The organism is Mesorhizobium sp. RIZ17 (assembly GCF_051127865.1).
GTDB lineage: Bacteria > Pseudomonadota > Alphaproteobacteria > Rhizobiales > Rhizobiaceae > Mesorhizobium > Mesorhizobium humile.
In genome coordinates, this window is sequence record NZ_CP147861.1 from 6,246,947 (window position 1) to 6,359,230 (window position 112,284).

The window sequence follows — 112,284 nt, forward strand, 5'->3', positions numbered from 1 at the left end:
CAGCAAGCTGCAAGAGCTTGGCGAGCGGCGACGGCTCCATCAGATAGCGTGCGCCGCTGCCGTTGGCGCCCTCGGAAATGCGGATGTCTTCGTCGATATAGGCCAAATCCTGCTGCCCGGCGCCGACGAAGGCCTCGCGCGGAACGGCCAGCATCGCTTCGATGAGGGGCGCGCTGGTCACATCGGTGGTGCGGACCTGGCCGTCGACCATCTTCACGCGGCGTTCGGAGAAATCAGCGCTCATGTCCCAACAATCCGCTCTCCGCGCCAGCGCGGCTAAAACTTCGACTGGAACCCCGCTCCGGCGCGGTTGCGCTGGAGCCCAAGCATCTGGAGGCCTCGCCCGGAATCGAACCGGGGTGCAAGGATTTGCAGTCCTCTGCGTAACCACTCCGCCACGAGGCCTCGCAATGCTCCCGGCGTTCCGAGCGAACTCATTATGTTGGCGCTCAAAGGTCGTCAAGCGCCCGCGCGTCATTCCCGGCGCTTTCGCATGGGCGGCGAAAGTGGTGATTACCAATCGGTTGTCGTTTGGTTCAGGCATCGCCGCGGCGGAGCCGCCGCGCTTTTCAGTCGGGCCGGCGCCGGCGTCCCCACCAGACGATGAAACGCCGCCGGTGGCGCCGGATCATGGCGAATTCATAGGATAGAACCAGCAGACCGAGCGGAATCATCCAGAAGCCGAGTATCGGCAGAAAGCCCAGAAGCCCGCCAAGGGTCAGCAGCATGCCGATCGCGATTCGCCAGCCGCGCGAGCGCGGCATGGTGAATTCGCGGCCGAAGATCGAAATCTTCCGCGCCGGGGCGCTGTCATCATCGTCCGCTGCGGTCATTCAAACCAATCCCATCTACTGCCTAAGTCATGTCAAGGCGATGACCGGCCGCTTTGTTCCGTGCCGTGTGAAGCCCTTCATATGTGGGCGCGCCGAACGATGGCACAAATAGCCGCATCAAAAACTGGAGAAAAATTGCGAATTGCTGCTTTGCAAAGCGGAAAGGTGTTTGCTATAGGCTGCGCCACTCACGTCAGAGCCTCCGTTCCCCGGTAGCTCAGTGGTAGAGCAACCGGCTGTTAACCGGTTGGTCGCTGGTTCGAATCCGGCCCGGGGAGCCAAACAATCTCAAGCACTTAGCTGGAATATTAGCAGTCCGCTATACAAGCGGATTTTCCGATAGGGCTACATCCCGGGCTACAACTGGCGCAAATAAAGGGCAAAAATCGTGGCTGATCGCATTCCCGTTCCGGCTGAGATCAAGCGAGCGGTGTTGGTTGAAGCTGGTCACAGATGTGCCATCCCTACCTGCCGCGCCACAACAACCGAGATCGCCCACATCACTCCCTGGTCCGAGACTCGCGACAATTCAGCCGAGAACCTGATTGCCTTGTGCCCTAACTGTCACACGCGCTTTGATCAGAAGGGTGAAATCGACCGGAAAGCCGTCCGAATGTATAAGCAGAACCTCGCTATCCTCAATAACAGGTATGGCGAATTCGAGCGGCGCATCTTCACCTTGCTCGCCAAGACACCCCTTGCCACCACTGCGGATCGCGTTTTCGTAGTTGGAGCTGGAGGCGACGTCCTGCTGGCAAATGCCATCGCGGATGGGCTCTTCGAAGACAAGAAGGTCGAAGGTATGGGGCTGCAAGTGTCGGATGGCCAGGGATTCTCCAAGAATTTCCCGATGTCGTTCACGTTCTGGGTGACGGACCTGGGTGTGGATTTCATCAAAAGGTATACGGCTGGCGGCTCGATCGCCTAACGCTGGCATTTTCTCATTGGTCGCCATGCAAGGTGGCTGATGGTCAGCCCTCTCAACCGGCCACCAATAAAAAGGCCCGGAAGCCGAAGCCGCCGGGCCCTTGCGCGGCTCAGGAATTCCAGACCTGCCATCTTCCGGCGAGATCTACACCGGCTGTTTTCATGACTGCGGCCGCGCGTGATCCAGGCTGGGGCATCGTCTCCCAAGTCAATCCGCTGTCCGGCGTTGGGAAATGGAATGTTCCTGCCAGAGTGTTTGCCGGCACGTAACACACCATCTCATGCGGGTTCTGATCCGGCCAAATTTCCCGCATCAGATTAAGCCGTTCGAAGTGCAGCCATTCGGAATAGGCTGCCAAGAGTTCATCGCGGGGAATCACCGATGCAGCAGTCCGGGGTTCTGGCGGGGCCTCGGCGCGCGCTAGGCGCCGGAGATCCGCGACAATCGAATTGTAGGCGTCGTTTTCCGCAAAATCGCCAAGCCCCAGCCGATCGCCTACCTTGACCTTTACCATGATGCCCTCCAGCGTATTGGCTACAACGGTAAGGATCTGCATGCCGATCTGCCATTCCTCATCGCAGGCTTCTTTGAACGCAGGTTCCCCGCCGTCATAGCCGGCTAGGCGCAACTGCTCCGCATGTCGTTCTCCGTATGCATTCCATTCAGCCTTCACTAGTTCGCGCTGCCGGGCCACCTCGCGCTGCCATGCAGCGACTGGCGCGGGTATCCAGTCTGTGCCGTCCCTGACTTCCGCAAAGGTGGACCGGTCCAATGCAGACCGGTTCATCTCCCATAGGTCACGTGGCATTGCCGGCTCCTTCCAATCATGCGGATGAAGGGGGCGCGGACCAGCTGCCTTTGCGGCCGACTTGCTCTTCCTATTCTGTGAGCGCTCAAGCTTTTTTACCCGCTCAGAAGCCTCATCCATTTCCTTTTCGAGCCTAAACAATTCGGCGTCGGGGTGTTTGTCCTCACCGGCCACCCCGCTTGCCCCTTCCGCAAGGGCGCGACGCGAACTTACCGCAACACCTGCCAGGACGGCTGTAGCGGCAGCCGAAGATGCGAGAACGGCGCGGCGATCGACATGCTGGTTCATAAAACTCTCCGGTGCTGAATTCGACACATCGGGCTCATGGCCCGCACACGCATGCCAAGGCAGGCGCAGTTTACGAAAGAAGCCCCCCTGAGCCGGTTCCTGTGGATAACGTTTTGCCTGAGAGTTCATGGTCCAAGTCCCCTGGTTTAACCGGCTGTTCAAGGCCGGCGATCAAATGCCCTTTGGACACTTGATCGGTGATCGGCGATCGGCGCCGAAGCCGGGAGTTGAACACCTGCCAGGACGACAGGCCTAAGCTTTTTAGGGGTTTCCCCCACTGGACAGCGGCTTAGCTCCCGGCCATATTCGGCCGGTCGGAGCCGCGCCGCCAAGCGCGTCCGTTGTGCGCAGGAAACCTGCACACTCTCGCCCGCTCTTCCTCGCCAAAGGAAGAACGACCTCGCCAAAGGTCACTGTACGGGCACAGTCCTAGTCCGGGTGTTCAAGCCCACGGACACGCTGCGCTGATTTGCTGAAATCGTCAAGAATGCTCCCCTCTGTCGGGGAAAGTATTTCTTGCGCACGACGCTTTTCAGCATCGCCTAAAAGATGATACGTTCTCGTTAGTTGATCCAGGGGGGATCGGGGGAATGTTACTCAAAGCAGCGGTGGTTTTGACCACGCTTTTAACGCCGACTCTTGCGTCTGCGAACGACGAAGCCCTGCAGTTCCAAATTGAGAGCGAACTGGCTTACTTGAAAGTTGGCTACGGGATCGAAACCCTGACAGTTGAGGCCGAAGGTGTTCGCACCCGGGTCATTGTCGGCGTTGACAGCGTCATTTCAAATTTCAGCGACGTGATGTGGGATACAGCCCAGCGCGCAAGTTTGATGAGCCCGGCACCTGTGCTGCTGCAGGCGATCGAGCAGCATTCAGCGTTTGGAAGCCCAGACGGCAAGAGGCTTTGCTATCTCAGAGCCCGCAAGGGCCAAGTTTTCGAAGGAACATGCTGATGAGGAAACTGCTTTGCGCCTTGGCCCTGATGCCTCTTGGTGGCTGCGCTGCCGATTACCTAAACAACTACGACACGATCACATTGGCAGCTGGCGACGCCAATAATCAGAACCAGCTTCTCCAAACAGTGAACCCGTATAACCCGGCGTCGAACAATACGAAGATCGAAGGGAATGGGGCCCGCTCCGTCGGCGTCGTGCAAAAGTACAAGCAGGGACCGGCTGGGCCAGTGCCGTCATCATCATCAGGCAGCACGACAGCTTCCTCAGCAGTCAACTCGCTTCCGCCTCCGCCGCCGCCCGGTGGCTAATCAGGGACAAGGCGTCCAGCCCTTGCGCTGCTCCGGCGTTATGGCGTGGTTCGTGAACTGCAGGTCCGATCGTCGTGCATTCGCAGGACAATCTATTAGAAATCTGTGATATAACGTCTGACGGAGCCGGCTGGCTCACAACGGTCGGCTCCAGGCCCGACAGTTACACCGCACACCCAAACGGGCGATTGTCGGGCCGCTTATGGCAAGGGGCTTTGCGCTGAAAGGCCCGCCACCTACCTAGGGCTGAAGGGCACGGGCCTTCCAAAGCGCTACTTACCGGCGTCGCGCGAGGGGGGATGACATACAGGACGCAGGGTAGCGCGGCGCCGCGCAATTAACCAAGATGGTCAAGGCTGAGTTCCGTCATCGTCGAAAATTTTTTGGTATGAGAAAAGCCCGTCGCCATTCGGGAGGAGATTGGCGACGGCTCCTGTGATTTATATTAGCAGCCTTGAATATTATGAACTGCAGGCGGATAATGCCTTCAGGGACTTTGAGGGAGGTTCCGATGCGCTTGCCCCTGGTCGTGATTGCGTTGATTGCCGGCTTCATCCTGTGGGATCACTTCGCCAACGATGGCGCCTATAGCGCCGATGTTCAGCGAAGCTTCAGAGAAGCGTCCTTGGATTTGCCCGGAGGTGGTGGCTGGTGGAAGCCTCCCACTATTACCGTAAACCGGGACGCATTTAAGCCTTAGGCTTTTGACTATTAGCGCACGCTAAAATAGAAAATTTACCATCGTGGGGCATGCTCGCTCCATGAGTGAAACACGCCGACAATTTCTGTTCATGCTTCTGGCTGGCGCCATCGTCGGCGCCCTGGCTACTGCTGTCGCCCATGATTACTGGGTCAAGCCCAACGCCATCACAAGCGCGCCAAGCGGCCGTTGGAAGGACCGCGCCTAGCTCAGCACGATCTTCGGATCGATGTAGAAGGTGCTTGACGCCTTCGCCGCCTTCACTCGGGCGAAGATGTACCCCTTTTGCTGAGGTGTGAACGTTACCGCCAACGCGAATTTGGTGGTTGAGCCGCCCCAGGTGCCGGCGCCTGCGGACAGAGCGGCATTGGAGGCAAGGATCGTAGCCTTGCCGTTGCTCACGAAGGAACCCAAAGGCGAGCCAGAAGCCCCGAGATATTCGACATCTACCCAGATATCGTCGTTGTTTGGCACGGCGCCGCCGCCCCAGATGCCCTGGATTGTGGCCGTCACGGGTGACCCTACAGTGTCGTTCCAGATGGCGATCGGCTGGCTTTCGAAAGGGAAAAGCTCTGTCGAGTTGGCCGTCGTGATGATCTTCCATGAGATGGCCGTCGTGCCGTCGGAAGCACCTCCGGTCAGGACAATGGTGGTCTCTTCCGTTTGTGCGCCGGCAAAGGCAACACGACCGTGCTTATAGTTCGTGCCGCCTGAATCCAGGCGAAGATAGTCGATGAAGCCGCGCCTGTTTGGGGTCGCCGCAACCGTTGCCGAGGCGTTGATCTTGCAGTCCATCAGCCTGGCGATTAACGCCTGTGAGCTGTTCGACCCGATGATGGTACCAGCGATGGCGCTGAGATCGACGCCTTCTACCTCAAGGTAGCCGGTGGAATTGTTGGCAGGGTTGAACAGCGTCGTCGGGAAAGTCGAGCCGGTGATCGAGCCGCCCCGCCAGATGACCTCGCCTTGGACATAGATATATTGGCCGGTGCTGTTGAACTGCAGAGTGGTGTTTTCGAGCTCGACTCGCCCGCCCGACGGCGTTGTCATGAGGCCGCCGCCTGCGCTCCCCATCCGCAATGCGCAGTTACGGAATTTCAGTGTTATGCCGCCATTGACGCTAAGGTCAAAAGTGCCGGTTCCCGTCGTTCCCGAACTAAAGATGATGCCTTCGTAGTCCGTGATGCTGTTCGCCGTGCGAAAGCTGATGGCGGCGCTGCCTGTCGTCGTTACGGTGGCCGTGGTGCGGATATCGGCCGAAACCGGAGGAACAGAGCCGGCGTGGTCGACGCATATTACCTTGACCGGCGCTGTCACCGTGCCTGGTGATGTGAGCGCGATCGCTGACGCCGATGTCTCGGCGTGATCATCCGAAACATAGATCGTATCGCCTGCGGCGGAAGCCGTCAGCGCTGCGGCCAGCGTCACATAGGCATTGGCCCAATCGGCACCGGTGCCGGCGCCAGCAGCACCGGAGCGGACATAGCGAAGCGTCATTGGTCATCCTCCGGCATGGAAATGAAGCCGCTACCTGGCAGCGGTGCTTGGCGAGGGAATGGGCCGACGATGATCATCCCGTTCAGCGCCAGCGTGATGCCGTCATCGGGCCGCTTTGCAGCCTGGCCTTCGTCCTGTTCTGGTCGCTTTTCGTCAGTCAGCGGCATCATGCTTGTCCCCTCGTTTCTGCAGCCACGAGCGCCGTCGCGATTCGCCGCGCGTTCATGTCATCTGTCGCGCCAGCGAGTTCAGTGATGAATTGAGGAAGCATTGGCGCCGACAGGGTGAAGCGGTGCACCGAGCCGTCGGGCCGTTGGAATTGAAAAGCCAGGTATTCCCCGTCTTCTGAGGTGCCAAGCGCATAGGCGGAGAGGGCCGCGTCAAAGCTACCGAACTGCGAGCGGAATCCCCTGCGGCTGGCCTCTACGAGCGCTTCGAGTTCGGGCGGCGGTCTTGGGAGGGTTCTATCGACCATTGATCGCCCTCACGGCCTCGCGCGCCGCAAGCGCCATCTGCCGCCTCATCTCTGCGATGCTATCGTTGCTCACCTGGGCGCCTGCATGGATGGTGACCGGCATGGAGATGGAAATCGGGCGCTGGTCGGCCGCTTGCGTGGTCTGCGTCGAGCCGGCACCCTTCAGCGCTGCCACCTGCGAAGGCGTAAAGATGGCGACGGTTTCTTCTGGCGACTTGAAGAACTTCACTTCTTGGCTGTCCCCCGGCGCGATCATCCCACCGGAGTCGAAGCCGACGGCCTTCGTGCCGCCTTGACCGGTCGCCAATCGGGCGGCGTTCAATGCGATCTGGAAGGGCGTGGCCACCAGGCCTTGCGCGAAAGGCACGATGCCATCGCCGCCGCCCGCGATGCGAGCCGCCTGATAGTTCGCCTGCGCCGTCTTGAACGCCGCGTTGAAGGCAGCGTCATAGGCTGACTTATCGACAGTCGAAGAAGACGACCCACCGTAGGACGAGCCGCCGAAGGCAGAGGAAGCGCTTGCGGTCGCTGTCTTGATCTCGTCGAGGATCTGGAACGTCTTTTTGGTGTTCGCCTCGATGTTCATCTGGACCGTCCACATGCGATCGCTGTCCTGCGTCGGCAGTCGGCCGGTGAAAGCTGACTGGGCGCTGGCAAGGGCCTGCGAGAACATCACTGACGACGCATTTGGAACGACCGAGCCGGCCGATGATGGCACGACAAGCTCTGGGCCTTGCTCGCCAACCCAATAGGGCATCCCTGCCGCCACAGGGCCACCGCCAGCGCGCGTTCCGCCGAACCGGGTGACTGTCACGCCACTCGTGCCGCCGCCGCTCTCGCTGGGCACGGTATAAAGCTGCTGTGAGAAGCCGGCTGTGCCGTCACCGCCATATCGATTGACATTGACGTTGCTGGAGCCGCTCAGGCCGTAGCTGGAGCCTGTTCCAGCGCCTTCAGCACCAGAGTAGGAGCTGGGCACGGAATAGCTTGTCTGCGTGCCGGTGCCGATCTGCGTCGTGCGGACGACGATGTTGACGGTCTTGTCGCGGATGGCCTGAATCGCCTGGTTCAATTGGCGGGCGCCGACCGTGTCGGAGTCCAACTGCATCCGCGTCTGCATGAGCCTCTGGATGAAGGCGTCGACCTTGGCGATGGCAAAACCGTCGTTGATAAGCGTTTGCCGCACCATCTGAAGGCCATCATTGACCGCGCTGACGCTGGCGTTGCCGTGGTTCATTGCATCGAACAGCTTGGTGACCGTCGATGTCGCGTTGGCGATCTCGGCATTGGCGTCCTTGATGTTGGACACGTCGCCGAAGAACTGCTGAATATTTTCTTTGCTGCCAGCCGTCGCGATGGCATTTTTCAGGACGTCGACCTCCGTGGTCGTTGCCCGGAATTGAGCTTCAAGATCAACCATGCCCTGCAACTGATGCTGGCGCGATTCCTGCACTGCCTGGTCAATCGTCTTGAACATACCAGCCGTGGCCTGCACCTGGCCTGCCAGTGAGCGCGTGACGCCAAAACCACTGCCGCCTCCAGAGTTCATCGTGCCGAAGAGCTTGGCGATTGTAGCGTCCGCATTGCCGGCCTTGGCCTGGACGTCCTTGAACCCAGCCGAGACGTCGAACAAGGACTGTTGCGCCTTTTGGCCATCAGGGCCGATGCTCTTGAGCCCTGCGCCCTCCTTCATCGCATTCTCAAGGTCGACGGCCTTGTTGACCAGATCCTGCATGGCTCCGGCGTACTCATGGGCCTTGATCGACAGCGTGGGGTCAAGCCGGATTTTGCCAAGCTCGTTCTGGAGTTGGATGGCGTCCAGGCTCCCGCTCGCCAGCTCTTTCGAGAGATCGGCAAACTCGACTGCAGCGGCCCGGCCGAACCCGCCGAAATCACTCCGCCCACCTGCGGCGAAAGGCGCGGCGAACTTGTCCTGGATCTGCTTGAGCGTGGCATCTAGTGCCGTCGCGTTCGTCACGATGTCTTTGGACAGATCGGCAGTTGCAACAGAATTCGGAAGTGCCTTCGCAATCTCTTCGTACTTTTTGGCTGCAGCAGCGGCTTCAGGATAGGCCGCTGTGATCGCATCGATGGTTTTCTTGTGCTCCTCAAGCGCGGCTGTAGCTGCGGAGACATCGCCCTTAAGGGCGCCGAAGGCGCGCGACGCCACCTCGATGCCGGTGGAGATGGCGAGGAAGCCCAAGACGTACGGATTGAAGATCACCGACCCGAGAGCGCCAAAGGCCTTGGTCATGTTCGTGAGCGTCAAAACCCCCGTTCCGGTGGCGGCGAGACGCTCATTCATGACGATCAGGCTGCCAGGGATACGGCTGAAATTGCCGCGTGCGATCTCGGCACCCAAAACCGAAAACTCACGCGTGACACCGGCACCAAGGCCAGCGGCCTCCGTCTCGGCCACTGCAAGCGCTTCCATGCCGGCTGCAGCCGATTTGCTTGTGGCCGCGACGACAGTTTCAGCCTCGGCAAGGCCTAACATTTGTGGCGTGATTCTGCTGAGGTTGCCGCCAGTCTGCTCCAGAGCCAGCGCAAATTCCTTTGCCGAAATCGTTCCGGCTGTGAGCGCCGCCGCGCCGCCGCCGGACGCGCCGATGGCGGCCATCTCGGCATTGACGGCCTTCGTAGCGGCCGAGACCATGGTCAGGGCTTCGGTGGTTGCCTTGGTCGACGTCGCGACCTTGGTGAGCGCGGCACTTGCCGCAGTGCCCGAGGTAGTCAGCTTCGCCAAGAGCGCATTGTTCTGTTCGACCAGGGCGGCAATCTTTTCCAGCCCGGCCGACATGCCGCTGCCGGACAACTTGGCTGTGATCTGCGCATCGAACTGCGCTGCCTGCTGCTGGGCGCGGGCAAGCGCGGCTTCGAACGGGCCGATATTGCCAGTGATCTGGATTTGGACGGTGCCGGCCGTTTCCATGGCTGTTCTCCGTTACGCCGCTACCTGATGGTCTGCCGACAATTCGAAGGGCTTCAGCCGCGCCGCGAAGATCGCACTGATCTTGGTGCTGATGTCTTCACCCGCTGTGAGCGCTTCAGCATTGGTCTTGGGGGCCTCTGCCTTGACCTTCTCCGCCGCGATCTCGCGTTCTACTTCCGCGCTCGCCGTCGCCATCCATGAGGCGAAGAAATTGTCGTTGCCGAAATCGCCTTCGTGCCTCACCGTGTTCACGGCCATCTCGATTGCGGCCTGAACGAGATCGACAGCCTCTTTCGCGCTGTTGATCGCTTCCACCGCAGGGCCGTGAGCCTGCTCAATCATTCGGCGCTCAAGATCCGAGCGAAACTCCTCCGTCATGCCGGAAAGCTGGGCAGGCCCTTCAAAAGCGGCCACCAGGAAATCAGGCTCTTGCATGATGATGCGAAGACGCTCGCCGACCTCCTCTGAGGAACCCTTGAGCATTTCCCGGAGCATGCCGCGCATTTCGGCGCGCATCATTGCCCCGGCCAAGTCCGACTTGTCGTGCTGACGAGGCACGGCGAGGCGCAGAAGATCATTTTTGAGACCGTTGGCGGTCTTTTCCGCATCCCACATCGCGCGGCGGAGATCGGGAACGATCTTCTCGGCCGCAACGGCTCGAATCGCATCGTTCAGGCCCTTCGGGGAAAGATTGCCCGGCCCGGCCAATTCAGAACGGGTTTTCGGCATGGTTTCGATGAAGTGGAGAGCCTTGTGAAAGGCGCCGCTCAGCTTCGAGAGATCGGAACGCTGCGACCATTCCGGGCGCCAGCGTGATTTCAGCATGTCGATTCGGTTCATGGACCTAAGTTCTCCTTCTGTCGCAGTTGGGAATGAAAGCGTGCTTTGCCTCGGCGAGCATGGCGTCGATCTGCCGATAGGGATCATAGCCACCCATCGGATGCGAGAATGCCGATGCTCCGCCAGCGCTGGACGTGGTCATACGGACAGAGCGAGCAACCGGCGCCTGCTTCAGCAGAAGCAGGTACACACAGCCGGCGACGCCGTTGGCGAGATCATCGTGACCGCCAGGCATATGGTCGACGCTATCGCGGCCGGTTCTTCCAACGCGCCGTTCAAGGGCGACGATCTGCTCAACCAGCTTGTCATTGTCGAGCAGCACAACCCTGCCCGAATTGAGCGATGGGACGAGTGCCAGGTACATTTCGGACTTTGGCGCGTCGGCCAGCCTGTAGGTGATGCCCCTGCGCTGGAAAGGCTCGCGGCACCATTCGCCGCCGTACCGATCGCCGGTCACATCGCTCAGCCCGTAAGCCTTCAGCGTGTTGGAAAACTCCTCCGCCACGAATTCCGGGGAATAGGGCGGCTTCTTTTCAAGCAACACGTCGATGACGGCTCTGTCATCTTCCTTGTGGCCGATGCACAGCGTCATCGAATCGGACGAGCCGCCCGAAGGATCAATGAAAGCCCGATACCGGATGCCCTGCCTGTAGGGACGCTGCGGCGTGTTAAGATCGACGGCAAGCTCTACCGTCTCCCGATCGATAAGCATCTCCACGTCGGAACGGAACTCGCCGCCGTACTCTGCCGAAGCCGATGACGGATCACGGGCATAGGCCTTGTCGATTTCCGACTGTGGCAGCGTAGAGTTGAACGCCTTCGACGGTCCCTTGGCCACCAGCAAGGACGGATCACCATCCTGGCCGTAATCCGACTTGAATGCACGGTAAAGCTCGCCGCGGCGTGCGTATGGGCTGGAGATCACCATCAACGGCCCACCAGTGGTGATCAATGCCGGCCGAAGCGCTGCCAGGATCTCGCGATCGGGGTTCTTGCTGCCTTCAATGTGCCAAAAGGCCAGCTCGTCGCAGATGGCGGCAACAGCGGTGATAGATCGGATAGTGCGGAAGTTGGCCGGCTTGATCGTCACGTCAATGAAGTTGGAAAGGCGGATCGTCTCCGATGTCGGATCGCCCATGATCTGGCCCTTGAGCACGGGCGAGTGCTGAAGCACACCGATCACATGCTGGAATGCCCGATCTGCCTGAGACGTGGAAGCGGCGAGGATGGGCAGCACGCCACGCTCACCGGGTGCCAGCTTGTCGGTCCAATCGCAAAGGGTAGCCACATAGGCGGCCAGCGTGCCGGCAGCACGCGTCTTGCCACCACGGCGGCCGACGATGCACCAAAGCTCATCGACACGCTCAAGCGGCTCCTCTGCCCTGCCTGTGATGGCGGCGAAGGCCTTGCGCTCGTCATCGGTGAGCGGCTCGCCCATGGCGGCAATGAGAAGCGTGCGCCACAGAGCCCAGGACGGACCTGGAATGGCACTCCCGAGCAACTGGGAATCGGCCAATGCCTCCCGCATTGTGACGCGTGGCTTCATGCGGGAGCGCCAGCATTGCGGAGATAGGCGTCGAGCGTTGGCGTGATGTCACGGGCTCGCCGCTCCAGGCCTATGTCGGCCAGGAGGCGCCGAAGGGCATTCGTTGCCGTGGTGAACTCGCCGATGTCGATATCGCCGCCGTTGGCCATCGTGGCTTCAACTTCCTCGCACCAGATGGCGAGCGTGGCGCTACGCTTAGCGATGATGCTCTTGGCCTCGGAAGGATCGCCGCCCATGTCGCGCACCAGTTGAGCGTATATCTCGCGGTAACGGCGCATCGTCGCGGAGCGGCCGTTGACGCCCGGCAGCAAGTCTTTGCCGTTGCCGATACGAGAGCGGCCTTGAGGCTTTGGAATGGAGGCGGCTTTTGCCAAGGGGTAAGCTCCAACTGTAGCCCCGGTGTAGCCCAGAGCAAATCAACTGCCAGAATAATGGCAGCATATCGTAATCTTTTCAATAGCTTGACGCAGACTGAACAACCGGTGAGATACCGGTTTAGCACCCAATTGGAGGAATTAGGACGCTATAGGCTTGCGTAAAAAAATGTGCGAGGGGGTGGGTGTCTATGGGCGTCCAGTCCACGTAATTGTCGATGCATGGGGCGCGTATACTGCCATCTTTCCTGTTCCAGTAAGGGTAGAGCAGTAACCCGGACGCTGGCTCGTTCTTCGGATGGACCAGCCTCTTTTTCCGAAGCGAACCTCTAAAGTCTCTCTTTCGGTTTTTCGTATTCGTATGGTCTCAATCTCGGTTTCGGTCTCCGTTTCCGTCTCCGTATATCGATACTCGTCCGATACCCTATCCATGGGCTATCTCACGTTCTTGTAGATGTGGGCGTCGGGATCACCTTTGCGGAGGTAACTCGTGCCAGTGAGCCTGCTATGATTGTTAGCTGCTGATGGCCTGTCAGCGGCTTTCTCGGCCTCGCCAGCCTCATAGGCAGCTTGTCCAAGATCGGTGTCGGCAAAGTCGGCATTCACCTTTTCGCGAAGCATCTCGCTTTCGATCTTGTCGATCTGGCTCTGGATGGCCTTGGCATATTTCCAGGAGCCCTTCGAGTTGTGCTTGAACCAGCGTTCGATATAGATCTCGTTGGTGTCGGGATCGGTGATGATCAGGCCGACGCCCTCCAGATCGGCAAGGCACGTGCTGTATTTCGGCAAGGGCCAGCTCGGCCCAAGGTCGGCGCAGGCATAGCCTGGCTTGATCTGCGAGCAGCCGCAGCTCGTCTGGTGTGGACCAGTTAGCAGATAGAGAAACAGCGCGCGCCGGCTGTCATCGAGATCCAGGAAACGCCTGGAGCTGTGAAGCCCAGGCGCAACCATGGTGAAGTTGCGGGTGTTGCTCATCCTACCGCCTCGCATTTCAGCCGGCGGTGCTCAGCCTTGTGATCCTTGCGGCAGAGCCAACGGACGCGCATCGGCCGCTGGTAATCGTCGTGGTGGCCATCAGTGTCCGGGTCACCGCACACCTCGCATGGCCCGCGCACGATCAGGCCGCGCTTGAGGGCCACCCTAAGGCAGTAGTGCGCCCACACCTCAACCTTATGGCCGGCGGCCCACTTCTCTTGCGCGTGCCAGCGAGAGCGGTTAGATTTGGGTTCTAGGGTATTTCTTTTGCCGCCGTTCCCGATGCCAGTCGGGGCGGCGGTCTCCATTTCAGGGTTTCGCATTGTCGATCCCCCTGATCCTGGAGCACTCGCGCATGGCGTGAACGGCTTCAAGAGGCGTGAGGCCGAACCTCTTGCGGAGATTGGGCACCAGTGGCCGCTCTGCCTTCCACCAATTGACGGCGAGCCAAATAGCGGCCTCGTCGGCCTTGTCGGAAAGTTCATGATCGACGCCGGAGTTGGTCATGCCGCCACTCCGTCACGCTTCGCCATGCGGGCTTTCACCCAGGCGTCAATTTCGGTTTCGACGAAGGCACGCTTGCGCGGAGAGAGGAAGACCGGCTTGGGAAAGCGGTCATCCTTGATCAACTTATCCAGATAGCTGGTGCTATAGGTGATGCCCTTCAAGGGCAGCGTTTCGATGGGAATGAGCGTCATCGGCTTTAGAGCCTCCTAGGGGTTTATTCGCGCCTAAGAGGTCTCACCAACGCCGGGGTATCAGAACCCGGGCTATTACCCTTTCTTGCCCTCGACGAAAATTTTGCTGGTCATTTGAAGCGCGAGATTGGCCCTGTGCTCCGCCGGCTGCTTGTTCAGCCGTGACACCATATCCCAATATTCCTCTACCGCCTCTTGGCGAGCCTTTCGCTTCCCGATGTTCTTTCTGAACTCGATGATCTGGTTCGCAGAGATCGCCCGACCGGTGGCTTTGGAAACCTTTGTCGCGGCCTCGGAAAGCGACATGCCGCTGCCCTTCAGAACGTGAACTGCGCCGGCAGCACGGCCCCACATCATGGCTTCCATGATTGGTTTAAGGTTGCTCTCGCCGTGGCTGTCGGCCAGATCACCCATGACCGCTAGCAGCGGGAACATGAGTGTTGGCGCCACCCCTTCCCGCACCATGAAATCCATCGCGGCCTGGATCGCCAAAGCGGAGCCGTGAGGAGCATATTCGGTCCTAAAGGCGTGATCGGCGTTTTGAAGATCGGCAATCACCTGTTCGAGGCTGGGGCTCACGACGACGATCTCCCCCCGAGGGCGACGACGTTGCTCGGCTTCCGTTCGCCCACGATCGCCGCAAGCGCGCCTTCCCACCGTGTCAGGGCCTCACGCTTCACCTTGAGCCTGTCAGACTGGTTGTACGTGCGGACGAGCGCCGTCGGGACGTGTCCTATCACCGCCTCGGCTACTTCATCCATCACGTCAAGTTCAGAAAGCCGCGTGCGCACCGTGCGTCTGAGGTCGTGGTTTATCCAGTGCGGCAGCGTTGCTTCCGGATTCTCCTCTTTCAGCAAAGCCAGCATTGCAGCATCGAGCCGCTGCTTGACCTTGTGGCCGATGGTGGCCGGCCCCTCTCCGTCAAGCGAGAACATCCAATCGCATTTCGCGAACCGCGGCAGTTTCTCAATGATCGCCAAGGCGTCATCGGTGATCGGAACAGTATGGTCTCGGTCCGACTTGAAGCGTTCGGCTGGGATCGTCAGAACGCGCTTTGCCTTGTCCAGTTCTGGCCAGGAAGCTTCAGCGACGTCATTGAGGCGCTGGCCATTCAGAAGCAGCAGGCGGTAGGCTGCGCTCACGACCTCACCCAGTCCCTCGACAGTGCCATCCGTGGCCTTCCAGAAGGCGCGTAGCTCGGCATCGTTCAAAGTCCTATCGCGGCCGGCCTTCTGCCCTATGGCGGTCCGGACCTTCTTCGGCCGGTATGGCGAAACCTCGATCACGTCGTCATCGACGCACCAGTTGAGGAAAGTACCAATTTTCTGCGCCATGTTGAGCGCCTGCCGTTGCTTGCCGCGATCGGCAATACCCTCGATCACTTCCATGATGTCGGCCATCGTCAGGCTGGCCACGTCCCTGCCCTTCCACTTTGGCAGGCACTCACGGTTGAAGTCCTTTTCGTCTTCATCGACCTTGCGGATGCCGTCGCGGCGTCGAGCCTTGATGAAGCGGTCCAGTACCGTCTCAAAGGCACGGTCGATCTTCTGCGCGGCGCTGGCGCGCTCGGCCTGGCGCGCTTCCTCTTCCTTCACCTTGGGATCAATTCCGTGCTTGATCAGGCCGCGCCATTCACCAGCCTTCTTGCGGGCGTCCGCCAGCGACATAGCCGGATGCTCACCGTTGTCGTTGGGCTCGACATATTCACCGATAACCCGACGCTCTGGCGCCGACTTGCCAGGAAAGCGGCTGTAGAAAATGAAGGTGCGCTCGCCCTTGTCGTTGACGCGAACCCCAAGCCCACGCGCATCAGCGTCCATCACGTCATAGCGCTTGCCGGGGGCGGCTTTCTTCAGGTTCTTCACCTTGAAGTCGGTAAGGGAAACTTTTGCCACAGGAGCCTCCGGGCTACATCAGGGCTACAAATCAACTGTCCTACTTATGTAGCCCTAGAATGGCCTAAAAGGCAATACGCAATCGAAATGCCTTGTAAATCAAGGTTTCACGTGAGAACCGATCAACCGGTAAAGTGCTCTATGAGGGGATACCAAATGCGGCTGTTAACCGGTTGGTCGCTGGTTCGAATCCGGCCCGGGGAGCCAACAATTCCAAGGTTTGTTCTGGACACATAGGTCACGGTTTATACCGGAGACATGGGTAACACTTTTGGCCCGAAGGGGTTTTGGAGTGGTTCGAGCCTGCATGTCTCGTCGTCGAAATAACCCAAATCATAGTCCATGAAGCTTGGTCAGCCAGATATGGTCCTCGACCTGTTTGACGCCAACGGTGTGACCGGCGAAGACGAGGCTGAGGTTGATCTTCCTGCGATTGTAGCAGATGCGGCCGCAGGTGGTGACGGTGACGGCCTTGTCGTGGAATGGATCGTTGAGGTCCGGCAGGCCGGCATAGGGAAACCACTGTGACAGTGCAGTGTGCCAACGTCCGAAGTCGCAATAAATCAGGGACGATGTGCCCTGATTGTTATTCTGCATCCTGGGGATCATTCTTGGAGCAAGGCTGCGCTGTGAGCGGAACTCTTCGCGAGCCCCTCGGCCCGGCTGCTATACCGTTCACCCGGTCGTGGCAGCCGGGCCTGCGCATTTAGCCGGCTGCCTGTGACGCTCGACGAGTTCGTGATCCTGCATGCCGCGGATAATGCATAAGTCGCGGCCGGCGCGTGCACCATTAATCGGGCAAGTATCCCCCAATGCACATCTTGGGAGGTGGGGACTGCTTGCGGGCTCTTATTGCGCAAGCCTTTGCAACGGAGGCTTTGGCGCCGTCGAGCTGCACCTGCATCATGGTGAGCTTCGTAAGGAGTTCGGGCAACCGGTCGACCGTATCCTGAACGAACTGCATCGCAGGGGCGCAAGCCAGATACTCGCCTCGCAGATGGTCCGCTGCATCCTTCTCAGCGCTCGCTAGTGTTCCCGGGCCAAATCTGTCCTCTGAGCGAGCCGCCTCCCTCAGGCCGAAGCCAACAACTTTGCAGGGAAGCAATATCGGTCGATCGCCTCGGCGTAGGCCCATGCCCTAATGAAGGGCATCTCCAGCCACTGATCCTTGATGCCTCCGGTAAGGCCCTCAAGTGTCCAGTCCTCGGTAGTGCGCTGAATTGTTTCGGTAGCCGTCGCCGTTCCTGCGAACCAGGTAACGATCAAAAGGCAGAAAGCGATGCCTCTTCTCATGCCCATAACGCCCCAAAAAACGAGCTTAGCTCTGCAACCTCAGCCTGTACACATTTTGCGCTCGCTCAAGGGCACGGCATCCACCCTTTCCGCTGCTCCGGCGTCATCGCATGGTTCGTGAACTGCAAGTTCCGGTCGTCACGGCCGGCGCCGCGGCACTCGTGGCAGTAGACGATCTTGAGCAGGCAGCCGGAACATTTTAGGGACATTGAATGTTCCACCATTATGGAGAGCCGAGACCAACTTTCAGGAGAACAGTTGAGAGCTGCACGAGCTCTCTTAAACTGGTCCAGAGTTCGGCTAGCGGCCAAGGCAAACCTCAGCGAAATGACCATCAGCGAGTTTGAAAACGGCATTCGGGTACCGAAGCCAGTCAATGTCGCCGCCGTGCGACGGGCTCTGGAGGGCGCGGGAGTTGTTTTTGCCGAAGAGAGCGTATTTCTCGCGTCCGAAAGGCCGAAAAATAGCAGTCACGCCAGCAACAGAAATTCGCGTCGCCGGCTATCAAATACGTAGCCCGGCTCGCTGATCGAGGTGACACAGGATTGCGAGCCGGGCTAGCCGCGCGGCCCACCCCCCGCATGGGCCAAATTCCCATAGTCATTGTGCCGGCGAATTTTGCTTTGCGGCTTGATCGCCCTGCCTTAGCCTCCGCTCGAAACAATTTGCCGACAAGCCGATAGCCGGACCTTTTCGCCGTGCCCCTGAAAGCCACCGCCCATATCGAGGCCATGTCCGCTTTCGCGTTGGCGAATTTCGGCGGCTTCGACCGGCCGACGCTGGCCCAGAACGAGAGCGCCTTCCCGCCCAGCCCCAAGGCGATCGAGGCCGGCCGGGACGCCGTGGCGCGCAGCCATCTTTATCCGGACCCGGACTGGACCTTGCTGCGCGATGCGATCGCCAAAACCTATGGGGTCGAGCGCGATCTTGTCCTGTGCGGCGCGGGCTCGATGGAGCTGATCGCCTGCACCATCGCGGCCTTTGCAGGCCCGGGCACGCAAGTGCTGGGCACGGACTATGCCTATAATTTCGCCGCCTCGGCGGCCGCGCGTGCCGGGGCGACCTATGTCAAGGCCGCGGAGCGCGGCTATGAGGTCTCGATCGACGCCATCCTGGCGGCGGTGACGCCGGCGACGCGCATCGTCTTCGTCTGCAATCCGGGCAACCCGACCGGCACCTGCATCAAGAACGCGGAGCTGCTGCGCTTGCGCGCGGCACTTCCCGGCGACGTCCTCCTGGTGATCGACCAGGCCTATGGCGAATTCGACGACCAGGATCCGCAGGCCGTCTTTGCGCTTGCCGGGCGCGGCGACACCGTCGTCCTGCGCACCTTGTCCAAGGCTTATGGGCTGGCGGGAGCGCGCATCGGCTGGGGGCTGTTCGCGCCCCAGATCACCGCTGAGGTGCGCAAGATGCAGAATTCCAACCAGGTCTCGACGGTCAGCCTCGCCATGGCGGTCGCGGCAGTCGAGGACCAGGCCTATATGCGCGCGACCGTGACGCGCACCGCCGACATTCGCGACCGCTTCGCACGAGGTCTGCGGGCCGCCGGATACGAGGTCCCCGAGAGCCGGACGAATTTCGTCCTGATACGCTTTGCCGATGCGGCGGCAGCCGCCGCCGCCGACAACGCTTTGCGCGGCGCCGACATCATCGCGCGCGGGCTTGCCGGTTACGGCCTCACCGACTGCCTGAGGATAACCGTCGGGCCGCAGGACGTCATGGACCGCACGCTGCGCGCGCTGACCGCCATGCGTGGCCGGCAATGCTGGTAAGGGCTTCATCCGAGGGGATTTCAAGAAGTGACGTCACACACGCCCTATTTGCCCGCTCGCGATTTCATCGGCTATGGCGAGCGGCCTCCGCAGGCTGAGTGGCCCGGCGGCGCGAAACTTGCGCTCAACATCGTCGTCAACTACGAGGAAGGCGCCGAATACTCGATCGGCGAAGGCGACGGCGTCTCCGAGGCGATCCTGTCCGATCTCGCCGTGTCGCCGGCCGTGCCCGGCCTGCGTAACCGCAACATGGAATCGCTCTACGAATACGGTTCGCGCGTCGGCGTCTGGCGGCTCATCTCGCTGTTCCAGGACAAGGGCGTGACTCCGACCTTCTACGTCGTCGGGCGCGCGCTCGAGCTCAATCCGGCCGCGGGCAAGGCGATCGCAGCACTCGGCAGCGACATCGTCTGCCATGGCTGGCGCTGGATCGACTACGCGCCGCTCAGCGAAGAGGAAGAGCGTCAGCATATCGCCATGACGGTGGATACGGTGCGCAAGATCACCGGCCTCGATCCGGCGGGCTGGTACACCGGCCGGCCAAGCCTCAACACGAGGAGGCTGGTGGTCGAACATGGCGGCTTCCTGTTCGACTGCGACGACTACAATGACGACCTGCCCTATTTCGTCGATGTCGGCGCCAAGCGGCATCTTGTCGTGCCGCACTCTTTCGACAACAACGACAGCCGTTTTTCGCGCGGTTCCGGTCTCGAGACCGGCAGCCAGTTCTTCGAATATGTCAGCGACGGCGTCGACTGGCTTTTGAAGGAAGGCCAGAAGACACCGCGCATGATGACGGTGTCGCTGCATTGCCGGCTGGCGGCGCGTCCCGGCCGCATGATCGGGCTGGAGCGCTTCCTCGACAAGGTCACGGCCAATCCCGACATCTGGGTCTGCCGCCGCTCCGACCTCGCCCGCCATTGGCTGGGCCGGTTCGGCGGCTAACCCGCCGAACCGGCCGCCAGCGAACCCTTACTTGTTCGGGACCTCGTAGACCTTGCCATGCCAAGGTGCTGCATCGATCTGGTCGAGCGCCATGACGTAGAGCACCTTCTCGTCCGGTCCGAAGGCGAAATTCGGCATGGACGGCGACGGCACCGAAAGCGTGCGCAAGAGCTTGGCGTCCTTGTCGACGACGATGATCTTGCCTGGCGCGTCGAGCGAGCGCGGGCTCTGGCCGATATACATCTCGCCGGCCTTGTCCATCTTGATCCCGTCCGGCCAGATATGCGGCTGGTTCGGGAAGAGATCGTCCAACCGCAGGAAGACACGGCGGTTGCTTAAGGTGTGGTCGGACGCGACGTCGAATTCGATGATCCGGTTGTCCTCGGTCTCGACCAGATAGAGCATCTTGCCGTCATTCGACATGACGAGGCCATTGGCATTGTGCAGGTCGCCGGCGACCTTCTTAACGCTGCCGTCCTTGCCGATGTAATAGGCGGAAGCGTCGATCAGCGGGCCGCCCTTGCCGGAGCCGGTGAAATAGACGCCGCCGTCCTTGTCGGGCGCGAAATCGTTCGGCCCGCTGAACGGCTTGCCGTCGGTGTCCTTGTCATAGGCCGGCAGCGTCTTGCCCTCGGCCGAGATGCGGCCGATCGTGTTGTTGTCGTAGCAGGTGACGAGGAACTCGCCCGCCGTCGTCGGCAGCACCGCCGACGGGCCGCAACCATCCATCTTCCAAAAAATGTCGTTCTTCTTGCCGTCCCAGACGGTCACCGTGCCGCGACCGTATTCGACGTAGAAAAGCTTGTCCTGATACCAGATCGGACCTTCGGCGAACCACGCGTCGTCGTTGACGACCTTGACGTCGGCCGCCTGTGCGGCAGTCGTCAGGGCCAGGGCAAGCATCGTGCCCAGCAAATGCCGTTTGATCATGCGATTCCCCTTTTGTTTATTTGCTTGAAGTCCTCTTCGAATATCCCGTGCTCCCAGTCGCCGGGCGTTCGCGGCTTACGACCGCAGCCGCTTGCCTTCCGGGTCGAAAGGCGGATGCGCGAGCAGGACGGCGTCGTGCGGCCTGCCCAGTATGGCGACGGTCACCTTGTCGCCGGCCTTGGCGGTTCCGGCCTTGACGTAGCCCATCGCCAGCGACTGATCGACGAAATAGCCATAGGCGCCCGACGACACCTGGCCGATCGGCGTGCCGTCCGGCAGGAAGATCGGCTCGCCGCCAGTGGCGTCGGCATCCTTGGCCGAGACTGACAGCATGATGAGTTCATCCCGCGCGGGCTTGCCGGCAACGGCGAGATAGGCTTCGCGGTTGAGGAAGTCCTTGTCCGTCCTGATCAGCCGGTCGAGCTTGACCTCTTGCGGCCAGTATTCCGGCGAATATTCGCGGCTCCAACTGCCGTAGCCCTTCTCGACCCGCAGCGACATCAGGGCCCGCGAGCCGACCGGTCCGGCGCCGACTTCCGCGCCTGCCTTGAGCAGCGCGCCATAGAGCTCGACCTGGTCGGCGGCCTTGCAGTGCAGCTCCCAGCCGAGATCGCCTGTGAAGGAGACCCTGAGCGCCACGACATCGACGCCGGCGACGGTGATCAGGCGCGAGCGCATGAACGGGAAGGCTTCGTTCGACAGGTCGTCATTGGTCAGCCGCTGCAAGAGCTCGCGCGATTTCGGCCCGGCGACGTTGAAGCCGCCGAGATCCTCGGTGCGCGAGCGGAAGGTCGTGCCTGCAGGCAGCGGCACGGATTTGAAGAAGCGCTGATGGAAGCGCTCGGCCATGCCCGAACCGATCACCATGAACTCGTCTTCCGCTAGCCTCGTCACGGTGAAGTCGCCTGCAATGCCGCCGCGCTTGCCGATCAGCGGCGTCAGGCAGGAATTGCCGACCTTGGTCGGCATGCGGTTGGCGAACACCGCGTTCAGCCAGGTCTCCGCGCCCGGACCCTTCACCTCGTATTTGGCGAAGTTGGAGATGTCGATGATGCCGGCATGCTCGCGCAGCATACGGGCTTCGCGGCCGACCGGCGTCCACCAGTTCTGGCGCGTAAAGCCGATCGTCTCCTCGCGCGGCTCGCCTTCCGCCGCGAACCACAGCGGATGCTCCCAGCCGAAATTGAGGCCGAACACGGCACCCATCTTCTTCTGCATTTCATAGACCGGCCGGGTGCGCACCGGGCGCCCGGCGGCGCGCTCTTCGTTCGGGAAATGGATCTTGAAACGGTGGCTGTACTGGTCCTGCACGCGGGCCTTGGTGAAGGCCTTGCCGGCCCAATGGCCGAAGCGTGCCATGTCCCAGCCGAACATGTCGAGCGTGGGCTCGCCCTCGATCATCCATTCGGCCGCGAGCTTGCCCATGCCGCCCGACTGCGAGAAGCCGGGGATGATGCCGTTGCAGCAGAAATAGTTGCTGAGCTCCGGCACAGGCCCGAACAGCACGGCGCTGTCCGGCGACCAGATCATCGGGCCGTTGATCACCTTCTTGACGCCGGCGGTAGCCGCCGCCGGAACACGCTGGACGGCGCGCATCATGTTTTCCTCGATGCGGTCGAGATCGTCGGGAAACAGCTCGTGGCCGAAATCCATCGGCGTGCCGTCCTCGGCCCAGAATTTCATGTTGCGTTCGTAAGCGCCGATGAGCAGCCCCAGGCCCTCCTGGCGCAGATAATATTCGCCGTCGCGATCGGCGACCGATGGCAGGCGGCGCCCCATGGCGGCGATTTCGGGGATCGTCTCGGTGACGAAATACTGGTGCTCGGTCGGGATCAGCGGCAATTGCAGCCCGGCCATGGCGGCGACCTCCCTGCCCCACAGGCCGGCGGCGTTGACCACCCACTGCGAGTGGATGTCGCCCTTCGGCGTGCGCACGATCCAGCTGCCGTCCGCTTGCGCCTCGGTCGCCGTGACCGGCGTGAAGCGATGGATCTCGGCGCCGCGCTGGCGGGCGCCCGCGGCATAGGCCGCCGTCACGCCCGACGGGTCGACATTGCCGCCCTCCGGTTCGTACATGATGCAGCGAATGCCGTCGAAATCGACCAGCGGATGCAGCCGCTCGGCTTCGTCGCGGCCGACTTCGTAAAAATTCATCTTGTAGCGCCGCGCCTTGGCTTCCTGCAGCCTGAGCTGATGCTCGCGCGCCTCCGTCTGGGCGAGATAGAGCGAGCCCGGCTGGAAGATGCCGCAGCCCTGGCCGGTCTCGGCCTCCAGCTCCTTGTAGAGCGCCATCGTGTAATGCTGCAGGCGGCTGATATTGGTGGAATCATGCAAGCCGTGGATGTTGGCGGCCGCGTGCCAAGTCGAACCGGAGGTCAGCTCGCTGCGCTCCAGGAGGACGACATCCGTCCAGCCGAACTTGGCGAGATGATAGAGGATCGAGCAGCCGATCAGACCGCCGCCGATGACAACGGCTTGTGCATGAGTACGCATATCGAGGTTTCTTCCCTTTGTTCGGCGACTTGTTTCGCGCTCTTTCGAAACGCTCCGCGAGTTGGTTTAGCCGACTGGGCAATCACAGTCGCCGGCGAACTCGGGGGCGCAACACGCGCCCCTGAGTTACTTGTTGCGATTGACCGCTTCAGGCCTTGTCCAGCCAGACCTTGTCCAGCTGCAGCTCGAATGTCTGGTGCATGCCGAGGTTCTTCACATAGGCGGCGTGATGACGGTAAAGCGATCGCCAGAACGCCTGGACGAGAATGCCGGAGTCCTGCAGGACGAACTCGACCTCCTTCATCAGCTCCTTGCGCTTCTCGGGATCGGCGATGGCCATCGCCTCGTTGAGCTTCTTGTCGAAGTCCGGATTGGCATAGCCCGACTCGTTCCACGCCTCGCCGCTGCGATAGGCGATCGCCAGCACCTGGACGCCCAGCGGCCGCATGCCCCAGTCGGTGGTCGACCACGGATATTTCGTCCAGTCGTTCCAGAACGAGGAGCCCGGGATGATGGTGCGCTTGACCTTGAATCCGGCGTCGCGCATCTGCGCGGCGACCACGTCGGCCGGGTCTTTCACATAGTCCGCGTCATAGGAGATAAGCTCGAACTCGTGATCCGTCTGGCCTGCCTCGGCCATCAGGGCCTTGGCCTTGGCGAGGTCGCGCGGGACTTTCGGCAGCGCGTAATATTCCGGATGGATCGGGCACACATGGTGGTTTTCGGCGACCTGACCGAGACCGCTATAGCCGAGCTTCAGCACCGTCTCGTTGTCGACCGCGAGCTGGATTGCGTTGCGCACCCGCTTGTCGTCGTAGGGTTTGTTGGTCACGTTGGTGCGCAGCACGATCGTGCCGGCGGTGACGACCTGCTCCTTGACCAGGCCCATGCTGTCATAGAGGTCCACGGTGCCGCCGACGGTCTGGTAGTTGCAGTCGATTTCGCCGGCCTCGAAGGCGCTGCCGATTGCGGGATTGGAGGCGTCCGATCCGTAGTCGACCCAGTCGACGCCGTCGAGATAAGGTTCGCCGCCGAACCAGGTGAAGTCCTTGCGCCGCCGCACGGAGGCCGACTCGCCGACCTTGTAGGAGATCAGCTCATACGGGCCGGTGCCGGGCGTCTTGAGCATGTTGGCGCCGTTCTTGTCGAAGTCGCGATGGACGATGACCGCCGGATAATCGGAAAAGCCCGGGATGATGGTGACGTCCGACTGGCGGCATTTCAGCTTCACCGTGTGGTCGTCCACCTTGGTGATGGAGCCGGCGGCGGCCTTCTTGGTGGCGGGATCGATCAGGGAGCTCATGCGACCGGCCATCGAATTGCCCTCGGCCGCCTTATCGCACCAGCGCCCGATGTTATAGACGATGTCGTCGGCGTTGAAGTCGTCGCCGTTTGACCATTTCACGCCCTTGCGCAGATGCAGCGTGTATTCGGTGGCGTCGTCGCTCACCTCCCAGCTCTCGACCAGATGGCCTTCGAAAGTGAAGTCGGTGGTGTAGCGGATCATGTAGTCGTTGCACTGGCGCATCACATTGGCGATTTCCGACCAGTCCCAGGAGCGCGGATCCTTCATGTCCTTGATGATCATCTGCATCTTCAGGATGCCGCCCTTCTTGCCGGGCACGATCGCCGCGGCCTTGGCCGGCTCGATCCCTGCCATCGAGTAGGCGAGCGCCGTGGAAGCGCCCATCACGCTTGCCATGGCCAGGAATTCGCGGCGGTCCATCTTGCCGCTTTTGACTTCGGCTGCGTAGCTTTCGATGACCGCCGGGACGCGATCACCGTTGCTCTTGAACATTGTCATCGTTGTTCTCCGGTTCAGGGCTTTCCGCCCGTTACATTCCCCTTGCGGTTACGCATGTTAGGGGCGGTGCAAAAATCCCGGAAGGGCTCAGCCTTCCGCAAACCGCAGAAAACCGGCCTTGAAGGCCTAAAAAAACAATGCCATTGGCTCGCTAAATTTTTGAATGCGATAGCGCCGCCGCGCTCAGGCGGCGTCTTCCCTGGCCCTGGAAATGATCCATTCCTTGACCGTGCGCGCGATGTTTCCCTTCGAAAGCTGGCTCTCGGTCAGATAGTAATTCCAGGGGCTTGCCGGGCGGACCGGAAACGGCTCGACGAGCAATCCGCGGCGCATATAGGCATGCGCGAGCGAACGCTGCGTGGCGACGAGGCCGGCCCCCATGGCGGCAAGTTCGAGCGCGATGTTGGAGGCGTTGGTCGAAAGACCCTTGTCGTGATCCTCCATGTCGACGCCAAGCGCATCGGTCACCACCTGCCAGTATTCCTGGCGGCCATGCACGAAGATCCAGTCCACCTTGAGCATGTCCTGCGGCGTCTTCAGCGCATGTCCGCCCTCGAGCAGAGCGGGAGCGCAAAGCAGGACCAGTTCGTCGTTCCAGAGTGGGGTCGCCGAAGGCGGCCTGTCGTCGAAGCGCCGCGTCGAGATAGTGATGTCGGCGATCTGCTCGCTCAAGTCTTCCCAGATCGTGCCGTGCAGCACGATCTCGATCTCGGGGTGCTTCTTGCGGAAGGCCGCCATGCAGCCGGCCAGCCAGTTTTCCGCAAGGCTCATCGGACATGAAACCACCACAGTGCGGTTGCGCGAGGAAGCAACGATCGCTTCGGTCGCCTGGTCGATCTGGTCGAGCGCCTGGCGCAAGGTCGGCAGGAACGCCTCCCCCATCTCGGTCAGCTTCAGGCTGCGCGGATAGCGGATGAAGAGCTGCCGGCCAATATAATGTTCGAGAGCGCGCACATGCGTGCTGACCGCCGCCTGCGTGTAGCCAAGCTCCTTGGCCGCCGTGGTGAAGCTCAAATGGCGGGCCGAGCTCTCGAACGAGCGGATATAGTTCAAGGGGGGTGGCGGCTTCATCCCGGTCTCCTAAAGAGCAATTCCAGGAAAAGTGTGAGCGGTTAGGCTCGGCGACTTCGCCGTAGCCTTCCGTCGGGAATTGCATCAAAACAAAGCGATAGTGCGGTTCGCCGTTTCCGTGAAACGGTGGACCGCACTAGCAATCGCCATAGCTATCGCACGGGCGACCGGCCATTCAATCGCAGACGAGCGACATGGCATCAATATTTTTGGCCAAAGCCGCCAAACTAATCGCGTGCCTGCGCGATGAACCCAATTTATTGATGTTGTGGAGAGACAGGGGAGATAAGCGCGTGGCTGTGCCGTCATACCGGCGTGAGGGGCCTGTCGTCAGTTCCGATACGTTCGCGCGCCTTGCCGATTTCGTGCTGCGGCGTCCCGCCTCCGTCTTCCCCCAGCCGGTGCTGGAACAGGCGCGTTACCTCCTTCTCGACACGCTCGGCATCGCCATTGCGGCCGGACCGATGGAAGCAGGCCGGATTGCCCGCGACACCGCCGTGCTTCTCTATGGCTCGAACGACCCGCAATACTCGGCCCGCATGCTGTTCGACGGACGCCGCGCCAGCATCGCCGGCGCAGCCTATGCCGTCGCCACGCAGACCGACAATCTCGACGGCCATGACGGCTACAGCCCGACCAAGGGCCATGTCGGCGTCGCGGTCGTGCCGGCGCTTGCCGCGCTCGCCGAGGCGAGGCCCGACCTTACCGGGCCGGAAGCGCTGGCGTCCCTGGTGATCGGCTACGAAGTCGCTGGCCGGGCCGGCATCGCCTTGCATGCGACAGTGAGCGACTACCATACCTCGGGCGCCTGGAATGCCTTGGGCGTAGCGGCGGTGGCGGCACGCCTGCGTCGGCTCGACGAAACGCAATTGCGCGAGGCGCTCGGCATTGCCGAGTATCACGGCCCGCGCAGCCAGATGATGCGCGAGATCGCCACGCCGACGATGCTGCATGACGGCTCCGGCCCCGGTGCTCTCATCGGCCTCTCCGCCGCGGTGCTCGCCGAACGCGGCTTCACCGGCGCGCCGGCGATCACGGTCGAGGCGCCGGACGTCGCGGCGTATTGGCAGGATCTCGGCGTCTTCTGGCAATCATTGCATCAGTATGTGAAGCCTTACCCGATCTGCCGCTGGGCGCATGCGGCGATCGACGCGGTGCGCGGACTTTGCCTGGCGCACAATCTGACCTCCTCCGACATCGCCCATGTCCAGATCAACAGCTTCCACTATGCTGCCACGCTGTTCGACGGCATGCCGGACACGACCTCGAAGGCGCAGTACAGCCTGCGCTTCGCCGTCGCGACCTTCATCCTTCATGGACGCATCGGGTTGGAGCATATTTCCGGCGCCGGCCTCGCCGACGCCGCGGTCGCCGACATGCTCACCCGCATCACCGTGACCGAGACTGAGCGCCACAGCGCCCGCTTCCCGGCCGGCCGCTGGGCCGACGTCGTCATCACGACCAATGATGGACGCGTGCTGATGTCGGGCGACGTGCATGCGCGCGGCGGCCCGGAAGCGCCGATGACGGTGCAGGACGTCGAGGCCAAATACATGGAATTCGCCGCGCCCGTGCTCGGCTCCGACCGCGCCACGGCGATCCGCGACGCGGTGCTCTCGCTGGACGACCGCGACAGCCGCTTCTCCGATCTCTCGGCGCTGCTCTACGATCCTCCCAAGACGTTGAGCTGAGCGCGCAATGCCCCTCAGGCTTCTGAAATACGGTCTCAGCAGGGACTATCCAGTCAGCGGCGACATCCCCGCCACGCCCGAGCTGAAGCCGGTTTACGACGTCGTCATCATCGGCGGCGGCGGGCATGGGCTGTCTTGCGCGCATCATCTTGCCAAATACCACGGCATAAGCAGCGTGGCTGTGCTGGAGAAAGGCTACCTCGCCGGCGGCAACACCGCGCGCAACACCACCACCATCCGCTCCAATTACATCACGCCGGAAGGCATCGCTTTCTACAAGGAAGGCGTCGAGCTGTTCGAGCGGCTGTCGCAGGAGCTCGACTTCAACGTCATGTTCTCGCAGCGCGGCCAGCTCACGCTTGCGCATAGCGAGGCGACAATGCGCAGTTTTCACATGCGCGCCGAGATGGGCAAGCATATGGGCACGCGCACCGAGGTCGTCGACCAGAAGGGCGTCGAGGAGCTCTGCCCGCTGCTGAATATGGACTATGGCGGTCCGCTCGAAATCCTCGGCGGGCTCTGGCATGCCGACGGCGGGACGGCGCGCCACGATGCCGTGGCCTGGGGCTATGCCGCCCAGGCCTCGCGGCGCGGCGTTGAGATCCACCAGCGCACCGAGGTGCAGGGCTTCGAGGTGGTCGGCGACCGGGTCCAGGCGGTCAAGACGAACAGGGGCCGCGTCGCCTGCGGCCAGGTGCTGATCGCCACCGGCGGCATGAACTATGACGTGGCGCTGATGGCCGGTGTCGAGCTTCCCATCCGCTGCTATCCGCTCCAGGCGATGGTGACCCAGCCCCTGAAACCCTGGCTCGACACGCTGGTCTCGTCGGTCTCGCTGCACACCTATCTGGTCCAGTCGTCGCGCGGCGAGGTCGTCATCGGCGGCGGCTCCGACCCCTACCAGCTCTATTCGACGCGCTCGACACTCGACATGAAAGAGCACCTCGCCGAAGGCGCCGTCCACCTCTTCCCCTTCCTGCAAGGCGTGCGCCTGCTGAGGCAATGGGCCGGCATCACCGACATGACGCCGGACTACAGCCCGATCATGGGCGCAAGCCCGCTCGCCAATCTGTGGCTCGACTGCGGCTGGGGCACCTGGGGCTTCAAGGCGACGCCCGTCGCGGGCAAGCGCATGGCGCAAACAATAGCCGAAGGCCGCGTGCCCGATATCCTGAAACCATTTGCATTGGAGCGCTTCGAGACCTTCCGGCTGCTCAATGAAATGGGCGCGACCGCGGCGAGCCATTAGACCATGAAACTGCTCACTTGCCCCATGAACGGCCCGCGCAACATCGACGAGTTCCAGTCCTTCGGTCCGATGCGCGCGAGGCCCGATCCGAACGCGACCGCCGACGCCGAATGGTCGCGCCATCTTTTCCGCGCCGAGAATCGAAAAGGCGTCGTGGTCGAGTGGTGGCGGCACGTGCCGAGCAATTATTTCTTCCTGGCCGAGCGCGATCTGGTCAGCAACGAGATCATCCGCACCTTCGATGCATCCGAACGGCGGGACCGCGCATGAACCGGCTGCCCGCCCGTTTCGGAAGCCGCATCGATCGGAGCCGCCCCATCCGCTTCACTTTCGAGGGCAAGCCCTTCGAAGGCTATGAAGGCGACAGCATCGCCAGCGCGCTTGCCGCCTCCGGCCAATGGGTGCTGTCGCGCTCGTTCAAGTACCACCGCCCGCGCGGCATCCTGTCGATGACCGGCGCCGACGCCAACGTGCTGGTGCAGCTGCCGTCCGAGCCGAACGCCGGCGCCGAGCGCACGCCGGTCAGCGAAGGGCTGCGGGTCAGCGCACAGAACGTCAACGGCTCGCTCGAGCGCGACCGCGACGCGATCATGGACAGGTTCGGCCGCTTCCTGCCGGTCGGCTTCTACTACCGCACCTTCATGGGTCCGCGCCGCGACAGCTGGCTGAAATTCTGGGAGCCGATCATCCGCCGCAAGGCGGGCCTGGGCGTGGTCGACACCAAGGCTCCGCACCGGCATTTCGACAAGACGCACCTGCATTGCGACGTGCTCGTCGTCGGCGCCGGTCCGGCAGGACTGAACGCGGCGATTGCCGCCGCCGAGGCCGGCGCCGACGTGGTGCTGTGCGACGAGAACCCCGAGATCGGCGGCTCGCTGAGTTATGGCCGCTACGATCCGGCCATCCTCTCCAACCTGTCGTCCCGGCTGAAGGCGCTGCCCAATCTCAGCGTGCTGACCGGCACCGTCTGCAATGGCTGGTATGAAGACAACTGGCTGCCGCTGATCCAGGGCAACCGCCTCCATCGCACACGCGCCCGCGAAGTGATTCTGGCGACCGGCGCCATCGAGCAGCCGGCCGTCTTCCGCAACAACGACCTGCCGGGGATCATGCTCGGCGGCGCCACCCAACGGCTGGTCCGGCACTATGGCGTGCGGCCTGGTCGGAGCGCCGTGGTGCTGGCCGCCAATGAGGACGGTTACCGGACAGCGCTCGATTTATTGGACGCAGGCGTAGCGGTCGTCGAACTTGTCGATCCGAGATCGGTCGGCGATGCCGGGCCGCTGGAAGCCGAACTTCGCGGCAAAGGTGTCGCCATCCGCAAAGGCGCAACCATCGAAGCGGCGGAAGGCACGTCTGGAAATCGTCACCTTGCCCGCGTCCGTGTCGGCGGGAGCTGGATCGCCTGCGACCTGCTGGCCGTTTCGATCGGTCAGGCGCCGGCGTGGCAATTGCCGTGTCAGGCTGGCGGCAAGGTCGGCTACGATGCCGCCGCGGAGATGATGACGATCACACTCCCGGAAGGCTCCGTCCATCTTGGCGGCGCCGTTGCCGGAACGGACGAATTGCCGGATGCAATCGGCAGCGGCCAACGAGCAGCGGCAGCCGCCCTTTCGCGGCTCGGCCATGCCATGGCGGTCGAACCTCCAATCACGCCGAAGAGCGTCGGGCCACGCTATGTTCAGCCGATCCTCGCCGATCCCAAGGGACGCGACTTCGTCGACTTCGACGAGGATCTGCAAGTCAAGGACCTGCAGAACGCGACCAGGGACGGCTATCGCGAGATCGAGCTCGTCAAGCGCTTCACCACCGTCGGCATGGGCCCGAGCCAGGGACGTCATTCGGCCTTGGCGACCGCCCGGATCGTCGCCGAGGCGACAGGCCGCACGGTCGCTGAGATCGGCATCACCACGGCGCGGCCTCCGGTCGGGCCGGAAACGCTCGGCGTGCTCGCCGGCCACCACGAAGCGCTGGAGCGCCGCACGGCGCTGCATGCGAAGCACGTCGCGCTGAATGCCGCGATGAAGCCGATCGGCGCATGGTGGCGGCCTTACTACTACGGCGACGCAAGCGGCGCTGAAGAAGCCGTCCGCGAGGAAATCCTCGCCGTGCGCGAAGGCGTCGGCCTGCTCGACGTTTCGACGCTCGGCAAGCTGGAGATCCGCGGGCCGGACGCCGGCGAATTCCTCGACCGCCTCTACACGATGGCGCATGCCAACCAGCCCATCGGCCGCGTGCGCTATTGCCTGATGCTCAACGAGATGGGATCCGTGGTCGACGATGGCGTCGCCTACCGGATGGCGCAGGACCAGTTCTATGTGACGGCGACCACCGGCGCCGTGGCGCGCGTCTATGCCGACATGCTGTTCTGGAATGCCGAATGGCGCCTGAAGGTGGACGTGCTCAACCTTACAGGGGCGTTTTCAGGCCTGAACGTCACCGGACCCAAGGCGCGCCTGGTTCTCGAGGCGCTGGAGAGCGACATCGATTTCAGCCGCGACGCCTTCCCCTATCTCAGCGGCCGCGAAGGCATCGTCGCCGGCGTCCCGGTGCGGGTGATGCGCATCGGCTTCACCGGCGAGCTCAGCTACGAATTGCATTGCCCGTCGAGCCTGGCGCCTAGCCTTTGGGAAGCGGTGATGGCGGCAGGCAGACCGCACGGCTTGCGTCCGTACGGGCTGGAGGCGTCCCGCATACTGCGCCTGGAGAAAGGCCATATCCTGATCGGCCAGGACACGGATGCGATCACCACGCCGGATGAACTGGGCTTCGGCTGGGCCGTCTCGAAGAAGAAGCCTTTCTTCGTCGGCAAGCGCTCCATCGAGATGCGTGCGAGGCTCGGGCAGACCCGCAGGCTGGTCGGCCTGCAATTCCCCGCCGGCGCCCGCAACATTCCCGGCGAAAGCTGCCTGGTGCTGCGCGGCGGCGCGCCTGTCGGCCAGATCACGTCGGTCGGGTACTCGCCGTCGCTCGGGCGCCATATCGCGCTCGCCTATGTCCATGTCGACGACCAGGCGGAAGGCAGCCGCGTGACGGTGAAATGCCGCGACGGCGAACTGGTCGAGGTGCCGGTCGTCGCCCACGCCTTCTTCGACCCGACCAACGCGCGGCAGGAGATCTAGATGGCCGCCGACATCGCGACGCGCATCTATCCCTTCATGCCCGGCGGCGCGGCCGACGGCACGAAGCTGGTTTCCGGCGCGGTCGTGCTGAGCGATCTCACGGACAAGCCGCGCTTCGGCCTGAAAGGCGGCGGCAGCGCCGCCTGGCTCGCCGCGCAGGGTGTCAAACCGCCTGCCGTCAACCGCATCGGCGACCACCGTGGCATGCGGATCCTGCGCCTCGGCAACGAGGACATTCTGCTTCTCGCCGAGGGCGCCGGCGAGACGCTCGCCGAAATCAGGACCGCCTGGCAGACCGCGCCGTCGCCGAAAGGCTATTCGTCATGGCGCGAAGAAGGCTGGGCATGGATGCGGCTTTCCGGCCCTCGCCTTGCCGAAGCGATGAGCGGGCTTTGCGCGCTGGACCTTAGACCCCAAAAATTCGGTGCCGAAGACATCGCCCAGACCCGCGTCGGCCATATCGAGGCCGTGGCGTTCCGTTCGCCGGCGGGTTTCGACATACTCTTCGATGTCACCGCTTCGGCCTACTTCGCCCGCGCCGTCGCGGCGGTGGCCGGCCACACAGACCAGCATAGAGGACATCCATGACCCGCCCGCAAGGAACCATCGCCCCGATCCTGACGCCGTTCGAAGATGACGGCCGCATCGCGCGCGATCTCTGGATTTCCCACGCCAAATGGGTGCTCGGCCAGGGTGCGCATTTCCTCTCGCCCTTCGGCACGACGGGCGAAGCGCTCTCGGTATCCTTGCGCGAGCGCATGCAGGCGCTGGAATGGCTGGTCGAGGCAGGCATCGCGCCCGACCGGCTGATGCCCGGCACCGGCGTCACCGCCCTGCCCGAGACGGTCGAGCTGTCGGCGCATGCCGTCGGCCTCGGCTGCGCCGCGGTCATGGTGCTGCCGTCTTTCTTCTACACCGGCGCCGGCGACAACGGGCAGGCGCGCTATTACAGCGAGTTGATCGAGAAGGTGGCAAAGCCCTCGATGCGCGTGATCCTCTATCACATCCCGCAGAACTCGGGCGTGCCGGTCAGCCCGGCGCTTACGGCCAGGCTGAGCAAGGCCTTTCCGGACACCGTTGTCGCCTACAAGGACAGCGCCGGCGACTGGAACAACACCGCCGCCGTCATCGCCGCCGCGCCCGATATCTCCGTGTTCCCGAGCTCCGAGGCGCAGCTCACCAAGGGTCTCGCCAGCGGCGCGGCTGGCTGTATTTCCGCCACCGTCAATCTGAACGCCGCCGCCATCCGCCGCCTCTACGACGCGGCCAGGAAGGGCGAGGATGTCGCCGAAGCGGATGCCGCCATCAAGGCGTTCCGAAAGGTGATCCAGGATGCCGGGCTGATCCCGGCGATGAAGGCGGTGCTTGCGGTCAAGTCCGGCGACCGGCGCTGGCTGAACCTGCGCGCGCCGCATGAGAATGCGACGCTGGAGAACGGCCAGGTCCTGCTTGCCGCCCTCGGCAGCGCCGCCGATCATATCGGCCGTAGCTGAGGTCGCGATGTCGGCGCGCCCAACCGTCATCCTGCACACCGACAAGCCGGCGGGCGCGCTTGCCGTGCTCGCCGAGACGCATCCGGACCTCGATGTCCATGCCTGCGACACCTATGCCGGCCTCCCCGCGCTGATCGAGCGGACCGCCGCGGAGGTGGTCTATTCGATCCGCTTCGACGGCACGCCGCGCTATCCGCGCCAGGCCCTCGTCGAGAGCCCGACCGTGAAATGGGTGTCGATCGGCGGCTCCGGCACCGATCATCTCGGCCGCTGGGATCCCGCCCATGTGACGGTGACGAATTCCGCCGGCGTTGCCGCCGGCATGCTGGCCGAATATGCGCTCGGCGCCATGCTCTCCTTTTCGCTCGACCTGCGCGGTTTCGAGCGCCGGCAGCAGGCCCGCCAATGGGGCGGCGGCCGCGTCGAGCCGATCGAGGGCAAGACCGTCCTCATCCTCGGCCTCGGCAAGACCGGCGAGGCCGTCGCGCACCGCGCGCAGGCGATGGGCATGCACACCCTCGGCATCCGTGCGCGGCCGAAACCGATGCCGTCGCTCGATGAGGTGCATGGCCCCGACGCGCTGCTGGCATTGATCGGCCGGGCCGATTTCATCGTCTGCTGCGTGCCGCTGCTGCCCACCACGCGCGGTCTGCTTGGCGAGGCCGCCTTTGCCGCCATGAAGCCGTCCGCCGTGCTGATCGACATTTCGCGCGGCGGCGTCGTCGAGGAAGCCGCACTGCTCGCCGCACTCGACAACGGGCGGATCAAAGGCGCGGCGCTCGATGTCTTCGCCACCGAGCCGCTGCCGACCGGGCATCCGCTCTGGAGCTACGACAACGTCGCCGTCACGCCGCATTGCGCGGCGGTCTATGAAGGCTGGGACATCAAGTCGGTGCGCATGTTCGCCGACAATCTGGCCCGCTACCGCAAAGGCGAGCCGCTCGAGAATGTGGTCAATCCGGAACGCGGCTATTGAAAGCAATTCCAGGAAAAGTGTCAGCGGTCGGGCTCGGCGGCTTCGCCGTAGCCTTCCGTCCGGAATTGCGAAAAAGAGAATCGGGAGGAATCCTATGTCACAGGACAGGCGCGGCGGCGGCCGCAGATCGAAGCTCGGACGCAGCGGCGGCGGCATCGCGCAACTGCCATGGCAGAGCGTCAAGAACCCCTACCCGCCCATGCAGATGCTCGACGAGGAGCGCATGGAGCAATTGCACAAGACCTCGATGCGCATCCTGTCGGAGCTCGGCATCCGCGTCATGAGCGAAAAGGTGATGGACCTGTTCGCCAAGGCCGGCGCCATCGTCGACCGCGAGAGCAACACCATCCGCATCGACGAGAGCATCGTCATCGAGGCGCTGCGCAAGGCTCCCTCGTCCTTCACGCTGACCAGCCGCAATCCGGAAAAGCAGGTGCATCTCGGCGACAATTCGCTGGTCTTCGGGCTGGTCGCCGGTCCGCCCAATGTGCATGACCGCATCAATGGCCGCCGCCAGGGCAATCTCCCCGACTACCAGAACTTCATCCGGCTGGCGCACCACTTCAACGCCATCCATATCATCGGCAACCAGGTGGTGGCGCCGATCGAGCTGCCGGCCAATTCGCGCCATCTCGATACCTACTACGCCAATCTGACGCTGAGCGACCTCTCCTTCCACTGCACCGCCATCGGCCGCACCAGGGCGATGGACGGTATCAACATGATGGCGATCGCGCGCGGCATCAGCGTCGAGGAGATGCGGACTTCGCCCGGCGTGACGACGATCATCTCGATCAACTCGCCGCGCCTGTTCGATGACGCCATGGCCGAAGGCCTGATCGCCATGGCCGAGCACGGTCAACCCGTGACCGTGACGCCTTTCACGCTGATGGGCGCGATGACGCCGGTGACGTTGGCCGCCGCCCTTTGCCAGCAGAATGCGGAGGCGCTGTTCGGCGTGACGTTGACGCAGCTCGTCAATCCCGGCACGCCGGTGATGTATGGCGCCTTCACCTCCAATGTCGACATGAAGTCCGGCGCGCCGGCCTTCGGCACACCGGAAAACGCCAAGGCCAACATCATCGCCGGGCAACTGGCGCGCCGTTACAACCTGCCCTACCGGACCTCCAACGCGAACGCCTCCAATGTGGTCGATTTGCAGGCGGCCTACGAGACGGAAATGGCGACATGGGGCGCGGTGCTCGGCGGCGCCAATTTGATCTATCATGCCGCCGGCTGGCTGGAGGGCGGGCTGACGGCGTCTTACGAAAAGCTCGTGCTCGACGTCGAGATCCTGCAGAACATGATGGAGTTCCTGCGGCCGCTGCCGTTCCAGGAGGACGACCTCGGCTTCGAGGCGATCAAGTCGGTGCCGGCCGGCGGCCATTTCTTCGGCGCCGAGCACACCATGTCGCGCTACACCACTGCCTTCTACCAGCCGATGTTGTCCAACTGGCAGAACCATGGTGCCTGGGAGGAAGCCGGCGGCAAGGATGCCCTCGAACGCGCGACCGAGCTCTGGCAGCAGGCGCTGCACGATTACGAGGAACCGGTGATGGATCCTGCGATCCGCGAGGAGCTCGACGCCTATGTCGGGCGCCGCCGCGAGGAGATCGCCGCCAATCCGGAAACGTAGGAAAGCCGCCCGATGCCCTATGATCTCGTCATTCGCCACGCGACGCTGATCGCCGGCGACGGCTCGAAACCCTTCGAGGCCGACATCGCCGTCACCGGCGACAGGATCGCCGCCATCGGTCGGCTAAACGCTGAAAAAGGCACCGAGGAGATAGACGCCTCCGGCAGGGTGGTCGCGCCCGGCTTCATCGACGTGCACACCCATGACGACGGCGCGCTGCTGGCGCCGCGCGGCATGGACCCGAAGATCAGCCAGGGCGTGACGACGGTGATTGCCGGCAATTGCGGCGTCAGCCTCGCACCTCTGCTGCTCGACCAGACCCCTCCACCGCCCTTCACGCTGGTCGGCGGCCGCGAGAATTTCCGCTTCGACCGTTTTGCCGACTATGTCGCCGAGTTGAAGCGCCGCGGCATCGCCACCAACGCGGCCCTGCTCGTCGGTCACACCACCTTGCGCCAGCGCTGCATGCCGGTGACCGACCGGCCGGCCAACGCAGCGGAAACGGCGGCGATGCAGGAAGCGGTCGCCGAGGCGATGGCCGAGGGTGCGTTCGGCCTCAGCACCGGGCTCGACTATCCGCCAGCCGTCAACTCCTCGACCGATGAGGTCAAGGCTCTCGCCGCCACGGCGGCAGGCCTCGGCGGTCCCTATGTCACCCACACGCGCAACTATTTCGAGACGATGGACGAGGCGATCGAGGAAGCGATCGACATCGTCGATCATGCCGGCGGCAAGCTGTTCATCTCGCACCACCAGTGCACCGGCCGCGCCAATTTCGGCAAGAGCCGGCCCTCGCTGGAAAGGATCGACCGGGCGCGCGAAACGATGGACATCGGCATGGATGTCTATCCCTATGCCGCGAGCTCGACCGTGCTTCGGCTGGAGCGCTGCGACACCGGGCTCAAGATCCTCGTCACCTGGTCCGATCCGCATCCGGAGATGGCAAGGCGCGAGATCGCCGACATTGCTCGCGAATGGAACTGCACCGAGCGGGAGGCCGGCGAGCGGCTTTTGCCGGCGGGCGCAGTCTACTTCCAGCTCGACGAGGACGACGTCCGCAACATCATCGCGCATCCGCGCACGATGATCGGCTCGGACGGCCTGCCGCACGACATCCACCCGCACCCGCGCCTCTGGGGCACATTCCCGCGCGTGCTCGGGCACTACGCACGTGACATCGGGTTGTTCACTCTCGAAGAGGCCGTGTTCCGCATGACCGGCCTGCCCGCGCGTGAATTCGGGATCCAGGAGCGCGGTGTTCTGGCGGAAGGCAATTTCGCCGACCTCGTCATCTTCGACCCCGAGACGATCATCGACACCGCCACCTTCGAGGAACCGCGCCGACCCGCTGCCGGCATCGATCATGTGTTCGTCAACGGCGTCTCGGTCTGGCGCGGCGGCAGGGCGACCGGAGCGCTGCCGGGCGCGGTTCTCAAGCCCTCGGCTTCAAAGATGCTATTCAGAGGCGCATGTGGCTGCGGCGCCGGTCACAGCGCCTCATAAAAGCGATCGACGCTCTCCAGCGTGTAGGCGAACTCCACCGGCCGCGTGCAGCGCCAGCCGTCAAAGGGTTGGCCGGCAAGCGCCTTCAATGCTTCGGACAAACGCAATATGCCGCCGCCATAAAGCCGGTTCGCCATGTCGAGCATGCCGGTGCGATGCATGGCATCCGTCATGCTGCCGCAGGCCTCTTTCACCAGCCAGACGCGAAACCCCTGATAGACGGCGTCGAAGACGCTTTCCGTCACGCAACTGTCGGTAAGCACCCCGGTGACAACGAGGTTCTCGATGCCGAGCGCGGCGAGCCGCTGCGCAAGCTCGGTCCGGCGAAAGGCGCTCGGCCAGTGCTTGTGGATCACGATGTCGCCGGGCAGCGCCGCCACCTCGGCACAGATATCCGCGCCTTCGCTGCCGGCGACGGCGGAGCGGAATTCCTCGGTCAGGATTTCCTCCTGCCGCGCATAGCCGTCGCGCTCTTCCGGCTTCACCCAGGCCTGCGCATGGATGACCGGCATGCCAGCCTTGCGGGCGGCTTCGATCAGCGCGGCCGCATTGGCCAGCACGTCGTCATAGCCGACGACCGGCCATGCCGCGCCGAGGCGGTATTCATTCTGCAGGTCGATGACGAGCAAGGCGGTCTTGGCGAGGTTCATCTCTGGTCCGGTGAGTTGTCGAAATCGGTGACGAAACGCAGGAGCAGCCGGATCGCCTGATCGAGGTCGGCGATCTCCATCGCTTCATGCGGGTTGTGGCTGCCGTGTTCATTGCGCACGAAGAGCATGGCGGTTGGGATGCCGGCGCCGGCGAAGGTGGCTGCATCGTGCCCCGCCCCGCTCGGCACATGCGGTGCCCGCATCCGCATCTTACTGGCGGCGCTATCGAACCTCGCGATCAATGCCGGCGACATCGTCGCCGGCTCCCAGGTGAAGCTTGGCCCGGGCTCGAAGGTGACGCCGCGTTTGGCACTCACTTCAGCGAAAATCTCATGCAGCCTTGCCTCGATCCGATCCAGGACGGCGGCTTCGGCACTGCGCACATCGAGCGTGAAACCGAGCTCGCCCAGCACCCGGCTGCCGCCGTGCTGCGTCGGATCGGACTGCACGCGGCCGAAGGTGATAGTGGCCTCGCGCCCTTCGCGTTCGAGCGCGTCCCATTCGGCCTCGAGGTCAGCGATCAGGTCGGCAAAGCCAAGCACGCTGTCATGCCGCGCAAAGCGCGGCTCGGCGCCGGAATGGGCGTAGGCGCCAAGGCATTTCGCATCGACATAGCGGAAGCCGCCGGCAATCCCGGTGACGATGCCGACCGGCGCATCGGCGGCAACCAGGCGCGGTCCCTGCTCGATATGCACCTCGACGAAGGCGGCGATCCGATCGACATCGATGCCGGGCACGCCACGCCGCACGGCGTCGGGGTCGAACCCTTCCTCGCGCATGTGCTCGGCCAGTGTGCGACCGCTGTCGGACCGCTTCGCATCGAGCGCCCGCGGATCGAGCAGGCCAAGCGCCGCCTGGCTGCCGGGATAGGAGAGCGGAAACCAGACGGCTTCCTCGGCACGAGTCGCCAACACGACGAGGTCACGCGGCAACCGGATGCCTTTCTCGACCAATTCGGCCATCACCGCCAGGCCGGCCACGACGCCGGCAGCGCCATCGAAATTGCCGCCATGCGCGACGCTGTCGAGGTGCGAGCCGACGACGATTGCCGGCAGCTCGGGGTTACGGCCGCTGAGTGTCAGATAGAGGTTGCCCGCGGCGTCGACGCGCGCGACCGCGCCGAGTTTTTCCCCCTCATTGCGCACGAGATCATGGGCGAAGCGCTCGCCGGGTCCGTAAGCGACGCGCGTGATCCCCGGCGCGTCCGTCGTAGCTTCGGCGAGCGCGTCCAGGATGCGTCCCGCTAGTTTGCCACCGGCCGTCAGTGGGCTCATGAAGCGGCCTGTCGAGCTTCGCCCTCTGAGCGCAACCGATGCGGCGTCAGGTCGTCCAGGGAAACGCCTTGCCTTGCGACATCGTCCGGCAGGCCGCCGCCGGCGATCAGGCTGGCACAGACGCGCGACAGTGCCGGCGACGTCTTGATGCCGTAGCCGCCCTGCCCGACCAGCCAGACGAAATCCGGGAACTCGTCATCCGGCCCGACCACCGGCGACCCGTCGGCGACGAAGGTCCTCAGGCCCGCCCAGGAACGCGACACGCGCTGAACTTCGATCGTGGTTGCCCGTTCGAGACGCTCGGCGCCGATCGCGACATCGATGTCTTCGGCAAAGGCGTCCACCGGCGCCGAAGGCGTCGCATCGGCTGGCGACACGAACAACTGCCCGGCATCCGGCTTGAAATAGAACTCCGCGCCGACATCGTTGACCAGCGGCCAGTCGCTAATGTCGAGGCCGGCCGGCGCCGGGATGTTGAAGGCGGTGCGGCGCTTCGGCTGTAGGCCGACCGGGCACACGCCCGCCATCGCCGCGATCTCGTCGCCCCAGGCGCCGGCAGCGTTGACGATAAGCGGCGCAAGAAATGTCCCCGCTTCCGTCTCGATCCGCCATTGACCGCCCTTTCGGCCGATACCTCTCACCCCGGCCTTGGTGACGATGCGAGCGCCGCGCGCCCGCGCGCCGCGCAAAAAACCCTGATGCAGACCATTTACATCGATGTCCATCGAATGCGGTTCGATGTAAGCGCCGGCGAGATAATCCCGCCGCAGCACCGGCACGCGCGCGATCGCCTCGGCCGGCGTCATCGCGACGATCGAGGGAACGAGCGCCTGCGCGGCCGCCAGATCCTCGCGCAAAAGGTCAAGCTGGTCGGCGCGCGCCACCGTGATCATGCCGCGTTTGCTGAGCAGCGGATAATCGGAAAAACCCGTTGGCGGCTCGGTGAGAAATGCCCGGCTGGCGAGCACGATGCGGCGGATGACGCCGTTGCCGTAATTTTCGGTGAAGCTCGCGGCCGAGCGTCCCGTGGTGTGATAGCCGCAATGGCTCTCGCGCTCGAGCAGAACCACCTTCCTGTCGCGCGAAATCTCGAAAGCCGCGCCGGCGCCAGCCATGCCGCCGCCGATGATGATAACGTCGGTCTGCTCGCTCATGCATCCCCCAAAACTGTCCCGCGCGGCACGGCGGGCGGTTCGCCCAGACGGCCGCGGCGCGCACGATCGCGGGCGCCGCGCCCTTCGGCCAGATTCTCGGCCAGCGAATTCTGCGCGGCGCAATCCCGTAATGCCAGGTCGCTGATAAAAGGCACCGGCTTGCCGGCGATAGCCATGCCTGTCAGCCGCGCCCAGACCGCGCGCCGCTTGCGCACCTGATGCGACTGCAATTCGCTGATCTCGGCGATACTGCTCTCGCGCTTGATCTGCAGCGCGCCGGCCTCGACGGCCGCGTCGAACAGCTCCAGCCCGCGCTTCGTGCGCACGATGATGCCGTTGAGAGATTCATCCTCGACGGCCGGTCCGCCATTCAGCCATGCGTCAGATACCGCGATATCCGCCACTTGGCCGATGGCATCAGGGCAGATCTTGCAGCGCGGCTGGATCATCCATTTGTCCTCGTCTTCCCACAGCTGCCGGTAGCTGATCTCGAAGGCGCGGCCGTCTTTGGTTTCGATCCGGTTGAGCCCGGGGTTGCCGTGACCGCGGTAGCGGAAGAGAGACAGCTCGTCCTCATCGAGGCCAAAACGCTGCAGCACCTGCTCCGACTTGGTCAGGTCCGAGGCGCCGCCGCAGACGAAAGCGAGTGCATAGCGCATTTGCTGGTCGACGCGCGGATCGAGCCGGGCCAGGTTGCGCACGGCAGTGATGTCGCAAGGCTTGGCGATCAGCGCGAACGGCTCGCCGCGGTCGAGAATGTCGTTGAAATCGATCAGCGTTGCTGCCGGACCATAGCGCGAGCCGGCGCCTTCGAGCACAGAGACGGCATCGAAGCTCAGCTTGCGCTCGGTGCGCATCGGCATGGATCGCGAGGCCGCGACATGCAGAACGAACTTGACCCGTCCCGAGTTGAGCAGGAACTGGCCGAGCGCCGTCAGCGTGCCGCCGCCGGAACCGACAAACCGCACCGTAGGATCTCCGGCGGAGCCGAGCACGAGCCGTTCGACCGGTCCCCACACCGCATCCGTCAGCGCGGCGTCATTCATCCGCGCTGGCAGCGGCCCGGCGATGCGCGTTCCCGGACAGACGGCGTTGATCTTCGCCAGTACCGGCTTGTCCAATGCGAGCCTCGCCACCGGCCGCTCGCGCCCTTCAGGCGTCATCACCATGTCGACGTCGCCGGCACCGGCGATCGAACGGCAGAGGCCGCAGCCGATGCAAAGCCCGTTCTCGACGATCTCGCTCAGCGTCAGCGGATCGGGCGAGAGTGGCATCGTGGCCTGGCTGTGACTGGTTTCGATCGGGCCCATCGCGGTCTCAGACCGACTCCGAAATGCGCCGGTACTGGTCGGGGCGGCGATAGAGCGAAAAATTGAAATTTACCTTCCGACAGACCTCGATCAGCTCGAGATCGGCGCGATGGACGATGACCTCGTCGTCGAGCGACATCGCCTGCGCGGCAATCTCTCCGGTCGGCGCGATGATGCACGACCCGCCGATCAGCATCTGCCCGTCTTCCAGGCCGGCCTTGGCGGCGGCAGCGACCCAGAGCGTGTTCTGGTAAGCACCGGCCTGCATCGGCAGATGGTTGTGGAACATTCTCAGATGCGCCAGCGCCGGCGCCTCGTCGAGCAGCAGCGGCGTGTTGTAGCCGAGCAGCGCCACCTCGGCGCCGTTGAGGCAGAGCATGCGGTAGGTTTCCGGCCAGCGGCGGTCGTTGCAGATGGCCAGCCCGACCCGGACGCCGCGATAGTCGAAAACCGGAAAGCCGAGATTGCCCGGCTCGAAATAGCGCCGTTCGAGATGCGTGGTCGTGCCTTCTTCCGGCTCGCTCGAACCCGGCACATGCATCTTGCGATAGCGGCCGATGAAGGCGCCATCCGGTCCGACCAGATCCATGGTGTTGAAATGGCGCGTGCGGCCTTCTTCCTGCGTAAGCTCGCAATAGCCCAGCGCGAAGCCCACCTTCAGCCGCGCGGCGGCATCGTAGAGCCGCTGTGTCTCGGGTCCCGGCATCGAAGCTTCGAAGAAGGCGTCGATCTCGGCCTGGTCGTCGATGCGCCAGCGCGGGAAGAAAGTGGTGAGCGCCATTTCCGGAAACATCGCGATCTCGGCGCCGGCGGAAGCGGCCCTCTCAAGGAGATGGACGAGCCGCCCCATCGTCTCGGCGCGCGTGGCGCTGCGCTGGATCGGTCCGGTCTGGCAAACGGCGATGGTCAGGCATCGAGCCATGGTGTCCAATCCTCGACTGGTTTCCGGGAAAGCGCCGGATCGGCGGCAGCGCGCGCCACAAAACGCCCGAACCCCGGTTCGGCCCGCAGCTTGCCGTCGGCGACCACCGGCACGCCGCGCACCAGCACGGTGGTCGGTCGGCCGGTGACGACCTTGCCCTCATAGGGCGTAAAATCGACTCGCGAATGCAGCGCCTCGTGCCCGAGCGTCCAGCGCGCCGTCGGATCCCACAGCGCCAGATCCGCGTCGAGCCCGACGGCGATGCTGCCTTTGCGATCGGCGAAGCCATAGATCGAGGCGGCATTGCGCGAGGTGAGGTCGAGATAGCGCTCGAGCGTCAGCCGGCCGGTCAGCAGCCCTTCCGAAAACAGTAGCGGCAGGCGCGTCTCGATGCCGGGAATGCCGCTCAGCGTCGTGGTGAAACCGGGCGTCTCGGAGCGGCCAATCTTGTCGGCGAAATAATATGGCGAATGGTCCGACGACCAGAGGTCGATGCCGCCATTGATCAGCTCTTGCCACAGATGCTCATGGCTGCGCAGCGAACGCGGCGGCGGTGAAAAGACGAAGCGCGCCGCGTCGATTGCCGAGCGGTCGAGATCGGCCGCGCCGAGAAAGAGATATTGCGGGCAGGTTTCCGCGATAGCGTCGACGCCGCGTGTCTTCGCCCGTGCCACCTCCTCGGCCGATTGCCAGGACGAGACATGCACGATGGTCATGCGCGCGCCGGTCATCTCGGCAAAGGCCAGTGCGCGATGCGTCGCCTCGCGCTCCATTGTCTCGCTGTGGGCGACGACATGGTAGCGGATATCGGTGCGGCCGAGATCGATGAGCCGCTGCCGCGTGCGCCGGATCGCGGCGTCGTTCTCGGCATGGACCATGACGACCCAGCCAAGCTCCCTCGCCGTATCGAGGACCTTGAAGAAGAGGTCGTCGTCGACGGCAAAACCCTGATAGGTCATGAACAGCTTGACCGAGGCGATGCCGCGCCCGGCAAGCTGGTTGAGCTGCGTCTCGACATCCACGCCGGTGCCCATGGTGACCACGGCATGCAGCCCGTAGTCGATCACGGCGCGTCCCGCCGCGCGATCGAGCGCGCGGTCGATGGCGCCGACAGTCGTCATGTCCTGTCCGGGCATGCCGAACGGGACGATGCAGGTCGTGCCGCCAAAGGCTGCGGAGATCGTGCCGGATTCAAAGTCGTCGGCATTGCCCGCCCCGCCCCAGACCGGCTGGTCGAGGTGGCAATGCGCGTCGATGCCGCCGGGCAGCACCCAATGGCCGCCGGCGTCGATCGACGTCTCGCCGGACAGGCTTTTGCCGATGGCGGCGATGCGGCCGTCGTCGATGCCGACGTCGCACTCGGCCCAGCCGTCGTCGAGCGCCACGCGCCCGCCTTTGATCACCAGCTCATGCATTGACCAGCTCTTCTATTCAAATTGGCCCTCGCCGGCCGGCTTAGCCAACGGCCGCCGTCACCATGATCTCGACGCGATACTGGTCGCCGGCAAGCCGCGCTTCCACCGTGGCGCGCACCGGCATGGCGCTCCTGTCGATCCAGGCGTCCCAGGCCGTGTTCATCATCTCGAAATCGGCAATGTCCCTGAGCCATATCTGCGCGCTCAAGAGCTTCGACTTGTCGCTGCCGGCCTTGGCCAGAAGCGCGTCGATCTTGGCCAGGATCTGCTTGGTCTGGCTGGTGGTGTCGCCGGAAAGATCATCCGCGGTCAGGCCGGCCACATAGACGGTGCCGTTGTAGCGGAGCACCCGGCAGAAGCGCTGGCCGTTTTCGAGGCGTTCGATCGTCATATCGTTCCCTTCCGCTGGTTCCCGGAGTTTTGGCTTTTGCCTATGGTACGGAGGGTGCAAAACGACTGTAAAGCCCGCCGCGACCTGAGATGCCGCTTTCCTTCGCCGGCATGGCCAAAAAAATTCGAGCCATAGCCGCGTCAATCTTCGTTTGCGGCACTCACCACAAAGTGTAGCTTCTGCTCGGGCTGCCGTCGGTCAACGGTGCCGCCAGGGAGCCGCCGCAGCCGCATTCATGAGGTCGATCGCTCAATCCGCGATGAGGCTTTGGCAAAACGCAGAGCGCTCTCGCGCCATGCTGCCGATCATGGTCGGCATCTGCCTCGCTTGTATCGGCAGCGCCATGCTGACCACCGCCGTGTCGCTGCATCTCGGCAAGCCCGGCATTTCTCCCCAAGTCGTGCAGATCGTGCTGACAGCCTATCCGGTGGGCTTCCTAGTCGGATGTCTGGTGACGCGCCCGGCTGTCGCCCAATACGGCCACGAGCGAACTTTCGTGGCGATCCTAATGCTGGCGCTGCTGGCGGCGTCCGGCTTCGCCTTCACCGACTTCCTGCCGAGCTGGATCTGCTTTCGCCTGCTTGGCGGCATGGCGATGGCGTCACTGTTCGTCGTCTGCGAAAGCTGGATCAATCTCTATGCCGAGCAACACAATCGCGGCGCGCTGTTCTCGCTCTACATGCTGACGACTGCGATCGCCGTGCTGCTCGGGCAGCTCCTTGTCGGCCTGGTCGGCCCGCAATCGCCGCATCTGTTCCCGGTCGCGGCGGCGACCGTGCTTCTGGCGCTGATCTCCAAATTCGTCGGCGGACGCTGGCCGGCGCTGCCGACCGCAGATCCGGATCATGCGAGTTCAGCAAGACCGGTCAAGCGCCTCGGCCCGCTGGCGCTTTTCCGGCTGGCGCCGGTTACGGTCGTGGCGATCTTCCAGGGCGGTATCACCAACATGAACATCTTCGTACTGACGCCGATCTATGGCACGCAGATCGGGCTGTCGGCGGCAACGACAGTCGGGCTGGTCACGACCATCAGCATTGCCGGCATGCTGGCGCAGACGCCCGTCGGCTGGCTGTCCGACAGGTTTGAACGTCGCATCATACTGCTCGTCCAGGGCATCCTGTCGGTCACGCTCTGCGCCGCGATCGCCTGGCTCGGCAATTTTTCGGTGCCGCTGCTCTTCGTGCTGTTCTTCCTCTATGGCTGCACGGCGCTGACCGTCTATCCCGTGGCGATGGCCTTCGGCGCCTCGCAACTGCACAGCCGGCACATGGTCGGCGCGTCCGGCACGTTGCTCCTGCTCTATTCGATCGGCAATGTCGCGACGCCCGGCATTTCGGCCGGCCTGATGGATCACATGGGCGCGCCGGCCATGTTCCTGCTGCTCGGCGGCGGCGCCGTGCTGGTCACCCTAGCCGCCTGCTACAATCTGTTGCGCCGCCCAGTCACGCTGGCGGCCATGCAGGCGATCGAGGAGCGCGCCTGATGACGGATGCAGCAACGAACCGCCTCGAAGGCAACGTCATCCTTATCGCCGGCGCCGCCAGCGGCATCGGCGCGGCAATCGCACGCCGCTGCATTGCAGAAGGCGCAAGCGTCGTCTGCGCGGATTACGAGCTCGAGCCCGCGACGAAGCTTGCCGAAGCGCTCGGGCCCACCGCCGCTGCTTGCCAGTGCGATGTGATGAAGATCGAGTCCGCGAAGGCGGCCGTCGAATTCGCGAAGCAAAAATTCGGCCGGCTCGACGGGCTGGTGCACAATGCCGCCGCGCCTTCGACCAGCGCCACCGTCGTCGATCTCGACGAAAGCGCCTGGCGGCATGAGATCGACGTCGGCCTGACCGGCGCCTTCCTGATGAGCAAGTTCGCCGTACCGCTGATCGCGGCAAGTGGCGGCGGTTCGGTCGTCTTCATCGGCTCGCAATTCGGACGCGTCGCCACGACCCGCGCCGTCGCCTATTGCGCCGCCAAGGCTGGGCTGATCCACCTCGCCAAGGCGATGGCCGTGGATCACGCCGCCGAGAAGGTCCGCGTCAATAGCCTCTCCCCAGGCGCCGTGGCGACGACGCGCCTGTTGCGCAGATTTGCCGATTTCGAAGCCGCCAATGCCGGTCTCGGTCCTGCCCATCTGCTCGGCCGCATTGCCGAGCCCGACGAGATCGCCGCCGCGGCAGCCTTCCTGCTTTCTTCCGATGCGTCCTTCGTCACCGGATCCGACATGCTCGTGGACGGCGGCTTTGCGACGCGCTGAACCCGAAACCTCATTTCCGAAGGAGCTCCCATGACTCTCCTCGTCACCGGCGGCACCGGCTTTGTCATGAGCGTGGTCGCGCGCGCATGGCTGGACCGCGATCCGCACGCCCGCGCCGTGATTCTCGATCGCTCCGGCCTCGACGCGGCGGCCGAAAAGCATTTCGCTCCGGTGCGCGACCGGCTCACGGTGATCGCCGCTGACATCCTCGACCCGAAAGCCTGGTCCGCGACGCTCGACCAGCAGGGCATCACGGCAATCGTCCATGGCGCGACGATCACGCCGATCTCGCGCGGCAGCGCCTCGGAGGCCAAGCGCCAGCCGGAGGCCGAAGACCCTGCCCGCATCGTCGACGTCAATCTCATGGGCACCGTGCGGATGCTGGACTGGGCGCGCACGAGACCGGGCCTCAAGCGTTTCATCTATGTCAGTTCCGGCTCCGTCTACCGCCACAACGGGCCCGACTGGGGTGGCGAGCCATTGCCGGAAGACGGCTATGTCGCGCCGCTGACGCTCTACGGCATCTCGAAATTCGCCTCCGAGATGGTCACCAACCGCTATGCCGACCTGTTCAGCCTGTCGGCGGTCTCGGTGCGGCTTGCTTCCGTCTACGGCCCGATGGACCGCGCCACCGAGAGCCGCAATTTTCGCCATGTCCCCAACCGCGTCGCACATATGGCGTTGGCCGGCGAGACGATCAGGCCGAACAGCCTGGAACCTGTCGGCGACTATGTCACTTCCACCGACGTTGCCGCCGCGATCCTCGCGCTGATCGATGCGCCGCGTCTCAACTATCGCCACTACAATATCGGCTCCGGATCCAGCCAGGCCATCGGCGAGATCATCGGCTGGGCAGCCGAACGCGTGCCGGGACTGAAGGCCGAGGTGACGCCGGGAGACGACGCCAACATCGTCCAGGATGTGACCCTGAAAGGCGGCATGTGGGGCGCCTATGACATCGCCCGCATCCTGCGCGACACCGCTTGGCGGCCGCGTCCCGGCAAGGAAGCCTTCCATGCCTACATGGACTGGATCACCGCCAACGAGAACTGAGCCAACCAGATCAGGAGACAAGCCGATGCCGACCGATCCGCAGCAAGCAGCGCAGCCGCGCGATTTCGTCGGCTACGGTCCGCATCCGCCCTTCGTCACCTGGCCGGGCGGCGTCAAGCTCGCCGTCAACCTCGTGCTCAACTACGAGGAAGGCTCGGAATACAACTGGCTGGAGGATGGCCGCAACGACAATTGGGGCGAGTATAATCTCGCCTCCAGCCCGCCGGTGCGCGACCTCGGCACCGAGACGCATTTCGAATATGGCAGCCGCGCCGGCGTCTGGCGCCTGGCCAGGCTGTTTGACCGCTACGCCATTCCCGTCACCTTTTCCGCCTGCGCCGTGGCGCTCGAGCGCAACCCGCCTCTGGTAGAGTGGATGAAGGCGCGCAGGCATGACCTGATGGGCCACGGCCTGCGCTGGATCGACTACACGACCATGGAGCGGGCTGAGGAAGAGCGTCATCTTCATCAGGCGATCGCGCTTTACGAAAAACTGCTCGGCAAGCGTCCCATCGGCTGGAACTGCCGCTCGCTGCCCAGCGTCAACACGCGCGACCTTCTGGTCGAGGAAGGCGGCTTCCTCTACCATTCCGATCCCTGCAATGACGACCTGCCATATTTCCTCGATCATCGCGGCACCGAGATCCTCGTCGTCCCCTATTCGAAGACGCTCAACGACAGCCGCTATCTGGTGGCGCCGGGCTACAGCAATCCGCGCGACTTCGCCGAGGACTGCCGCGCGGCCATCGACTATATGCTCTCGGAAGCCGGCGAGACCGGCGGCCGCATGCTGACCATCGGCATTCACGCCCGCTGGATGGGTCAGCCCAACCGCGCCTCGGGCCTGCGCGAGGTGATCGAGCATGTCCAGCAAAGCGACGGCGCCGCCTTCATGCGCCGCGAGGACATCGCCCGCTTCTGGCATGCCAACCATGCCCGCTTCGAGCAGCGTGGTTGAGGGCGTGTTCGAAACATTGATCCGTGGTGGAACGGTGGTGAACGCCGACGGCCTCAGCCGCGGCGATATCGGCATCGCCGCGGGCAAGGTCGCCGCAATCATCGCGCCCGGCGAAGCCGCCGAAGCCAGGACGGTCGTCGACGCCTCCGGCAGCTTCGTGCTACCCGGCCTCGTCGATGCGCATGCGCATCTGCGCGACCCCGGCCTGACCCATAAGGAGGACTTTTCCTCCGGCACCCATGCGGCCGCACTCGGCGGCGTGACGACGGTGCTCGACATGCCGACCGACGAACCTTGGACCGCGACGGCTGAGCAGCTAGACGACAAGATGGCGACGGCCGAAGGCCGCATCCATGTCGATGTCGGCCTGCAGGCCGTGGTCAGCCGAGATCTGTCGCCTGTCCCTCGCCTGCTCGGCCTCGCGCCGGTGTCGTTCGAGCTGTTCACCGCCGACGTGCCGGATGCCTTCCTGTTCGACACGCTCGACACGGTCGCTGGGGCGCTGAGGGCTTTCAGAGACGCCGACACCTTGATAGGCATCTCGCCCGGCGACCAGTCGATCCTCACAGGCAGCACTGCGCGCGACCGCTCCGGCACCATCGCCGCCTTCCTGGACAGCCGCCCGCCGCTGGCCGAAGCCAACGGCATCGCTCGCGCGCTTGTCGCCGCGGCCTCAACCGAGGCGAGGGTCCACGTCCGGCAGATCAATTCCGAATTGGGTGTCGAGACCTGGAGCCGGCTGCGCGGCATGGCCGACGCCACCGTCGAGACCACGCCGCAAAACCTGTTCTTCACGGCGCAGGATTACGAGGCGCAAGGCGCCAATCTGAAGGCCTCGCCGCCGTTGCGCTCACCGCATGATATCGACGCGCTGCGCGCCGCGCTCAGCGCGGGACTGATCGACATCGTCGCCACCGATCACGCCCCGCACGCGCCGGCCGAAAAGGCGGCATCCTATTCGGCTTTCGCCGACATCCCCGGCGGCATGCCGGGACTGCAGACCCTGCTTCCCACCATGCTGAGGCTGGTGGACGAAGGGCTCATCGCGCTGCACGATCTTGTACGCATGTGCTCCAGAAACCCAGCCGAGCGCTTCGGCCTCGGCCGGCGCAAGGGGCGTGTCGCCGTCGGCTACGATGCCGATCTGCTCATCCTCGACCCGCGCCGATCCAGCACGGTCGCCAATGCCGACCAGGTGTCGCGGGCGGGCTACACGCCCTTTGACGGCTGGACGGTGAAAGCGCGCCTGACCAACGTCTTCCTGCGCGGCCATGAGATCGTGCGCGAAGGCAGGCTGGTCGGCCAGGCGCAAGGAAAGATCGTCACCCGGGAGAGCTGAACACCATGGCCTTGCTCACAGGTAAAACCGCCATCGTCACCGGAGCAAGCTCCGGCATCGGCCGCGCGATCGCGCTGAAGTTCGCCGCCGAAGGCGCCAACGTCGTCGTCGCCGACACGGTCGAGCAGCCGATCGAAGGCGGCGAGAGCACCGTCGATAGGATTCGTGCTGCCGGCGGCACCGCCATCTACGTCGGAACCGACATCTCGGACTGGAGCGCCGTCGACGCGCTGGTCCGCGCAACCATCGCGCAGTTCGGGCGCCTCGACGTGATGGTCAACAATGCCGCGATCTACACCAGCACCAACCTGATCGAGACCACGCCGGAACAGTGGAACCGCGTCATCGGCGTCAATCTGACGGGCTTTTTCTACTGCAACAAACGCGCCGTCATGCAAATGCTGGCCCAGGCGCCGGTCAACGAGGTGCGCGGCCGCATCATCAACATCTCCTCGCAGCACGGCATGGTCGCCTGCCCCGGCGACCTGCCCTATTCGGTGAGCAAGGGCGGCATCGTGCAGATGACGCGCCAGATCGCGGTTGACCACGCCGACGACCTGATCGTCTGCAACGCCATCGCGCCGGGCAAGATCATCACCGGCAAGCCGGGCGTCGCTAACGATCCTGACGCGCTCGACTATTCTCGTCGCCGTACACCCTGGCCGCGGCTCGGCCAGCCGAGCGACGTGGCCGGCGCGGCGTTGTTCCTCGCCAGCGACATGGCCAGCTACGTCACCGGCATAAACCTGATGGTGGACGGCGGCTGGATGGCGGGCTGACGGTCGCCAATCGGCCATTGCCCGGCATTCAGCGACAGGAACCTTTGCGGAAACCACCCGTTGACCCTGCTGCGAGGGGGGCCAACGATATCTGGAATCCGTTGCCTTGGACGCAAAAACTGAAAGAAAAGAGCGCGAAACCGCTCCCGCCGAGGAAACGCGGGCTCAGCCCCGGTCCGATCAGCAGAAACGCCCGGCGGGCGACGACAAGCCCGTTAAAGACAAGCGCGGCAACGAAGGGCTGGCGCAAGACACGCAGGCGGATAACGGTCCGTCGGACACAAACAGGTCCGACCTCATCAGGCGCCATCCCTACATAGCGGCGATCGTCGCGATCCTCATCCTGTTGGTCATCGCCGCCGTGGTCATCTGGTGGATCAACGCACGTCAGTATGAATGGACCGACGACGCCTTCATCGACGCCCGCACGGTGACGGTCGGCGCGGAAATTTCCGGGCGCATCACCGATGTCGCCGTCACCGACAACCAACCGATCGAGGCCGGCGCGGTGCTTCTGCGCATCGACGACAGCGACTACCAGGCTTCGCTCAAACAGGCGGAAGCCGGCGTTGTGGCGGCGCAGGCCGAGATCGCCAACGTCCAGGCCCAGACCCAGGCGCAGAACGCCAAGATCGATGCCGCCGGCAAGCAGGTGGCGCAGGCGCAGGCTGCGCTCGAATTCGCCAGGTCCGAGGACCAGCGCAACCGCGAGCTCCTGGCCAAGGGCACGGCGACGCAACAGCAGGCGCAGCAGGCCGCTTCGACCTTGCGCCAGGATCAGGCGGCGCTCGATGCCGCCAACGCCAATGCCGAGGCGGCGAAAAGCCAGGTTGCGGTTCTCCAGGCACAAGGCAAGAGCGCCGAGGCCAAGCTTCGGCAGGCCGAGGCCAGCGAGGACCAGGCCAAGACCACCCTCACCCGCACGACCATCACCGCACCCGTCGCCGGCCATGCCACCAACATCACGGCCGCGAAAGGCACCTATGCGCAGCCCGGCCAGGTGCTGATGATGTTCGTGCCCAAGGACGTCTGGGTGAAGGCGAACTTCAAGGAGACGCAGCTCGACCTGATGCGGCCGGGCCAGCCTGTCGATATCGCCATCGACGCCTATCCCGAAAAGACATTCCACGGCCATATCGACAGCATCCAGGCCGGCAGCGGCACGGCGTTCAGCCTGCTTCCGGCCGAAAACGCCACAGGCAATTTCGTCAAGGTGGTGCAGCGTGTGCCGGTCAAGATCATGTTCGACCAGCCGCCCGGTGTCTATCTTGGTCCGGGCATGTCGGTCGTGCCGACGGTCAAGGTGCGATGAGTGACGCCGTAACAGCCCATGGCGACCAAAGCCGTTCGGCGGCTGGCGGCCGCAACCCCTGGCTGATCGCGATCGTCGTATCGATCGCGACCTTCATGCTGGTGCTCGACACCTCGATCGCCAATGTCGCGCTGCGCAACATCGCAGGCAGCCTGGCCGCAGGCATGGACGAGAGCACATGGGTGATCACCACCTATCTCGTCGCCAACTCCGTCATCATCCCGGTCAGCGGCTGGCTGACCAGCGTCATCGGCCGCAAGCGCTACTACATGATCTGCGTGGCCACTTTCACGCTCGCATCCCTGCTCTGCGGACTGGCGCCCAATCTGCCCACGCTGATCGCCTTCCGCATCCTGCAGGGGCTCGGCGGCGGCGGCATGGCGCCGAGCGAGCAGTCGATCCTCGCCGACACCTTTCCGCCTGAGAAACGCTCTCAGGCCTTCGCCCTTTACGGCATTGCGGTCATCGTCGCGCCGACCGTCGGGCCGACCATCGGCGGCTGGCTGACCGACAATTTCTCCTGGCACTGGATCTTCTTCATCAATGTGCCGTTCGGCATCATGTCGCTGGCGCTCGTGCAATGGCTGGTGATCGAGCCCGACATTCTCGAGCGCGAGCGTCGCGAGCGGTTGAGCAAGGGGCTGAAAGTCGACTGGATCGGCTTCATCCTGGTGGCGCTGGCGCTGGGCTGCCTCGAAGTCTTCCTCGACGAGGGCCAGCGCAACGACTGGTTCGCCTCGACCTTCATCACTGCTTTCGCCGTGATTTCGGCCGTGTCGTTCCTGCTGCTTGTCCCGTGGGAGTGGACGAGGCGCGACCCGATCGTCGACATCCGCCTGCTTTTCAGCCGGCAGTTCGGCATGTCGTTCCTGGTCATGATGGCGGTGGGCGCGGTGCTGTTCAGCAGCACGCAGTTGGTCCCGCAACTGCAGCAGACGACCTTCGACTACACCGCCACCCTTTCCGGCCTGTCGATGATGCCCGGCGGCATCGCCATGCTCCTGCTGATGCCGATATCGGGGTTTGCCGCCGGCATCGTCCAGCCGCGCTATCTCATCATGATGGGCATGTCGGTGGTCGCGATCGCGCTTTGGCACATGACCTCGCTGACGCCCGACGCCAGCTTCGGTTTCTTCGCCTACGCGCGCGTCTATATGATGATCGGTCTGCCGTTCCTGTTCATCCCGATTTCGACGGCCGCCTATGTCGGCCTGCCGCCGCAGAAGACCGACCAGGCATCCTCGCTGATCAACGTCGCCCGCAACATCGGCGGCAGCATCGGCGTGTCGCTGTCCAACACGGTGATCGCCCAGAACGCGCAGCTCCATCAGTCGGTGCTGGTCGGCCACACGGCGCAGTCGAGCGAGGCCTATCAGCAGACGCTTCGCCAGGTGACGGACCATTTCGTCGCCGAGGGCTCGCCGCTGGTCGAAGCCAGGCAGCAGGCCGTCGGCTGGATCGGACAGGAAATCGGCCGCCAGGCCTCGCTGCTCGCCTATGTCGATGTTTTCTTTTACTGCGCGATTGCAACGGCGCTGCTGGTGCCGTTTGCCCTCCTGCTGCGGCCACCCAAACAGTCGCCAGCGAAGCGTTAGCTATCCTGTCACCCGGAGCTTGCGCCTCAGCGCCCGCCGCGCCAAGCTGGTGGCTTCTGGAGGAACCTCATGCGCACCATCCTGGCATCGGCGCTGCTTTTGGCGGCGGCATTTTTCACGACCAATGCAAATGCTCTCGACAGTTCGAACACGCCGGTCGTGGTGACGCCGCTGGCGTCGAAGACGACGACCGCATCGGGCCAGCCGATCACGCTGCCGCAGAAGAATGTCGAGGTTCAGGTCTCGTCCTACCAGATTGCGCAGGGAGCGACCTTGCCAGTGCACAAGCACCCCTTCCCGCGCTACGCCTATGTCGAGCAGGGAACGCTCAAGGTCACCAATGTCGAGACCGGCGCCGCCAACACTTACAAGGCCGGCGACTTCATCATCGAGATGATCGGGCAATGGCACCAGGCCACCAATATCGGCGCCGATCCGGTGAAGCTTCTGGTGATCGACCAGGTCGAGCAAGGCGCCAGGAACACGATCCTGAAACAGTAGCCGGCAAGGCCTCGAAGCCGGCCTCTCGCCTTATCCCCAGGCGCCCACCGGTTGCCTTGTGGTGGCGTTCAGGCGGTTGAAGGCGTTGATCAGCGCAATCTGGATCACCAAAGCGGCGAGCGCCTTGTCGTCATAGTGGCGCGCCGCCTCGTCCCAGACGTCGTCCGGCACCGCGTCGGAGCGGTCGGCCAGCCGCGTCGCAGCTTCGGCAAGCGCAAGCGCCGCGCGCTCCGGGTCGGTGAAATAAGGCGTCTCCCGCCATGCCGACACCGCAAAAATCCGCTCGTCCTTCTCGCCGGCTTTCTTCAGCTCGCGCGCATGCATGTCGACGCAGACGGCGCAGGCGTTGATCTGGCTGGCGCGCAGGTGAACGAGCTTGCGCGTCACATAAGGCACGTCGCCGGCCTCGGTCGACTTGTCTAGCGCCAGCAGCGCCTGCCGCGCGCCGGGAATGAGCATCACCGGGTTCTTCAATCTTGCTTCCATCATCCGTCTCCTCGGCTTCGCGCGGCCGACAAGGCCCGCGCCGATCAATAACTTTGCAGTTATGAGTTATCCATAACTTTGCAGTTATGCATTGTCAAGCGAGTTGCACGGCTGGCGACTTCCATGGCTGGACCGATCGTTGCGGCTTTCGCGACGGCGCGCCCGATGCTAGGGCTGCCCATCTCGTCGAAAGCATGGATGGAAACCGGTGGCGGACACGCAAAAACCCCTGATCGAAATCTGCGTCGAAGGCATTGACGGGCTGCTTGCCGCGCAGGCCGCCGGCGCCGACCGGGTCGAGCTCTGCGCCAGCCTGGTCGAGGGCGGCATCACGCCGAGCCTCGGCACGGTGCGCGCCGCGCTCGAAAGCGCGACCATCCCCTTCCATGTCATCGTGCGCCCGCGCGGCGGCGATTTCCTCTACAGCGAGACCGAATACCGCTCGATGCTCACCGACGTCGAAGCGCTTCGCGAGCTTGGCGTGGCCGGCGTCGTGGTCGGCTGCCTGACCGCCGACGGCGCCATCGACGAGGCGCGCATGAGCGCGCTGGTCGAGGCCGCCGGCCCGCTCAATGTCACCTGCCACCGCGCCTTCGACATGACGCGCGATCCGGCAGAGGCGCTCGAAGCCCTGATCCGCTGCAGGGTCGGCCGCGTGCTGACCAGCGGCCAGCGCGACACGGCAATCGAAGGCATCAAGATTTTGGCAAAGCTCGTTCGCCAGGCCGGCTCGCGCATCATCATCCTCGGCTGCGGCGCGCTGGCGCCCGACACGATTGGCGAGGTGCGCAGGCGGACCGGACTGACCGAGATGCATTTCGCAGCACTTGCGGACGTGCCGAGCGCCATGCGCTACCGCAACCCGGATGTCGGCATGGGCGGCGCCGACCTCGACCGCGAATACCGCACCACGGTGACCGACCAAGCCCTGGTGGCGGCGACGATCGCGGCCGCGAAGGCCTGACGATGATGATCGAACGCATTTCGCCCGCCGACGAGGCCGCCATCCTCGCGCTCAACAACGAGCATGCGGCGGAGCTGTCCTGGCTTGAGCCGGAACGGCTGTCCTATCTGCTCGGGCAAGCGTTCTACGCCCGCCGCATCGGCGCGCTCGAAGCCTTCATCATGACCTTCGACCAGGATGCGCGCTACGACAGCCCGAACTTCCTCTGGTTTCGCCAGCGTTATCCGCGCTTCGTCTATGTCGACCGTGTGGTGGTCGCGGCCGTCGCGCGCGGCCGCGGCCATGCCCGCCGGCTCTATGAGGATCTGTTCGAGCAGGCCCGGCGCGCCGGCCATACCATCGTCACCTGCGAGGTCAACGCCGATCCGCCCAACCCTGCCTCCGATGCCTTCCACGCCGCGCTTGGCTTCGCCGAGGTCGGCGATGCGGTGATCCACGGCGGCAAGAAGTCGGTGCGCTATTGGGCAAAGCCGATCGCCGCCTGAACACCCCCGAACCCGCTGGCCAGGAAAACAAGCCGAAGCTAATATAGAAGCTCCGCAGGCTGGGGGCGGCATCATGGCGAGCAATGTCTTCCGCTTCGACGAAAGTTGGGACATCCCCGAAGGCACGCCGCAGGAAGTGTGGGACGTGCTGTCGGACGCTGAGCTTCTGCCACTCTGGTGGGGCGATGCCTACAAGGAGGTCGAGCCGCTCGACAAGAAGGGCAAGGGCGTCGTCGGCGCCCGCGCCAGGGCGAGAGCGCGCGGCGCCCTGCCCTATGAGCTGAACTTCATCATCGAGGCCGCCGAGCTCGAGCCCGGCCGGCTGGTGGTGGTGAAGACCTTCGGCGATTTCGACGGGCTCTGGCGAGCCGAGCTGTCGCCGTCCGGACAAGGCACGCATGTCGATCTGGTTTGGCAGGTCACGGTCGAGAGGCCGATCCTCAAGCTGCTGGCGCCGCTGCTAAGGCCAGCCTTCGCCTGGAACCATCGCTGGACGACGCCGCGCGGCGAAGCCGGGCTTCGCCGCTATCTCGCGGCGCGGAAGAACGGCGAGACCTGATCTCACCAGTTGCGGTTGAGCCAGCCGCGTGCGGGCTTTTCGACGATATAGTAACTGGCCAGCGCGCAGGCGAACACGGCCGCCAGCATCGGGATCGGCGACCAACCGTGCTCATCGACGAATTTGTAGAAGGGCTGCTGCCACAAATAGAGCGAATAGGACCACAGCCCGAGCATCACCATAGGCCAGGACGACAGCAGCCCCTTCACATAGCCGATCGCGAAGTCGAGCGTGTTGACCGCGAGCGCCAGCAGCGGCACGCCGACAAGATAGTGGATCGGCGTCGGCACCCGGTCGAGGAACAGCAACAGGCCGCCAACCGCGGCCCCGAGCGCCACATGCTGGCTTTGCAGGAAAGTCGGCAGGCGCCCGTCAGCCTTGAGCAGGCAGATCGCCGCGGACAGCAGGATCGAGGCGATATGCACGTCGGTGCGCCAGTAGGTGGTCTCGTAGCCCATGCCGAGAATCCCGTACGAAATCGCGCCGTTGGCCATTGCCAGCAAGGCCAGCACCAGAAGCAGCCGGATAACATTGGCGCGTCCTGAAACCACCACGCTGATCAGCGCGAGCAGGATATAGGAATGCTCCTCGACGCAGAGCGACCAGATGTGGTCGAGCGCGCCGGCGCGATTGATGAAGATGCCGGCGTAATTGTAGGTGAAGGTCAGCGCCGTCAGCGCCGCCTTCCATTTGAAGGCGATGAAGGTTCCGGTCAGGCCGATCATGGCGGCTATCGCGAACACCAGCAGCGCGGGATAGATGCGCGAGAAGCGGCGTTTGAAGAATTTCTTCAGCGGAAAGCGCTCGATGAACAGGATCTCGCCCATCAGCCGGCCGCTCAGCACGAAGAAGAGCTCGACGCCGAGCACGCCGAGATTGAGTCCCGGGACCGGAAAGAAATGGCCGATCAGCACCATCGCGATCGACAGGCCTCGCCAGCCGTCGAGATAAGCCAGCCTTGCCCTGGCTTCCCTGTCGGCCGCGGCCCGCGGCAGGACAACGGACGCTGCGGAGATGTCGGTCATACCCTGCCTTCGCAACTCGAGGTCCGCATGCGAAGCGTTGCCCGCGTCTCGGACTGTCTGGTGTTCCCGCCATGGTCATTTTGCAGTGCGGGATACTATTGTGCAAGTGCGAAAGCGGGAATACTCAGGTAGTTCCCGCCAAGTCGTTGCGAATACAGAAGGAAAAGGGGCCGCGAGGGCCCCTTTGTCTCACCCAGGCTGAGGGCGTTCAGGCGTTGGCCGCGGCCACCGCGCGCTTGGCCATCACCGCGATCAGGTTGGCGCGGTAGTCGGCGGAGGCATGGAGATCGCTCATCAGCCCCTTCGCCGGCACTTTGACGCCACCGAGCGCCGCGGCGTCGAAATTTTTCGCCAGCGCTGCCTCGATTTCCTTGGAGCGAAAGACGCCGTCCTCGCCGGCGCCGGTCACCGCCGCCCTCACCCCGTCCTTGCCCTTGGTCACGAACACGCCGACGATGGCGTAGCGCGAAGCCGGGTTGCGGAACTTCTGGTAGGCCGCCTTGGCCGGAGCGGTAAAGCTCACCGCGGTGACGATCTCGCCTTCTTTCAGCGCCGTCTCGAACAGGCCCTTGAAGAATTTGTCCGCCGGGATCTCGCGCTTGTTGGTGATGATCGTCGCGCCCAGCGCCAGCAATGCCGCCGGATAGTCGGCGGCCGGATCGTTGTTGGCGATCGAGCCGCCGATCGTGCCCTTGTGGCGCACCGCCGGATCGCCGATCAAGGACGCCATATGCGCAAGCGCCGGGCAGGCCTTCTTCAGCTTGTCGTCGGTGGAGACGTCGTAATGCGTCGTCGCGGCGCCTATTGTGACCGTCTTGCCGGACACTTTGACGCCCTGCAGGTCCTTGAGCCGCGACACGTCGACGAGGTCCGACGGCGCTGCCAGCCGCGTCTTCATGGCGGGGATCAAAGTCATGCCGCCGGAAAGCAGCTTGGCATCGCCGTTCTTCAACAGCTTGGCGGCATCGGAGACCGAGGCAGCGCGGTGATAGTTGACTGAGTACATGTGTTTTTCTCCCTTCGGGAGAAAGCGAATAGGGAGTAGCGAATAGCGAATAGAACCTTCCTCTATCCACGCCGCTTTTGTTCCCTATTCGCTACTCCCTATTCGCTATTCGCTTTTCAGTGCTTCGTCGCCCGGATGGTTGCCCACACCGTCGCTGGCGACGCCGGCATGGCGATGTCGACGACGCCGAGCGCATCGGTGATGGCGTTGATGACCGCCGGCGGCGAACCGATGGCGCCGGCCTCGCCGCAGCCCTTGATACCGAGCGGATTGCCCGGACATGGCGTGTTCGAGGTCGAGACCTTGAAGGACGGCAGGTCGCCCGCGCGCGGCATGGTGTAATCCATGTAGCTTGCCGTCAGAAGCTGGCCGCTTGAGTCGTAATGCGCGCCTTCCAGCAGTGCCTGGCCGACGCCTTGGGCGATGCCGCCATGCACCTGCCCCTCGACGATCATCGGATTGATGATGTTGCCGAAATCGTCGGCGGCGACGAACTGGATGATTTCCGTCGTACCGGTTTCCGGATCGATCTCGACCTCGCAGATGTAGCATCCGGCCGGGAAGGTGAAGTTGGACGGATCGTAGAAGGCCGTCTCCTTCAGCCCGGGCTCCATGCCCGCCGGCAAATTGTGGGCGGTGTAGGAGGCAAGCGCCACCTGGAACCAGGGCAGGCTCTTGTCGGTGCCCGCGACCTTGACCTCGCCATTCTCGATGACGATGTCGCCCTCGTCCGCTTCGAGCAGGTGCGCGGCGATCTTCTTGGCCTTGGCCTCGACCTTGTCGAGCGCCTTGACGATGGCCGACATGCCGACGGCGCCGGAACGCGAACCGTAGGTGCCCATGCCCATCTGCACCTTGTCGGTGTCGCCATGGACGATCGACACCGAATCGAGCGGCACGCCGAAGCGCTGGGTGACCAGTTGCGCGAAGGTCGTCTCGTGGCCCTGGCCATGGCTGTGCGAGCCGGTCAGCACCTCGATCGTGCCCACGGCGTTGACGCGCACCTCCGCCGATTCCCAGAGGCCGACGCCGGCGCCGAGCGAGCCGACCGCCGCCGACGGCGCGATGCCGCAGGCCTCGATGTAGCAGCTCATGCCGATGCCGCGCAGCTTGCCCTGCTTGCCCGCATCCGCGCGGCGCTTGGTGAAGCCTGCATAGTCAGCGGCTTTCATCGCCGCGTCGAGCGAGGCGTTATAGTCGCCGGCGTCATAGTTCATGATGACCGGCGTCTGGTGCGGGAAGGACGTGATGAAGTTGCGGCGCCTGAGCTCCGCCGGCGACACGCCGAGCTCGCGCGCGGCGGTTTCCATCGTGCGTTCCAGAAGATAGGTGGCTTCCGGCCGCCCTGCCCCGCGATAGGCGTCGACGGGCGCGGTGTTGGTGTAGACGGTGCGCACATTAGCGTGGATCGCCGGGATGTTGTACTGGCCCGACAGCAGCGTGGCGTAGAGATAGGTCGGCACGCAGGACGAGAACAACGACATGTAGGCGCCGAGATTGGCGATCGTGTCGACCTTGAACCCGGTGATCCGGTTGTCCTTGTCGAAGGCCATCTCGACGGTCGAGACGTGGTCGCGGCCATGCGCGTCCGACAGGAAGCTTTCGGTGCGGTCGGCCACCCATTTGACGGGGACGCCGGTCTTCTTCGACGCCCACAGGCAGACGATCTCTTCCGGGTAGATGTAGATCTTGGAGCCGAAGCCGCCGCCGACATCCGGCGCGATCACGCGCAGCTTGTTTTCCGGGGCGACGTTGTAGAAGGCGCTCATCACCAGCCGCGCGACATGCGGGTTCTGCGACGTCGTCCAGCAGGTATAATGGTCCTCGGCCTTGTCGTAATGGCCGAGCGCGGCGCGCGGCTCCATGGCGTTGGGCACGAGGCGATTGTTGACGATCTTCATGCGCGTGACATGGGCCGCCGACTTGATCGCCGCGTCGGTCGCCTTGGCGTCGCCGATCTCCCAGTCGAAGATCAGGTTGTTGTCGGACTCGGCGTGGATCTGCGGCGCGCCGGCTTGAATGGCCTTCGTAGCGTCGACAACGGCCTTCAGTTCCTTGTAGGTGATCTCGACCGCTTCCGCGGCGTCGCGCGCCTGGCCCTTGGTGTCGGCGACGACGATGACCACCGCGTCGCCGACATAGCGCACCTTGTCGACGGCCAAAGGCGACCATGCGCCCATCTTCATAGGTGTTCCGTCCTTGGAGTGGATCATCCAGCCGCAGATCAAATTGCCGATCCCGTCGGCCTTGAGCTCCTTGCCGGTGAGCACGCCGACGACGCCGGGCATCGCTTGCGCTTTTTTCACGTCGATCTTCTTGATCTGCGCATGGGCGTGCGGACTGCGCACGAACACGGCGTGTTTCATGCCTGGAACCACCATGTCGTCGACATAGCGGCCGCCGCCGGTGATGAACCTCTTGTCTTCCTTGCGCGCCACGCGGGCGCCGACGCCTTCGATACCCATTGCGGAAATTCCTCCGGAATTCAGTGAATGGTGAATTGTGAAAGGGTGAATGGCCAAAAGGAAAAAAGCCGGCGGCTCTATTCACCATTCACCATTCACCACCTAAGCTGCTTGTTTCGCCCTGCCCTTGGCACCCTTCGACATCGCTTGCGATGCCGCGAGGATGGCCTTGACGATGTTGTGGTAGCCCGTGCAGCGGCAGATATTGCCTTCGAGCTCGGTGCGCACCGTCGCCTCGTCGAGCCCCTCGGGATGGCGCGCGATCATGTCGGTCGCCGTCATGATCATGCCCGGCGTGCAGAAGCCGCATTGCAGCCCGTGATGCTCCTTGAACGCGGCCTGCACCGGATGCAGCTCGGCGCCGTCGGCGAGCCCCTCGATGGTGACGATGGTCGAGCCCGAGGCCTGCACGGCCAACATCGAGCAGGACTTCACCGCCCGGCCGTCGACATGCACGACGCAGGCGCCGCATTGCGATGTATCGCAACCGACATGCGTGCCGGTGAGTCCGAGATGTTCTCTGAGGAAATGCACCAGAAGCGTTCGGTCCTCGGCGTTCCCGCTGACCCGCCTCCCATTCACAGTCAACGACACGTCCGACATGCAACCTCCCTGGGTATCAACCTTGGTCATTGCCGAATGCCGCGCTTGTGCTTCGGCAGTGCGTTATTCGCGCACCGTACAACGGGCAAAACAGCCCTGCCAGCGGCGGTTCCATTGTACTTTCGATCATGGCAAAAGCTATGCGCAGCGCAGCAACCGGCCCCATTGCCAAATCGGGGATTGAAGGCAAAGATGCCTGCGACGCGAGGCGTGCCTGACACGCATAAGAAAAGACACGCATAAAAATCAGCGTTGGAGGAATTGCGGAGAAGGCAGCTGGCCAGTTCTAGCACACGCTATGCATCGGGCCTTTCGGCGCTCACCACGGATGAGCCCGACCCGAATGCCTTTGCCCGGGCGGTCGCGGTCGAAGCGGCGGCCGTCGACGCCGGCTTCGCGCTTCTGTTCTTCTCCCAAAGCCTGGTCGACGCGGCGGCGCTTGCGCAAGCGCTGAAGGTCCATGCGCCATCGCTCGCCTATGCCGGCTGCTCGACCGCCGGCGAAATCACGCCGCAGGGACTGGAGGAAGGGCATATCCTTGCCCTGCTCTTGCCGTCGGCGTCGTTTTCGATCGTCTCCACCATGGTCGAGAACCTCTCCTCATCCGGCATGGACGGGATCACCGGTGAGGTCGTGGCGCTGCGGCGGCTGCTGAGCGGGCGCGCCGGCCAGGAGCGGGCGAAGAGCGTCTTCGCCCTCTGCTTCATCGACGGGCTTTCCTATGCCGAGGAAGCGGTGACCTCGGCCATCCACTGGGGGTTGGATGACATTCCGCTGATCGGCGGCTCGGCGGGCGACGACCTGAAATTCGAGACGACCAGCCTGATCTCGAACGGCAAGGTCACTTCCGACAGCGCCATCATCGTGCTGGTCGCGACCGAGATCCCTTTCCACGTCTTCAAGACCGACAATTTCATTCCGACCGACGAGAAGCTGGTGGTGACGGCGTCGGACCCGGATCATCGTGTCGTGCGCGAATTCAACGCCACCAACGCCGCGGAGGAATACGCGGCCTCCGTCGGCATCCTGCCGCAGACGCTGACACCGCTGAGCTTTGCCTCGCACCCCGTCGTGGTGAAGGTCGGCGGCGAATATTACTGCCGCTCTATCCAGCGCATGCATCCCGACGGCTCGCTGTCCTTCTTCTGCGCCATCGACGACGGCGTGGTGCTGTCCATCGCCCAGCCCAAGAACATGGTGGAAGCGACGCGTAGCGCTCTCCAGGATGTCGAGCATCGGCTCGGCGGCATCGACATGATCCTCGGCTTCGACTGCGTGCTGCGTCGGCTCGACGCCCACAACCGACAGGTCTTCCGCGATATTTCCGAGCTCTATCGGACCAACAAGGTCATCGGCTTCGGCACCTATGGCGAGCAGTATCGCTCGATGCACCTCAACCAGACCTTTACCGGCATCGCCTTCGGCGAGCGCCAGGCGGCCGAGTGAGCCGGATGCCGCTGCGCGACATCAACGACCTCGAACGGCTGAAGAAGATCAACGCGGCGCTGGTCAGCCGCGTCGAGCGGTCGATGGACCAGCAGGGCAACGCCTTCTCGCTGTTTCAGACCGCCATTTCGCTGGAAAACCGGGTGCGCAACCGCACCGAGGAATTGCACTCCACGCTGCGCCGGCTAGAGCAGTCCAACATCGACCTCAGCGCGGCGAAGGAAAACGCCGAGCTGGCGAACCTCTCCAAGACCCGGTTCCTCGCCGCCGCCAGCCACGACGTGCTGCAGCCGCTCAACGCCGCGCATCTGTCGGTCTCGGCGCTGGCCGAGGTGCAGACCAGCGATGAAGGCAGAAAGCTGGTACGCCAGGTCGAGCGCTCGCTGGAGACGATGGAAGACCTTTTGCGCACGCTGCTCGACATATCCAAGCTCGACGCCGGCGTGGTGCAGCCCGAAATCGGCGACGTCAGCCTGGAGGCGCTGTTTTCCTCGCTGCGCTCCGACTTCTTGCCCGAGGCGGAAAAGAAAGGCCTGTCGCTGAAATTCCGGCCGGTCAACGTCGTCGTGCGCTCCGACCGCACGCTTTTGCGCCGCATCCTGCAGAACATCCTCTCCAACGCGCTGCGCTATACCCGCTCCGGCGGCGTTCTGGTCGGCACCAGGCATCGCGGCGACACCATCCGCATCGACGTCGCCGACACCGGCTGCGGCATTCCCGAGGACCAGCGCGAGGCGGTGTTCGAGGAGTTCCACCGAGGCACCGCGACGCTTACCGATACAGGGCTCGCCGGCGGGCTGGGTCTCGGCCTCGCCATCGTGCGCCGCATGGCGGCCGCCCTCGGCCACCCGGTCACCTTCTCCTCGAAGGTCGGGCGCGGCACCATCTTCCATATCGACGTGCCGGTCGGCATGGCCCCGGCCGAGCCGGCGATGGCCGCCGCCGACATGGAGCGACCGCGCGGCTACGGCCTGTTCGGCACCAAGGTGCTGCTGGTCGAAAACGACATGGACGTGCTCTCCGCCATGACGTCGCTGCTCGAGCGCTGGCAATGCCTGGTGCGCGCCGCCACCTCGACCGACGATGCGCTCGACCTGCTCGGCGACACAGCCTGGGTGCCCGACATCATCATCGCCGACCAGCATCTGGACGGCGGCGACCTCGGCACCGCGACGATCGCCGAGGTGCGCGACTATCTCGGCCGCCCGGTGCCGGCGCTGATCGTCACCGCCGACGGCTCCGAGCCCGTCGCCAAAGCCGCCCGCGCCGCCGGCATAGAGCTGATGCGCAAGCCGCTGAAGCCGGCGCAATTACGCGCGCTGCTGGCACATCTGCTGGCTTAGGACTGCCCCCTCAAAACCCCGCCTGATCCCTGAACAGCTCCGCATTGTCGAGCTTCGACACCTCGATCACCGCCTGCGTGCGGCTGTAGACGTTGAGCTTGCGCAGGATCTCCGAGACATGTGCCTTGACGGTGGTCTCGCCCACCTGCAGCTCGTAGGCGATCTGCTTGTTCAGCATGCCCTGGCGCAGCATCTGCAGGACCCTCAGCTGCTGCGGCGTCAGCCTCGCCAGCCGCTGCACCATGTCGGCGCGGTCGGTGCTGTCGGGATCGGGCGGCTGGCCTTCGTAATTTTCAGGCACATAGACCGCGCCGTCCATCACCGAGCGGATGGCGGCGGCGAGGTCGCTCTTGCGGGCCGATTTCGGGATGAAGCCGGCCGCGCCGTAGGACAGCGCCTCGGAGATGATCTTCGGCTCTTCATAGCCCGACACGATCACCACCGGCAGCCGCGGATAGCGGGTCCTCAGCTGCAACAGCCCCTCGAAGCCATGCACGTCAGGCATGCTCAAATCGAGCAGCGCGAGGTCGAACGGCTTTGCGTCGGCAAGAAGCTCGATCGCTTCCGAGATCGAACGTGCCTCGACGGTGTCGACGTCCGGATAGGCCATCTGCACGGCGCTGTGCAGTGCCTCGCGAAACAGCGGGTGGTCGTCGATGATCAGGAAGCGGGCGCGATCGCTGACGGAGGTCATTGCACAGGTTCAGTCATCGGTTCGGTTTCGGCCACCACAAGATAGTCCCCTGACCATGGTCAGATTATTGGCAAATAGTACACGCCGCCCAATGGTACAGCGCATTGTCACTGAAACGACAGGCCGATGTGCCGGGACGTCGAGTCTTGCCCGCCCGTCAAAATCGGCGGAAGGTGCTAACGATTCATGCCAACACAGAGAAAAACCATGCCAGAATTCGTCCTTCCGCCGCCGGCGATTGCCTCGGTTGCCGTCGCAGGCTCGGCGGAGCGGTTTGCCGTGCGCCGCATCTTCTGCGTTGGCCGCAATTACGCGGCGCATGCGCGCGAGCTCGGCAATGACGAGCGCGACCCGCCCTTCTTCTTCACCAAGCCCGCCGACGCGGTGGTCGACAGCGGCGCCGAGATCCCCTACCCGCCGCTGACCGCGAACCTGCACCACGAGATCGAGTTGGTCGTCGCCATCGGCAAGGTCGGCTTCCGTATTCCGCGCGAAGACGCGCTTGCCCATGTCTGGGGCTACGGCGTCGGCGTCGACCTGACCCGCCGCGACCTGCAGGACCAGGCCAAGAAGGCCGCGCGCCCCTGGGACTGGTCTAAGGCGTTCGACCAATCCGCGCCCTGCGGTCCGCTGGTTCCGGCCGCGAAAACGGGACATCCGGAAAAAGGCCGCATCTGGCTTGCCGTCAACGGCGCGGTGAAGCAGGACGGCGACCTTGCCGAGTTGATCTGGCCGATCGCCGACATCGTCTCGATCTGCAGCGAGGCGGTCGAGCTTCAGCCCGGCGATCTGATCTTCACCGGCACGCCGGCCGGCGTCGGCGCGGTCCAGGCGGGCGACAGGATCACCGGCGGCGTCGACGGCATCGGCGAGATCGCGGTGACCATCGGGCTGCCGAGGCGATGAGCGACCTCGTCCTTCACAATTACTACCGCTCCTCCACCTCCTACCGGGTGCGGATCGCGCTGGAGATGAAGGGGTTGGACTATACCTATGTGCCGCATCATCTGCGCCATGGCGAGCATCTCGAGCCCGCCTATCTCGCCGTCAACCCGCAAGGCCTGGTGCCGGCGCTGGTGCTGGATGCCGGCAGGTTGCTGACCCAGTCGCTGGCGATCATCGAATATCTCGACGAGATTGAGCCGGAGCCGCCGCTGCTGCCGAAGGATGCGCTGGGCCGCGCGCGTGTCCGCATGCTGGCGCAGATGATCGCCTGCGACATCCACCCCGTGAACAATCTGCGCGTGCTGACCTCGCTGCGCAGCTTGTTTGGCGCCGGCGACGAGGATGTCGTCAACTGGTTCCGGCATTGGGTGAACGAAGGTTTCCAGCCGCTTGAAAAGATTCTGACCTCCTCGCCCGAGACCGGCGCCTTCTGCCACGGCGACACGCCAGGTCTGGCAGACATCTGCCTCGCCGCGCAGGTCACCAACAACGCCCGCTTCGGTGTCGACATGGCGCCCTATCCGGTGATCGCGCGCATCAACGCCGCCTGCATGGCGCTACCGGCGTTCCAGAAGGCAGCACCGCAGAACCAGATCGATGCCGAATAGCCCGACTTAACGGCCCACCCTTGGTGCCAGCACCCGGAATGCAAGCGTGGCAGAATCGATTTCCGGTCAACCGGCGGTGGAATCGGCTATCGTCACTTCAAAATACGCAATTGTGGGAGTTGCCGATGAAAGCCGTCGTCTTCGAGAAATTCGGTCAGGCGCCGACGATCCAGACCGTTCCCGACCCGAAGCCGGCCGCCGACGGCGTGGTCATCAAGGTCGAGGCTACAGGTCTTTGCCGCAGCGACTGGCATGGTTGGATGGGCCATGACGACGGCATCACGCTGCCGCACGTCCCCGGACACGAGCTGGCGGGCGTCGTCGTCGCTGCCGGCAAGCAAGTCAGCCGCTGGAAGGCCGGCGACCGCGTCACCGTTCCCTTCGCCGTCGGCTGCGGCCGCTGCTTCGAATGCACCTCCGGCAACCATCAGGTTTGCGAGCACCAGACGCAGCCTGGTTTCACCGGCTGGGGTTCGTTCGCCGAATATGTCGGCATCGAGCATGCCGACACCAATCTCGTGCGCCTGCCGGACGCGATGGAATACGCCACCGCCGCCAGCCTCGGCTGCCGTTTCGTCACCTCTTTCCGCGCCATCGTCGACCAGGGCCGGGTGACGCCCGGCGAATGGGTGGCGGTGCATGGCTGCGGCGGCGTCGGCCTGTCGGCGATCATGATCGCCAGCGCCATGGGCGCCAATGTGATTGCCATAGACATTGCCGACGAGAAGCTGGAATTCGCCAAAAAGATCGGCGCGGTGGCGACGATCAACGCCTCGACGACGACGAACGTGGTCAAGGCCGTCAAGCAGATCACCAATGGCGGCGCGCATATGTCGATGGACGCGCTGGGACACCCGACCACCTCCTTCAACTCGATCGCCAATCTGCGCCGGCGCGGCCGCCACGTTCAGGTCGGGCTGATGCTGGGCGAGCATGCCCGCCCGCAGGTGCCGATGGACAAGGTGATCGCCTTCGAGCTCGAAATCCTCGGCAGCCACGGCATGCAGGCCTACCGCTACACCGCGATGATGGAGATGATCCGCACCGGCAAGCTGAAACCGGAACTGCTGGTCGGCAAGAAGATCAGCCTCGAGGAGGCGCCCGCGGCCCTGATGGCGATGGGCGGTTTCGAGGGCATCGGGATTGGGGTGGTGACGAAGTTCCAGTAAGCGGTTAACACGCGAACTTCTTCGCCCCGAACACGCAGGCCACCACGCCGAGCGTGACGACCACCATCATCGGGCTTACCCGCTCGTGCAGCAGGCTCGCCGCCAGCGCCAGACCGAAGAAGGGTTGCAGCAACTGCAGCTGCCCGACAGCGGCGATGCCGCCTTGCGCCAGGCCGCGATACCAGAAGATGAAGCCGATCAGCATGCTGAACAGCGAGACATAAGCAAGGCCGATCCACGCGCCCGAGCCGACGCCGGCGAAGGATGGCGGCAGCGTCAGAAAGCTCAGCACCAGCATGACCGGCAGCGCCAGCGCCAGCGCCCAGCAGATCACCTGCCAGCCGCCGAGCCGGCGCGACAGCGCCGCACCCTCCGCGTAGCCCAGCCCGCAGACGATGATGGCGCCCAGCATCAAGCTGTCGCCGACCGGTGATGCGGAGACACCTTGCGACAGGGCAAAGCCCGCGACCAGCGCGCTGCCGATGCAGGAGAACAGCCAGAACGCCGGACGGGGACGGTCGCCGCCGCGCAGCACGCCGAAGATCGCGGTCGCCAGCGGCAGCAGGCCGACGAAGATGATGGAATGGGCGGTGGTGACGTGCTTGAGCGCCAGCGCGGTCAGCAAGGGAAAGCCGACGACCACGCCCAACGCCACGACCGTCAGCGATATGAGATCGCCGCGCCCGGGACGCTTCTCGCGGAACAGCAGCAGCATCGCAATCCCGAGCAGACCGGCGATCGCCGCCCTGGCCGCCGTCAGGAAGGTCGGATCGAAATCCATCACCGCCACTCGCGTCGCCGGCAGCGAGCCGCTGAAGATCAGCACCCCGATGAAGCCGCTGAGCCAGCCGTCGAAACTCTTTTCCATCATCTGCTCCGTTTACGCTTCCGTACCGGCGCAGGCCATGGTCTCGCCAGATACAATGGAGTACAATTCTGCAAAACTGTAATGGTAGGCGGGGAAGTACAGATGGACGCGAAAGACCCAAATGCCGGCGGCGCGACGCTTGTCGAAAGCGTGATGGCTACCATCCGCCATCGCATTGCGGCGCGCACGCTGACGCCCGGCGCCCGCCTGCCGTCGATCCGGGCGCTCGCTAGGTCCTTGCAGGTGTCGAAATCAACGGTGGTCGAAGCCTATGAGCGGCTTGCCGCGGAAGGCGCGATCCGTTCGCGGCCCGGCTCCGGTTTTTACGCCGCCGGCCAGCTCGCGCCGCTGTCGCTTGCCGAGATCGGTCCCAAGCTTGACCGCGCCGTCGATCCGCTCTGGGTGTCGCGGCAATCGCTCGAAGCGGGCGAGGAGATGTTGAAGCCCGGCTGCGGCTGGCTGCCCGCTTCCTGGATGCCGCAGGCCGCCTTGCGCCGGGCACTGCGCACCGCGGCCCGAGCGGACGACGTGGCGCTTGCCGATTACGGCACGCCGCTTGGCCTGCCGCCGCTTCGCCAGTTGCTGGCGCGGCGCATGGCCGAGCATGGCGTCGAGGTCTCGCCCGACCAGATCATGCTGACCGATTGCGGCACCCAAGCCATCGACCTTCTGTGCCGTTTCCTGATCGAGCCCGGCGACGCGGTGCTGGTCGACGACCCCTGCTATTTCAACTTCCATGCCCTGTTGCGCGCCCACCAGGCCAAGGTGGTCGGCGTTACTGTCACGCCTTCGGGTCCGGATATCGAGCTCTTCGCCGAGGCGCTCGCCGAGCACCGGCCGCGCCTCTACATCACCAATTCCGGCATCCACAATCCGACCGGCGCGATCCTGTCGCCGGTCACCGCGCATCGGCTGCTGAAGCTCGCCGACCAGGCGGACCTCACCATCGTCGAGGACGATATCTTCGCCGACTTCGAGCACAGCCCTGCCCCAAGGCTTGCGGCCTTCGACGGCCTGCAGCGCGTCGTCCAGATCGGCTCCTTCTCCAAGACGCTGTCGGCCTCGGTACGCTGCGGCTTTATTGCCGCGCCACCGGACTGGATGGAGGGCCTGACCGATCTCAAGATCGCCACGACGTTCGGCGGCACGCGGCTGTCCTCTGAACTTGTGCTGAGCCTTTTGAAGGACGGCAGTTACCGCAAGCATGTCGAGCAGTTGCGCACGCGCCTGTCGCGCGCCATGGCCGAGACCGCCGGCAGGCTGAAGGCGATGGGCATCGCGCCCTGGATCGATCAGCCCGCCGGCATGTTTCTCTGGTGCCGCCTGCCCAATGGCATCGACGCCGCCGATGTCGCCCGCCATGCGCTTTCGGACAATGTCGTGCTGGCGCCCGGCAACGCCTTCAGCCTGTCGCATACCGCCGGCCGCTTCATGCGCTTCAACGTCGCTCAGTGTGGGGACGAGCGTATTTTCACCGTCCTGGAAAGAGCGCTCACGGCATCGCGCCGCAAGGCGGCATAGGCTGGCGGTTCGTTACCAAGCGATCTTGCCCGAGTCGACGCTGGTCGCACCTTGCCTGCCGCGTCCGGCTAGGCCGGCAATTGACACGCCACCGTCGCGCAAGCATAGTATACAGACCTGTCTCACTACAGATGACACCATGACCGAACCGACCAAGATCGACAAGCGCCAGCACATCGTTGAAACCGCCTATGGGCTGTTCAAGCGGGTTGGCTTCCACGCCACGGGTATCGACCGCATCATCGCCGAAGCCGACGTGGCCAAGATGACCATGTACCGGCACTTTCCCAGCAAGGACGATTTGATGGTCGAGGTTCTGGCCTACCGTGCAGAGCGGTTCGAGCGCCAGCTCGACCGTCTCGCCGAACAGGCGGCCACGCCGGCGCAGAAGATAGACAGGATCTTCGACTGGTACGGCCACTGGTTCGAAAGCGCCGACTTCCACGGCTGCCTGTTCGCGCATGCCCTGGCGGAGTTCGGCGATCCGGCGCATCCGGTGTTCCAGGCCGCCGCCAGGCAGAAAGACGGCCTCAAGCAGCGCATGCGGCTGATCCTCGAAGAGACGATGCCCACCGACGACGCCAATAGCGCATCCGCTGCCCTGCTGATGCTGATCGAAGGCGCGACGCTGATGGCCCGGATGGGTCGGCCCGACACCGCCATTCGCGATGCCCGAAGGGCGGCAATGGCCATTCTCGCCACACGGGTGAGGCCGCAATGAGCGCGACAGTCATCGGCCTGGCGTTGTTCGCCGCGATCCTCCACGCCAGTTGGAATGCCTTTCTGCGAACCGGCAGCGACAGGCTCTGGACCGTTACCGTGATGAGCTTTTCGGCAACGGCCATCGCCATTCCGCTGGCGATCTTCAATCCCCTGCCGGCGGCGTCGGCCTGGCCCTATGTCATGCTCTCGGCCTGCCTTCAGGTCGGCTACAGCCTGTTTCTGGTGGCAGCCTACCGTTACGGAGAATTGGGACAGGTCTACCCGATCGTTCGCGGCTCAGTGCCGCTCCTTGTGGCGCTTGGCGGTTTCGTGCTGGCCGGCGAGCGCCTGAGCACCCATCAGACCCTTGGCGTCGTTCTTGCCGCGCTTGGCATCATGAGCCTTTCGCTTGGCAAAGGGCGCGCGGCAACGACATCAATCCTATATGCGCTGGCGACCGGCGCGATCATCGCCGCCTATGCGACGGTCGATGCAATCGGTGTCCGATCGGCGGGAAGCTCTGGCGCCTACACGGCTTGGGTGCTGCTGATCTACGGCGTGATGCTGCCGGTCACCTTCATCATCTGCCGCGGCAAGCTCACCGTTGACTTTCGTTCGCCCGACGCGCTGAAGGCGCTGGGCGGCGGGATTTTCGCCTTGGTTGCCTATGGCGCCGTGGTCGCGGCCTTCGCGCTCGGGCCGGCCGGTCCGATCACCGCCATCCGCGAGACGAGCGTTGTTTTCGCGGCGCTGATCGGACGGCTGTTCCTGGGAGAGACCCTGACGCCGAGGCGTGTCGCAGCTTGCGGCGTTGTCGCGCTAGGCGCGATCTGCCTTGGCTACAAAGGGTGAGTTGTTCCTAAGCCCCTGCCCGCTTGCGGCGTTCGTACATCATCACCAGCGTCTCAGCCGTCAGCGCCGGCTTCTGCTCGCCCTCGATCTCGACCGTGTTGGCCGCTTTCATCAGATACTGGCCGGGGCCGCGATCCTCCATGGAAAGCAGCGTGGTGCGCAGTCTGATGCGCGCGCCGACCCTCACCGGCGCCAGGAAGCGCACCTTGTCGAAGCCGTAGTTGAAGGCGGCCTGCGTGTTTTCCGGCACGATGCCCATCTCCAGCGCCAGCGCGCCGATGATCGACAAGGTCAGGTAGCCATGCGCGATCGTGGTGCGGAACGGGCTCTGCCGTTTCGCCCTTTCGGGATCGACATGGATCCACTGATGGTCGCCCGTGCATTCGGCGAACTGGTCGATGCGCTGCTGGTCGATCGTCGTCCAGTCGGACACGCCGAGCTCCTGCCCGGACATCGTGCGCAACTGTTCGAAGGTCGGCGGCGTCCTCGGCCGTGCTTCCGTCATTCCGGCTTTCCCATTACTCTTGCCTGTCTCCCGACCATGAAGCGGCGGCCTCTGTCAATTCGCCGCGCCGCGATTTTCGCCGGTAGAGTTGATGCTTTACGGCAAGCCGAAAACGTTCGGGCGCTTGGGCCGGTTGCATCGAATGTCAACCGATGATCGGTCCGAAGCGCCGGACAGCCTATTTCTTTTCGTAGCCGGCGCGGATCTCCGCCATCGCATCCCTGATCCGGTCGCGCAGGATCTCGACCGATTCGGTGCTGGATTTGCGCACGAGGTCAGCCACTTCGCTGGCATTCTTCAGCGTGGTCTCGAACGACCTGCGGGCAAACTCGGCCTGCTTGGTCATCAGTTCCTGCGGATTGCCGGGCGTCTGGTAGTTCTGCGCCATCCGCGTGACCTCGTGCATGGCATTCTGCACCATCTCATGCTGCCTCGCCAGCACCGAGGATGCCCCTGCCGCACCCGCCCTCGCCGACTTTTCCAGGGCTTCGAGGTTCTTGCGATGGTGGTCGAGGATCGACTGGACATCGACATTCGGCAGCTTGAGGTCGCGGCCGAACCTGCTGAACATGTCGAGGAACGAGTCGGATTCCGGTTGTTTTGCCATGCCCTGCCTCCCGATTTGCCGCCTTTGCGGCGTGCCAGAAGGAGAATAGTCCCAGTTGGGCCGGCGTCAATTGACTAGAAACAGCCGCTCCGCCGTATAGAGCGCCAGGCCGGCAAGCCCGCCGATGATCATGCCGTTGAAGCGGATATATTGCAGGTCCTTGCCGATGTTCGTCTCGATCAGCCGCGTCAGCTGCGCCAGGTCCCAGCGCTTGACCTGGTCGGCGATGAATTTCGACACGCCGCTCTTCTGGCTTTCCACGAACGAAGACAGCGCCACGACAAAGCCCTGGTTCATGTCGGCCCTGATTTGCGCGTCGTCGGCCAACTGCCTGCCGACCTCGACAAACATGTTGGCGAGGTGCTCGCGGATCGTCGAATTCGGCGCATTGACGTCCTGCTCGATGAACAGGCGCAGGCTCGTCCAGGCGTCGCCGGCCAGCGCCCTCACCTCCGGGCGGCCGAGAAAATCGCGCTTCAGCTTCTCGGCGCGCCTCGCATATTGCTTCGAGGTCCTGAGCCGCTCGATGAAGCCGAGCGCGAAGCGGTCGAATTCGGCGCGCATCGGATGATCGGGATCTGCCCTGACCTCATCGAGCAGCGAACCCGCCGAAGCGACGATCTTCTTCAACAGATAGGCATCGGCGCGGAACAGGTTGAACAGCGACGGCAATTCCTCGCGGATCTTTTCGCGCATCGTCGCCAGCGCCTGCTCGTCGTTGAGGAAACGCCCGACGACCCGGGTGAACTCGTCGAACAGCTTTTGGTGGCGGCGATCGTCGGTCAGCGCCGACAAGAGATCCGCCGCGAGCGGCGCCAGCGGCACCTTTTCGATCTGCTCCAGCATGCGGCTGGTGACGAAGTCGCGCAGGCCGGATTGCTCCACCGCCGTCAATGTCTGTGGCACCAGCCGCGCGACGAATCGCGACAGGCCGGCGGCGCGCTCGGCATCGCCTAGCCAGTCGGCGACCAGAGCGGCGAAGTCGACCTCGGCGAGCTTTTCGCGCACCGGCTCCGGCGCCAGGAAATTGGCCTCGATGAAGCGGCCGAGATTGTCGGCGATGCGGTGCTGGTTCTCCGGAATGATGGCCGTGTGCGGAATCGGCAGCCCCAGCGGCCGCCTGAACAGCGCCACCACGGCATACCAGTCGGCGATGCCGCCGATGGTCGCCGCCTCGGCGAAGGCGGCGATGAAGCCGAGCCACGGATAGGTGGCCTGGAAGGACTTGGCGAGCGCGAAGACGAGGATGCAGAGCGCGAGCGCTGCGGCGGCGATGAACTTGGTCCGTCGCAAGGCCGTGAGCTTCGCCTTGGCATCGGCGTCGAATCGAACCGGCGCGAGGGCCGGAGCTGACTGTGACATGGAAAGGCCGTTTCCTGTTTGCACCCGCATCTATCTAGTGGCCGCGCCGCCAAAACGCTCGTTCGAAGCGCCGGAGCCATACCGCGCCGCGATTCGCGCCGGCACGCACAGAAAGTTGACACGATTATTCAGCTATGTACCGGTCCAGTCTGGAATTGTTCCAAACTATGGGCCATATTCGGCCCAAGCTAATATTTCGCGAGGATACCATGCGGCTCACGCGCCAGACCAACTATGCGATGCGCATCCTGATGTATTGCGCCGCAAATACCGACAGGCTGAGCCGCATCCCCGAGATCGCCGCCGCCTATTCGGTGTCGGAACTGTTCCTGTTCAAGATCCTGCAGCCGCTGGTCGAGGCCGGCCTTGTCGAAACCGTGCGCGGCCGCAATGGCGGCGTGCGGCTCGGCCGCGCGGCGGAGCAGATCAATCTGTTCGATGTCGTGCGCGTCACCGAAGAGAGCTTTGCCATGGCCGAGTGCTTTGAGAACGACGCCGCCGAATGCCCGCTGGTCGACAGCTGCGCCCTGAATTCGGCGCTGCGCGAGGCGCTCAACGCCTTCTTCGCCGTGCTTTCCCGCTATACGATCGCCGACCTAATCGCCGCGCGCCCGAACGTGCGCCACCTGCTCGGCATCGACCTTCTGGAGCAGCGCGCGCCGGCGGCCTAAGCAGCCGACTGCGGCAACACGAACGGCACGCTTCCGGCAGGCAGAGCCCCGACCTTCAAGCGGCAGTCGAACACTTTCTCGAGCAGTTCGTCATTGAGCACGTCCATTGGCGCACCGGCGGCGGCCAGCCGACCGCCATGCAGCACGAAAATCCGGTCGGCATACATGGCCGTCAGGTTGAGGTCGTGCAGGATCGCCACCACGCCGCCGCCGCGCCGGGCGAAGTCGCGCGCGATGTTCATGATGATCAACTGGTGCTTGACGTCGAGGCTGGAGACCGGCTCGTCGAGGAACAGATAGCGCGGCCGCCCTTCGAGCACCGGCGCCCACACCTGGCAGAGCACCCGGGCAAGCTGCACGCGCTGCTGCTCGCCCCCCGAAAGCTCCTGGTAGAAGCGGCCGGCAAAACCGTCGAGGTCGACACGCGCCAGCGCCCGCTCAGGCAAACGCGCATCCTCCCCGGGCAGCACGCCGGATCGACCGCCGATCAGGCCGAGGCGAACGATCTCGCGCACGGTGAACGGGAAGGACAGCGTCGCGGCCTGCGGCAGCACGGCGCGCAGCGTGGCTGCCTCGACCGGCTTCATCGCCGACAGATCGCGGCCGTTGATCGTGACGGTGCCGGTGTAGGCGAGCTCGCCGGTCAGCGCCTTGAGCAGGGTCGTCTTGCCGGACCCATTCGGTCCGACGATGGCCGAGACCTCGCCGGGCCGCGCCGCGAGGTCGACATGCGAGACGATGCGCCTGCCGCCGATCGCCACCGAGATGTCGCGCGCTTCGATCATGGCAAGCTCACAGATCAACGACGCCGCGCTTGCGCAGCAGGATCCACAGGAAGAACGGCGCGCCGGCGACCGCCGTGACGATGCCGATCGGCAGTTCGGCGGGCGCGACGATGGTGCGGGCAACCGCGTCGGCGAGCAGAAGCAGCGAGGCGCCGAGCAGGGCCGAGGCCGGCAGCAAATAGCGGTTGTCCGGTCCGATCGCCAGCCGCAGCACATGCGGCACGACGATGCCGATGAAGCCGATGCCGCCGCTGACCGCGACCGAAGCCCCGACCGCCGCCGACACCGCGACGATGGCCGTGTATTTCAGCCGCTGCACCGGAATGCCGAGATGACCCGCGGTTGCTTCGCCCAGCGCCAGCGCGTTGAGGCCGCGCGACAGGAACGGCATAGCGGCCAGCGCCAGCACGATCACCGCCCCCACGCTGCCGATCTTCGGCCAGGTCGCACCGGCAAGCGAGCCGAGCTGCCAGAAGGTCAGGTCGCGCAGCTGCCGGTCGTCGGCCATGAAGATGAGGATGCCCGTGAGCGCCATGGCAAGGGCGCTGATGGCGATGCCGGCAAGCAGCATCGTGGCGACCGATGTCCTGCCTTGGCGGGTGGCGATGGCATAGAGCAGCAGCGTCACCGCGAGCCCGCCGAAGAATGCCGCGAGCGGCAGCGCGAGCGTGCCGAGTAGAAGCGTGATGGGCGCAAGCCATGTGCTGCCGACTACGATGATCGCCACCGCGCCAAGGCTGGAGCCGGCGGAAACGCCGATCAGGCCGGGATCGGCAAGCGGATTGCGAAACAGCCCCTGCATCACCGCGCCGCAGACGGCGAGTGCGGCGCCGATCAGCATGCCGAGCAGCAGGCGCGGCATGCGGATGTCGTAGACGATCAACTGGTCGCGCGCGGCAAGCCCCGCATCGGCGGGCACGGCGCCGGTAAACCAGTCGCGGATGACGCGGACGGCCGACGCATCGGAAGCGCCCGACGTCAGCGACAGGAACACGCAGAGCGCGAGCGCCAGGCACAAGAGCGCGATGACGAACCTTGCGCGCGCCGAGCGGTCGCCATCGGCTGCCATCGCCCGGCCCGGCGCGCCTGCTATCGACTGCTCGGCCATGGCCACTCAGTCCGTGACCTGGTTGCCATAGAGCTCGACCGCAAGATCGTGGATGGCTTCGGCGGTGCGTGGGCCGAAGCCGAGCAGATAGCCGCCCGACATGCTGATCGTCTTGCGATCCGCGCCTGCCGGTGTCAAAGCGACGGCAGGGTTGGCAAACAATTCCTCTTCCGAGATCGGCGGGCCGCCGCCCTTCATGGTCAGGATGACGTCCGGCCTGGCGCTGACGATCGCCTCGTCGGTCATCCCTTTGTAGCCGGAAAAACCCTCGACGGCGTTGACCGCGCCGGTAAGCTTGATGATGCCGTCGGCAGCGGTGTCGCTGCCCGCGGCAAGGATCTTGCCACCCTGCGTCGACAGCACGAACAGCACGCGCTTGCGCTCCTTGATCGCAGCCGTCTGCTTTTCCGCCGCTGTCAGCTTCGCGTCCGTCTCCGCAGCCAGCTTCTCCGCCTTGGCCTCGACGCCCAGCGCTTTTCCGACGATGCGGATCTTTTCGAGGATGCCCTCATGATCGTAGTGGTCCGGCACCTCGATGAAAGGCACGCTCGACTTCTTCAGCACGTCGACCGCCTCTTTCGGGCCGCTGCCGTGCAGCGCCAGGATTCCGGTCGGATTGACCGACAGGACGCCCTCCGGCGACAGCGCGCGCATGTAGCCGACATCCGGCAGCTTCGCCGCCGCCTCGGGATAGGTGCTGGTCGAATCGCGGGCCACGAGACGGCCTTCCTCGCCGAGCGCATAGACGATCTCGGTGATCGAGCCGCCTATCGAGGCGATCCGCGAGGTGTCGGCAAAGACAGTCGTGCCTTCTTCCGCCTCGGCTGGCTGCATGGCGACAGCAAGCAGGACGCCAAACATCGGCGCAAGCGCCGCGCGGAAACTGAGAACAAAGCGCATTGGGTGCTACCTCATGCAGCGGTCGGATTGGGAATGCGGGGCAGGTTCTCGGCCAGGAAGCGCCAGTCTTCCCGCTCGCCTTCGCCTTCATGGCGCTTGCCGAAGAACTGGATGATCATGCCGCCATTGACGTCATAGGCTTCCAGCGAGGTGACATGGCCGTCCTTGGTCGGCTTGCGCACCGCCCAAACCTCGTGGATGTTGTCGGTCCTCAGATGCAGGTGGAAGGTCTCGTCCAGCACGTTGATCCACGGCCCCATCGGCTTGACCGATCTGATCGGCCCGGAATGGATCTGGATGCAGCCGCGGTTGCCGACGAAGCACATGATCGGCATCTCGCCTGCCGCCGCGTGGTGGAACAGGGCGCTCACCGCGTGATTGTCGAGCCGCCAGGCATAGTCCTGGCCCACCATGCGCACCGCCTCGCGGCGGCTGAGCTTCAGCGTCTTCAGCATGCCGAAGAACTGATGCACGTCGGTGAGCCCGCTCCAGCGGTCACGCAGATCGTCGATCGAGGCGACCGACCCCTGTGCCTCGCCCTCTCCTTCCGCCGCGCTTGGGAGGATCGCGACGGTCGGTTCCTGGTTCGGCGATTCGAGGCCCGCCACCAGTTTCTGATAGGCATAGAGATTGGATGCGGGCTTTAGATGCACCTTGTGCATCGCCTCGCCCGCCGCATCGAAGAACTGCAGGCTGCGGCGGATTTCGCCGCCGTCGCGCTTTTCGACCGCAAAGCCATGCGCCCAGACTTTCGGGAAGATGCGCAGGTCGATGTTCTCGCCAAGCACCATGGCGTTGTGGTTGCCGGTGACGACCTTGTCGTAGACGCCGATCTTTTCATGCACGGCGCTTTCGTTGCGGGTCAGCGCCATCACCTCGCCGACCGCCTCGAGGCCTGTCAGCAGATCGTTGACGCGCGGCTCGACGCGGACAGTGCCGACGCCGCAATGCGCCGCGACCAGCTCCGCTTCCGAAATGCCCAATTGCGCCGAGAGATCGCGCTCCCGCATTTTCGGATTGTCTTGCCTTGCCCGCCGGATTTCTTCCGGCGACGGCTTCACGCGCTGGTCCATGTCTTCCACTCGCAATGTCGTCCACCTGTATTGCCTGATGTCTGCTCGTCTACCGCCCGCCGGTTCCGATCACTTGTTGAGGATCAGCTTGCCCTGGCGGGTGATCTTGAGGCGGTAAAGCGCGCCGTGATGCTCGATGCCGATCTCGTGCTCGCCCTGGAACAGCGTGTTGCTGGAGAGCGTCCTCACGGCCAACGGCACCCTTTCGTAACGCATCTGCGTGTCCTCCGGGCGGCGGAAGCGATAGCGGAAATCGTTGGGGTTGTGCGTGTTCATCGGGTCGGTCCTTTCCTCTGACGGCCACCTCGGCCGCAGCCTCATAAAATGCCGATTAAATTCTTGACTAGAATAGTCATGTTTACTAGTCAGTGCATTACCGGACTAAATGAGTCAACATTTAAGACGCCGGACGTGATCAAAAATGCGAGCGAGCCACCGGCCAGCCAGCCACGAGCCTGAAAATCTGGAGTTGGGGCATGGGGTTGGTGACTTGGGGACGGACGGGCCTGGCGGGCGACAGCGCGGGCCCGGGCTTCCGATCGTTGGCGCGCGCAGTGGCGATATTGATGGCCGGTTCGGCGGCGATCGCGCTTGGCGCGCCCGCGGCCAAAGCGCAGCCGGCGGCCGATGAGCAGCAGGCCGATCAAAAGAAGAAGGCCGATGAAAAGGCCGCTGCCGAAGGAACCCTTCTCGACAAGATACTCGTCATCAGCCGCACCGGCGAAACGGCGATTCAGTCGCTGGCTTCCGCTAGCCATGTCGACCAGGAGCAGCTCGACCACCGCATGGCGACGACGCCCAACGAGATGCTGCTCGGCGTGCCCGGCGTCGCCGTGCAGGCCGACGCGCGCCGCGTCTCTTCCAGCATAAACATTCGCGGCCTCCAGGATTTCGGCCGCGTCGCGGTCATCGTCGACGGCGCCCGGCAGGATTTCCAGCGCTCGGACCACGGCACGCAATCGACCTTCTATGTCGATCCCGAGCTGATCAAGTCGGTCGACGTGATCCGCGGCCCGACCGCCAACACCTACGGTTCCGGCGCCATCGGCGGCGTCGTCTTCTTCGACACCAAGGACGCGGCCGATTTCCTGAAGCCGGAAGAGACCTGGACCGGCTCGCTGACCGGCCGCTATGAAAGCAACGGCAAGGGCTGGACCACCAGCGCCACCGGTGCCTACAAGATCAACGAGAGCTGGGACGTTCTCGGCAACATCGTCTACCGCGACTACGGCGACTACAAGAACGGCGGCGGCGACACCGTCGCCGGCACTGGCTTCGACGTGCTGAGCGGCCTGCTCAAGACCTCCATACGCCCGACCGACAACAGTGAGTTGAAGCTCGGTTGGGTCGGCTCCAGCGACAGCTGGACGGAAACCAGCGGCGGCGTGCCGGCCAACGACGTCGATCTGAAGTCGAACACCTTCACCGCCCGCTATAACATCACCGATGATGCCAGGAGCTGGCTCGACCTCCACATCAACGCTTCCTACAACAAGACCCTTCTCGACCTGACGACGCTTACCGTGCAGAACCGCTTCGATCCGGTCACCGGCCTGCCCGTGGTGCTGCCGGTGGGCTCAACCTCCACCTTCGATGTCGGCACGACCGGCATCGACATCTGGAACACGTCGCGCTTCGAGACGGCGGGCGTCGCGCACGAATTGACCTATGGCGGCGACTGGATCGGCGATGATGTCGAGACCGGCGGCACGGCCGGCGGCGACAGCTTCTACACGCCGTCGGGCAAGCGCAAGGTCTCCGGCGCCTACATCCAGGACAAGCTGACCTGGGAGTGGCTCGAGGTCATTGGCGGCCTGCGCTACGACAATTACAGCCTGAAGGACGACACGAACGAGACCTCCGGCGACCGGGTGTCGCCGCGCATCACCGTCGGCGTCTCGCCCTTCGAAAGCGCCGGCCTCGCCGGCCTGCAGTTCTACGGCACCTATGCGGAAGGCTATCGCTCGCCCTCGCTGACCGAGACCTTGATCAGCGGCAACCATCCGGCCGGCGTCAGCTTCCCGTTCCTGCCCAATCCGAACCTTGAGCCCGAGACCGGCAAGACCGTCGAGTTCGGCGTCAACTACAAGCAGAACGACATCATCGAGGGCGGCGACGCGCTGCGGCTCAAGGCTGCCTACTTCAACAACAATGTCGACGACTATATCGACCGCGTGACGCTCTCGCCCTTCGACCCGACCAGCAGCTGCCCGTTTGGCCCGGGCATTCCGATCTGCTTCCAGTACCAGAACTTCGCCAAGGCCAAGATCAACGGCTTCGAGCTGGAAAGCGTCTACGACGCCGGCTGGGGCTATGCCGGCCTGTCAGCCTCCATCATCAATGGCCATACCATCTCGTATGAGGGCGAGCGCGCCGACCTTGCCACCATCCCCTCCTCGCAGGTGACGGCCCAGCTCGGCCTGCGCTTCCTCGAGGACAAGCTGACCGTCGGCGGCGAGGTGCAGTACAACGGCAAGCCAAAGGGCAATCCGGTGGCCAAGGACTACACGCTGGTCAACGCCTTCGCCAGCTACCAGGCGACCGACAATCTCAAGCTCGATTTCCGCGCCGACAACCTGTTTGACGTCAAATACACCAACCCACTCAACGGAAGCACGACCGCCGTCCTCTACGAACCCGGCGTCACGCTGAAGCTCGCGGCAACCATGCGCTTTGGAGGCTGAGATAGACATGAAACGCTCGATGGCATCCCTTCGTCTGCTGACCTCGACGCTGGCGATGTCGCTCGGCCCGGCGCCGGCGTGGGCCCAGTCCGCGCCGGCCCCTGCCGCAAATCCGGCCTCAGGTCCGGCCCAAGGTCCGGTATTGAGCCTCGAGCTCAACGCCGCGCAGCCTTCGGAAAAAGGCTGCCGGCTGACCTTCGTCGTCAACAACGCGCTCAGCGCCGACCTGTCGAAGGCGGCTTTCGAGATTGCGCTGTTCAACGAGGTCGGCGTCGTCGACCGCCTCACCGTGCTCGATTTCAAGGACCTGCCGGCCGGCAAGACCAAGGTCACGCGCTTCGACCTTGCCGGCGCCGACTGCGGCAAGCTCAGCCGCGTGCTGATCAACAGCGCGACCGAATGCGCCAGCGCCGGCGTCGAGCCGGCGGCCTGCATGCTTGGCCTGAAGACCTCGACCAAGACAGCCATCGCTTTCGGCGTCTAGAGGGTGGGATTGCATCCAGCCTTCCCGCGAGACGCAATGGCGTGGCTTGCCCCCAGTCCGCCGCCATGGCCGGCAACCGATCTTGATTTGACAAGTCCCTATCGCGCGCGGCAGGTCTCGCCGCCAGATATGCAGGACATCAATCACACATCCGACGCGGACAGCGGACTGTCGGCTATGCCGACCGAGTCACTGCAGCCGCGGCAGCCGGCCGGTCGGCGCAAATGGCCGCTGGCCATCGTCGCTTCCGGCCTGCTTCATGGTGCCGCGGCCGCCGCGTTCCTGCTCGCGCCTGCCGGCACATTCGACTCCCTGGACGCCATCCAGGCCGAGGGCAGCGACCAGTCCGGCGCCGACGCCCAGGGCAGCGCCCTGAATGATGCGGCATCCGGCGCGGTGGATGTGACCTTGGTGCCGGATCCGCAGCCAGTGAAACGTCAGGCTGTCCAGCCCACGCCGCCTGCCGAAGCGCCCCAACCGGCCAACCAACCGGTGACGCCTCAACCACCCGCTGAAGCGGCCGACGAGGCCGCCTCCACGCCGCATATTCTGACGACCGCCACTGCACGCCCAGACGATCGGAGTGTGCCCACGGGCAGCGAACCGGCGCCTGCAATCGAGCCGCAAAACGCCGAGGCGTCGCCTGCCGAGCCCGAACAGCCACCGGCCCCGGCCGCAGCGCCGAGCACACCAGCCGGATCGGCGGGGTCAGGCAAACCCGTTGAAACGCGCGGCACGGAAACAGCAGACGGCGATACGCGCGATGCGCCGGTGGTCGCCAGCAAGGGCAAGATAAAGGCCGCCGCCGGCACGGCCCTGGAATCCCGCTACAGCGGTGAAATCCAGAAGAGGCTTGCCCGCGCCAACCGCCGTGTTTCGAAATCGGTCCAGGCGCAAGCTCGCAACAACGCCAGGGTGGTTTTCGTTGTCGCGGCCGACGGCAGCATCAGCGACTTGCAGCTCGCCGAAAGTTCTGGGTCCGCCGAGCTCGATCAATTCGCTTTGACGCTGGTGCGCAAGCAGGCGCCGTTTCCACCCATTCCACCCGAGACCGGAAGGTCAAGCTGGGTGTTCAAGGCGCGGATCGGCCCTTTTTAAAACCGCGCATCCTAGGAATTCGTCCATTTCGAAAGGAAGCCAATGTACATCGCCATGAACCGCTTCAAGGTCCAGAACGGCTCGGAAGAAGCCTTCGAGGACGTCTGGAAGAACCGCGATTCCAGCCTTTCCGAAATGCAGGGTTTTAGGGAATTCCACCTGCTGCGCGGTCCGGTCAACGAGACCGAAGGCTATACGCTGTTTGCCTCGCACACGGTCTGGGCAAGCCAGGAGGATTTCGTCGCCTGGACGAAATCGGAAAATTTCCGCGCCGCCCATCGCAACGCCGGCGGCTCGAAGGTTCACTATCTCGGCCATCCGCAATTCGAAGGCTTTTCGGTCGTCGAAGGCGCCTGAAACGCGCCTCCGCCAAACTCGTCTCGATCTGACTATGCTGCGGCAAGCAAGCTGGCGTTGCCTCCCGCCGCCGTCGTGTCGACGCAGACCGCGCGCTCATGCGCATAAGCGGCCGGGTTGAGCACTTCGCTGACCAGCGGCACGATCGGCCCGGTGCGTTCGGCGATCACCTTGCGCACGATGCGCGCCGCCTCCGGCGTGCCGGAGAAAGCGACGACATCGACCCGCAGCGAGCGCGCCTCGACCGGATCGGGCCGGCCGTCGATGGCCGCCAGCGGCAGGCCCTTGCCGGTCAGCGCCGACAGCGCCGCCGGCGCGCCCGGCGCCACCGCAAGCACGGCGTTGCCGGCCGCGAGTGCCTGGATCGTCTGGGAAAGCAGCGTCTCGGCATCCGGGCCGAGGCAGAGCACCCGGCCGCGTGGCGATAGCGACAGCGTGTTGGCCTCGCCGGTCGGTCCTGGAAGGTCGACCTGGCCGAAATCGAGGCTTGCGGCAGCGGCGATCGCCGCCGCGCCCTTGCCGCGCAGATGCTTCCTCAGGATCGCCACGCGGTCCGGCCGCGTCGACCAGCCGCCGAGCGTCGGATCGGGCAGATTGTCCGCAAGCTCGGTCGCCGTCACCTTGTGGCCCTCGCCAAGTTCCGTGCCGGCCTCGGGCCCCTTGCGGAAGCGGCGCAGGTAATGCGGTCCACCCGCCTTCGGCCCGGTGCCCGACAGCCCCTCGCCGCCGAAAGGCTGCGAGCCGACCACGGCGCCGATCTGGTTGCGGTTGACATAGATGTTGCCGGCATGGATGCCGTCGACGAAATGCTGGACGCGGCCCTCGATGCGGGTGTGCAGGCCGAAGGTCAGGCCGTAGCCCTTGCGGTTGATGGCGGCGATCACCTGGTCGATCTCGTCGGCATCGAAGGTCGCGACATGCAGCACCGGGCCGAACACCTCGCGCTCCATCTCCTCGATGCCTTTGACGCGGAAGACATGCGGCGCGACGAAGCGGCCGGTTGCAGGCGCTTCGAGCTTGGCGATCAGCCGGCCTTCCAGTCCCTTCTTCTTGCAATAATCGCTGATCGAAGCTTGCGCCTCGTCGTCGATGACCGGGCCGACATCGGTCGAGATAGCCCAGGGATTGCCGATGTTGAGCGCTTCCATCGCGCCCTTCAGCATCTCCAGCATCTTCTTCTCGACGTCCTTCTGCACGTAGAGCACGCGCAGCGCCGAGCAGCGCTGGCCGGCGCTCTGGAAGGCCGAGGCGAGAATGTCGCGCACCGCCTGCTCCGGCAGCGCGGTGGAATCGACGATCATCGCATTCAATCCGCCCGTCTCGGCGATCAGCATGGCATCGGGCGCTGCGGTCTCCGCCAGTTGCTTTTCGATCAGCTTGGCGACCTCGGTCGAGCCGGTAAAGCAAACGCCGGCAATGCGCGGATCGGCGGTGAGCGGGGCGCCGACCAAGGGGCCATCGCCCGGCAGGAGCTGGATGACGTCCTCGGGAACGCCGGCCTCGCGCAGCATTTCGACGGCGCGGAAGGCGATCAGCGGCGTCTGCTCGGCCGGCTTGGCGATGACCGAATTGCCGGTGACCAAAGCCGCCGCGATCTGGCCGGTGAAGATCGCCAGCGGGAAATTCCACGGCGAGATGCAGACGATCGCACCGCGCGCTTGCGTGCCCGCTTCGGCATTCGACGCCTCGGCCGCGTAGTAGCGCAGGAAGTCGACCGCCTCGCGCACTTCGGCCACACCGTCGGCCAGCGACTTGCCGGCCTCGCGGGTCGCGAGGGCGAAAAACTCGGCGGCGTTGGCCTCGTAGAGGTCGGCGGCCCGGTTGAGGATCGCGGCGCGCTCGGCAACCGGGCGCTTCGCCCAGGCGGGCTGCGCGTCGACGGCGATGCGCACGGCGGTCGCCACCTGCTTGGCCGCCGCCTCATGCACGGTGCCGACGATCTCGTCGGGCTGGGCCGGATTGACGACCTGCCGCTGCTTGCCGTAGCCGGCGGCGCGCGTGACCGGCTTGGCGTGCCAGCGGTCTGCTCCGGCGAATTCCGCCCTCGCCTTGTCGATGGCCGCCAGCGTCACGGTATCGGTGATGTCGAAGCCCTTGGAATTGCGGCGTCCGGCGCCGAAGATCGCGGCGGGCCGGGCGATCGCCGGATTGGCGGCGGGCCCCTGCGTCTCGACGGCCTCGAGCGGATCGCGCGCGATCTCCTCCGGCTCGACCTCCTCGTCGGTCAACTGGTGCACGAAGGAGGAGTTGGCGCCGTTTTCCAGCAGGCGCCGCACCAGATAGGCAAGCAGGTCGGAATGCGCGCCGACCGGCGCGTAGATGCGGCAGCGCGTGCCCTCGGCCTGCCGCACCGTCTCGTGCAGTGCCTCGCCCATGCCGTGCAGGCGCTGGAACTCGAAGCTGTCGCGATCCTTCGCCATCGACAGGATCGCGGCAACCGTGTGCGCGTTATGCGTGGCGAACTGCGGATAGATGCGATCGGTCATCGACAGCAGTTTCTTCGCGCAGGCCATGTACGAAACGTCGGTGTTGACCTTGCGGGTGAAGACCGGATAGCCGGTGAGGCCGAGCGTCTGCGCCCGCTTGATCTCGGTGTCCCAATAGGCGCCCTTCACCAGCCGCACCATGATCCGGCGGTCATACTTTTTCGCCAGCGCATAGAGCCAGTCGATGGCGAAGGCCGCGCGTGGCCCATAAGCCTGGACGACGACGCCGAAACCGTCCCAGCCGGCAAGTTCCGGCTCGGCCAGCACGCGTTCGATGACGTCGAGCGACAGGTCGAGCCTGTCGGCCTCCTCGGCATCGATGTTGAGGCCCATGCGCGAATGCCGGGCGGCAAGCGCCAGCGACAGGAGGCGTTCGGCCATCACCGGCAGCATCGTCTCGCGCTGCGCCACCTCGTAGCGTGGATGCAGCGCCGAGAGCTTGACCGAAATGCCGTGATTGTAGCGGATGTCGGGGCCGTTCGATCCGGAATCGAGTGACGAGATCGCATCCGCATAGGCGCGGTGGTAGCGGAGCGCGTCGGCCTCGGTGCGGGCCGCCTCGCCCAGCATGTCGAAGGAATAGAGGTAACCCTTCTGCGTCATCGGCCGGCCGCGTTTGACGGCCTCGGCGATGGTGCGTCCGAGCACGAACTGCTCGCCCATCTCGCGCATCGCCGCGGCGACCGCCTTGCGGATCACCGGCTCGCCCAGCCTGCGCACCATGGCGCGCAGCGTGCCCTCGATGCCGCCCTCGCCTTCGTCGAGCACGCGGCCGGTCAGCATCAGCGCCCACGTCGAAGCGTTGACGAAGATCGAGCTTGAGCCGCCCGAATGCGCCGACCAGTCATGCGGCGCGATCTTGTCGGCGATGAGATCGTCCATCGTCTCGGTGTCGGGCACGCGCAGCAGCGCTTCGGCCAGGCACATCAGCGCCACGCCTTCCTTGGTCGACAGGCCGTAGGCCGAGAGGAAGACCTCCATCAGCCTGGGATCGGTCGAGCCGCGCACCGCGCGAACCAATTCGGCGGCGCGGGCCGAGATCGCCTTGCGCTCCTCGGCCGAAAGCCCCGCCGTCGCCGACAGGCGTTTCACCGCCTCGTCTTCGTCGGGCAAATAATTGGCGCGGATCTGCTGGCGGATGGCGTCGAGCGGCATGTCGGGTCCATGAAAACGAGCGTGAGCGAACGGTCTGGCGGTCGCCGGACCGAATGGCGCAAGCTAGCACAGCTGCAAATTTCAGTCGGTCCAAAGAAATCGACAAGACAGTCCATTCAGACTATCATATGGGCAGTGTTTCAATCGAATTGACTGCTATATCGGTGATCGAAGACCAATTGGACCGCATCGACCGTAATATCCTGGTCGCCCTTGGGCGCGACGGCCGGCTGTCGATGTCTGAACTCGCGAGCAAGGTCGGCCTGTCGAAGACGCCGGTGCAGGCGCGCGTGAAGCGGCTGGAGAAGGACGGCTATATAAGAGGCTACCGCGCCGTCATCGACCGCGAGCGCATGGGCGAAGGCCATGTCGCCTTCGTCCAGGTGAAGTTGTCCGACACGCGCTCGGCAGCGCTCGATGCCTTCAACCGCGCGGTGCAAGCCGTGCCGGAGATCGAGCAATGCCACATGATGGCGTCGAGCTTCGACTATCTGTTGAAGGTCCGCACCACCGACATCGCCGCCTATCGCCGGGTGCTCGGCGAGCGCATCTCGGCCCTGCCCCATGTCGCCCAGACCTCGACCTTCGTGGCAATGGAGACGGTGAAGGACAGGTAGCCCTCAATGACCAGCACGCGACTTCGGCTTCCCGGACTCGAAGCTAATACGGAGTTTTGATCCGGTCGCCTTTGCGAAACGCTGCAAGGTTCTGGTTGAAGGCATATTCCGACCGCTTTCCAGTCGGGCGATTACGGCTTGCGTCGTTCCCATGGCTGCCGCAACCTCTTCCTGCGTCATATCGGCTTCACCACGGGCTTTGATCAAAGCCTCAGCGATAGCGAACTCTTCCTCCAAAGCTTCGTATTCAGCAACGAATTGCGGATCTTTGAACCATTCCTTTGCCGCGTCTTCAACGGGAATTGTTTTCCGGCTCATTGAACCTCCTTTGCTCGCTTCAGAGCCAGTTCGATCTCGCCTCTTGGCGCCGCACTTCGGCATTGAGAAATTCGATGACCCAGCCCATCGAAATAAATATATCTTTTTTGCAATGTATTTCAACAAGGATCGATGACAGAATTTCATTCCGACAGCGTTTTCAGGAACGCCACCAGCGCCGCACGCTCGCGCTCGGACAAATCGAGCGGATGCACTTCGGAGACTCCCTCGACGGCAAGCGGCGCCTTCGAATAATGCGCCACCACCTCGTCGAGCGTCGCGAACTGCCCGGCATGCATGTAGGGCGGCCGATCCGCCGCGCCCCTGAGCGACGGCGTCTTGTAGGCCCGCATGATCTGCGGACCGTCCTTGACCATGAAGCGCAGCTCGCGGCAGGCGCCCTCGTCGCCGTCGCGGAATTTGCCGAGGCAGTTGAACGGGTCGGCCTCGACCTGCGCCACGGCGTCGACCCGGCCCCGATCCAGCGGCAGCCCGTCGACCGGCGGCACGCCGTTGTTGTGGAAGGAATTGTCGGTGAAGCGCGGGCCGTTGTGACAGCTCACGCAGTTGGCCTTGCCGATGAACAGCTTCAGCCCAAGGATCTCTTCCGGCGAGAATGCCGCGTCCTCTTCCGGTTTGGCGCCGGTCGCCAGATCGATGGCAAAACGGTCGAAGCGCGTTTGCGCGGGCTCGATTGAGCGCTCGAAGGCGGCGATCGCTTTGCCGATATTGGCATAGACGCGGTTGACGTCGTCTTGCTGGCCGGCGGGCATGGCATTCCATGCCGCCTTCTCGGCGTCGCTGCCGAGCGGGCTGGCATTGGCCGGCACGGTGGAAAGGTCCGGCAGCGGCCCGAAGATGCGCTCATAGCGCTCGCCGAACCGCTTCTTGATGTAATGCGCGAAAGCGGCCCGGTTGCCGGCCTGCTCCAGCGGGTTCTCGAGCGGCGTCAGCGCCTGCGCCCAGAGGCTGTCGCGCCTTCCGTCCCAGAAGAACCATGGATTGCGGGCCACGCCCGCGAGCGGCATGGTGCGCCGGTTGGTGCGGCCGACGCCGACCGCCTGCGGCAGGTCGTCCTGGAACTGGCGGTCGATCTTGTGGCAGGTCGAGCAGGACACCGTGCCGTCGCGGCTCATGCCGGCATCGAAGAACAGCGTCGAGCCGAGTGCGGCGGCCGCCGGCACATCCGCATACTGGTTCGTGGTATCGGGTTTCAATGATGGCAGCGTGTTCAGCGCCAGCGACGCAATGGCCTTCTTCTCGGCGTCGCTGAACCGCGGCTCGCCGCAGCCGCCCAGTAGAGCGAGAACGGCCAGGGCGAAGAGGCTTACAACGCTGATCAGACGCTTCATCGTCCGCTCACAACACGACATTGAAGACGACGGAATCGGAGCCGGCCGCCGCCGAGATGGCAAAGCGCAATTGCCACCAGCCGCTCATTGTGAATTTTATGCCGTCGATACGGTAGCGCCCGTCGCCCAGGTAATCGGTCGCCTGCGGGCTGGTCGGCAGGCCGTGATCGTGCTGCGGCATGCCGCCGGAAACGGTGATGGCCGCCCCCTCCACCGGCGCGCCGGCGGCGGTCTTCAGCGTCAGCAGCCAGGATTGCAGCTCGCCCTGCCGGACCACGCCGTGCTCCGGCTCGAAGCTCGCGACGAAAAGACCATTCGCCGTCTTCTTGGAGCGTGAAATGTCCGGGCCGGAGGCGGATTGCGGCAGCGTCAGATAGACCGCGGCCACGATGCCTACCAGCAGAGCGGCCAGGCCGAGGCCCGCAAGAATGTAACGCCATATCGATGCCAAACCCGTTCCTCTTCGGCTGCTAACGTCGCGGGCCGCTTGTCGCGTCCCGCCCTGCCTGTGGGAAATCGCTTCTGGCGCAAAATTCGCCGCCAGCCAAGCATGGCGCTGCGGGCTGCAAAAAGCTACAGCAACAAGATCTTAGGAAGGGATACGTCCGCATGGCCAAGGGTATCGCGTCGATCGGCGAATGCATGCTGGAACTGTCGGGCCAGAGCGGCCCGAACTGGCGCATGGGTTTTGCCGGCGACACCTTCAACACGCTCTGGGCATTGCACGCCTTGAGCCCGGATCGGCCCGCGACCTACGTGTCGGCCTTCGGCGACGACCCCTTCTCGCGCGACCAGATCGCCTTCCTTGCCGCGAACGGCATCGGCGTGGGCAACAGTCCGGTCATTGCCGGGGCACGCCCTGGCCTTTACGCCATAACGCTCACCGGGGCCGAGCGCGCCTTCACCTATTGGCGAAACGACGCTGCCGCGCGCCAGCTCGCTTCGGATTCGGCCGCGCTGGCAAAAAGCCTTGAAAACCAGGCGCTTGTCTATTTTTCCGGAATCACCCTGGCAATTCTGGATGCACCGGCGCGCAAAACCCTGCTTTCGGCCGTGGCCACTGCTCGCAAGGCCGGCTCGCTCGTCGCCTTCGACCCGAACTACCGGCCGCGTCTGTGGCCGAGCCGCGAGGCGGCCCAGGCCGCGATCCTGGAGGCACTTGCGGTGACGGACATCGCGTTGCCGACTTTTCCGGACGAGCAGATGCTGTTCGGCGACGAGACCCCGCAGGCGACCGCGGAACGCCTTGGCAAGCTGATCGGCGAGGTCGTGGTCAAGAATGGCGAGCAGCCGGCCCTGGTTGGGCTGAACAGCGCTTCACAAATGGTTGACGCGGTGCATGTGGCCGCCCCCGTCGACACCACGGGCGCCGGCGATTCCTTCAACGGCGGCTATCTCGCCGCGCGAATTACCGGTCATGCGCCCGCCGACGCGGCGCGTCGTGCCCACAAAGTCGCCGCCGCGGTCGTGCAGGTTCGCGGCGCGTTGGCGCCGTTCGAGACATTGCGAACCGCGTTCGACAGTTAAGCGTTATCGAAGCTTCAGGCAGATTCACTTCAATAGGGAAGAACTTTAAGGCAACCGGAACCGATATTCCGTGACCTGATGATAGATCTGCCCGGGCCACAGCGTCGCCTGCGGGAAATAAGGCCGGTTCGGCGCGTCCGGCCAGGTCTGCGCCTCGAGGCAGAGGCCTGAAAACGCCTTGTAGTGGCGACCGTCGAGCCCCGGCGATGTCGGCGCGACGAACTGACCGCTATAAAGCTGCAGTCCCGGTTCGGTGGTCCACACTTCCATCTCGACGCCGGAATTGGCGCCTTGCACCCACGCCGCCTGGTGCAGCGGCCCGCGGCTGGAAGCCAGGCAGTAATTCAGGTCGTAGCGAAGCTGCTCGCCTTCCATTTCCATGCGCAGCGCCCGCGCCTGCCGGAAATCGAAAGGCGTGCCGTCGACCGGCTTCACAACGCCGGTCGGAATCATCTCGTCATCGACGGGCGTGTAGGCGCCGGCGTTGAGCATCAGCCGGTGGTCGAGGATGTCGCCGGCCCCGCCATCGTCGAGATTGAAATAGGAGTGCTGCGCGAGGTTGCAGAGCGTCGGCTCCTCGCAGGTCGCGGTCAGTTCCATGCTGAGCGTGCCGGGGATCTTCAGCCGGTAGGTGCAGGTGACGTCGAGCGCGCCGGGGAATCCCATGGTTCCGTCCGGGTCGTGCAGCGTCAGCGTCACGAAATCGCGGCCGTGCAGCGAGACGGACCATGGCCGGTGGAAAAAGCCTTCCGAGCCGCCATGCAGCGTGTGCTTGCCGAGAAAATTCTGCTCGGTCTGATAGCGGTTGCCGGCGATGGTGAAACGGCCGCCGCCGATGCGGTTGGCGAAGCGGCCCACGACCGCTCCGAAGAAGGCGCGGTCGGTCTCGTAGGGTTCGAAACGGTCGTAGCCCAGCACCAGCGGCGCGTCATGGCCACTGAGCCGGAGATCCTGGACGATGGCGCCGAGGCCGATGATGTTGGCGGTGAGGCCCCCGCCGCGGATGGCGAAGCGGCGCACGGCCTCGCCCGCCTGCGTCGTGCCGAAGACCTCGCCGTCTTTCATCGCCATGCCCGAAATGTCATTTCCGATCCGTGGATTTAGGCCGGCCGCGTATCATCCGGCAAGGGCAGGCTAAAGCAATTCCAGGAAAAGTGTAACGCGGTTTTCCGTCCGGAATTGCGTCAAAACAAAGAGATAGAGCAGTTCACCGTTTCCGTGAAACGATGAACCACTCTAGCGCCTGCCCTGTCCCAGGATCGATATCAGAGACCGAGGCCACCGATGCAGACATATTTGGTGTCGAGATAGTCCTCGATGCCCTGATGTCCGCCTTCCTTGCCGAGGCCCGATTCCTTGACACCGCCGAATGGCGCCTCGGGCGTGGTGATCAGGCCTTCATTGACGCCGACCATGCCGTATTTCAGCCCTTCCATGACGCGGAAGGCGCGGCCGAGATCGCCGGTGTAGAAATAGCAGGCAAGGCCGAACTCGGTGTCGTTGGCCAAAGCCACGGCCTCTTCCTCGGTCTCGAACTTGAACACCGGCGCCACCGGCCCAAAGATTTCTTCCTTCATGAAGCGCATCTTGGGCGACGCGTCGGCGATCACGGTCGGCTGGAAGAACGAGCCGCCCAGCGCATGGCGCTTGCCGCCGGCGACGACCTTGCCGCCCTTGGAGGTAGCGTCCGCGATCAGTTCCTCGACCTTCTCGACCGCCTTCTCGTCGATCAGCGGACCCTGCTGCACGCCTTCCTCCAGGCCCGAGCCGACCTTGAGATTGTTGCTGGCGGCGGCCAGCTTCTCGACGAACTTGTCATAGACGCCGGCCTGCACCAAGAAGCGATTGGTGCACACGCAGGTCTGGCCGGAGTTACGGTACTTGGCGGTGATCGCGCCGGTCACGGCACGGTCGATGTCGGCGTCGTCGAAGACGATGAACGGCGCATTGCCGCCGAGTTCCATCGACACTTTCTTGACCGTCACCGAGGACTTCTGAATGAGGAGTTTGCCGACCTCGGTCGAGCCGGTGAAGGTGATCTTCGACACCAACGGGTTGGCGCAAATCTCGTCGCCGATCTCGGCGGCCGAGCCGGTCAGGATATTGACGACGCCCTTGGGGAAGCCGACTTCCTCGGCGAGCGCGCCCCAGGCAAGACCGGAATAGGGCGTCTGCGTCGCCGGCTTGACCACCGCCGTGCACCCGGCCGCCAGCGCCGGACCGAGCTTGCGGGCCAGCATCGAGGACGGGAAATTCCACGGCGTGATGGCGGCGATGACGCCCACCGGCTCCTTGGTCACCAGGATGCGGCGGTCAGCCCATGGCGACGGCACGACATCGCCATAGGTGCGGCGGCCCTCTTCGGCGAACCACAGGATGTAAGCAGCGGCCGAGCCGATCTCGCCCTTGGATTCGAACAGGGACTTGCCCTGCTCGATGGTCAAGAGTTCGGCCAGCACGTCCTGATTGTCCATCATCGCGTCATGCAGCTTGCGCAGAAGTTTGGAGCGCTCGAGCGCCGTCGTCTTGCGCCAGCTCTTGAACGCTTCGTTTGCCGCCGCGATGGCGCGGCGGGTCTCGGCCTTGCCGGCCTTCGGCACGGTGCCGATCTTAAGGCCCGTCGCCGGATTGTTGACGTCGATGGTCTGGCCGCTGTCGGCCTGCACCCATTCGCCATTGATGAGATTGGCCTGGCGCATGAAATGGCTGGTTTTCTGAAGCATGGTCTGGCCTCCGTTCGGCGCGCTGATCGGGCCGTTTTTCTGGATATCCGTTGAGGCGTGCTTAAGAGCCGCACGCCGGCGCATTGCTCTTACCTAGGGAAAGGCGGGCAAGCAATCACAAGATGGCATATAGGGGTTGGGCCAGCAAAGGCGAGCGAGTTCGGCGGCTCTATCCGAAGACGTGGATGACCACCGTCAGCCAGAACGACGTGGTCACCACCGCGCTGGCGGTGGCAAGGGTCATCTGGTTCGAAGCCAGCGCCTGGCCGGTGTTGAACTGAACGGCGATCAGGTAGGAGTTGATACCCGAAGGCAGTGCTGCAGCCACCACAGCGACCTTGGCCGTCAGCGGCGGCAGGCCGAGCAGCCAGACGAACACCAGCACCAGCGCTGGCATCAGGAACAGTTTCAGGCCCGACAGCGCCAGCGCCGGCCGGATATTGCCGGAGATGCCGAAGCGGCGCAGGCTGAGCCCCATGGCGAACAGCGCCACCGGGCCGGCTGTGTCGGCGAGCGTGTCGACCAGCCGTTCGACAAGGTCGGGCAGAGGCGCGCCGGTGAGGCGCCAGGCAAGCCCCGCTAGGATGCCGATGATCAGCGGATTGATGAACAGCCGCCTGAGGAAGCTTTTGACGACACGCAGCGGATGGACCGTCTCGCCGCTGCCGCGCCCGAACATCTCGAACAGCACGATCGAGGCCATCATCATGATTGGCAGGTGGACCGAGACCAGCAGCGACAGCACCTCAAAGCCGCTCGCGCCGAAGATGCCGAGGATGAAGGGCGCGCCGAGCAGCACGACGTTGGAATAGGCCGATGACACGCCGCCGACGATGCCCGCGCGCGCATCTCGCCCGAACAGCCGGGTCATCACCAGATGGCCCGCGGCCCATGTGATCGCCGCGGCCGCGAAATAAGCGCCCCACAGCGACCAAGGCGTGACGCCGTGGAAGTCCGATTTGACCATGGTCTGGAACAGCAGCAGCGGCATCGCCACGTTGACCGCGAACTCGGAAATGCCCTCCCCGCTCGCCGGCTTCAGATAACCGGTGAGCCCGGCCAGATAGCCGAGCGCCACGAGGCTGAAGACGAAGAGGACGGTTTCGGTGAGCGGAGTCATTTTCTGGGCGGAGACATTTTTCCCGTGATAGGCGAGCCCTGACCGCCATGCAATTGGCGCCATGCGCCGCTCCCCCTTAGCCGCTGCTTGTTTTCCGGCCGGCTTTGCGGTCCCTATATGCCAATCACGGCCTTGGCCCCTCCGGGCCGCCGAAGGACTTCCGATGCTGCGAATTGTTCTGGCGCTTTTTCTCCTAGCTGTTCCGAGCCTTGCCCATGCGACCGACGCCGGCTGGGCGCTGCTGCGCGACGGCGGCCATATCGTGCTGCTTCGCCATGCCTTCGTCACCGGAGCTGCCGACCCGGCCAATTTCGACGTCGGCAATTGCGCCACGCAGCTCAATTTGTCTGAGCGCGGCAGGCAGCAGGCAAGCCGTATCGGCGCGCTGTTCGCGGCACGCGCGGCGCCGATCGATCACGTGCTCTCCAGCCGCTACTGCCGCTGCCTCGACACGGCGCGCATCGCTTTCGAATCCGAGCCGCAGCCCTTCGCGCCGCTTGATCTGCTCAAAACCGACCCGGCCGAAAAGGCCGCGCAAATGGAAGCGGTCATGAAGGAGATCCGCGGTTATTCCGGCTCCGACAATCTGGTGCTGGTCACGCATCTGGAAAACATCCAGGCGCTCACCGGCATAGCGCCGCGCGAGGGCGAGGCCGTGGTGGTGGCGCCGGAAGGCGACGGCCTCAAGGTGCTGGGACGCGTCACATTCTAAGGCGCCGGCCCGCGCGGCTCACTACTGTAGCCGAAATGCCACACCCGGAAGAAGCCGCAAATGCGCCGCGACAATGCCGCTTGCGACAACCCGTCGCAGGGTCTATAGGCGCGCTCCCGGTCACGAAAACCGAAGCGAGCACAACGGTTGGAGCTTTTGTCTCCGCCCGTGCAGGCGGCTTTGCCGCTCTGTATACGGCGCCGTTTCGGGTGTTGGGATTGCGGGTGTAGCTCACGGAGAGCGCCGGATTTGGGTCCGGAGGCAGGGTTCGACTCCCACACCCACGACATGGATAGCTCAGTTTGGTTAGAGCGTCAGACTCATAATCTGATTGTCGAAGGTTCGATTCCTTCTCCAACGGCCTGTTAAGCCGACACCCTTCCAAGGTGTTATCCAAAACGGTCCGGGGGCCGGAATGCTGAAGACTTGACGGACGGCTGAAGCCTTCGGGCCGAGGCCGTATCGAACGGTCCGAGGCCGTCGGCTCGCGGCCAGGCCCGCGGTGACGATCAAGGCGCGGTGTCGTCGGCAAGGGAGGCTTGGCCTCCGGCGCCCGCTTCACCGCCCCGCGATCCGCTCCCGAAGGCCCGCTTCGCGCGGATGCCACCGGTCCCCGGATCATTCATGCCGGGACATGAAGTACGAAACGACGTGAAACGAGAAAAGAAAAGGACGATCGACGCATGACGTGACGCCTCGCATGGGGCCATGCCCGACAGGAGTAAGACAATGACGACTATTCTCGACAAGGTTCTTGGACGCGAGCGCGTCCTCGTAAAGGAAAACGAACGTGCCCTCACCCTCTACAAGGGTGAGATCAAGGCAGTCCTGATGCCGGGTGAGCACGCGCTCGCCAACCGGCGCGGGAGCCTCGAGGTCTCCAGGCACGATCTGAAGAATCCGGAATTCGTTTCGGCATACGAGAAGGCGTTGTTCGACAAGCTCCCGGACGTGGCCGCGCGGCACTTCACGGTCGTTCGCACCGGGCGCACGGAGGTCGCCGTCATCGAGCGTGACGGGAGCCTCCACGCCGTGCTGGCGCCGGACCGCAAGCTCGTGCTGTGGACGGATGCCGGTCCGTGGAAGGTGACGACGATCGACACTTCGGCCGATCTCGCCATCGATCCGGCGGTCATGCGCCGGCTTGGCCAGGCCAGGAAGGCGGAGCTGATGTCCGTCCATCCAGTCGTGGACGGTCAGGCCGGGCTGCTCTTCGTCGACGGTGTGCTTGTGCGCACCCTGACGGCTGGCGTGCATGGCTTTTGGAGCGTCGGACGCATGGTGCAGATCAAGGTCGTCGACCTCAAGCGCCAGTCGCTCGACGTCGCCGGGCAGGAAGTGCTGACCAGGGATCGCGTCACGATCCGCGTCAACATCGCCGCCGAGTACCAGGTCGTTGATCCGGTCAAGGCGGTGGCGACGGTGAAGGACTTCTCCGAAGCCCTCTACCGCGCCCTGCAGTACGCCTTCCGCAAGACGCTCGGCGCGCTCACGCTGGACCAGATCCTTGAAAAGAAGGTGACGGTCGACGAGGACGCCGCGGCCAAGGTGCGCGAGGACATGGCCGCGATCGGCCTGGAGGTCAGCGATATCGCCCTCAAGGATGTGATCCTGCCGGGCGATATGCGCGAGATCCTCAACCAGGTGGTTTCGGCCGAAAAGCAGGCTGAGGCCAACGTCATCCGGCGCCGGGAAGAGACGAACGCCACGCGTTCGCTGCTCAACACGGCCAAGGTGATGGCCGAGAACCCGGTGATGCTGCGGCTGAAGGAGCTCGAGGCTCTCGAGGCCATCGCCGGCAAGGTCGAGCGGCTCACCGTCCACAACGGGACGGGCGGGCTGCTCAACGACCTGGTTAAGCTCCGCGACTGATGCATGTCGCCCAAAAGTGGTTCCGGTTTTGGGACAATGGCATGCATTGGAATAAAAGCCGACGCAGCGCAAAATGGAAGGGCCGCCGGGTCGACCGGCGGCCCTTCTTGCGTTTGCCCGGCCCCCTACCCATCTGCGGCCGGCGCATCAGGCCTTTTCCTGCCGGGAAAAACCGATTAGACAGCGCCCAAAGCAAGATGCGGACAGATTCCGCCCGCAACCGAAGGAAGAGCCCTTGTCCACCACGTTCGAGAAAGTCGCCAAGATCATTGCCGATACCAGCGAGATCGATATCGACACCATCACGCCCGAGAGCCACACCATTGACGACCTCGGCATCGACAGCCTCGATTTCCTCGACATCGTCTTTGCCATCGACAAGGAATTCGGCATCAAGGTGCCGCTCGAGAAGTGGACGCAGGAAGTCAACGACGGCAAGGCTTCGACCGACGATTACTTCGTCATGAAGAACCTGTGCGCCAAGATCGACGCGCTGGTCGCGGCCAAGGCGGCCTGAGACTGTTCGAGCGCTGCCTTGACGCGCCCTGTCTGCTGACCCACAACAGCCGCCCATGAGTTCCCACGACGTCGTCATCACCGGTATCGGCCTTGTCTCTTCACTGGGAGAAGGTCCCGACGCGCATTGGCAGAAGCTCACGCAGCCCGGCTTCCAGCCGGTGCTCGAGGCTGAGCGCTTTGCGCCTTACACCATCCATCCCCTGCCCGAGATCGACTGGAACCTGCAGATCGCCAAGCGCGGCGACCAGCGCCAGATGGAAACCTGGCAGCGCCTCGGCACCTATGTCGCCGGCCTGGCGCTGGATGACGCCGGCATCAAGGGCGATGATGAGCTTTGCACGACCATGGACATGGTGGTGGCGGCCGGCGGCGGCGAGCGCGACGAAGCCGTCGATGCCGCGATCCTCGCGGCCTCCGAGAGCCGCAACGACCGCGACGTGCTGCTCAACGAGAAGCTGACCACGGAACTGCGGCCGACGCTGTTCCTTGCCCAGCTCTCCAACCTGCTCGCCGGCAACATCTCGATCGTCCACAAGGTCACCGGTTCGTCGCGCACCTTCATGGGCGAGGAGGGCGCCGGCGTATCGGCCGTCGAGACGGCGGCCGCGCGCATCCGCTCGGGACAATCGACCCATGTTCTGGTCGGCGGTGCCTTCCAGACCGAGCATTCCGACATGCTGCTCGGCTATGAGCTCGCCGGTTACCTGCATCGCGGCCCATGGAAGCCGGTCTGGCAACGCCAGGGCGCCGAAGGCGGCGGTGTGGTGACGGGCTCGGGCGGCGCCTTCCTGGTGCTGGAGCAGCGCGAGCACGCGAAAAACCGGGGCCGCAAGATCTACGCCGAGCTTGGCCCCGTCGTCTCCGGCCGCGCAAGGCGCCGGCGCGGCGAACTGAATGCCGAAATCGCGGCGCTGCTGAAAAAGGCCGCCCTTCCGGACGGCGATCTGCTGACGATTTCCGCCGCCTCCGGCGCCCACGCCGCCACGGCGGCCGAGAAGGCCGTGCTCGACGCCAACCCGGCTTTGGCCATGCGTGCCTTCTCGACGCTGACCGGCCACATGAAGGAGGCTCAATTCCCCTTTGCGGTTGCGCTCGCGGCAATGGCCGTCGACCGCAAGGCCGGCTACCCTGTCTTCGATGCCACAGTGGAGCGCCCATTCGAGGGCGCCCCCAATTCCGTCCTTGCAACCGCGATCGGCTATCACCAATTCGAGGGCCTTGGGCTGGTGAAAGCCGCCTAGATCGGTTTTTCCGCAATTCCGGGCGGAAAGCCGCTACACACTTTCCTGGAATTGCTCGATAACGAGGCAGACAAAGCATGGCCAATCTTCGCGACCACATGGGCAGGCCAATCGTCGCCGTGACCGGCATCGGCGTGGTGACCTCGCTCGGCGTCGGCAAAGTAGACAACTGGGCAGCGCTGACCTCGGGGAAATCCGGCATCCATCCGATCACCCGCTTTCCCGTCGATCAGCTCAACACCCGCATTTCCGGCATGGTCGACTTCCTGCCGTCGAGTTCCAGGGGCGCCAGTCACCTCACTTACGAACTGGCCGAGACCGCCGCCCAGGAAGCCGTGTCGGAAGCAGGCCTCGATTCCGGCGATTTCGGCGGCCCGTTGTTCCTCGCCTCGCCGCCGGTCGAGCTCGACTGGGCCGACCGCTTCTCGCTTTACAATTCCGACAAGCAGGACGCCGGCGCCGAACGGTTGCTGCGCGTGGCGCGCGGGCTGAAGGAGCTGGACATCTTCGAGACCACCCAGTTCGGCTCGATCGCCGATCGTCTCGCCGACCGGTTCGGCACGCGCGGCCTGCCGATCACGCTATCAACGGCCTGCGCTTCCGGCGCCACGGCTATCCAGCTCGGCGTCGAGGCGATCCGCCGCGGCGAATGCGACAAGGCGCTGTCGATCGGCGCGGACGGGTCCGCCACCGCCGAAGCGCTGATCCGCTTCTCGCTGCTCTCCGCTCTCTCCACTCACAACGACATTCCTGAAAAGGCCTCAAAGCCTTTCTCCAAGGATCGCGATGGCTTCGTGCTGGCCGAAGGATCCGGCGCGCTGGTGCTGGAATCGCTGGAAGCCGCATTGGCTCGTGGCGCGACGATCCTCGGCATCATGAGCGGCTGCGGTGAAAAAGCCGACGATTTCCACCGCACCCGCTCCAAGCCCGATGCCTCGCCGGCGATCGCGGCGGTGCGCGCCGCCCTTGCCGATGCGGGCATGAGCGAGGACGAGATCGAGTATGTCAACGCGCACGGCACCTCGACGCCGGAAAACGACAAGATGGAGCACCTGTCGCTGTCCACCGTCTTCGGCGAGCGTATCGGCTCGATGCCGGTCTCGTCGAACAAGTCGATGATCGGCCACACGCTGTCGGCCGCCGGCGCGGTGGAGGCCGCCTTCTCGCTGATGACCATGCGCGAAAGCGTCATCCCGCCGACCATCAATTACGACAATCCCGATCCGGCGATCGTCCTCGATGTCGTGCCGAACAAGAAGCGCAACGCCGAGGTTGGCACCGTTTTGTCGAATTCCTTCGGCTTCGGCGGCCAGAACACCTGCCTTGTCATGGCGAGGGAACCGGTCTAAGCGGACTTTTTCAGCCAATGCATGTCGCGCAAAAGTAAAATCGGTTTTTGCGATGACGACATGCATAAACAAAGAACTAAAGCGCAACGCGCTTTAGAACTGAACCGACAGGCCCTATGCGCGCATTGCAACTTATCGAGGACCGCCGCCTTGAAACGGTGGACCTGCCGCCTCCCCCGCCGCCTTCGCTGGGCGAAGTGACGCTCCGCATCAAGGCGGTGGCGCTCAACCATATCGACGTCTGGGGCTGGCGCGGCATGGCGTTTGCCAAGCGCAAGCTGCCGCTGGTCGTCGGCGCCGAAGCCGCCGGCGAGGTCGAGGCGGTCGGACCGGGCGTCTCCAATCTCTTGCCGGGCCAATTGGTGTCGATCTATGGCGCCCGCACCTGCGGGCTCTGCCGCGCCTGCCGCGAAGGCCGCGACAATCTCTGCGAGCATGTGTCCGGCGTCCATGGCTTCCATCTCGACGGCTTCGCCCAGGAAAAGATCAACCTGCCGGCACGCCTGCTGGTGCCCGCTCCTCCCGGCGTCACCGAGATCGGCGCCGCGGTCGCTCCGGTCACCTTCGGCACGGTCGAGCATATGCTGTTCGACAACGCCAGGCTGGAGCCCGGCGAAACCATCCTCGTCCATGCCGGCGGCTCCGGCATCGGCTCCGCCGCCATCCAACTCGCCAAGAAGATGGGCTGCACCGTCATCACCACGGTGGGCTCGAACGACAAGATCGACAAGGCCAGGGCGCTTGGCGCCGATCACGTCATCAACTACCGCGAGGACCGTTTCGAAGGCGTGGTGCGCAAGCTGACCAGGAAGAAGGGCGTCGACGTGGTGTTCGAGCATGTCGGCGCCGACACCTTCGCCGGCTCGATGCTGTGCCTGAAGCGCGGCGGCCGCCTCGTCACCTGCGGCTCGACCTCAGGCGTGTCGACGCAGGTCAACCTGATGCAGCTCTTCCAGCAGCAGCTGAAGCTGCTCGGCTCCTTTGGCTGCCGCATGGAGAACATGGCCAACGCCATGCAGAAGATGGCGGCGGGGCTCGTTGCCCCGGTCATCGATACCGAGGTGGGTTTCGACGACATCGACGCCGCGCTGAAGCGCATGGAAGGCCGCGACGTCTTCGGCAAGATCATCCTGCGCGTTTCCTAAGACAGGATGGTCGGCAAGGTGTTCAGGAAAGCCCGCCGGGACTTGATGTTCCGCTACGGCTTGCGGCTGCGCCAGCTGGAGCACTGGCTGGTCGCCAAGCTCGCCATCGTGTTGCTCTCGCTGCTGCGCCTTCTGCCGCCGGACAGCGCGCTCAACTTCGCCGACCGCGTCACCCGCCGCATCGGTCCGCTGGTCGGGCGCCATCGCGTAGCAGTCGAAAATCTGCGCCTCGCCTACCCGCAAAAGAGCGACGCCGAGATCGAGGCCATCGCACGCGACATGTGGGGCAACATGGCCCGCCTCGCGGCCGAATACATTTTCCTCGACGCGCTGTTCGACTTCGATCCGGACGCCTCTGAGCCGGGCCGGGTCGAGGTACGCGGCGTCGAGCATTTCCACGAGATCGCCGGCCAGAAGAAGCCGCACATCCTGTTCACCGGCCATCTCGGCAATTTCGAGTTGCTGCCAGTGGCCGCCGCCACGTTCGGCATGAACATCACGGCCCTGTTTCGCCCACCGAACAACCCCTATCTCGCCGACTACATCCACTCGACGCGCCGCTCCTCGATGGGCGCCCTGCTGCCCTCATCCACCGGCGCGTCCTTCGCCCTTGCCGCCATCCTGGAAAAGGGCGGCAACATCGGCGTGCTGGTTGATCAGAAATTCTCGGGCGGCGTGGATACGACCTTCTTCGACCGCCCATGCCAGAGCAATCCGATGCTCGGCATGCTGGCGCGTCACTATGACTGCGATGTCTACCCCGCCCGCTGCGTCAGGCTGCCGGGCAACCGCTTCCGCCTGGAAATCGAGGACAAGCTGACCTTGCCGCGCACCGAAGGCGGCAGCGTCGATGTCGCAGCCACCACCCAGCTGCTCACCGATGTCGTCGAGCGCTGGGTGCGTGAGGATCCCGGACAGTGGATGTGGTTCCACAAGCGCTGGGAAATCAGCGGCCGCCGCCGCAAGCGCGGACAGGCAAAACCCGCCAACTGAGATTCCGAACCACCGAGGCTAGAGCAATTCCAGGAAAAGTGCGTAGCGGTTTTCCGTCCGGAATCGCGTAAAAACAAAGACTTAGAGCGGTTCTGCGATTCCGTGAAACGCTGAACCGCTCTAGCGTATTTGCGGCCGGAAAAGCCTCGGGGACTTCACTACACACAAAAAAGAAAAGCCGCGAAGATTGATCTTCGCGGCATCGATATTGGCTTGGCGATCAAGCCAGCAAAGCGATCTCAGAAGATCGGCACCCCGAAGTTCGGCCGGTAAGTGTCCATGGTCGCGCCATTGCGGTCTTCTGAAAGCAGGGTATCCGAGCCGAAGCTGGCCCTTAGCCCGACCACATACTTGTGGACGTTCACGCTGCCCGACGCCTCGGATATCGTCAGGTGGTCCCACTGATAGCGCCCAAACACGGACCAGGGCGTGCCGGAAAACCTGTAGGTCGCCTGCAAGGCGCCTGTGAGAGTGTCGAGATGACCGCCACCCGCGGACAGTCGCGAGTATCCAAGTTCACCATCGAAGCGAAGGTTGTCCTGAGCAAAGAAGCGCACCACGCCGCGGCCGCCCCAATTGTCGAAATGCTCGGATTCGCCGCTTGCACGCAACTGGCCGTAGTAAACTTGGCCATAGAGCGTCACGTTGCCGAAATACGCCTGAGCTTCAGGACCGACGGTGAAGCTATAGAGGTTCGCGTCGCTTAGACCTTCGTCGCCGCCATATCCATTGAGCGTCGCAAACCCGCCAAGTGCATAAGAGCTCGGGTCGCGCCAGTAGCCATGAACGGCCCCGCCATAGCTGTAGATGTTCGTTCCCTGCACCCAAAGCGAATCGACGACGGCATCGGTCTGGATGTTCCAGCGGGCATCAATCGGGAAATTGACGCGAGCGGCGCCACCGGCCGCCGTGCCCGTCTCGTGATCGCCTGGGACCGAAAAATAAAGGCCGCCGAGATAGAGCTCGCCATAGCCCGAAATATGCGGCTGTGCGAGTTCCTGATCCAGAACAACCGGCGCATCGGCAGCGAAGGCTGAGGTGGCCGTTGCCGCGAGTGCGGCGCCTAGAAGAAATCGATACATCTGTAGTCCCCAAGCAAACGAGATTAGCGTCTGCTTATCTACCACTGCGCAGCGATACAAACCAGTCGAACATGGCGTAAGCCATTGTTTTTCGTGGCATGTGAGGCTTTAAGGCAACGCTCAACGATCACCGAGGCGTAGGCAGCAGTCGCCGCCTGCGCCGGGTGAAATCCTCGGTCCGGCCAAACTCAGTTGGCCACGACGATCCGCGTGTTGCCGAAGCCGACTTCCTTGACCATCGCATAGAACATCGCGGCGTTGGCCGGATGCAGGCGCACGCAGCCATGCGAGGCCGGGCGCCCGAGATTTCTCACCGCCCCGGTGCCGTGGATGGCGTAGCCGCCGTGGAAGAACACCGAATAGGGCATCGGCGAGTTGTCATACTTGCGCGAATACCACATCCGGGCGGTCCATTGCGGCCGGTAGCTGCCGCGCGGCGTGAAGTAGCCCTTGCGCGCGGTCGACACGCTCCAGCGGTAAACAACCTGGCCGTATTTGCTGACGGTCATGGTCTGTGTCGAGACATCGATGTTGGCGACCAGCGTGGCCGCCCGGCTTGCGATAGACATGCCGAACAACGCGGTTGCCAGCACGGTTGCCATGAGAACGAACTTTTTCATGCGATCAAACCCCTTTGATTGCCCCCTGCCATTCGCGCGGTTTTTCCATCTTTTTGCCGGCAGATGCGTTAAGTACCACACACTCGTTGACGAATCCGCCAATCCAATGCGGTGAATTTGAACGATTTTCCCGGTATAGTTGCCGCTGCGACACTCACCCTCTGGAGTTTAGGAAGGCGCGTTGGGCCATGCCCGGATCGTCGTGTGGCAATGAGCGACTGGTTGCTTGCAAAAGTGCCGCGTTCCTTCTTCAATCCGCCGGATGAATGAACGACTTCTCAAGGCGGTCGAGGACCGGGTCGACGACCTCGTTGCGCTGACCGCGGACCTGATCCGTTTTCCGACCGTCAACCCGCCAGGCGAAGCCTACCGGCCATGCGCCGAGTTTCTCGGCGCGCGTCTCAGGAAACGCGGCTTCGAAACTGAATTCATCCGTGCCGAGGGGGCGCCAGGCGACAGCGACCGCTATCCGCGCGTCAACGTCGTCGCCCGCTTCGACGGCCGCTCGCCCGGCCCTTGCGTGCATTTCAACTCGCATATCGACGTGGTCGAGGCCGGCGAAGGCTGGACCGTCGATCCCTTTGCCGGCGTGGTGAAGGACGGCAGGGTCTATGGCCGCGGCGCCTGCGACATGAAGGGCGGCCTGGCGGCCTCGGTCATCGCCGTCGAGGCCTTCATGGAGGTCTATCCGGATTTTCCCGGCGCCATCGAGATATCGGGCACGGCGGACGAGGAATCGGGCGGTTTCGGCGGCGTCGCCCATCTGGCGCGGCTCGGCTATTTCTCGAAGCCGAAGGTCGACCACGTCATCATTCCCGAACCGCTGAACAAGGATCGCATCTGCCTTGGCCATCGCGGCGTCTGGTGGGCCGAGATCGAGACCAAGGGCGAGATCGCGCATGGCTCGATGCCGTTCCTCGGCGACAATGCGGTGCGCCATATGGGCGCCGTCCTGCAGGCTTTCGAGGACGAGCTGTTCCCGGCCCTCGACCGCAAGATGACGCGCATGCCGGTGGTGCCGGAAGGCGCCAGGCGCTCGACCATGAACATCAATTCCATCCATGGCGGCCAGACCGAGGATTTCCGGCCGGGGCTGCCCTCGCCCAACGTGCCGGATTCCTGCCGGCTCACCATCGACAGGCGTTTCCTGCTGGAAGAGGACATCGCCACCGTCAAAAGCGAAGTCACAGGCATCCTCGAGCGGCTGAAGCGCGAGCGCAAGAAATTCGACTACGAGATCCGCGACCTGATGGAGGTGCTGCCGCTGATGACCGAGCGTGACGCGCCGGTGGTGCAGGCCGTCGCGAAAGGCATCATGGCGGTGTTCGACCGCGAACCCGACTACGTCATCTCGCCCGGCACCTACGACCAGAAGCATGTCGCGCGCATCGGCCACCTCTACGATTGCATCGCCTATGGCCCGGGCATTCTCGACCTCGCGCACAGGCCGGACGAATGGGTGGGCATCGGCGACATGGTGGAATCGGCCAAGGTGATGGCGATCGGTCTCAACATCCTGCTGAGAGGCACGACGGACTGATTGCGCCGATCATGGGAAAAACATTTCCCGCGGCGGGACACGGCAGCATGAAACGCGATTTACTCGCGCGCGAAATCACGCTTCTATCCGCCAGCTTGACCACGTTTTGAGCAATGGGAGTTCAGCGATGAAACTGTGGAAGACCATCCTGGCCGCGGCTGTGCTGTCGCTTGCCGCCGCCACGTCGGCCTTTGCCGCGCGCACTGATCTCACGCTCGGGATCGTGCTCGAGCCGCCACATCTCGATCCGACCGCCGGCGCGGCCGCGGCCATCGGCGAAGTCACCTATGCCAATGTCTTTGAAGGGCTGACGCGCATCGACGACAATGGCCGGGTTCAGCCCGCTCTCGCCGAGAGCTGGGCAGTCTCCGACGACGGCAAGGCCTACACGTTCAAGCTGCATTCCGGCGTGAAGTTCCACGATGGCTCGGCCTTCAGCGCCGACGACGTTAAATTCTCGCTGGACCGGGCACGTGCCAAGGATTCGCTCAATCCGCAAAAACAGCTCTTTGCGCACATCACCGATGTCACGGCGGTCGATCCGGCGACCGTTAAGGTCACCCTCGACGGGCCGCAGGGCGATTTCCTCTACGACGTGGGCCAGGTTGCGGCGGTGATCGTGGCGAAGGGATCGGCCGACGGCAATAAGGACAAGCCGATCGGCACTGGTCCATTCAAGCTCGATCACTGGGCGAAGGGTTCCGAGATCACACTCGTCAAGAACCCGGACTACTGGGGTACACCCGTCGCGCTCGACAAGGCGACATTCCGCATCGTTCCCGACGCCGCCGCGGCTGTCCCCGCACTGCTCTCGGGTGACATCCAGGCTTTCGCCAACATGCCCGCGCAAGACGCGCTCGGGCAGCTCCAGTCCGACCCGCGCTTCAGCGTCGTGATCGGCTCGACCGAGGGCGAGACAATCCTGTCGATCAACAACAAGAAGCCACCCTTCGACAAGCTTGCGGTGCGGCAGGCGCTCGCCTCGGCGATCGATCGCAGCGCCATCATCGCAGCGGCCTCGAACGGTCTTGGAAAGCCGATTGGCTCTCATTTCTCGCCAGGCGATGCGGGCTATGTCGATCTCACCGGAGTCTATCCGCACGACATCGCCAAGGCCAAGGAGTATCTGAAGGAAGCGGGGCTGGAGAACGGCTTCTCGGCCACGATCAAGCTGCCGCCCGTGCCCTACGCACGCGACGGCGGCCAGGTGATCCAGTCCCAACTGAAGGAGATCGGGGTCAATCTGCAGATCATCCCGGTCGAATGGGCGGAGTGGCTGAGCCAGGTCTTCACCAACAAGGATTACGACCTGACGATTGTTTCCCATGTCGAGCCGAACGACATCGATATCTATTCGCGGCCCGGCTACTATTTCCAGTATGACAATCCGAAGTTCAACGATGTCATCAAGGCGCTCGGCACCACGGTCGACAAGGACAAGAGGCTGGAACTGCTGGGCGAGGCGCAGAAGATTCTCGCGCACGACGTGCCCGCCGTTTACCTGTTCGAGCTGCCCAAGATCGGCGTCTGGGACGCCAAGCTGCAGGGCATGTGGACGAACTGGCCGATCGAGGCGGACGATCTCACCAAGGTCAAGTGGACGGATTGAGGGCAGTCGGCCAAGGGCAAACGTTGCGTTCCGTCGCCCCCCTCTCTGCCCTGCCGGGCATCTCCCCCTCAAGGGGGGAGATTGCGCTCCCTTCGCTGCTTTCGCCAATTTCCTGCGCCGCGTTGGTGTCACCGGCGCGGAAACTGCTGATCTCCCCCCTTGAGGGGGAGATGCCCGGCAGGCCAGAGAGGGGGGCGACAGAACGCCATCTTTGCCCAGTCTCTGCACCCGCCAACCAAACCATCCCGCAATGACAGCCTATCTCGTGAAGCGCCTGATCATTGCGGCCCTCACCCTGGTGCTGGCCTCGATCGTGGTGTTCGCGGTTATGGAGATCCTGCCCGGCGACCCGGCGCGCCTGATGCTGGGCATGAATGCCAGCGCCGAGCAGGTCGAAGTGTTGCGCGACCAGATGGGGCTGAACGCGCCGTTGGTGCTGCGCTATCTCCACTGGGCGGCGGGCTTGCTCAGCCTCGATTTCGGCCGCTCCTACACCTATTCGGTGCCGGTCATCGACCTGGTGCGTGAACGCGTCGTGGTCTCACTGCCGCTGGCGCTGATCGCGCTGGCGCTCTCGACCATCATCGCCATTCCGGTCGGCGTCTTCTCCGCCAGCCGCCAGGGCCGGGTGAGCGACACGCTTTCCATGGGCGCCGCCCAGCTCGGCGTCGCCGTGCCGAATTTCTGGTTCGCGCTGATGCTGATCTATCTGTTCGCCGTCTGGCTGCGGCTGGTTCCGGCCGGCGGTTTCCCGGGTTGGAGCGCCGGTATCTGGACGGCGCTGAAATCCCTGATCCTGCCCGCCATTGCCCTCGCCCTGCCGCAGGCGGCGATCCTGGCGCGCGTCGCCCGCTCGGCGCTCATCGAGGTGCTGAACGAAGACTATATCCGCACCGCCCGCGCCAAGGGCCTGCCCTACCGCGCAGTTCTGTGGCGCCATGCGCTGCGCAACGCCATGATCCCGGTGCTTACCATCCTCGGCCTGCAATTCGCCTTCCTGCTCGCCGGCACCATCATCATCGAGAATGTCTTTTACCTGCCTGGCCTCGGCCGGTTGATCTTCCAGGCCATCACCCAGCGTGACCTGATCGTCGTCGAGAGCATCGTCATGCTGCTGGTCGCCGCCGTGATCCTGATCAACCTCGTTGTCGACTTCTCCTACGCCATCGTTGACCCCCGCCTCAGGAGCCGGCAATGACCATGCGCGTCGACCTGCCCGAAGAGACCATTGCCGGCGTGCTGGCCAAGGCCTTCGGCAACCGCTCCTTCCTGATCGGGCTCATCATCACGCTGCTGGTCGTGGCCGTCGCGCTCCTCTCCTTCCTGTGGACGCCCTTTGACGTCACCAGGCTGGTGATCGCCGACAAGACGCAGCCGCCCTCCTGGGTACACTGGTTCGGCACCGACCATTTCGGCCGCGACATCCTGTCGATGATCATGGTCGGCGCCCGCAATTCGATCGCAGTCGCGCTGGTCGCGGTCGGCATCGGCATGGGCATCGGCGTGCCGCTCGGCGCCTTCGCCGCCGCGCGCGGCGGAATGGCCGACGAGGCGCTGATGCGCGTCAACGATCTCGTCTTCGCCTTTCCGGCTCTGCTTTCGGCGATCATGATCACGGCGATCTTCGGCCCTGGCGCCGTCAACGCCATCATCGCCATCGGCATCTTCAACATCCCGGTCTTCGCCCGCATCGCCCGCGCCGGCGCTTTAGCCATCTGGCCGCGCGAGTTCATCCTTGCCGCGCGTGCCGCGGGCAAGGGCATGACGCGCATCAGCGTCGAGCACATCCTGCCCAACGTCGCGACGCTGCTGCTTGTCCAGGGCACGATCCAGTTCGCGCTGGGCATCCTCGCCGAAGCCGGGCTTTCCTATGTCGGCCTTGGCGCCCAGCCGCCGATGCCGAGCTGGGGCCGCATGCTGTTCGACGCGCAGACCCGCATGGTGACGGCGCCCTGGATGGCGATCTTTCCCGGCATGGCCATCGTCGTCACCGTGCTTGGTCTGAACCTGCTCGGCGACGGCATCGCCGACATCCTCGATCCAAAATCGCGGCGGCGCAGATGAGCCTGCTCGAGATCGAGAACCTGTCGCTGACGATCGGCGCCACACCGATCCTCAAAGGCGTCGAGCTGACCATCGCGCCAGGCGAGGTGGTCGGCCTGGTCGGCGAATCCGGCTCCGGCAAGTCGATGACGGCGCTGACGATCATGCGGCTTTTGCCGCATCTGGCTCGTGCCGACGGCCGCGTCGCCTTCAACGGCATCGACATCCTTGCCGCGAGCGAGGACCAGATGTGCGCCTTGCGCGGCGACGATATCGGCATGGTCTTCCAGGAGCCGATGACCGCGCTCAATCCGGTCAAGACCATCGGCGAGCAGGTCGCCGAAGGCATCCGCTGGCACACCAAGGCCGGCCGCGCCGAGGCCGAGGACCGCGCCCGAAAAATCCTCGACCGCGTCGGGCTGCCCGAGGCCAAATTCCCGCTGTCGCGCTACCCGCATGAACTGTCCGGCGGTCAGCGCCAGCGCGTCGTCATCGCCATCGCCTGCGCGCTGAAGCCGAAATTGCTCATCGCCGACGAGCCGACGACGGCGCTCGACGTGGTGCTGCAGGCGCAGATCCTCGATCTTTTGCGCGATCTCGTGCGCGAGAACCGCATGGGGCTGCTGCTCATCTCGCACGACCTCGCGGTGGTGACCGAGATGGCCGATCGGCTCACCATCCTGCGCCGCGGCGAGGTGACGGAGGCCGGCGACACCGCGCGCACGTTGTCGGAGCAACAGCATCCCTACACGCGCGAGCTGGCGCTGGCCTCCATGCACGTGCCGGCGCGCCCGAAACCGCACCTTGCCGGCTCGGCAAAACCTCTGCTCGAAGTCGATGGCGTCGGCCGGGATTATCCGGGACGGCGCATATCCTTGTTCCGGCCGGCGCAACCGATCCGCGCCGTCGACGATGTCTCGCTCACCATCGAGCCCGCGCAATCGGTGGCGCTGGTCGGCCGCTCGGGCTGCGGAAAGTCCACGCTTGCCCGCATGATCCTGGCGCTCGACAAACCGACGGCGGGCACGATCCGCTTTCGCGGCGAGCCCATCACGGGCAAGCCGGAAGCTGCGCTGAGGCCGGCCCGGCGCGACATGCAGGTGGTGTTCCAGGATCCCTACGGCTCCTTCGACCCGCGCCAGAAGGTGGAAAAGCTGGTGGCCGAGCCGCTGCATCTTCTCGAAAAGCAGCCGCCCCTGGCCGAGCGCCGCGAGATGGTCGCGCATGCGCTGGATGAAGTCGGTCTCGGTCCCCGCGACATGGACAAGTACCCGCATGAATTCTCGGGCGGCCAGCGCCAGCGCCTGTCGATCGCCCGCGCCATCATCACGCGGCCGAAGCTGGTGGTGGCCGACGAACCGGTCTCGGCACTGGATGTCTCGATCCGCGCCCAGATCCTCGACCTTTTCGCCGAGCTCAACCAGAAGCTCGGCATCGCCTATCTTTTCATCACCCATGACCTGACGGTCGCCCGCGCCATGGCCGACGAGGTGCTGGTCATGCATGAAGGCAAGATCGTCGAGCGCGGCCGGGCCGCCGATGTGCTCGGCCATCCGCGTTCGGAAGCGGCCCAGGCGCTGGTCTCGGCAGCGCCCGACCTTCACCGCGCCATTGCGCGGCGCATGCAGGAACAGGGGTAGACGAACAGTCTGTTTCAGCTCTCCGGCTTCACCACATCGACTGGGCGGATATCGAGCAGGTCAAGCGTGCGGCGCAGCAGCCGGACTTCGCTCTCCGCCAGCTTGGAATCGGCCTTGGCGATCTCGGCCATGTGGCGCGCAAGCAGCTTTCGCCGCTCGACATCGAGATCGCGGAACAGCGCGATCGCCTGCGAGCCGTTGGTCTCGTAGCCATAGTCGTTGAGATATTCGATGACACTTTCGATGCTGGCCTCCGGGATGCCGAAGGCTTCCTTGCAGATGTGCCGGAAGACGACCATCTCGCTCTCCGAG

General features: G+C 64.1%; 106 protein-coding genes, 3 tRNA genes and 1 pseudogene (2 of these 110 only partly in view). 57 read left to right on the forward strand and 53 right to left on the reverse strand.

What is annotated here, in order from left to right:
* The 3 genes from WDX12_RS30495 to WDX12_RS30505 form a co-directional block, all read right to left on the reverse strand.
* On the reverse strand, positions 1-244 hold the 5' end (the start) of the coding sequence (locus tag WDX12_RS30495) for a protein-L-isoaspartate O-methyltransferase family protein (RefSeq protein WP_434723099.1). 431 nt of this gene lie to the left of the window's left edge; only the first 244 of its 675 coding nucleotides appear in the window; the start codon lies at positions 242-244; its stop codon lies off the left edge, out of view.
* 87 nt (positions 245-331) lie between these two features.
* Positions 332-405 (reverse strand) — tRNA-Cys (locus tag WDX12_RS30500).
* A 164-nt stretch (positions 406-569) separates the two neighbouring features.
* Positions 570-833, reverse strand: a complete 264-nt coding sequence (locus WDX12_RS30505; protein WP_434723100.1) for a hypothetical protein — start codon at positions 831-833, stop codon at positions 570-572.
* Positions 834-1,039: 206 nt separating this feature from the next.
* Here WDX12_RS30505 and WDX12_RS30510 point away from each other — a divergent pair.
* A tRNA-Asn gene (locus WDX12_RS30510) sits at positions 1,040-1,114 on the forward strand.
* 107 nt (positions 1,115-1,221) lie between these two features.
* The gene (locus WDX12_RS30515; protein WP_434723101.1) at positions 1,222-1,761 is read left to right on the forward strand and encodes an HNH endonuclease; all 540 of its coding nucleotides are present in this window, start codon (positions 1,222-1,224) and stop codon (positions 1,759-1,761) included.
* Between the two features lie 109 nt (positions 1,762-1,870).
* On the opposite strand, the gene WDX12_RS30520 is transcribed toward WDX12_RS30515, so the two are convergent.
* The gene (locus WDX12_RS30520) at positions 1,871-2,857 is read right to left on the reverse strand and encodes a hypothetical protein (RefSeq protein WP_434723102.1); all 987 of its coding nucleotides are present in this window, start codon (positions 2,855-2,857) and stop codon (positions 1,871-1,873) included.
* A gap of 590 nt (positions 2,858-3,447) precedes the next feature.
* Here WDX12_RS30520 and WDX12_RS30525 point away from each other — a divergent pair.
* From WDX12_RS30525 to WDX12_RS30535, 3 genes are all read left to right on the forward strand, one after another.
* The gene (locus tag WDX12_RS30525) at positions 3,448-3,810 is read left to right on the forward strand and encodes a hypothetical protein (protein ID WP_434723103.1); all 363 of its coding nucleotides are present in this window, start codon (positions 3,448-3,450) and stop codon (positions 3,808-3,810) included.
* On the forward strand, positions 3,810-4,121 hold the full coding sequence (locus WDX12_RS30530; protein WP_434723104.1) for a hypothetical protein: 312 nt from the start codon (positions 3,810-3,812) through the stop codon (positions 4,119-4,121). Before WDX12_RS30525 ends, WDX12_RS30530 begins: the two co-directional genes overlap by 1 nt.
* Positions 4,122-4,632: 511 nt before the next feature.
* Positions 4,633-4,821 (forward strand): hypothetical protein, encoded by a 189-nt coding sequence (locus tag WDX12_RS30535; RefSeq protein WP_434723105.1) that lies wholly within the window; start codon positions 4,633-4,635, stop codon positions 4,819-4,821.
* Positions 4,822-5,025: 204 nt separating this feature from the next.
* Here WDX12_RS30535 and WDX12_RS30540 read toward each other — a convergent pair whose 3' ends face one another.
* The 13 genes and pseudogenes from WDX12_RS30540 to WDX12_RS30600 all read right to left on the reverse strand — a co-directional run.
* Positions 5,026-6,318: a hypothetical protein gene (locus WDX12_RS30540; RefSeq protein ID WP_434723106.1), complete on the reverse strand. Its 1,293-nt coding sequence runs from the start codon at positions 6,316-6,318 to the stop codon at positions 5,026-5,028.
* The gene (locus tag WDX12_RS30545; RefSeq protein ID WP_434723107.1) at positions 6,315-6,488 is read right to left on the reverse strand and encodes a hypothetical protein; all 174 of its coding nucleotides are present in this window, start codon (positions 6,486-6,488) and stop codon (positions 6,315-6,317) included. The genes WDX12_RS30540 and WDX12_RS30545 overlap by 4 nt, the downstream gene beginning before the upstream one ends.
* Complete coding sequence (locus tag WDX12_RS30550) at positions 6,485-6,793, reverse strand: hypothetical protein (RefSeq protein WP_434723108.1); 309 nt, start codon at positions 6,791-6,793, stop codon at positions 6,485-6,487. The genes WDX12_RS30545 and WDX12_RS30550 overlap by 4 nt, the downstream gene beginning before the upstream one ends.
* Positions 6,783-9,725: a hypothetical protein gene (locus WDX12_RS30555; RefSeq protein ID WP_434723109.1), complete on the reverse strand. Its 2,943-nt coding sequence runs from the start codon at positions 9,723-9,725 to the stop codon at positions 6,783-6,785. Before WDX12_RS30555 ends, WDX12_RS30550 begins: the two co-directional genes overlap by 11 nt.
* Positions 9,726-9,737: 12 nt before the next feature.
* Positions 9,738-10,565 (reverse strand): hypothetical protein, encoded by an 828-nt coding sequence (locus WDX12_RS30560; protein ID WP_434723110.1) that lies wholly within the window; start codon positions 10,563-10,565, stop codon positions 9,738-9,740.
* A 4-nt stretch (positions 10,566-10,569) separates the two neighbouring features.
* Entirely contained in the window at positions 10,570-12,003 is a 1,434-nt protein-coding gene (locus WDX12_RS30565; RefSeq protein ID WP_434723111.1) for a hypothetical protein, read from the reverse strand.
* 104 nt (positions 12,004-12,107) lie between these two features.
* Complete coding sequence (locus WDX12_RS30570) at positions 12,108-12,485, reverse strand: hypothetical protein (RefSeq protein WP_434723112.1); 378 nt, start codon at positions 12,483-12,485, stop codon at positions 12,108-12,110.
* 435 nt (positions 12,486-12,920) lie between these two features.
* Positions 12,921-13,460 carry a hypothetical protein gene (locus WDX12_RS30575; RefSeq protein ID WP_434723113.1) on the reverse strand — a complete coding sequence of 180 codons (540 nt, stop codon included), beginning with the start codon at positions 13,458-13,460 and terminating at the stop codon, positions 12,921-12,923.
* A 309-nt stretch (positions 13,461-13,769) separates the two neighbouring features.
* Entirely contained in the window at positions 13,770-13,967 is a 198-nt protein-coding gene (locus WDX12_RS30580) for a hypothetical protein (protein ID WP_434723114.1), read from the reverse strand.
* Complete coding sequence (locus WDX12_RS30585; protein ID WP_434723115.1) at positions 13,964-14,158, reverse strand: helix-turn-helix transcriptional regulator; 195 nt, start codon at positions 14,156-14,158, stop codon at positions 13,964-13,966. The genes WDX12_RS30580 and WDX12_RS30585 overlap by 4 nt, the downstream gene beginning before the upstream one ends.
* 75 nt (positions 14,159-14,233) lie before the next feature.
* Complete coding sequence (locus tag WDX12_RS30590) at positions 14,234-14,737, reverse strand: hypothetical protein (protein ID WP_434723116.1); 504 nt, start codon at positions 14,735-14,737, stop codon at positions 14,234-14,236.
* Complete coding sequence (locus tag WDX12_RS30595) at positions 14,734-16,053, reverse strand: tyrosine-type recombinase/integrase (protein WP_434723117.1); 1,320 nt, start codon at positions 16,051-16,053, stop codon at positions 14,734-14,736. The genes WDX12_RS30590 and WDX12_RS30595 overlap by 4 nt, the downstream gene beginning before the upstream one ends.
* Positions 16,054-16,298: 245 nt before the next feature.
* Positions 16,299-16,566, reverse strand: a pseudogene (locus tag WDX12_RS30600) (IS481 family transposase); the annotation flags it as partial.
* 1,005 nt (positions 16,567-17,571) lie between these two features.
* Between WDX12_RS30600 and WDX12_RS30605 the strand changes: the two are divergent.
* The 3 genes from WDX12_RS30605 to WDX12_RS30615 all read left to right on the forward strand — a co-directional run bounded on the left by WDX12_RS30605 (position 17,572) and on the right by WDX12_RS30615 (position 20,066).
* The gene (locus WDX12_RS30605; RefSeq protein ID WP_320295563.1) at positions 17,572-17,862 is read left to right on the forward strand and encodes a helix-turn-helix domain-containing protein; all 291 of its coding nucleotides are present in this window, start codon (positions 17,572-17,574) and stop codon (positions 17,860-17,862) included.
* Between the two features lie 182 nt (positions 17,863-18,044).
* On the forward strand, positions 18,045-19,121 hold the full coding sequence (locus WDX12_RS30610; protein WP_434723118.1) for a pyridoxal phosphate-dependent aminotransferase: 1,077 nt from the start codon (positions 18,045-18,047) through the stop codon (positions 19,119-19,121).
* A 27-nt stretch (positions 19,122-19,148) separates the two neighbouring features.
* On the forward strand, positions 19,149-20,066 hold the full coding sequence (locus WDX12_RS30615; RefSeq protein ID WP_434723119.1) for an allantoinase PuuE: 918 nt from the start codon (positions 19,149-19,151) through the stop codon (positions 20,064-20,066).
* Between the two features lie 27 nt (positions 20,067-20,093).
* On the opposite strand, the gene WDX12_RS30620 is transcribed toward WDX12_RS30615, so the two are convergent.
* The 4 genes from WDX12_RS30620 to WDX12_RS30635 all read right to left on the reverse strand — a co-directional run bounded on the left by WDX12_RS30620 (position 20,094) and on the right by WDX12_RS30635 (position 26,364).
* The gene (locus tag WDX12_RS30620; protein ID WP_434723120.1) at positions 20,094-20,996 is read right to left on the reverse strand and encodes an SMP-30/gluconolactonase/LRE family protein; all 903 of its coding nucleotides are present in this window, start codon (positions 20,994-20,996) and stop codon (positions 20,094-20,096) included.
* 75 nt (positions 20,997-21,071) lie between these two features.
* Positions 21,072-23,489, reverse strand: coding sequence for a GcvT family protein (locus WDX12_RS30625; RefSeq protein WP_434723121.1), 2,418 nt, complete (start codon positions 23,487-23,489; stop codon positions 21,072-21,074).
* A gap of 148 nt (positions 23,490-23,637) precedes the next feature.
* Positions 23,638-25,293 carry an ABC transporter substrate-binding protein gene (locus tag WDX12_RS30630; protein WP_434723122.1) on the reverse strand — a complete coding sequence of 552 codons (1,656 nt, stop codon included), beginning with the start codon at positions 25,291-25,293 and terminating at the stop codon, positions 23,638-23,640.
* A 183-nt stretch (positions 25,294-25,476) separates the two neighbouring features.
* Entirely contained in the window at positions 25,477-26,364 is an 888-nt protein-coding gene (locus tag WDX12_RS30635; RefSeq protein WP_434723123.1) for a LysR substrate-binding domain-containing protein, read from the reverse strand.
* 293 nt (positions 26,365-26,657) lie between these two features.
* On the opposite strand from WDX12_RS30635, the gene WDX12_RS30640 reads away from it, so the two are divergent.
* From WDX12_RS30640 to WDX12_RS30680, 9 genes are all read left to right on the forward strand, one after another.
* The gene (locus WDX12_RS30640; protein WP_434723124.1) at positions 26,658-28,055 is read left to right on the forward strand and encodes an MmgE/PrpD family protein; all 1,398 of its coding nucleotides are present in this window, start codon (positions 26,658-26,660) and stop codon (positions 28,053-28,055) included.
* A 7-nt stretch (positions 28,056-28,062) separates the two neighbouring features.
* Positions 28,063-29,304 (forward strand): FAD-dependent oxidoreductase, encoded by a 1,242-nt coding sequence (locus WDX12_RS30645; protein ID WP_434723125.1) that lies wholly within the window; start codon positions 28,063-28,065, stop codon positions 29,302-29,304.
* Positions 29,305-29,307: 3 nt separating this feature from the next.
* Positions 29,308-29,574: a sarcosine oxidase subunit delta gene (locus WDX12_RS30650; RefSeq protein ID WP_434723126.1), complete on the forward strand. Its 267-nt coding sequence runs from the start codon at positions 29,308-29,310 to the stop codon at positions 29,572-29,574.
* Complete coding sequence (locus WDX12_RS30655) at positions 29,571-32,426, forward strand: 2Fe-2S iron-sulfur cluster-binding protein (protein ID WP_434723127.1); 2,856 nt, start codon at positions 29,571-29,573, stop codon at positions 32,424-32,426. The genes WDX12_RS30650 and WDX12_RS30655 overlap by 4 nt, the downstream gene beginning before the upstream one ends.
* A complete protein-coding gene (locus WDX12_RS30660) occupies positions 32,427-33,014 on the forward strand; it encodes a hypothetical protein (protein ID WP_434723128.1) in 588 nt (195 codons plus the stop codon).
* A complete protein-coding gene (locus WDX12_RS30665; protein ID WP_434723129.1) occupies positions 33,011-33,919 on the forward strand; it encodes a dihydrodipicolinate synthase family protein in 909 nt (302 codons plus the stop codon). The genes WDX12_RS30660 and WDX12_RS30665 overlap by 4 nt, the downstream gene beginning before the upstream one ends.
* A gap of 7 nt (positions 33,920-33,926) precedes the next feature.
* The gene (locus tag WDX12_RS30670) at positions 33,927-34,895 is read left to right on the forward strand and encodes a D-2-hydroxyacid dehydrogenase (protein WP_434723130.1); all 969 of its coding nucleotides are present in this window, start codon (positions 33,927-33,929) and stop codon (positions 34,893-34,895) included.
* Positions 34,896-34,989: 94 nt separating this feature from the next.
* Positions 34,990-36,531, forward strand: coding sequence for a trimethylamine methyltransferase family protein (locus tag WDX12_RS30675; protein ID WP_434723131.1), 1,542 nt, complete (start codon positions 34,990-34,992; stop codon positions 36,529-36,531).
* A gap of 12 nt (positions 36,532-36,543) precedes the next feature.
* Entirely contained in the window at positions 36,544-38,034 is a 1,491-nt protein-coding gene (locus WDX12_RS30680) for an N-acyl-D-amino-acid deacylase family protein (protein ID WP_434723132.1), read from the forward strand.
* Here WDX12_RS30680 and WDX12_RS30685 read toward each other — a convergent pair.
* Genes WDX12_RS30685 through WDX12_RS30715 form a run of 7 tightly spaced genes read right to left on the reverse strand, consistent with a single transcriptional unit; the run spans position 38,019 to position 45,150 of the window.
* Complete coding sequence (locus tag WDX12_RS30685; protein ID WP_434723133.1) at positions 38,019-38,684, reverse strand: cysteine hydrolase family protein; 666 nt, start codon at positions 38,682-38,684, stop codon at positions 38,019-38,021. The genes WDX12_RS30680 and WDX12_RS30685 overlap by 16 nt on opposite strands.
* Positions 38,681-39,958: a Zn-dependent hydrolase gene (locus WDX12_RS30690; RefSeq protein ID WP_434723134.1), complete on the reverse strand. Its 1,278-nt coding sequence runs from the start codon at positions 39,956-39,958 to the stop codon at positions 38,681-38,683. The genes WDX12_RS30685 and WDX12_RS30690 overlap by 4 nt, the downstream gene beginning before the upstream one ends.
* Positions 39,955-41,112: an NAD(P)/FAD-dependent oxidoreductase gene (locus tag WDX12_RS30695; protein WP_434723135.1), complete on the reverse strand. Its 1,158-nt coding sequence runs from the start codon at positions 41,110-41,112 to the stop codon at positions 39,955-39,957. Before WDX12_RS30695 ends, WDX12_RS30690 begins: the two co-directional genes overlap by 4 nt.
* On the reverse strand, positions 41,109-42,422 hold the full coding sequence (locus WDX12_RS30700; RefSeq protein WP_434723136.1) for a Coenzyme F420 hydrogenase/dehydrogenase, beta subunit C-terminal domain: 1,314 nt from the start codon (positions 42,420-42,422) through the stop codon (positions 41,109-41,111). Before WDX12_RS30700 ends, WDX12_RS30695 begins: the two co-directional genes overlap by 4 nt.
* 7 nt (positions 42,423-42,429) lie before the next feature.
* The gene (locus tag WDX12_RS30705) at positions 42,430-43,344 is read right to left on the reverse strand and encodes a nitrilase-related carbon-nitrogen hydrolase (protein ID WP_434723137.1); all 915 of its coding nucleotides are present in this window, start codon (positions 43,342-43,344) and stop codon (positions 42,430-42,432) included.
* Positions 43,329-44,759 carry a dihydropyrimidinase gene (hydA, locus tag WDX12_RS30710; RefSeq protein ID WP_434723138.1) on the reverse strand — a complete coding sequence of 477 codons (1,431 nt, stop codon included), beginning with the start codon at positions 44,757-44,759 and terminating at the stop codon, positions 43,329-43,331. The genes WDX12_RS30705 and hydA overlap by 16 nt, the downstream gene beginning before the upstream one ends.
* A gap of 40 nt (positions 44,760-44,799) precedes the next feature.
* Positions 44,800-45,150: a RidA family protein gene (locus WDX12_RS30715; RefSeq protein WP_041007422.1), complete on the reverse strand. Its 351-nt coding sequence runs from the start codon at positions 45,148-45,150 to the stop codon at positions 44,800-44,802.
* Positions 45,151-45,445: 295 nt separating this feature from the next.
* On the opposite strand from WDX12_RS30715, the gene WDX12_RS30720 reads away from it, so the two are divergent.
* From WDX12_RS30720 to WDX12_RS30760, 9 genes are all read left to right on the forward strand, one after another.
* Positions 45,446-46,633: an MFS transporter gene (locus WDX12_RS30720; RefSeq protein WP_434723139.1), complete on the forward strand. Its 1,188-nt coding sequence runs from the start codon at positions 45,446-45,448 to the stop codon at positions 46,631-46,633.
* Positions 46,633-47,397, forward strand: coding sequence for an SDR family NAD(P)-dependent oxidoreductase (locus WDX12_RS30725; protein ID WP_434723140.1), 765 nt, complete (start codon positions 46,633-46,635; stop codon positions 47,395-47,397). The genes WDX12_RS30720 and WDX12_RS30725 overlap by 1 nt, the downstream gene beginning before the upstream one ends.
* Before the next feature lie 30 nt (positions 47,398-47,427).
* Positions 47,428-48,450 (forward strand): NAD-dependent epimerase/dehydratase family protein, encoded by a 1,023-nt coding sequence (locus WDX12_RS30730; protein WP_434723141.1) that lies wholly within the window; start codon positions 47,428-47,430, stop codon positions 48,448-48,450.
* Between the two features lie 25 nt (positions 48,451-48,475).
* Positions 48,476-49,408: an allantoinase PuuE gene (locus tag WDX12_RS30735; protein ID WP_434723142.1), complete on the forward strand. Its 933-nt coding sequence runs from the start codon at positions 48,476-48,478 to the stop codon at positions 49,406-49,408.
* A complete protein-coding gene (locus WDX12_RS30740; RefSeq protein ID WP_434723143.1) occupies positions 49,383-50,747 on the forward strand; it encodes a dihydroorotase in 1,365 nt (454 codons plus the stop codon). The genes WDX12_RS30735 and WDX12_RS30740 overlap by 26 nt, the downstream gene beginning before the upstream one ends.
* A gap of 5 nt (positions 50,748-50,752) precedes the next feature.
* Entirely contained in the window at positions 50,753-51,526 is a 774-nt protein-coding gene (locus tag WDX12_RS30745; protein ID WP_434723144.1) for an SDR family NAD(P)-dependent oxidoreductase, read from the forward strand.
* A gap of 106 nt (positions 51,527-51,632) precedes the next feature.
* Entirely contained in the window at positions 51,633-52,838 is a 1,206-nt protein-coding gene (locus tag WDX12_RS30750; protein ID WP_434723145.1) for an HlyD family secretion protein, read from the forward strand.
* Positions 52,835-54,433: a DHA2 family efflux MFS transporter permease subunit gene (locus WDX12_RS30755; RefSeq protein ID WP_434723146.1), complete on the forward strand. Its 1,599-nt coding sequence runs from the start codon at positions 52,835-52,837 to the stop codon at positions 54,431-54,433. The genes WDX12_RS30750 and WDX12_RS30755 overlap by 4 nt, the downstream gene beginning before the upstream one ends.
* 69 nt (positions 54,434-54,502) lie before the next feature.
* Entirely contained in the window at positions 54,503-54,934 is a 432-nt protein-coding gene (locus WDX12_RS30760) for a cupin domain-containing protein (RefSeq protein ID WP_434723147.1), read from the forward strand.
* A 30-nt stretch (positions 54,935-54,964) separates the two neighbouring features.
* On the opposite strand, the gene WDX12_RS30765 is transcribed toward WDX12_RS30760, so the two are convergent.
* Complete coding sequence (locus WDX12_RS30765; protein WP_434723148.1) at positions 54,965-55,420, reverse strand: carboxymuconolactone decarboxylase family protein; 456 nt, start codon at positions 55,418-55,420, stop codon at positions 54,965-54,967.
* Positions 55,421-55,628: 208 nt separating this feature from the next.
* Between WDX12_RS30765 and WDX12_RS30770 the strand changes: the two genes are divergently transcribed.
* The 3 genes from WDX12_RS30770 to WDX12_RS30780 all read left to right on the forward strand — a co-directional run bounded on the left by WDX12_RS30770 (position 55,629) and on the right by WDX12_RS30780 (position 57,428).
* Entirely contained in the window at positions 55,629-56,384 is a 756-nt protein-coding gene (locus WDX12_RS30770; protein ID WP_434723149.1) for a copper homeostasis protein CutC, read from the forward strand.
* A 2-nt stretch (positions 56,385-56,386) separates the two neighbouring features.
* A complete protein-coding gene (locus WDX12_RS30775) occupies positions 56,387-56,869 on the forward strand; it encodes a GNAT family N-acetyltransferase (protein WP_434723150.1) in 483 nt (160 codons plus the stop codon).
* A 73-nt stretch (positions 56,870-56,942) separates the two neighbouring features.
* Positions 56,943-57,428: an SRPBCC family protein gene (locus tag WDX12_RS30780; RefSeq protein WP_320295396.1), complete on the forward strand. Its 486-nt coding sequence runs from the start codon at positions 56,943-56,945 to the stop codon at positions 57,426-57,428.
* 2 nt (positions 57,429-57,430) lie between these two features.
* Here the strand turns inward: WDX12_RS30780 and WDX12_RS30785 are convergent, their stop codons facing one another.
* From WDX12_RS30785 to WDX12_RS30800, 4 genes are all read right to left on the reverse strand, one after another.
* Positions 57,431-58,453: an acyltransferase family protein gene (locus tag WDX12_RS30785; protein ID WP_434723151.1), complete on the reverse strand. Its 1,023-nt coding sequence runs from the start codon at positions 58,451-58,453 to the stop codon at positions 57,431-57,433.
* Positions 58,454-58,661: 208 nt separating this feature from the next.
* Positions 58,662-59,459 (reverse strand): FAD binding domain-containing protein, encoded by a 798-nt coding sequence (locus WDX12_RS30790; RefSeq protein ID WP_320295394.1) that lies wholly within the window; start codon positions 59,457-59,459, stop codon positions 58,662-58,664.
* A gap of 116 nt (positions 59,460-59,575) precedes the next feature.
* Positions 59,576-61,924: a xanthine dehydrogenase family protein molybdopterin-binding subunit gene (locus tag WDX12_RS30795; RefSeq protein WP_434723152.1), complete on the reverse strand. Its 2,349-nt coding sequence runs from the start codon at positions 61,922-61,924 to the stop codon at positions 59,576-59,578.
* A 102-nt stretch (positions 61,925-62,026) separates the two neighbouring features.
* A complete protein-coding gene (locus WDX12_RS30800) occupies positions 62,027-62,527 on the reverse strand; it encodes a (2Fe-2S)-binding protein (protein ID WP_320295392.1) in 501 nt (166 codons plus the stop codon).
* Between the two features lie 261 nt (positions 62,528-62,788).
* On the opposite strand from WDX12_RS30800, the gene WDX12_RS30805 reads away from it, so the two are divergent.
* On the forward strand, positions 62,789-63,973 hold the full coding sequence (locus tag WDX12_RS30805; RefSeq protein WP_320295391.1) for an FIST signal transduction protein: 1,185 nt from the start codon (positions 62,789-62,791) through the stop codon (positions 63,971-63,973).
* A gap of 5 nt (positions 63,974-63,978) precedes the next feature.
* Positions 63,979-65,316 (forward strand): ATP-binding response regulator, encoded by a 1,338-nt coding sequence (locus WDX12_RS30810; RefSeq protein WP_320295562.1) that lies wholly within the window; start codon positions 63,979-63,981, stop codon positions 65,314-65,316.
* A gap of 10 nt (positions 65,317-65,326) precedes the next feature.
* Here WDX12_RS30810 and WDX12_RS30815 read toward each other — a convergent pair whose 3' ends face one another.
* Complete coding sequence (locus WDX12_RS30815; protein ID WP_320295388.1) at positions 65,327-66,010, reverse strand: response regulator transcription factor; 684 nt, start codon at positions 66,008-66,010, stop codon at positions 65,327-65,329.
* A gap of 207 nt (positions 66,011-66,217) precedes the next feature.
* Here WDX12_RS30815 and WDX12_RS30820 point away from each other — a divergent pair, with 207 nt between their 5' ends.
* The 3 genes from WDX12_RS30820 (at position 66,218) to WDX12_RS30830 (ending at position 68,732) form a co-directional block, all read left to right on the forward strand.
* Positions 66,218-66,916 carry a fumarylacetoacetate hydrolase family protein gene (locus WDX12_RS30820; protein WP_434723153.1) on the forward strand — a complete coding sequence of 233 codons (699 nt, stop codon included), beginning with the start codon at positions 66,218-66,220 and terminating at the stop codon, positions 66,914-66,916.
* Complete coding sequence (maiA, locus tag WDX12_RS30825; RefSeq protein ID WP_434723154.1) at positions 66,913-67,563, forward strand: maleylacetoacetate isomerase; 651 nt, start codon at positions 66,913-66,915, stop codon at positions 67,561-67,563. The genes WDX12_RS30820 and maiA overlap by 4 nt, the downstream gene beginning before the upstream one ends.
* A gap of 125 nt (positions 67,564-67,688) precedes the next feature.
* On the forward strand, positions 67,689-68,732 hold the full coding sequence (locus WDX12_RS30830; RefSeq protein WP_434723155.1) for a zinc-dependent alcohol dehydrogenase family protein: 1,044 nt from the start codon (positions 67,689-67,691) through the stop codon (positions 68,730-68,732).
* 4 nt (positions 68,733-68,736) lie between these two features.
* Here the strand turns inward: WDX12_RS30830 and WDX12_RS30835 are convergent, their stop codons facing one another.
* The gene (locus tag WDX12_RS30835) at positions 68,737-69,600 is read right to left on the reverse strand and encodes a DMT family transporter (protein WP_434723156.1); all 864 of its coding nucleotides are present in this window, start codon (positions 69,598-69,600) and stop codon (positions 68,737-68,739) included.
* A gap of 102 nt (positions 69,601-69,702) precedes the next feature.
* Between WDX12_RS30835 and WDX12_RS30840 the strand changes: the two genes are divergently transcribed.
* From WDX12_RS30840 to WDX12_RS30850, 3 genes are all read left to right on the forward strand, one after another.
* Positions 69,703-71,121 (forward strand): PLP-dependent aminotransferase family protein, encoded by a 1,419-nt coding sequence (locus WDX12_RS30840; RefSeq protein WP_434723157.1) that lies wholly within the window; start codon positions 69,703-69,705, stop codon positions 71,119-71,121.
* 139 nt (positions 71,122-71,260) lie between these two features.
* Positions 71,261-71,842, forward strand: coding sequence for a TetR/AcrR family transcriptional regulator (locus WDX12_RS30845; RefSeq protein WP_434723158.1), 582 nt, complete (start codon positions 71,261-71,263; stop codon positions 71,840-71,842).
* Positions 71,839-72,675, forward strand: coding sequence for an EamA family transporter (locus WDX12_RS30850; RefSeq protein WP_434723159.1), 837 nt, complete (start codon positions 71,839-71,841; stop codon positions 72,673-72,675). Before WDX12_RS30845 ends, WDX12_RS30850 begins: the two co-directional genes overlap by 4 nt.
* 7 nt (positions 72,676-72,682) lie before the next feature.
* Here WDX12_RS30850 and WDX12_RS30855 read toward each other — a convergent pair whose 3' ends face one another.
* The 3 genes from WDX12_RS30855 to WDX12_RS30865 form a co-directional block, all read right to left on the reverse strand.
* Positions 72,683-73,180, reverse strand: a complete 498-nt coding sequence (locus WDX12_RS30855) for a MaoC family dehydratase (protein ID WP_434723160.1) — start codon at positions 73,178-73,180, stop codon at positions 72,683-72,685.
* 178 nt (positions 73,181-73,358) lie between these two features.
* Positions 73,359-73,787 (reverse strand): phasin family protein, encoded by a 429-nt coding sequence (locus WDX12_RS30860; protein WP_434723161.1) that lies wholly within the window; start codon positions 73,785-73,787, stop codon positions 73,359-73,361.
* Between the two features lie 66 nt (positions 73,788-73,853).
* Positions 73,854-75,149: a DUF445 domain-containing protein gene (locus tag WDX12_RS30865; RefSeq protein ID WP_434723162.1), complete on the reverse strand. Its 1,296-nt coding sequence runs from the start codon at positions 75,147-75,149 to the stop codon at positions 73,854-73,856.
* A gap of 209 nt (positions 75,150-75,358) precedes the next feature.
* Here WDX12_RS30865 and rirA point away from each other — a divergent pair, with 209 nt between their 5' ends.
* The gene (gene rirA, locus WDX12_RS30870) at positions 75,359-75,820 is read left to right on the forward strand and encodes an iron-responsive transcriptional regulator RirA (RefSeq protein WP_434723163.1); all 462 of its coding nucleotides are present in this window, start codon (positions 75,359-75,361) and stop codon (positions 75,818-75,820) included.
* Here the strand turns inward: rirA and WDX12_RS30875 are convergent.
* From WDX12_RS30875 to hemP, 5 genes are all read right to left on the reverse strand, one after another.
* Entirely contained in the window at positions 75,817-76,605 is a 789-nt protein-coding gene (locus WDX12_RS30875) for a heme ABC transporter ATP-binding protein (protein WP_434723164.1), read from the reverse strand. The two genes, rirA and WDX12_RS30875, sit on opposite strands and share 4 nt — an antisense overlap.
* Positions 76,606-76,612: 7 nt before the next feature.
* Positions 76,613-77,713, reverse strand: coding sequence for a FecCD family ABC transporter permease (locus WDX12_RS30880; protein ID WP_434723165.1), 1,101 nt, complete (start codon positions 77,711-77,713; stop codon positions 76,613-76,615).
* A gap of 6 nt (positions 77,714-77,719) precedes the next feature.
* Positions 77,720-78,613 (reverse strand): heme/hemin ABC transporter substrate-binding protein, encoded by an 894-nt coding sequence (locus tag WDX12_RS30885; RefSeq protein ID WP_434723166.1) that lies wholly within the window; start codon positions 78,611-78,613, stop codon positions 77,720-77,722.
* An 11-nt stretch (positions 78,614-78,624) separates the two neighbouring features.
* Entirely contained in the window at positions 78,625-79,686 is a 1,062-nt protein-coding gene (locus tag WDX12_RS30890; RefSeq protein WP_434723167.1) for a hemin-degrading factor, read from the reverse strand.
* Positions 79,687-79,755: 69 nt separating this feature from the next.
* Positions 79,756-79,962 (reverse strand): hemin uptake protein HemP, encoded by a 207-nt coding sequence (hemP, locus tag WDX12_RS30895; protein ID WP_320295371.1) that lies wholly within the window; start codon positions 79,960-79,962, stop codon positions 79,756-79,758.
* A 200-nt stretch (positions 79,963-80,162) separates the two neighbouring features.
* On the opposite strand from hemP, the gene WDX12_RS30900 reads away from it, so the two are divergent.
* From WDX12_RS30900 to WDX12_RS30915, 4 genes are read left to right on the forward strand one after another with little or no spacing between them, the layout of a single operon-like run.
* Entirely contained in the window at positions 80,163-82,370 is a 2,208-nt protein-coding gene (locus WDX12_RS30900; RefSeq protein WP_434723168.1) for a TonB-dependent hemoglobin/transferrin/lactoferrin family receptor, read from the forward strand.
* Positions 82,371-82,377: 7 nt separating this feature from the next.
* Positions 82,378-82,854 (forward strand): hypothetical protein, encoded by a 477-nt coding sequence (locus WDX12_RS30905; RefSeq protein ID WP_434723169.1) that lies wholly within the window; start codon positions 82,378-82,380, stop codon positions 82,852-82,854.
* Between the two features lie 36 nt (positions 82,855-82,890).
* Positions 82,891-83,952, forward strand: coding sequence for an energy transducer TonB family protein (locus WDX12_RS30910; protein ID WP_434723170.1), 1,062 nt, complete (start codon positions 82,891-82,893; stop codon positions 83,950-83,952).
* Between the two features lie 42 nt (positions 83,953-83,994).
* Positions 83,995-84,309 carry an antibiotic biosynthesis monooxygenase family protein gene (locus WDX12_RS30915; RefSeq protein ID WP_140647668.1) on the forward strand — a complete coding sequence of 105 codons (315 nt, stop codon included), beginning with the start codon at positions 83,995-83,997 and terminating at the stop codon, positions 84,307-84,309.
* A gap of 32 nt (positions 84,310-84,341) precedes the next feature.
* Here the strand turns inward: WDX12_RS30915 and putA are convergent, their stop codons facing one another.
* On the reverse strand, positions 84,342-87,950 hold the full coding sequence (gene putA / locus WDX12_RS30920) for a bifunctional proline dehydrogenase/L-glutamate gamma-semialdehyde dehydrogenase PutA (protein WP_434723171.1): 3,609 nt from the start codon (positions 87,948-87,950) through the stop codon (positions 84,342-84,344).
* Between the two features lie 164 nt (positions 87,951-88,114).
* Here putA and WDX12_RS30925 point away from each other — a divergent pair, with 164 nt between their 5' ends.
* Positions 88,115-88,567, forward strand: a complete 453-nt coding sequence (locus tag WDX12_RS30925; protein ID WP_320295366.1) for an Lrp/AsnC family transcriptional regulator — start codon at positions 88,115-88,117, stop codon at positions 88,565-88,567.
* Between the two features lie 3 nt (positions 88,568-88,570).
* Here the strand turns inward: WDX12_RS30925 and WDX12_RS30930 are convergent, their stop codons facing one another.
* From WDX12_RS30930 to WDX12_RS30940, 3 genes are all read right to left on the reverse strand, one after another.
* A complete protein-coding gene (locus WDX12_RS30930; RefSeq protein WP_320295365.1) occupies positions 88,571-88,885 on the reverse strand; it encodes a helix-turn-helix domain-containing protein in 315 nt (104 codons plus the stop codon).
* 143 nt (positions 88,886-89,028) lie between these two features.
* A complete protein-coding gene (locus WDX12_RS30935; RefSeq protein ID WP_434723172.1) occupies positions 89,029-90,237 on the reverse strand; it encodes a cytochrome-c peroxidase in 1,209 nt (402 codons plus the stop codon).
* A gap of 7 nt (positions 90,238-90,244) precedes the next feature.
* Entirely contained in the window at positions 90,245-90,688 is a 444-nt protein-coding gene (locus WDX12_RS30940; RefSeq protein ID WP_434723173.1) for a FixH family protein, read from the reverse strand.
* 158 nt (positions 90,689-90,846) lie between these two features.
* Here WDX12_RS30940 and WDX12_RS30945 point away from each other — a divergent pair, with 158 nt between their 5' ends.
* On the forward strand, positions 90,847-91,764 hold the full coding sequence (locus tag WDX12_RS30945; RefSeq protein ID WP_320295361.1) for a sugar kinase: 918 nt from the start codon (positions 90,847-90,849) through the stop codon (positions 91,762-91,764).
* Positions 91,765-91,809: 45 nt separating this feature from the next.
* Here WDX12_RS30945 and WDX12_RS30950 read toward each other — a convergent pair whose 3' ends face one another.
* From WDX12_RS30950 to WDX12_RS30960, 3 genes are all read right to left on the reverse strand, one after another.
* Positions 91,810-92,835 (reverse strand): aldose epimerase family protein, encoded by a 1,026-nt coding sequence (locus tag WDX12_RS30950; RefSeq protein WP_434723174.1) that lies wholly within the window; start codon positions 92,833-92,835, stop codon positions 91,810-91,812.
* Between the two features lie 194 nt (positions 92,836-93,029).
* The gene (locus tag WDX12_RS30955) at positions 93,030-94,487 is read right to left on the reverse strand and encodes an NAD-dependent succinate-semialdehyde dehydrogenase (RefSeq protein ID WP_320295359.1); all 1,458 of its coding nucleotides are present in this window, start codon (positions 94,485-94,487) and stop codon (positions 93,030-93,032) included.
* A 169-nt stretch (positions 94,488-94,656) separates the two neighbouring features.
* Complete coding sequence (locus WDX12_RS30960) at positions 94,657-95,607, reverse strand: AEC family transporter (RefSeq protein ID WP_434725734.1); 951 nt, start codon at positions 95,605-95,607, stop codon at positions 94,657-94,659.
* A 163-nt stretch (positions 95,608-95,770) separates the two neighbouring features.
* Between WDX12_RS30960 and WDX12_RS30965 the strand changes: the two genes are divergently transcribed.
* From WDX12_RS30965 to WDX12_RS31000, 8 genes are all read left to right on the forward strand, one after another.
* A complete protein-coding gene (locus WDX12_RS30965; RefSeq protein ID WP_434723175.1) occupies positions 95,771-96,319 on the forward strand; it encodes a histidine phosphatase family protein in 549 nt (182 codons plus the stop codon).
* Positions 96,320-96,608: 289 nt separating this feature from the next.
* Positions 96,609-96,677: transfer RNA gene (locus WDX12_RS30970), tRNA-Ile, on the forward strand.
* 371 nt (positions 96,678-97,048) lie between these two features.
* On the forward strand, positions 97,049-98,191 hold the full coding sequence (locus tag WDX12_RS30975) for a slipin family protein (RefSeq protein ID WP_434723176.1): 1,143 nt from the start codon (positions 97,049-97,051) through the stop codon (positions 98,189-98,191).
* A 235-nt stretch (positions 98,192-98,426) separates the two neighbouring features.
* Positions 98,427-98,708, forward strand: a complete 282-nt coding sequence (locus WDX12_RS30980; RefSeq protein ID WP_027167184.1) for an acyl carrier protein — start codon at positions 98,427-98,429, stop codon at positions 98,706-98,708.
* A 55-nt stretch (positions 98,709-98,763) separates the two neighbouring features.
* On the forward strand, positions 98,764-99,951 hold the full coding sequence (locus WDX12_RS30985) for a beta-ketoacyl-ACP synthase (RefSeq protein WP_434723177.1): 1,188 nt from the start codon (positions 98,764-98,766) through the stop codon (positions 99,949-99,951).
* A gap of 77 nt (positions 99,952-100,028) precedes the next feature.
* Positions 100,029-101,300 (forward strand): beta-ketoacyl-ACP synthase, encoded by a 1,272-nt coding sequence (locus tag WDX12_RS30990; protein ID WP_434723178.1) that lies wholly within the window; start codon positions 100,029-100,031, stop codon positions 101,298-101,300.
* A 116-nt stretch (positions 101,301-101,416) separates the two neighbouring features.
* Positions 101,417-102,445 (forward strand): zinc-binding dehydrogenase, encoded by a 1,029-nt coding sequence (locus WDX12_RS30995; protein WP_320295354.1) that lies wholly within the window; start codon positions 101,417-101,419, stop codon positions 102,443-102,445.
* Between the two features lie 6 nt (positions 102,446-102,451).
* Positions 102,452-103,438 carry a lipid A biosynthesis lauroyl acyltransferase gene (locus WDX12_RS31000; protein ID WP_434723179.1) on the forward strand — a complete coding sequence of 329 codons (987 nt, stop codon included), beginning with the start codon at positions 102,452-102,454 and terminating at the stop codon, positions 103,436-103,438.
* A 239-nt stretch (positions 103,439-103,677) separates the two neighbouring features.
* Here the strand turns inward: WDX12_RS31000 and WDX12_RS31005 are convergent, their stop codons facing one another.
* Positions 103,678-104,520, reverse strand: a complete 843-nt coding sequence (locus WDX12_RS31005) for a hypothetical protein (RefSeq protein ID WP_320295352.1) — start codon at positions 104,518-104,520, stop codon at positions 103,678-103,680.
* Positions 104,521-104,708: 188 nt separating this feature from the next.
* On the reverse strand, positions 104,709-105,140 hold the full coding sequence (locus WDX12_RS31010) for a L,D-transpeptidase (RefSeq protein ID WP_434723180.1): 432 nt from the start codon (positions 105,138-105,140) through the stop codon (positions 104,709-104,711).
* A 262-nt stretch (positions 105,141-105,402) separates the two neighbouring features.
* On the opposite strand from WDX12_RS31010, the gene WDX12_RS31015 reads away from it, so the two are divergent.
* The 5 genes from WDX12_RS31015 to WDX12_RS31035 all read left to right on the forward strand — a co-directional run bounded on the left by WDX12_RS31015 (position 105,403) and on the right by WDX12_RS31035 (position 111,972).
* A complete protein-coding gene (locus WDX12_RS31015; RefSeq protein WP_434723181.1) occupies positions 105,403-106,680 on the forward strand; it encodes an acetylornithine deacetylase/succinyl-diaminopimelate desuccinylase family protein in 1,278 nt (425 codons plus the stop codon).
* A gap of 127 nt (positions 106,681-106,807) precedes the next feature.
* Entirely contained in the window at positions 106,808-108,289 is a 1,482-nt protein-coding gene (locus tag WDX12_RS31020) for an ABC transporter substrate-binding protein (protein WP_320295349.1), read from the forward strand.
* A gap of 250 nt (positions 108,290-108,539) precedes the next feature.
* The gene (locus tag WDX12_RS31025) at positions 108,540-109,487 is read left to right on the forward strand and encodes an ABC transporter permease (RefSeq protein WP_434723182.1); all 948 of its coding nucleotides are present in this window, start codon (positions 108,540-108,542) and stop codon (positions 109,485-109,487) included.
* Positions 109,484-110,353, forward strand: a complete 870-nt coding sequence (locus tag WDX12_RS31030; RefSeq protein ID WP_434723183.1) for an ABC transporter permease — start codon at positions 109,484-109,486, stop codon at positions 110,351-110,353. Before WDX12_RS31025 ends, WDX12_RS31030 begins: the two co-directional genes overlap by 4 nt.
* A complete protein-coding gene (locus tag WDX12_RS31035) occupies positions 110,350-111,972 on the forward strand; it encodes an ABC transporter ATP-binding protein (RefSeq protein WP_434723184.1) in 1,623 nt (540 codons plus the stop codon). The genes WDX12_RS31030 and WDX12_RS31035 overlap by 4 nt, the downstream gene beginning before the upstream one ends.
* A gap of 14 nt (positions 111,973-111,986) precedes the next feature.
* Here the strand turns inward: WDX12_RS31035 and WDX12_RS31040 are convergent, their stop codons facing one another.
* On the reverse strand, positions 111,987-112,284 hold the 3' portion of the coding sequence (locus tag WDX12_RS31040; RefSeq protein WP_320295560.1) for a TerB family tellurite resistance protein. The gene runs 134 nt beyond the window's last position; the window shows 298 of its 432 coding nt (coding positions 135-432); the start codon falls outside the window, past its right edge — the gene reads right to left on this strand; its stop codon occupies positions 111,987-111,989.

What these genes read in the sequence shown, in the direction of transcription:
- WDX12_RS30505 (WP_434723100.1), bottom strand. Translation starts at nt 833, where the DNA reads ATGACCGCAGCGGACGATGATGACAGCGCCCCGGCGCGGAAGATTTCG.
- WDX12_RS30520 (WP_434723102.1), bottom strand. Translation starts at nt 2,857, where the DNA reads ATGAACCAGCATGTCGATCGCCGCGCCGTTCTCGCATCTTCGGCTGCC.
- WDX12_RS30525 (WP_434723103.1), top strand. Translation starts at nt 3,448, where the DNA reads ATGTTACTCAAAGCAGCGGTGGTTTTGACCACGCTTTTAACGCCGACT.
- WDX12_RS30530 (WP_434723104.1), top strand. Translation starts at nt 3,810, where the DNA reads ATGAGGAAACTGCTTTGCGCCTTGGCCCTGATGCCTCTTGGTGGCTGC.
- WDX12_RS30535 (WP_434723105.1), top strand. Translation starts at nt 4,633, where the DNA reads ATGCGCTTGCCCCTGGTCGTGATTGCGTTGATTGCCGGCTTCATCCTG.
- WDX12_RS30540 (WP_434723106.1), bottom strand. Translation starts at nt 6,318, where the DNA reads ATGACGCTTCGCTATGTCCGCTCCGGTGCTGCTGGCGCCGGCACCGGT.
- WDX12_RS30545 (WP_434723107.1), bottom strand. Translation starts at nt 6,488, where the DNA reads ATGATGCCGCTGACTGACGAAAAGCGACCAGAACAGGACGAAGGCCAG.
- WDX12_RS30550 (WP_434723108.1), bottom strand. Translation starts at nt 6,793, where the DNA reads ATGGTCGATAGAACCCTCCCAAGACCGCCGCCCGAACTCGAAGCGCTC.
- WDX12_RS30555 (WP_434723109.1), bottom strand. Translation starts at nt 9,725, where the DNA reads ATGGAAACGGCCGGCACCGTCCAAATCCAGATCACTGGCAATATCGGC.
- WDX12_RS30560 (WP_434723110.1), bottom strand. Translation starts at nt 10,565, where the DNA reads ATGAACCGAATCGACATGCTGAAATCACGCTGGCGCCCGGAATGGTCG.
- WDX12_RS30565 (WP_434723111.1), bottom strand. Translation starts at nt 12,003, where the DNA reads ATGGGCGAGCCGCTCACCGATGACGAGCGCAAGGCCTTCGCCGCCATC.
- WDX12_RS30575 (WP_434723113.1), bottom strand. Translation starts at nt 13,460, where the DNA reads ATGAGCAACACCCGCAACTTCACCATGGTTGCGCCTGGGCTTCACAGC.
- WDX12_RS30580 (WP_434723114.1), bottom strand. Translation starts at nt 13,967, where the DNA reads ATGACCAACTCCGGCGTCGATCATGAACTTTCCGACAAGGCCGACGAG.
- WDX12_RS30585 (WP_434723115.1), bottom strand. Translation starts at nt 14,158, where the DNA reads ATGACGCTCATTCCCATCGAAACGCTGCCCTTGAAGGGCATCACCTAT.
- WDX12_RS30605 (WP_320295563.1), top strand. Translation starts at nt 17,572, where the DNA reads ATGGAGAGCCGAGACCAACTTTCAGGAGAACAGTTGAGAGCTGCACGA.
- WDX12_RS30620 (WP_434723120.1), bottom strand. Translation starts at nt 20,996, where the DNA reads ATGATCAAACGGCATTTGCTGGGCACGATGCTTGCCCTGGCCCTGACG.
- WDX12_RS30625 (WP_434723121.1), bottom strand. Translation starts at nt 23,489, where the DNA reads ATGCGTACTCATGCACAAGCCGTTGTCATCGGCGGCGGTCTGATCGGC.
- WDX12_RS30630 (WP_434723122.1), bottom strand. Translation starts at nt 25,293, where the DNA reads ATGACAATGTTCAAGAGCAACGGTGATCGCGTCCCGGCGGTCATCGAA.
- WDX12_RS30635 (WP_434723123.1), bottom strand. Translation starts at nt 26,364, where the DNA reads ATGAAGCCGCCACCCCCCTTGAACTATATCCGCTCGTTCGAGAGCTCG.
- WDX12_RS30645 (WP_434723125.1), top strand. Translation starts at nt 28,063, where the DNA reads ATGCCCCTCAGGCTTCTGAAATACGGTCTCAGCAGGGACTATCCAGTC.
- WDX12_RS30650 (WP_434723126.1), top strand. Translation starts at nt 29,308, where the DNA reads ATGAAACTGCTCACTTGCCCCATGAACGGCCCGCGCAACATCGACGAG.
- WDX12_RS30655 (WP_434723127.1), top strand. Translation starts at nt 29,571, where the DNA reads ATGAACCGGCTGCCCGCCCGTTTCGGAAGCCGCATCGATCGGAGCCGC.
- WDX12_RS30660 (WP_434723128.1), top strand. Translation starts at nt 32,427, where the DNA reads ATGGCCGCCGACATCGCGACGCGCATCTATCCCTTCATGCCCGGCGGC.
- WDX12_RS30665 (WP_434723129.1), top strand. Translation starts at nt 33,011, where the DNA reads ATGACCCGCCCGCAAGGAACCATCGCCCCGATCCTGACGCCGTTCGAA.
- WDX12_RS30670 (WP_434723130.1), top strand. Translation starts at nt 33,927, where the DNA reads ATGTCGGCGCGCCCAACCGTCATCCTGCACACCGACAAGCCGGCGGGC.
- WDX12_RS30675 (WP_434723131.1), top strand. Translation starts at nt 34,990, where the DNA reads ATGTCACAGGACAGGCGCGGCGGCGGCCGCAGATCGAAGCTCGGACGC.
- WDX12_RS30680 (WP_434723132.1), top strand. Translation starts at nt 36,544, where the DNA reads ATGCCCTATGATCTCGTCATTCGCCACGCGACGCTGATCGCCGGCGAC.
- WDX12_RS30685 (WP_434723133.1), bottom strand. Translation starts at nt 38,684, where the DNA reads ATGAACCTCGCCAAGACCGCCTTGCTCGTCATCGACCTGCAGAATGAA.
- WDX12_RS30690 (WP_434723134.1), bottom strand. Translation starts at nt 39,958, where the DNA reads ATGAGCCCACTGACGGCCGGTGGCAAACTAGCGGGACGCATCCTGGAC.
- WDX12_RS30695 (WP_434723135.1), bottom strand. Translation starts at nt 41,112, where the DNA reads ATGAGCGAGCAGACCGACGTTATCATCATCGGCGGCGGCATGGCTGGC.
- WDX12_RS30700 (WP_434723136.1), bottom strand. Translation starts at nt 42,422, where the DNA reads ATGGGCCCGATCGAAACCAGTCACAGCCAGGCCACGATGCCACTCTCG.
- WDX12_RS30705 (WP_434723137.1), bottom strand. Translation starts at nt 43,344, where the DNA reads ATGGCTCGATGCCTGACCATCGCCGTTTGCCAGACCGGACCGATCCAG.
- hydA (WP_434723138.1), bottom strand. Translation starts at nt 44,759, where the DNA reads ATGCATGAGCTGGTGATCAAAGGCGGGCGCGTGGCGCTCGACGACGGC.
- WDX12_RS30715 (WP_041007422.1), bottom strand. Translation starts at nt 45,150, where the DNA reads ATGACGATCGAACGCCTCGAAAACGGCCAGCGCTTCTGCCGGGTGCTC.
- WDX12_RS30720 (WP_434723139.1), top strand. Translation starts at nt 45,446, where the DNA reads ATGCTGCCGATCATGGTCGGCATCTGCCTCGCTTGTATCGGCAGCGCC.
- WDX12_RS30725 (WP_434723140.1), top strand. Translation starts at nt 46,633, where the DNA reads ATGACGGATGCAGCAACGAACCGCCTCGAAGGCAACGTCATCCTTATC.
- WDX12_RS30730 (WP_434723141.1), top strand. Translation starts at nt 47,428, where the DNA reads ATGACTCTCCTCGTCACCGGCGGCACCGGCTTTGTCATGAGCGTGGTC.
- WDX12_RS30735 (WP_434723142.1), top strand. Translation starts at nt 48,476, where the DNA reads ATGCCGACCGATCCGCAGCAAGCAGCGCAGCCGCGCGATTTCGTCGGC.
- WDX12_RS30740 (WP_434723143.1), top strand. Translation starts at nt 49,383, where the DNA reads ATGCCCGCTTCGAGCAGCGTGGTTGAGGGCGTGTTCGAAACATTGATC.
- WDX12_RS30745 (WP_434723144.1), top strand. Translation starts at nt 50,753, where the DNA reads ATGGCCTTGCTCACAGGTAAAACCGCCATCGTCACCGGAGCAAGCTCC.
- WDX12_RS30755 (WP_434723146.1), top strand. Translation starts at nt 52,835, where the DNA reads ATGAGTGACGCCGTAACAGCCCATGGCGACCAAAGCCGTTCGGCGGCT.
- WDX12_RS30760 (WP_434723147.1), top strand. Translation starts at nt 54,503, where the DNA reads ATGCGCACCATCCTGGCATCGGCGCTGCTTTTGGCGGCGGCATTTTTC.
- WDX12_RS30765 (WP_434723148.1), bottom strand. Translation starts at nt 55,420, where the DNA reads ATGGAAGCAAGATTGAAGAACCCGGTGATGCTCATTCCCGGCGCGCGG.
- WDX12_RS30775 (WP_434723150.1), top strand. Translation starts at nt 56,387, where the DNA reads ATGATGATCGAACGCATTTCGCCCGCCGACGAGGCCGCCATCCTCGCG.
- WDX12_RS30780 (WP_320295396.1), top strand. Translation starts at nt 56,943, where the DNA reads ATGGCGAGCAATGTCTTCCGCTTCGACGAAAGTTGGGACATCCCCGAA.
- WDX12_RS30785 (WP_434723151.1), bottom strand. Translation starts at nt 58,453, where the DNA reads ATGACCGACATCTCCGCAGCGTCCGTTGTCCTGCCGCGGGCCGCGGCC.
- WDX12_RS30790 (WP_320295394.1), bottom strand. Translation starts at nt 59,459, where the DNA reads ATGTACTCAGTCAACTATCACCGCGCTGCCTCGGTCTCCGATGCCGCC.
- WDX12_RS30795 (WP_434723152.1), bottom strand. Translation starts at nt 61,924, where the DNA reads ATGGGTATCGAAGGCGTCGGCGCCCGCGTGGCGCGCAAGGAAGACAAG.
- WDX12_RS30800 (WP_320295392.1), bottom strand. Translation starts at nt 62,527, where the DNA reads ATGTCGGACGTGTCGTTGACTGTGAATGGGAGGCGGGTCAGCGGGAAC.
- WDX12_RS30810 (WP_320295562.1), top strand. Translation starts at nt 63,979, where the DNA reads ATGCCGCTGCGCGACATCAACGACCTCGAACGGCTGAAGAAGATCAAC.
- WDX12_RS30815 (WP_320295388.1), bottom strand. Translation starts at nt 66,010, where the DNA reads ATGACCTCCGTCAGCGATCGCGCCCGCTTCCTGATCATCGACGACCAC.
- WDX12_RS30820 (WP_434723153.1), top strand. Translation starts at nt 66,218, where the DNA reads ATGCCAGAATTCGTCCTTCCGCCGCCGGCGATTGCCTCGGTTGCCGTC.
- maiA (WP_434723154.1), top strand. Translation starts at nt 66,913, where the DNA reads ATGAGCGACCTCGTCCTTCACAATTACTACCGCTCCTCCACCTCCTAC.
- WDX12_RS30830 (WP_434723155.1), top strand. Translation starts at nt 67,689, where the DNA reads ATGAAAGCCGTCGTCTTCGAGAAATTCGGTCAGGCGCCGACGATCCAG.
- WDX12_RS30835 (WP_434723156.1), bottom strand. Translation starts at nt 69,600, where the DNA reads ATGGAAAAGAGTTTCGACGGCTGGCTCAGCGGCTTCATCGGGGTGCTG.
- WDX12_RS30840 (WP_434723157.1), top strand. Translation starts at nt 69,703, where the DNA reads ATGGACGCGAAAGACCCAAATGCCGGCGGCGCGACGCTTGTCGAAAGC.
- WDX12_RS30845 (WP_434723158.1), top strand. Translation starts at nt 71,261, where the DNA reads ATGACCGAACCGACCAAGATCGACAAGCGCCAGCACATCGTTGAAACC.
- WDX12_RS30850 (WP_434723159.1), top strand. Translation starts at nt 71,839, where the DNA reads ATGAGCGCGACAGTCATCGGCCTGGCGTTGTTCGCCGCGATCCTCCAC.
- WDX12_RS30855 (WP_434723160.1), bottom strand. Translation starts at nt 73,180, where the DNA reads ATGACGGAAGCACGGCCGAGGACGCCGCCGACCTTCGAACAGTTGCGC.
- WDX12_RS30860 (WP_434723161.1), bottom strand. Translation starts at nt 73,787, where the DNA reads ATGGCAAAACAACCGGAATCCGACTCGTTCCTCGACATGTTCAGCAGG.
- WDX12_RS30865 (WP_434723162.1), bottom strand. Translation starts at nt 75,149, where the DNA reads ATGTCACAGTCAGCTCCGGCCCTCGCGCCGGTTCGATTCGACGCCGAT.
- rirA (WP_434723163.1), top strand. Translation starts at nt 75,359, where the DNA reads ATGCGGCTCACGCGCCAGACCAACTATGCGATGCGCATCCTGATGTAT.
- WDX12_RS30875 (WP_434723164.1), bottom strand. Translation starts at nt 76,605, where the DNA reads ATGATCGAAGCGCGCGACATCTCGGTGGCGATCGGCGGCAGGCGCATC.
- WDX12_RS30880 (WP_434723165.1), bottom strand. Translation starts at nt 77,713, where the DNA reads ATGGCCGAGCAGTCGATAGCAGGCGCGCCGGGCCGGGCGATGGCAGCC.
- WDX12_RS30885 (WP_434723166.1), bottom strand. Translation starts at nt 78,613, where the DNA reads ATGCGCTTTGTTCTCAGTTTCCGCGCGGCGCTTGCGCCGATGTTTGGC.
- WDX12_RS30890 (WP_434723167.1), bottom strand. Translation starts at nt 79,686, where the DNA reads ATGGACCAGCGCGTGAAGCCGTCGCCGGAAGAAATCCGGCGGGCAAGG.
- hemP (WP_320295371.1), bottom strand. Translation starts at nt 79,962, where the DNA reads ATGAACACGCACAACCCCAACGATTTCCGCTATCGCTTCCGCCGCCCG.
- WDX12_RS30900 (WP_434723168.1), top strand. Translation starts at nt 80,163, where the DNA reads ATGGGGTTGGTGACTTGGGGACGGACGGGCCTGGCGGGCGACAGCGCG.
- WDX12_RS30905 (WP_434723169.1), top strand. Translation starts at nt 82,378, where the DNA reads ATGAAACGCTCGATGGCATCCCTTCGTCTGCTGACCTCGACGCTGGCG.
- WDX12_RS30910 (WP_434723170.1), top strand. Translation starts at nt 82,891, where the DNA reads ATGGCGTGGCTTGCCCCCAGTCCGCCGCCATGGCCGGCAACCGATCTT.
- WDX12_RS30915 (WP_140647668.1), top strand. Translation starts at nt 83,995, where the DNA reads ATGTACATCGCCATGAACCGCTTCAAGGTCCAGAACGGCTCGGAAGAA.
- putA (WP_434723171.1), bottom strand. Translation starts at nt 87,950, where the DNA reads ATGCCGCTCGACGCCATCCGCCAGCAGATCCGCGCCAATTATTTGCCC.
- WDX12_RS30930 (WP_320295365.1), bottom strand. Translation starts at nt 88,885, where the DNA reads ATGAGCCGGAAAACAATTCCCGTTGAAGACGCGGCAAAGGAATGGTTC.
- WDX12_RS30935 (WP_434723172.1), bottom strand. Translation starts at nt 90,237, where the DNA reads ATGAAGCGTCTGATCAGCGTTGTAAGCCTCTTCGCCCTGGCCGTTCTC.
- WDX12_RS30945 (WP_320295361.1), top strand. Translation starts at nt 90,847, where the DNA reads ATGGCCAAGGGTATCGCGTCGATCGGCGAATGCATGCTGGAACTGTCG.
- WDX12_RS30950 (WP_434723174.1), bottom strand. Translation starts at nt 92,835, where the DNA reads ATGGCGATGAAAGACGGCGAGGTCTTCGGCACGACGCAGGCGGGCGAG.
- WDX12_RS30955 (WP_320295359.1), bottom strand. Translation starts at nt 94,487, where the DNA reads ATGCTTCAGAAAACCAGCCATTTCATGCGCCAGGCCAATCTCATCAAT.
- WDX12_RS30960 (WP_434725734.1), bottom strand. Translation starts at nt 95,607, where the DNA reads ATGACTCCGCTCACCGAAACCGTCCTCTTCGTCTTCAGCCTCGTGGCG.
- WDX12_RS30965 (WP_434723175.1), top strand. Translation starts at nt 95,771, where the DNA reads ATGCTGCGAATTGTTCTGGCGCTTTTTCTCCTAGCTGTTCCGAGCCTT.
- WDX12_RS30975 (WP_434723176.1), top strand. Translation starts at nt 97,049, where the DNA reads ATGACGACTATTCTCGACAAGGTTCTTGGACGCGAGCGCGTCCTCGTA.
- WDX12_RS30985 (WP_434723177.1), top strand. Translation starts at nt 98,764, where the DNA reads ATGAGTTCCCACGACGTCGTCATCACCGGTATCGGCCTTGTCTCTTCA.
- WDX12_RS30990 (WP_434723178.1), top strand. Translation starts at nt 100,029, where the DNA reads ATGGCCAATCTTCGCGACCACATGGGCAGGCCAATCGTCGCCGTGACC.
- WDX12_RS30995 (WP_320295354.1), top strand. Translation starts at nt 101,417, where the DNA reads ATGCGCGCATTGCAACTTATCGAGGACCGCCGCCTTGAAACGGTGGAC.
- WDX12_RS31000 (WP_434723179.1), top strand. Translation starts at nt 102,452, where the DNA reads ATGGTCGGCAAGGTGTTCAGGAAAGCCCGCCGGGACTTGATGTTCCGC.
- WDX12_RS31005 (WP_320295352.1), bottom strand. Translation starts at nt 104,520, where the DNA reads ATGTATCGATTTCTTCTAGGCGCCGCACTCGCGGCAACGGCCACCTCA.
- WDX12_RS31010 (WP_434723180.1), bottom strand. Translation starts at nt 105,140, where the DNA reads ATGAAAAAGTTCGTTCTCATGGCAACCGTGCTGGCAACCGCGTTGTTC.
- WDX12_RS31015 (WP_434723181.1), top strand. Translation starts at nt 105,403, where the DNA reads ATGAATGAACGACTTCTCAAGGCGGTCGAGGACCGGGTCGACGACCTC.
- WDX12_RS31020 (WP_320295349.1), top strand. Translation starts at nt 106,808, where the DNA reads ATGAAACTGTGGAAGACCATCCTGGCCGCGGCTGTGCTGTCGCTTGCC.
- WDX12_RS31025 (WP_434723182.1), top strand. Translation starts at nt 108,540, where the DNA reads ATGACAGCCTATCTCGTGAAGCGCCTGATCATTGCGGCCCTCACCCTG.
- WDX12_RS31030 (WP_434723183.1), top strand. Translation starts at nt 109,484, where the DNA reads ATGACCATGCGCGTCGACCTGCCCGAAGAGACCATTGCCGGCGTGCTG.
- WDX12_RS31035 (WP_434723184.1), top strand. Translation starts at nt 110,350, where the DNA reads ATGAGCCTGCTCGAGATCGAGAACCTGTCGCTGACGATCGGCGCCACA.